108 protein-coding genes, 3 tRNA genes and 2 pseudogenes (2 of these 113 only partly in view) are annotated in these 115,343 nt (G+C 43.6%); 68 read left to right on the forward strand and 45 right to left on the reverse strand.

Annotation, left to right across the window (positions count from 1 at the left end; all coding sequences use genetic code 11):
• Positions 1 to 430: the 3' end of an ImmA/IrrE family metallo-endopeptidase gene (locus H3S82_RS07365; RefSeq protein ID WP_198232007.1), read on the forward strand. The gene continues 671 nt to the left of window position 1, outside the view; 430 of the gene's 1,101 nt are visible here — the last part of the coding sequence; the start codon falls outside the window, past its left edge; the stop codon is at positions 428 to 430.
• A gap of 3 nt (positions 431 to 433) precedes the next feature.
• Here H3S82_RS07365 and H3S82_RS07370 read toward each other — a convergent pair whose 3' ends face one another.
• Positions 434 to 1,351 (reverse strand): hypothetical protein, encoded by a 918-nt coding sequence (locus H3S82_RS07370; RefSeq protein WP_198232006.1) that lies wholly within the window; start codon positions 1,349 to 1,351, stop codon positions 434 to 436.
• Between the two features lie 37 nt (positions 1,352 to 1,388).
• Positions 1,389 to 2,375 (reverse strand): thymidylate synthase, encoded by a 987-nt coding sequence (locus H3S82_RS07375; RefSeq protein ID WP_198232005.1) that lies wholly within the window; start codon positions 2,373 to 2,375, stop codon positions 1,389 to 1,391.
• A 106-nt stretch (positions 2,376 to 2,481) separates the two neighbouring features.
• Here H3S82_RS07375 and H3S82_RS07380 point away from each other — a divergent pair.
• Positions 2,482 to 3,075: pseudogene (locus H3S82_RS07380) on the forward strand (dihydrodipicolinate synthase family protein); the annotation flags it as partial.
• A gap of 243 nt (positions 3,076 to 3,318) precedes the next feature.
• Positions 3,319 to 4,842 (forward strand): aldehyde dehydrogenase (NADP(+)), encoded by a 1,524-nt coding sequence (locus H3S82_RS07385; RefSeq protein WP_198232644.1) that lies wholly within the window; start codon positions 3,319 to 3,321, stop codon positions 4,840 to 4,842.
• A gap of 103 nt (positions 4,843 to 4,945) precedes the next feature.
• On the opposite strand, the gene H3S82_RS07390 is transcribed toward H3S82_RS07385, so the two are convergent.
• The 4 genes from H3S82_RS07390 to H3S82_RS07405 all read right to left on the reverse strand — a co-directional run bounded on the left by H3S82_RS07390 (position 4,946) and on the right by H3S82_RS07405 (position 6,529).
• Positions 4,946 to 5,254: an antibiotic biosynthesis monooxygenase gene (locus H3S82_RS07390; RefSeq protein ID WP_077971607.1), complete on the reverse strand. Its 309-nt coding sequence runs from the start codon at positions 5,252 to 5,254 to the stop codon at positions 4,946 to 4,948.
• A gap of 701 nt (positions 5,255 to 5,955) precedes the next feature.
• Positions 5,956 to 6,032, reverse strand: a tRNA-Arg gene (locus H3S82_RS07395).
• Positions 6,033 to 6,059: 27 nt separating this feature from the next.
• The gene (locus H3S82_RS07400) at positions 6,060 to 6,365 is read right to left on the reverse strand and encodes an ETC complex I subunit (RefSeq protein WP_077971608.1); all 306 of its coding nucleotides are present in this window, start codon (positions 6,363 to 6,365) and stop codon (positions 6,060 to 6,062) included.
• An 87-nt stretch (positions 6,366 to 6,452) separates the two neighbouring features.
• A tRNA-Pro gene (locus tag H3S82_RS07405) sits at positions 6,453 to 6,529 on the reverse strand.
• Positions 6,530 to 6,687: 158 nt separating this feature from the next.
• Here H3S82_RS07405 and H3S82_RS07410 point away from each other — a divergent pair.
• Complete coding sequence (locus tag H3S82_RS07410) at positions 6,688 to 7,341, forward strand: hypothetical protein (RefSeq protein WP_198237129.1); 654 nt, start codon at positions 6,688 to 6,690, stop codon at positions 7,339 to 7,341.
• Positions 7,342 to 7,358: 17 nt separating this feature from the next.
• Here H3S82_RS07410 and hdaA read toward each other — a convergent pair whose 3' ends face one another.
• Complete coding sequence (hdaA, locus tag H3S82_RS07415; RefSeq protein WP_198232646.1) at positions 7,359 to 8,054, reverse strand: DnaA regulatory inactivator HdaA; 696 nt, start codon at positions 8,052 to 8,054, stop codon at positions 7,359 to 7,361.
• Positions 8,051 to 9,277 (reverse strand): AI-2E family transporter, encoded by a 1,227-nt coding sequence (locus H3S82_RS07420; RefSeq protein WP_077971612.1) that lies wholly within the window; start codon positions 9,275 to 9,277, stop codon positions 8,051 to 8,053. The genes hdaA and H3S82_RS07420 overlap by 4 nt, the downstream gene beginning before the upstream one ends.
• A gap of 165 nt (positions 9,278 to 9,442) precedes the next feature.
• Between H3S82_RS07420 and purM the strand changes: the two genes are divergently transcribed.
• The 3 genes from purM to H3S82_RS07435 all read left to right on the forward strand — a co-directional run bounded on the left by purM (position 9,443) and on the right by H3S82_RS07435 (position 12,667).
• The gene (purM, locus tag H3S82_RS07425; protein ID WP_198232647.1) at positions 9,443 to 10,516 is read left to right on the forward strand and encodes a phosphoribosylformylglycinamidine cyclo-ligase; all 1,074 of its coding nucleotides are present in this window, start codon (positions 9,443 to 9,445) and stop codon (positions 10,514 to 10,516) included.
• Positions 10,513 to 11,124 (forward strand): phosphoribosylglycinamide formyltransferase, encoded by a 612-nt coding sequence (gene purN / locus H3S82_RS07430; RefSeq protein WP_198232648.1) that lies wholly within the window; start codon positions 10,513 to 10,515, stop codon positions 11,122 to 11,124. Before purM ends, purN begins: the two co-directional genes overlap by 4 nt.
• A 394-nt stretch (positions 11,125 to 11,518) precedes the next feature.
• On the forward strand, positions 11,519 to 12,667 hold the full coding sequence (locus tag H3S82_RS07435) for a hypothetical protein (protein ID WP_210326696.1): 1,149 nt from the start codon (positions 11,519 to 11,521) through the stop codon (positions 12,665 to 12,667).
• A gap of 78 nt (positions 12,668 to 12,745) precedes the next feature.
• On the opposite strand, the gene H3S82_RS07440 is transcribed toward H3S82_RS07435, so the two are convergent.
• A complete protein-coding gene (locus H3S82_RS07440; protein WP_370541280.1) occupies positions 12,746 to 13,849 on the reverse strand; it encodes a branched-chain amino acid ABC transporter substrate-binding protein in 1,104 nt (367 codons plus the stop codon).
• Between the two features lie 107 nt (positions 13,850 to 13,956).
• The gene (locus tag H3S82_RS07445; RefSeq protein ID WP_198232651.1) at positions 13,957 to 16,512 is read right to left on the reverse strand and encodes a PAS domain-containing sensor histidine kinase; all 2,556 of its coding nucleotides are present in this window, start codon (positions 16,510 to 16,512) and stop codon (positions 13,957 to 13,959) included.
• A 255-nt stretch (positions 16,513 to 16,767) separates the two neighbouring features.
• Here H3S82_RS07445 and H3S82_RS07450 point away from each other — a divergent pair, with 255 nt between their 5' ends.
• Complete coding sequence (locus H3S82_RS07450) at positions 16,768 to 17,796, forward strand: flagellar biosynthetic protein FliO (RefSeq protein WP_198232652.1); 1,029 nt, start codon at positions 16,768 to 16,770, stop codon at positions 17,794 to 17,796.
• Positions 17,797 to 18,474: 678 nt separating this feature from the next.
• On the opposite strand, the gene dksA is transcribed toward H3S82_RS07450, so the two are convergent.
• Entirely contained in the window at positions 18,475 to 18,891 is a 417-nt protein-coding gene (gene dksA / locus H3S82_RS07455; protein ID WP_077971618.1) for an RNA polymerase-binding protein DksA, read from the reverse strand.
• Between the two features lie 191 nt (positions 18,892 to 19,082).
• Here dksA and H3S82_RS07460 point away from each other — a divergent pair, with 191 nt between their 5' ends.
• The 4 genes from H3S82_RS07460 to H3S82_RS07475 all read left to right on the forward strand — a co-directional run bounded on the left by H3S82_RS07460 (position 19,083) and on the right by H3S82_RS07475 (position 22,797).
• Positions 19,083 to 19,586, forward strand: coding sequence for a histidine phosphatase family protein (locus tag H3S82_RS07460; RefSeq protein ID WP_198232653.1), 504 nt, complete (start codon positions 19,083 to 19,085; stop codon positions 19,584 to 19,586).
• Positions 19,587 to 19,694: 108 nt separating this feature from the next.
• Entirely contained in the window at positions 19,695 to 21,131 is a 1,437-nt protein-coding gene (locus H3S82_RS07465; RefSeq protein ID WP_198232654.1) for a YcjX family protein, read from the forward strand.
• Entirely contained in the window at positions 21,128 to 22,153 is a 1,026-nt protein-coding gene (locus H3S82_RS07470) for a YcjF family protein (protein WP_198232655.1), read from the forward strand. The genes H3S82_RS07465 and H3S82_RS07470 overlap by 4 nt, the downstream gene beginning before the upstream one ends.
• A gap of 110 nt (positions 22,154 to 22,263) precedes the next feature.
• Entirely contained in the window at positions 22,264 to 22,797 is a 534-nt protein-coding gene (locus H3S82_RS07475) for a hypothetical protein (RefSeq protein ID WP_077971622.1), read from the forward strand.
• A gap of 21 nt (positions 22,798 to 22,818) precedes the next feature.
• Here the strand turns inward: H3S82_RS07475 and H3S82_RS07480 are convergent, their stop codons facing one another.
• Positions 22,819 to 23,355: a flavin reductase gene (locus H3S82_RS07480; protein WP_077971623.1), complete on the reverse strand. Its 537-nt coding sequence runs from the start codon at positions 23,353 to 23,355 to the stop codon at positions 22,819 to 22,821.
• A gap of 204 nt (positions 23,356 to 23,559) precedes the next feature.
• Between H3S82_RS07480 and rpe the strand changes: the two genes are divergently transcribed.
• From rpe to H3S82_RS07495, 3 genes are all read left to right on the forward strand, one after another.
• Positions 23,560 to 24,228, forward strand: a complete 669-nt coding sequence (gene rpe, locus H3S82_RS07485; protein WP_198232656.1) for a ribulose-phosphate 3-epimerase — start codon at positions 23,560 to 23,562, stop codon at positions 24,226 to 24,228.
• A gap of 18 nt (positions 24,229 to 24,246) precedes the next feature.
• Positions 24,247 to 25,548 (forward strand): adenylosuccinate lyase, encoded by a 1,302-nt coding sequence (gene purB / locus H3S82_RS07490; protein ID WP_077971625.1) that lies wholly within the window; start codon positions 24,247 to 24,249, stop codon positions 25,546 to 25,548.
• A 142-nt stretch (positions 25,549 to 25,690) separates the two neighbouring features.
• Positions 25,691 to 26,239 carry an alpha/beta hydrolase gene (locus tag H3S82_RS07495; RefSeq protein WP_077971626.1) on the forward strand — a complete coding sequence of 183 codons (549 nt, stop codon included), beginning with the start codon at positions 25,691 to 25,693 and terminating at the stop codon, positions 26,237 to 26,239.
• Between the two features lie 66 nt (positions 26,240 to 26,305).
• Here the strand turns inward: H3S82_RS07495 and H3S82_RS07500 are convergent, their stop codons facing one another.
• Positions 26,306 to 26,626, reverse strand: coding sequence for a DUF1476 domain-containing protein (locus tag H3S82_RS07500; protein WP_077971628.1), 321 nt, complete (start codon positions 26,624 to 26,626; stop codon positions 26,306 to 26,308).
• 206 nt (positions 26,627 to 26,832) lie between these two features.
• Here H3S82_RS07500 and purC point away from each other — a divergent pair, with 206 nt between their 5' ends.
• From purC to H3S82_RS07540, 8 genes are all read left to right on the forward strand, one after another.
• On the forward strand, positions 26,833 to 27,597 hold the full coding sequence (gene purC / locus H3S82_RS07505) for a phosphoribosylaminoimidazolesuccinocarboxamide synthase (RefSeq protein WP_077971630.1): 765 nt from the start codon (positions 26,833 to 26,835) through the stop codon (positions 27,595 to 27,597).
• Between the two features lie 61 nt (positions 27,598 to 27,658).
• Positions 27,659 to 27,898, forward strand: a complete 240-nt coding sequence (purS, locus tag H3S82_RS07510; protein WP_077971633.1) for a phosphoribosylformylglycinamidine synthase subunit PurS — start codon at positions 27,659 to 27,661, stop codon at positions 27,896 to 27,898.
• Positions 27,899 to 27,916: 18 nt separating this feature from the next.
• The gene (gene purQ, locus H3S82_RS07515; protein WP_198224510.1) at positions 27,917 to 28,585 is read left to right on the forward strand and encodes a phosphoribosylformylglycinamidine synthase subunit PurQ; all 669 of its coding nucleotides are present in this window, start codon (positions 27,917 to 27,919) and stop codon (positions 28,583 to 28,585) included.
• Positions 28,582 to 28,983: a hypothetical protein gene (locus tag H3S82_RS07520; protein WP_198224508.1), complete on the forward strand. Its 402-nt coding sequence runs from the start codon at positions 28,582 to 28,584 to the stop codon at positions 28,981 to 28,983. Before purQ ends, H3S82_RS07520 begins: the two co-directional genes overlap by 4 nt.
• A 52-nt stretch (positions 28,984 to 29,035) precedes the next feature.
• On the forward strand, positions 29,036 to 31,243 hold the full coding sequence (gene purL / locus H3S82_RS07525; protein WP_198224506.1) for a phosphoribosylformylglycinamidine synthase subunit PurL: 2,208 nt from the start codon (positions 29,036 to 29,038) through the stop codon (positions 31,241 to 31,243).
• Positions 31,244 to 31,306: 63 nt separating this feature from the next.
• A complete protein-coding gene (locus tag H3S82_RS07530) occupies positions 31,307 to 31,540 on the forward strand; it encodes a BolA/IbaG family iron-sulfur metabolism protein (RefSeq protein ID WP_077971639.1) in 234 nt (77 codons plus the stop codon).
• 101 nt (positions 31,541 to 31,641) lie between these two features.
• The gene (gene grxD, locus H3S82_RS07535; protein WP_077971641.1) at positions 31,642 to 31,974 is read left to right on the forward strand and encodes a Grx4 family monothiol glutaredoxin; all 333 of its coding nucleotides are present in this window, start codon (positions 31,642 to 31,644) and stop codon (positions 31,972 to 31,974) included.
• A gap of 72 nt (positions 31,975 to 32,046) precedes the next feature.
• Complete coding sequence (locus H3S82_RS07540) at positions 32,047 to 33,327, forward strand: multidrug effflux MFS transporter (RefSeq protein ID WP_198232657.1); 1,281 nt, start codon at positions 32,047 to 32,049, stop codon at positions 33,325 to 33,327.
• A 229-nt stretch (positions 33,328 to 33,556) separates the two neighbouring features.
• On the opposite strand, the gene ttcA is transcribed toward H3S82_RS07540, so the two are convergent.
• The 4 genes from ttcA to H3S82_RS07560 all read right to left on the reverse strand — a co-directional run bounded on the left by ttcA (position 33,557) and on the right by H3S82_RS07560 (position 37,220).
• Positions 33,557 to 34,390 carry a tRNA 2-thiocytidine(32) synthetase TtcA gene (gene ttcA, locus H3S82_RS07545; protein ID WP_198232658.1) on the reverse strand — a complete coding sequence of 278 codons (834 nt, stop codon included), beginning with the start codon at positions 34,388 to 34,390 and terminating at the stop codon, positions 33,557 to 33,559.
• 81 nt (positions 34,391 to 34,471) lie between these two features.
• The gene (gene rpsD / locus H3S82_RS07550) at positions 34,472 to 35,089 is read right to left on the reverse strand and encodes a 30S ribosomal protein S4 (protein WP_075870585.1); all 618 of its coding nucleotides are present in this window, start codon (positions 35,087 to 35,089) and stop codon (positions 34,472 to 34,474) included.
• A gap of 501 nt (positions 35,090 to 35,590) precedes the next feature.
• On the reverse strand, positions 35,591 to 36,397 hold the full coding sequence (murI, locus tag H3S82_RS07555; RefSeq protein ID WP_078039584.1) for a glutamate racemase: 807 nt from the start codon (positions 36,395 to 36,397) through the stop codon (positions 35,591 to 35,593).
• Between the two features lies 1 nt (position 36,398).
• A complete protein-coding gene (locus H3S82_RS07560) occupies positions 36,399 to 37,220 on the reverse strand; it encodes an RNA methyltransferase (protein WP_198224502.1) in 822 nt (273 codons plus the stop codon).
• A 909-nt stretch (positions 37,221 to 38,129) separates the two neighbouring features.
• On the opposite strand from H3S82_RS07560, the gene map reads away from it, so the two are divergent.
• Both map and radC read left to right on the forward strand, forming a co-directional pair.
• Complete coding sequence (gene map / locus H3S82_RS07565) at positions 38,130 to 38,960, forward strand: type I methionyl aminopeptidase (RefSeq protein ID WP_198232659.1); 831 nt, start codon at positions 38,130 to 38,132, stop codon at positions 38,958 to 38,960.
• Between the two features lie 16 nt (positions 38,961 to 38,976).
• Positions 38,977 to 39,750, forward strand: coding sequence for a DNA repair protein RadC (gene radC / locus H3S82_RS07570; protein WP_198232660.1), 774 nt, complete (start codon positions 38,977 to 38,979; stop codon positions 39,748 to 39,750).
• Positions 39,751 to 39,838: 88 nt separating this feature from the next.
• Here radC and H3S82_RS07575 read toward each other — a convergent pair whose 3' ends face one another.
• The 5 genes from H3S82_RS07575 to H3S82_RS07595 form a co-directional block, all read right to left on the reverse strand.
• Positions 39,839 to 40,051 carry a DUF3126 family protein gene (locus H3S82_RS07575; RefSeq protein WP_077971651.1) on the reverse strand — a complete coding sequence of 71 codons (213 nt, stop codon included), beginning with the start codon at positions 40,049 to 40,051 and terminating at the stop codon, positions 39,839 to 39,841.
• A gap of 84 nt (positions 40,052 to 40,135) precedes the next feature.
• Complete coding sequence (cysE, locus tag H3S82_RS07580) at positions 40,136 to 40,945, reverse strand: serine O-acetyltransferase (RefSeq protein ID WP_246785250.1); 810 nt, start codon at positions 40,943 to 40,945, stop codon at positions 40,136 to 40,138.
• A 54-nt stretch (positions 40,946 to 40,999) separates the two neighbouring features.
• A complete protein-coding gene (locus H3S82_RS07585; RefSeq protein WP_198232661.1) occupies positions 41,000 to 41,773 on the reverse strand; it encodes an alpha/beta fold hydrolase in 774 nt (257 codons plus the stop codon).
• Between the two features lie 2 nt (positions 41,774 to 41,775).
• Positions 41,776 to 42,255 (reverse strand): DUF192 domain-containing protein, encoded by a 480-nt coding sequence (locus H3S82_RS07590; protein WP_198232662.1) that lies wholly within the window; start codon positions 42,253 to 42,255, stop codon positions 41,776 to 41,778.
• Positions 42,256 to 42,335: 80 nt separating this feature from the next.
• Positions 42,336 to 42,914 carry a cold-shock protein gene (locus H3S82_RS07595; protein ID WP_077971657.1) on the reverse strand — a complete coding sequence of 193 codons (579 nt, stop codon included), beginning with the start codon at positions 42,912 to 42,914 and terminating at the stop codon, positions 42,336 to 42,338.
• A gap of 223 nt (positions 42,915 to 43,137) precedes the next feature.
• Between H3S82_RS07595 and gloA the strand changes: the two genes are divergently transcribed.
• The 6 genes from gloA (at position 43,138) to H3S82_RS07625 (ending at position 48,560) form a co-directional block, all read left to right on the forward strand.
• Positions 43,138 to 43,578, forward strand: coding sequence for a lactoylglutathione lyase (gloA, locus tag H3S82_RS07600; RefSeq protein WP_198232663.1), 441 nt, complete (start codon positions 43,138 to 43,140; stop codon positions 43,576 to 43,578).
• 124 nt (positions 43,579 to 43,702) lie between these two features.
• Positions 43,703 to 44,836, forward strand: a complete 1,134-nt coding sequence (locus H3S82_RS07605) for an ABC transporter substrate-binding protein (protein WP_078039588.1) — start codon at positions 43,703 to 43,705, stop codon at positions 44,834 to 44,836.
• 113 nt (positions 44,837 to 44,949) lie between these two features.
• The gene (locus tag H3S82_RS07610; RefSeq protein ID WP_078039589.1) at positions 44,950 to 46,026 is read left to right on the forward strand and encodes a branched-chain amino acid ABC transporter permease; all 1,077 of its coding nucleotides are present in this window, start codon (positions 44,950 to 44,952) and stop codon (positions 46,024 to 46,026) included.
• A complete protein-coding gene (locus H3S82_RS07615; protein WP_198232664.1) occupies positions 46,026 to 47,084 on the forward strand; it encodes a branched-chain amino acid ABC transporter permease in 1,059 nt (352 codons plus the stop codon). The genes H3S82_RS07610 and H3S82_RS07615 overlap by 1 nt, the downstream gene beginning before the upstream one ends.
• Positions 47,081 to 47,863, forward strand: coding sequence for an ABC transporter ATP-binding protein (locus H3S82_RS07620; protein WP_078039591.1), 783 nt, complete (start codon positions 47,081 to 47,083; stop codon positions 47,861 to 47,863). Before H3S82_RS07615 ends, H3S82_RS07620 begins: the two co-directional genes overlap by 4 nt.
• Positions 47,850 to 48,560, forward strand: a complete 711-nt coding sequence (locus H3S82_RS07625) for an ABC transporter ATP-binding protein (protein WP_077971665.1) — start codon at positions 47,850 to 47,852, stop codon at positions 48,558 to 48,560. The genes H3S82_RS07620 and H3S82_RS07625 overlap by 14 nt, the downstream gene beginning before the upstream one ends.
• 745 nt (positions 48,561 to 49,305) lie before the next feature.
• Here H3S82_RS07625 and gatA read toward each other — a convergent pair.
• From gatA to H3S82_RS07645, 4 genes are all read right to left on the reverse strand, one after another.
• Positions 49,306 to 50,787 carry an Asp-tRNA(Asn)/Glu-tRNA(Gln) amidotransferase subunit GatA gene (gatA, locus tag H3S82_RS07630; protein WP_198232665.1) on the reverse strand — a complete coding sequence of 494 codons (1,482 nt, stop codon included), beginning with the start codon at positions 50,785 to 50,787 and terminating at the stop codon, positions 49,306 to 49,308.
• 30 nt (positions 50,788 to 50,817) lie between these two features.
• Complete coding sequence (gene gatC, locus H3S82_RS07635; RefSeq protein ID WP_077971667.1) at positions 50,818 to 51,105, reverse strand: Asp-tRNA(Asn)/Glu-tRNA(Gln) amidotransferase subunit GatC; 288 nt, start codon at positions 51,103 to 51,105, stop codon at positions 50,818 to 50,820.
• A gap of 594 nt (positions 51,106 to 51,699) precedes the next feature.
• On the reverse strand, positions 51,700 to 52,485 hold the full coding sequence (locus tag H3S82_RS07640; protein ID WP_198232666.1) for a hypothetical protein: 786 nt from the start codon (positions 52,483 to 52,485) through the stop codon (positions 51,700 to 51,702).
• Between the two features lie 222 nt (positions 52,486 to 52,707).
• Positions 52,708 to 53,412: a metal-dependent hydrolase gene (locus H3S82_RS07645; protein ID WP_198232667.1), complete on the reverse strand. Its 705-nt coding sequence runs from the start codon at positions 53,410 to 53,412 to the stop codon at positions 52,708 to 52,710.
• A gap of 116 nt (positions 53,413 to 53,528) precedes the next feature.
• Between H3S82_RS07645 and ruvX the strand changes: the two genes are divergently transcribed.
• Complete coding sequence (gene ruvX / locus H3S82_RS07650) at positions 53,529 to 54,008, forward strand: Holliday junction resolvase RuvX (protein ID WP_198232668.1); 480 nt, start codon at positions 53,529 to 53,531, stop codon at positions 54,006 to 54,008.
• Positions 54,009 to 54,017: 9 nt separating this feature from the next.
• Here the strand turns inward: ruvX and H3S82_RS07655 are convergent, their stop codons facing one another.
• On the reverse strand, positions 54,018 to 55,646 hold the full coding sequence (locus H3S82_RS07655; RefSeq protein WP_198232669.1) for an acyl-CoA dehydrogenase family protein: 1,629 nt from the start codon (positions 55,644 to 55,646) through the stop codon (positions 54,018 to 54,020).
• A gap of 143 nt (positions 55,647 to 55,789) precedes the next feature.
• Between H3S82_RS07655 and H3S82_RS07660 the strand changes: the two genes are divergently transcribed.
• Genes H3S82_RS07660 through dprA form a run of 4 tightly spaced genes read left to right on the forward strand, consistent with a single transcriptional unit; the run spans position 55,790 to position 59,944 of the window.
• Positions 55,790 to 56,752: an aspartate carbamoyltransferase catalytic subunit gene (locus tag H3S82_RS07660; RefSeq protein WP_077971677.1), complete on the forward strand. Its 963-nt coding sequence runs from the start codon at positions 55,790 to 55,792 to the stop codon at positions 56,750 to 56,752.
• Positions 56,749 to 58,047 (forward strand): dihydroorotase, encoded by a 1,299-nt coding sequence (locus tag H3S82_RS07665; protein ID WP_198232670.1) that lies wholly within the window; start codon positions 56,749 to 56,751, stop codon positions 58,045 to 58,047. Before H3S82_RS07660 ends, H3S82_RS07665 begins: the two co-directional genes overlap by 4 nt.
• A 32-nt stretch (positions 58,048 to 58,079) precedes the next feature.
• A complete protein-coding gene (gene plsY, locus H3S82_RS07670; protein WP_198232671.1) occupies positions 58,080 to 58,721 on the forward strand; it encodes a glycerol-3-phosphate 1-O-acyltransferase PlsY in 642 nt (213 codons plus the stop codon).
• A gap of 47 nt (positions 58,722 to 58,768) precedes the next feature.
• Positions 58,769 to 59,944 (forward strand): DNA-processing protein DprA, encoded by a 1,176-nt coding sequence (dprA, locus tag H3S82_RS07675; RefSeq protein WP_198232672.1) that lies wholly within the window; start codon positions 58,769 to 58,771, stop codon positions 59,942 to 59,944.
• Here dprA and H3S82_RS07680 read toward each other — a convergent pair.
• Positions 59,925 to 60,095 (reverse strand): hypothetical protein, encoded by a 171-nt coding sequence (locus H3S82_RS07680; RefSeq protein WP_188318327.1) that lies wholly within the window; start codon positions 60,093 to 60,095, stop codon positions 59,925 to 59,927. The genes dprA and H3S82_RS07680 overlap by 20 nt on opposite strands.
• Before the next feature lie 246 nt (positions 60,096 to 60,341).
• On the opposite strand from H3S82_RS07680, the gene topA reads away from it, so the two are divergent.
• The 4 genes from topA to rpmG all read left to right on the forward strand — a co-directional run bounded on the left by topA (position 60,342) and on the right by rpmG (position 67,026).
• Positions 60,342 to 63,002 (forward strand): type I DNA topoisomerase, encoded by a 2,661-nt coding sequence (gene topA, locus H3S82_RS07685; RefSeq protein WP_198232673.1) that lies wholly within the window; start codon positions 60,342 to 60,344, stop codon positions 63,000 to 63,002.
• Between the two features lie 30 nt (positions 63,003 to 63,032).
• On the forward strand, positions 63,033 to 65,291 hold the full coding sequence (rnr, locus tag H3S82_RS07690; RefSeq protein WP_198232674.1) for a ribonuclease R: 2,259 nt from the start codon (positions 63,033 to 63,035) through the stop codon (positions 65,289 to 65,291).
• Positions 65,292 to 65,581: 290 nt separating this feature from the next.
• Positions 65,582 to 66,754 carry an MFS transporter gene (locus H3S82_RS07695; RefSeq protein ID WP_077971688.1) on the forward strand — a complete coding sequence of 391 codons (1,173 nt, stop codon included), beginning with the start codon at positions 65,582 to 65,584 and terminating at the stop codon, positions 66,752 to 66,754.
• 104 nt (positions 66,755 to 66,858) lie between these two features.
• Positions 66,859 to 67,026, forward strand: coding sequence for a 50S ribosomal protein L33 (rpmG, locus tag H3S82_RS07700; protein WP_075870557.1), 168 nt, complete (start codon positions 66,859 to 66,861; stop codon positions 67,024 to 67,026).
• 732 nt (positions 67,027 to 67,758) lie between these two features.
• Here rpmG and H3S82_RS07705 read toward each other — a convergent pair.
• Positions 67,759 to 69,744, reverse strand: coding sequence for a murein L,D-transpeptidase (locus tag H3S82_RS07705; protein ID WP_198232675.1), 1,986 nt, complete (start codon positions 69,742 to 69,744; stop codon positions 67,759 to 67,761).
• A 547-nt stretch (positions 69,745 to 70,291) separates the two neighbouring features.
• Here H3S82_RS07705 and H3S82_RS07710 point away from each other — a divergent pair.
• The 7 genes from H3S82_RS07710 (at position 70,292) to thiM (ending at position 75,462) form a co-directional block, all read left to right on the forward strand.
• Complete coding sequence (locus H3S82_RS07710; protein WP_198232676.1) at positions 70,292 to 70,903, forward strand: molybdenum cofactor guanylyltransferase; 612 nt, start codon at positions 70,292 to 70,294, stop codon at positions 70,901 to 70,903.
• Entirely contained in the window at positions 70,887 to 71,414 is a 528-nt protein-coding gene (gene mobB / locus H3S82_RS07715) for a molybdopterin-guanine dinucleotide biosynthesis protein B (protein ID WP_077971692.1), read from the forward strand. Before H3S82_RS07710 ends, mobB begins: the two co-directional genes overlap by 17 nt.
• A 1-nt stretch (position 71,415) precedes the next feature.
• Positions 71,416 to 72,039 carry a glutathione S-transferase family protein gene (locus tag H3S82_RS07720; RefSeq protein WP_198232677.1) on the forward strand — a complete coding sequence of 208 codons (624 nt, stop codon included), beginning with the start codon at positions 71,416 to 71,418 and terminating at the stop codon, positions 72,037 to 72,039.
• Positions 72,040 to 72,092: 53 nt separating this feature from the next.
• Positions 72,093 to 72,629: a thermonuclease family protein gene (locus H3S82_RS07725; RefSeq protein WP_198232678.1), complete on the forward strand. Its 537-nt coding sequence runs from the start codon at positions 72,093 to 72,095 to the stop codon at positions 72,627 to 72,629.
• A gap of 775 nt (positions 72,630 to 73,404) precedes the next feature.
• The gene (locus tag H3S82_RS07730; RefSeq protein ID WP_246785251.1) at positions 73,405 to 74,052 is read left to right on the forward strand and encodes a uracil-DNA glycosylase family protein; all 648 of its coding nucleotides are present in this window, start codon (positions 73,405 to 73,407) and stop codon (positions 74,050 to 74,052) included.
• A gap of 97 nt (positions 74,053 to 74,149) precedes the next feature.
• Positions 74,150 to 74,635: an Lrp/AsnC family transcriptional regulator gene (locus tag H3S82_RS07735; protein ID WP_077971696.1), complete on the forward strand. Its 486-nt coding sequence runs from the start codon at positions 74,150 to 74,152 to the stop codon at positions 74,633 to 74,635.
• 2 nt (positions 74,636 to 74,637) lie between these two features.
• Positions 74,638 to 75,462 (forward strand): hydroxyethylthiazole kinase, encoded by an 825-nt coding sequence (gene thiM / locus H3S82_RS07740; protein ID WP_198232679.1) that lies wholly within the window; start codon positions 74,638 to 74,640, stop codon positions 75,460 to 75,462.
• A gap of 2 nt (positions 75,463 to 75,464) precedes the next feature.
• Here thiM and cobT read toward each other — a convergent pair whose 3' ends face one another.
• Positions 75,465 to 76,475 (reverse strand): nicotinate-nucleotide--dimethylbenzimidazole phosphoribosyltransferase, encoded by a 1,011-nt coding sequence (gene cobT / locus H3S82_RS07745; RefSeq protein WP_077973558.1) that lies wholly within the window; start codon positions 76,473 to 76,475, stop codon positions 75,465 to 75,467.
• A gap of 95 nt (positions 76,476 to 76,570) precedes the next feature.
• Between cobT and cobS the strand changes: the two genes are divergently transcribed.
• Complete coding sequence (gene cobS, locus H3S82_RS07750; protein ID WP_246790244.1) at positions 76,571 to 77,341, forward strand: adenosylcobinamide-GDP ribazoletransferase; 771 nt, start codon at positions 76,571 to 76,573, stop codon at positions 77,339 to 77,341.
• Between the two features lie 39 nt (positions 77,342 to 77,380).
• On the forward strand, positions 77,381 to 78,070 hold the full coding sequence (locus H3S82_RS07755; RefSeq protein ID WP_198232683.1) for a TIGR02281 family clan AA aspartic protease: 690 nt from the start codon (positions 77,381 to 77,383) through the stop codon (positions 78,068 to 78,070).
• Positions 78,071 to 78,140: 70 nt separating this feature from the next.
• Here the strand turns inward: H3S82_RS07755 and dusA are convergent, their stop codons facing one another.
• Both dusA and H3S82_RS07765 read right to left on the reverse strand, forming a co-directional pair.
• Positions 78,141 to 79,121, reverse strand: a complete 981-nt coding sequence (dusA, locus tag H3S82_RS07760) for a tRNA dihydrouridine(20/20a) synthase DusA (protein ID WP_198237130.1) — start codon at positions 79,119 to 79,121, stop codon at positions 78,141 to 78,143.
• 37 nt (positions 79,122 to 79,158) lie between these two features.
• The gene (locus H3S82_RS07765) at positions 79,159 to 80,304 is read right to left on the reverse strand and encodes a pyridoxal phosphate-dependent aminotransferase (RefSeq protein ID WP_198233446.1); all 1,146 of its coding nucleotides are present in this window, start codon (positions 80,302 to 80,304) and stop codon (positions 79,159 to 79,161) included.
• A 120-nt stretch (positions 80,305 to 80,424) separates the two neighbouring features.
• On the opposite strand from H3S82_RS07765, the gene H3S82_RS07770 reads away from it, so the two are divergent.
• The 6 genes from H3S82_RS07770 to H3S82_RS07795 all read left to right on the forward strand — a co-directional run bounded on the left by H3S82_RS07770 (position 80,425) and on the right by H3S82_RS07795 (position 85,689).
• Entirely contained in the window at positions 80,425 to 81,840 is a 1,416-nt protein-coding gene (locus tag H3S82_RS07770) for a M48 family metalloprotease (protein WP_198233445.1), read from the forward strand.
• A 110-nt stretch (positions 81,841 to 81,950) separates the two neighbouring features.
• Positions 81,951 to 82,754 (forward strand): DsbA family protein, encoded by an 804-nt coding sequence (locus H3S82_RS07775; RefSeq protein ID WP_198233444.1) that lies wholly within the window; start codon positions 81,951 to 81,953, stop codon positions 82,752 to 82,754.
• 258 nt (positions 82,755 to 83,012) lie between these two features.
• Positions 83,013 to 83,495 carry an acetyl-CoA carboxylase biotin carboxyl carrier protein gene (accB, locus tag H3S82_RS07780; RefSeq protein ID WP_077971708.1) on the forward strand — a complete coding sequence of 161 codons (483 nt, stop codon included), beginning with the start codon at positions 83,013 to 83,015 and terminating at the stop codon, positions 83,493 to 83,495.
• Between the two features lie 14 nt (positions 83,496 to 83,509).
• Complete coding sequence (accC, locus tag H3S82_RS07785) at positions 83,510 to 84,865, forward strand: acetyl-CoA carboxylase biotin carboxylase subunit (protein ID WP_198233443.1); 1,356 nt, start codon at positions 83,510 to 83,512, stop codon at positions 84,863 to 84,865.
• Positions 84,862 to 85,476 (forward strand): leucyl/phenylalanyl-tRNA--protein transferase, encoded by a 615-nt coding sequence (aat, locus tag H3S82_RS07790; RefSeq protein WP_370541281.1) that lies wholly within the window; start codon positions 84,862 to 84,864, stop codon positions 85,474 to 85,476. Before accC ends, aat begins: the two co-directional genes overlap by 4 nt.
• Positions 85,477 to 85,613: 137 nt before the next feature.
• Positions 85,614 to 85,689, forward strand: a tRNA-Thr gene (locus H3S82_RS07795).
• A 335-nt stretch (positions 85,690 to 86,024) separates the two neighbouring features.
• Here H3S82_RS07795 and H3S82_RS07800 read toward each other — a convergent pair.
• On the reverse strand, positions 86,025 to 86,288 hold the full coding sequence (locus H3S82_RS07800) for a hypothetical protein (protein WP_198233441.1): 264 nt from the start codon (positions 86,286 to 86,288) through the stop codon (positions 86,025 to 86,027).
• Between the two features lie 94 nt (positions 86,289 to 86,382).
• Between H3S82_RS07800 and H3S82_RS07805 the strand changes: the two genes are divergently transcribed.
• Entirely contained in the window at positions 86,383 to 87,012 is a 630-nt protein-coding gene (locus tag H3S82_RS07805) for a hypothetical protein (protein ID WP_198233440.1), read from the forward strand.
• 58 nt (positions 87,013 to 87,070) lie between these two features.
• On the opposite strand, the pseudogene H3S82_RS11400 reads toward H3S82_RS07805, so the two are convergent.
• From H3S82_RS11400 to H3S82_RS07850, 9 genes and pseudogenes are all read right to left on the reverse strand, one after another.
• Positions 87,071 to 87,421 (reverse strand): annotated as a pseudogene (locus tag H3S82_RS11400) (porin); the annotation flags it as partial.
• A gap of 293 nt (positions 87,422 to 87,714) precedes the next feature.
• Complete coding sequence (gene pip, locus H3S82_RS07815; RefSeq protein ID WP_198237131.1) at positions 87,715 to 88,671, reverse strand: prolyl aminopeptidase; 957 nt, start codon at positions 88,669 to 88,671, stop codon at positions 87,715 to 87,717.
• A 19-nt stretch (positions 88,672 to 88,690) separates the two neighbouring features.
• Positions 88,691 to 90,433: a peptidase M14 gene (locus tag H3S82_RS07820; RefSeq protein WP_198233438.1), complete on the reverse strand. Its 1,743-nt coding sequence runs from the start codon at positions 90,431 to 90,433 to the stop codon at positions 88,691 to 88,693.
• Complete coding sequence (locus H3S82_RS07825) at positions 90,433 to 91,284, reverse strand: ABC transporter permease (RefSeq protein WP_198233437.1); 852 nt, start codon at positions 91,282 to 91,284, stop codon at positions 90,433 to 90,435. Before H3S82_RS07825 ends, H3S82_RS07820 begins: the two co-directional genes overlap by 1 nt.
• 3 nt (positions 91,285 to 91,287) lie before the next feature.
• Positions 91,288 to 92,211: an ABC transporter permease gene (locus H3S82_RS07830; protein ID WP_198233436.1), complete on the reverse strand. Its 924-nt coding sequence runs from the start codon at positions 92,209 to 92,211 to the stop codon at positions 91,288 to 91,290.
• A gap of 65 nt (positions 92,212 to 92,276) precedes the next feature.
• Positions 92,277 to 93,764: an ABC transporter substrate-binding protein gene (locus tag H3S82_RS07835; RefSeq protein WP_198233448.1), complete on the reverse strand. Its 1,488-nt coding sequence runs from the start codon at positions 93,762 to 93,764 to the stop codon at positions 92,277 to 92,279.
• A 46-nt stretch (positions 93,765 to 93,810) separates the two neighbouring features.
• Positions 93,811 to 95,676 carry an ABC transporter ATP-binding protein gene (locus tag H3S82_RS07840; RefSeq protein WP_198233435.1) on the reverse strand — a complete coding sequence of 622 codons (1,866 nt, stop codon included), beginning with the start codon at positions 95,674 to 95,676 and terminating at the stop codon, positions 93,811 to 93,813.
• A 906-nt stretch (positions 95,677 to 96,582) separates the two neighbouring features.
• Positions 96,583 to 96,855: a hypothetical protein gene (locus H3S82_RS07845; RefSeq protein ID WP_198232751.1), complete on the reverse strand. Its 273-nt coding sequence runs from the start codon at positions 96,853 to 96,855 to the stop codon at positions 96,583 to 96,585.
• A 12-nt stretch (positions 96,856 to 96,867) separates the two neighbouring features.
• On the reverse strand, positions 96,868 to 97,287 hold the full coding sequence (locus tag H3S82_RS07850; RefSeq protein ID WP_198237132.1) for a hypothetical protein: 420 nt from the start codon (positions 97,285 to 97,287) through the stop codon (positions 96,868 to 96,870).
• 1,683 nt (positions 97,288 to 98,970) lie between these two features.
• On the opposite strand from H3S82_RS07850, the gene H3S82_RS07855 reads away from it, so the two are divergent.
• The 11 genes from H3S82_RS07855 to H3S82_RS07905 all read left to right on the forward strand — a co-directional run bounded on the left by H3S82_RS07855 (position 98,971) and on the right by H3S82_RS07905 (position 111,773).
• Entirely contained in the window at positions 98,971 to 99,711 is a 741-nt protein-coding gene (locus H3S82_RS07855; protein ID WP_198233037.1) for an SDR family NAD(P)-dependent oxidoreductase, read from the forward strand.
• Positions 99,712 to 99,850: 139 nt separating this feature from the next.
• Positions 99,851 to 101,224, forward strand: a complete 1,374-nt coding sequence (locus H3S82_RS07860) for an aspartate aminotransferase family protein (protein ID WP_198233038.1) — start codon at positions 99,851 to 99,853, stop codon at positions 101,222 to 101,224.
• 21 nt (positions 101,225 to 101,245) lie between these two features.
• A complete protein-coding gene (locus H3S82_RS07865; RefSeq protein WP_198233039.1) occupies positions 101,246 to 102,289 on the forward strand; it encodes an ABC transporter substrate-binding protein in 1,044 nt (347 codons plus the stop codon).
• Between the two features lie 81 nt (positions 102,290 to 102,370).
• Positions 102,371 to 103,441 (forward strand): ABC transporter ATP-binding protein, encoded by a 1,071-nt coding sequence (locus H3S82_RS07870; RefSeq protein WP_198233040.1) that lies wholly within the window; start codon positions 102,371 to 102,373, stop codon positions 103,439 to 103,441.
• A complete protein-coding gene (locus H3S82_RS07875; protein ID WP_198233041.1) occupies positions 103,438 to 104,616 on the forward strand; it encodes an ABC transporter permease in 1,179 nt (392 codons plus the stop codon). Before H3S82_RS07870 ends, H3S82_RS07875 begins: the two co-directional genes overlap by 4 nt.
• 17 nt (positions 104,617 to 104,633) lie before the next feature.
• A complete protein-coding gene (locus tag H3S82_RS07880) occupies positions 104,634 to 105,434 on the forward strand; it encodes an ABC transporter permease (RefSeq protein ID WP_198233042.1) in 801 nt (266 codons plus the stop codon).
• Positions 105,435 to 105,779: 345 nt separating this feature from the next.
• Positions 105,780 to 106,487, forward strand: coding sequence for a FadR/GntR family transcriptional regulator (locus H3S82_RS07885; protein ID WP_198233043.1), 708 nt, complete (start codon positions 105,780 to 105,782; stop codon positions 106,485 to 106,487).
• Positions 106,488 to 106,520: 33 nt separating this feature from the next.
• Complete coding sequence (locus H3S82_RS07890; protein WP_198233044.1) at positions 106,521 to 107,822, forward strand: MFS transporter; 1,302 nt, start codon at positions 106,521 to 106,523, stop codon at positions 107,820 to 107,822.
• A 1-nt stretch (position 107,823) separates the two neighbouring features.
• Positions 107,824 to 108,702 (forward strand): amidohydrolase, encoded by an 879-nt coding sequence (locus H3S82_RS07895; RefSeq protein WP_198233045.1) that lies wholly within the window; start codon positions 107,824 to 107,826, stop codon positions 108,700 to 108,702.
• Between the two features lie 29 nt (positions 108,703 to 108,731).
• Positions 108,732 to 109,964, forward strand: a complete 1,233-nt coding sequence (locus H3S82_RS07900; RefSeq protein WP_198233046.1) for an alpha-hydroxy acid oxidase — start codon at positions 108,732 to 108,734, stop codon at positions 109,962 to 109,964.
• Positions 109,965 to 110,333: 369 nt separating this feature from the next.
• Positions 110,334 to 111,773 (forward strand): NAD-dependent succinate-semialdehyde dehydrogenase, encoded by a 1,440-nt coding sequence (locus H3S82_RS07905; RefSeq protein WP_198233047.1) that lies wholly within the window; start codon positions 110,334 to 110,336, stop codon positions 111,771 to 111,773.
• 257 nt (positions 111,774 to 112,030) lie between these two features.
• Here H3S82_RS07905 and H3S82_RS07910 read toward each other — a convergent pair whose 3' ends face one another.
• From H3S82_RS07910 to H3S82_RS07920, 3 genes are all read right to left on the reverse strand, one after another.
• Positions 112,031 to 112,279: a hypothetical protein gene (locus H3S82_RS07910; protein WP_198233048.1), complete on the reverse strand. Its 249-nt coding sequence runs from the start codon at positions 112,277 to 112,279 to the stop codon at positions 112,031 to 112,033.
• Between the two features lie 468 nt (positions 112,280 to 112,747).
• Positions 112,748 to 113,227, reverse strand: coding sequence for a thermonuclease family protein (locus H3S82_RS07915; RefSeq protein WP_198224439.1), 480 nt, complete (start codon positions 113,225 to 113,227; stop codon positions 112,748 to 112,750).
• 418 nt (positions 113,228 to 113,645) lie between these two features.
• The gene (locus H3S82_RS07920; RefSeq protein WP_077971724.1) at positions 113,646 to 114,290 is read right to left on the reverse strand and encodes a hypothetical protein; all 645 of its coding nucleotides are present in this window, start codon (positions 114,288 to 114,290) and stop codon (positions 113,646 to 113,648) included.
• Positions 114,291 to 114,931: 641 nt separating this feature from the next.
• On the opposite strand from H3S82_RS07920, the gene grxB reads away from it, so the two are divergent.
• Positions 114,932 to 115,343, forward strand: partial view of a glutaredoxin 2 gene (gene grxB, locus H3S82_RS07925; protein ID WP_198233049.1) — the 5' portion only. The gene runs 239 nt beyond the window's last position; 412 of the gene's 651 nt are visible here — the first part of the coding sequence; its start codon is at positions 114,932 to 114,934; its stop codon lies off the right edge, out of view.

Raw genomic sequence — 115,343 nt, forward strand, 5'->3', positions numbered from 1 at the left:
ATTGACAATCATAAGTGCTCCTAAAGGTTGTAAGGCCAGCGGAGCAACACGATTTTTATCGGAAAAGAAAGCTCAAATTGTACTCAGTATGAGATATAAGTCTGACGATCATTTTTGGTTTACTTTTTTTCATGAAATTGGACACTTGATCCTACATAGAGAAACTCCACTTTTTTTAGAAGACAATAGCGATGTATCATCCAACGAAGAAATAGAGGCAAATTTATTTTCAGAACAGACTTTAATTCCAGAACGTTTTAAAGATCGGCTTAGAACGGTCAACGTAAAAACGAAGGATATATTACGTCTGGCTAGTCAAATAGGCATTTCAAGCGGTATTGTAGTTGGGCAACTTCAACATTCTGGCCGTATCAAAGCCAACCAACTGAATCACCTGAAACGGCGGTACAAATGGAGTGAATTCCTTTGAAGCTTATCCTCTAAACAAGGTATAGACCTCAGGACTTTTTTGCCAGTTGCATAATGAATCTTCTAACACTTGCATGCCTACATGCAAATGGTCGTCAATTTTTTTTAAAAGCTCCTCCAGTTTCGCTGGGGAAATTTGTGCGTTTACATCTCCTTCAAATAATAACCTTGCACCGCGAATTGGACCAGTTGCATTATCCTTCAAATAGGCTGATCCCGGTTCTATAGGAAAAATTCCTAACTTTCCTAACATTGTTAGATAGTCAAACTTAGCCAGTCTCCCAAACCTCGTGACTTTATTCATATTTTTATAAAGCTGATCAAAAACTTCCCGCGGATTTTGTCCAACCTGCCTATGAATATCACGGATCATATTATCATGTCCGCCACACGATTGCACCCAATTAACATAGCTCGCCAGCACTTTTACCGTATCTTTTAGGCTCTCATATTTACGATGATTACTAAACCTTTCATTATCAAAATGACGAATATTATCATTGAACCAATTACTAAAAGCCTTAAGATCGCCTTTAATAGAATTCCAACACCAATGGTCCGACGAACCTAACTTTCCATATATCTTTCGGACTAGACGCCACTTGTTTTTTGAATGTTTTCCAAAGTGCACAGCTAGGAAAACTAACCAGCAAGCTTCATCTATATTCCCCTGCCTCGTCATCAGAACTGCAGCTTTCAAGGGATCGAATAATTCCGATGACGGTTCCATTCTCTCGTGAACAATTTTTGCATTTGTCAAATACTTCACATACTTGACTCTTCTGATGCTATCATTAATTTGTTTTGACAATACCTCTATTTTTGTTTCAGAGTCTAAGCCAACAAGTTTGAATATTTTTTCAGAAAAATCATTTAAACTTTCTTTTATCTCTTGAACTTGTTCCAGTTTATTTTTCGACATATCAGCGCCTTATTTTATTGGAAAAATATATTTTTATTTATTTTATCTTTTCTCTTATATACTCATCGTAAAATTCTGTACTCAAGCTTTTCTTAGCTAAATTACTTGCTTCCGTGTCCTCTTTGTCTTGCAATTTTTTTATAAGTAATATCAAAGCAATATCTTGCCAATAAGGCGTTACATGTGAATTCTTCGGCAGAAATGTTTCACCCGACCTTATTTTTTTTTCAGTCTCTAAAAGCCATTTCATTGGTTTGCGTGGATCGCCATTCGGCATTGGCGGCATTGCGATTTTTCTCTGTACTCCAAGATCAATGTATTTTTTAGCTTCTTTAATTTTATTCTCGTAAATATGTAAACTTCCAACAAAATGATAGTATTCACCTAGTTTCATTGCTAAACACGTCGCTACGTATTCTTGAAGAAACGTAAAAGCAAATATATCATGAACAAGTCCTATATATGCATCATTTGACCGCATTGATACAACCATATTTAGTCTATTATTCCGGCATAAAAACTGTATTGTGCACGTACACGGTACATCGACAATTTTTTTCCCTATATCTTTTTTTTCGCTTCTTAACTCTTTTATTATTTTCCTTAAATCTGATTTATCAAAAATTTGAATGACTGCTTGCCGTGAACTTTTTTTCTCTTTTAATATTGTAATTACTTTTTTAACCTGTCCTCCTGAACCAAATAGTTTAGGACCATAAGCACCCCTTACTGTTATGGCATTTTCTGGTAAACCCGACGTTTCTCTATAGCGTGGGATATAATATTTAATAAAGGCCAAGTCATTTCGTCCTGAAAAATACCATAGTGTTTCACCCAGGCCGCTGTATAAAATCTGCCGTATCTCTGCTCGACACAAACGAGCTCTCGGATTTTTAAGTTTTAAGAGAACTCCTGTAAGCTCCCTGTTACGCCCTTTAGTTGATTCCACAACATTTTGGCTCTTAATTATTTTTGGATACAGTTTAAACAGTATATCATCAATTGTTTCACCTGAAATATACATGAATTAAACATCTCCGAATCATCTAAACTGAATAAGTAAACATAGTCGAAAATGCATAAAAAACATAGATGTACAGATTAATAATATGATGTAATACAAGCGAACCTACCATAGTTTAATATTGCTCGTTTCTCCAGAACAGATTTTCGAATTTTATAAAACTGTCTCGGATGCTATATCCATTCCGATTATGATACAGGATGCGCCGATGAGCGGAACTTTCCTTCCGGTTCCGCTTCTGGTGCGAATGGCAAAAGAACTTGAAAATATATCCTATTTCAAAATCGAAACGCCACAAGCAGCCAATAAATTGCGTCAGCTAATTGCAGAAGGAGGGAAGTACATTGAAGGCCCCTTTGATGGCGAAGAAGGAATTACTCTTCTTTCCGATCTTAGAGCCGGTGCAAAGGGGGCTATGACGGGTGGCGGCTATGTTGATGGCATAAGACAGGTATTCGATCCCTTTATGGAAGGAAATCTTGAAGAAGCAAAAAACGCTTATATGCGTTGGTTACCGCTTATAAATCTCGAGAACCGCCAAGGAAGTTTCGCAACTGCAAAAATATTGATGAGAGAAGGTGGAATAATCCATCATGATGGATTGCGGGCACCCCTACCTCCAGTCTCTGCAGAAATTCGCTCTGAAATATTGGAAATGGCAAAACAGCTTGATGTTTTAGCACTCCGTTGGGCGCGTTAATTCCATATCGTTTTCTCGCATCACATTAGTTTGTAAAAGCGAAAGGTAACTCATATATTTCGAATTTAAAATATCTATAATATATTACCGGAGGGAGAAGTGATTTTTGGCGACTGTGTCAATCCGGATTGCCGTTACAAAAATCCTGATGGTGAAAGGCACCATAACCCTTCAATCATTATTCCCGAGTACCTCGTTTGGCGTGGTCGGGACATGGCAAAACACAGATAAGGAGTCGCCACAATGAATATTACCGGTGAATTACTCATCAATGGATCGTCGCATATGGGCAAAGATGGCCATTTTCAGGCTATCGAAGCCGCAACCGGAAAACATTTGCCCGGAACATTCGGTGGTGCAACCGTTGAAGACCTCGCACAAGCCACAGAAGCCGCATGGAAAGCATTTCCCATCTATCGCGAAACAAATCTTGAGAAACGTGCTGCTTTTTTGGAAAAAATTGCCGAGCTTATTGCAGCAACCGGCGACGAATTGATTGCGCGCACAATGGCAGAAACCGGCCTGCCAAAAGCCCGTCTCGAAGGGGAACGTATGCGTACTGTCAATCAATTGAAAATGTTCGCACGGGAAGTACGCTCAGCTCATTTTATTGACCGTCGTGATGATCCGGCGGATTTAAACCGAAAACCCCAACCAAAACCAGGTTTGATATTCCGTAATATCGGAATTGGACCGGTTGCTGTTTTTGGAGCCTCAAATTTTCCTTACGCATTTTCTGTCGCTGGCGGCGATACTGCTGCTGCTCTAGCCGCCGGCTGTCCGGTTATTGTCAAAGCCCACCCTGCCCATCCGGGCACTTCAGAAGTTATCGGACGTTGCGTGCAACAAGCCGTTGCGGCCTGTCATATGCCAGCAGGTACTTTTGCATTACTACAAACAACAGAACCGGAAATTGCGCAAAAACTCGTTGCAGACCCTCATATCTGTGCTGTCGGTTTCACCGGTTCACGTAAAGGCGGCCTTGTTTTTATGGATATTGCTGCAAAACGCAAACAACCAATTCCTGTTTACGCGGAAATGAGCAGCATCAATCCGGTATTGTTGTTGCCAGGAGCGCTGGAAGAACGTGGAAGCGAAATCGGTAGTTCTTTTATCAATTCGCTGTGCATGGGAGCAGGCCAGTTTTGTACAAATCCTGGTTTGGTTTTGGCTATTAACGGCAAAGGATATGATGCATTTTTAAATAGTGCCAGAGAGGCTACAAAGGCAGCCGTTCCGCAAACAATGCCTACACCAAACATAGCAAAAGCTTATCGCGACGGCGTAGAACGACTGGAAAACAATTCTAAAGTAACGACAATTGCCCGCGGGAAACCGGGCAGTGAATTTGAGTGCCAAGCCGCACTTTTCGAAGTGTCTGCATCGGACTTCATCAAAGATCATCGTTTGGAAGAGGAAGTTTTCGGTTCGTCCAGTCTCATTGTCAAATGTAATGACAAACATGATCTTATTAAGGTTCTGGAAGCTCTTGAAGGTCAATTGACAATCGCCATTCATCTGACCAACTCCGATAATGCTCTCGCCAATGAGTTGATGCCGCTGCTCGAAATTATGGCCGGACGACTTTTGATCAATGGATTTGGAACCGGTGTCGAAGTATCGCCAGCTATGGTTCATGGCGGCCCGTTCCCGTCAACTTCGGATGGAAGGTCAACATCCGTCGGCACAGCCGCAATTTATCGTTTCTTGCGTCCTATTTGCTACCAGGATTTTTCCGAAAATATTCTGCCATCTCTTTTAAAGTGACGAGCATTTTTTCGAGCTGATCTTGTAATTTCGAGAAACACAAGAGAGCCTTTTGTAAAAATTTACAAAAGGCTCTTTTTCATGTGTTTTTGATAAATATATTTCAGATTACAGATTCAAAACCTTCAAACTTTGGCCCATGAGCATAAAATCCGCTAGACTCGCCCGCATTTTTATGTGCATCTCTGAACTGTTCGGATTTGGTCCAACGGACAAAATCTTCTTTCGATTTCCAAACCGTATGAGATGCGTATAATATAGAATCGTCAGATGTATCCGTATCGCAACGTAATAATTGGAATTCCACAAACCCGGGCAACTCGGCCAACCGGGACTGACGATCTTTCCACCTTCTTCTGAAGTCTTCCTCTTTTGTCTTAAAAACGGTGAAACGATTCATCGCAATGTACATCTTGACTGCTCCTTTTAACAAAATATGCCCGCTTCTTTATTCAGCATAAAAGATATTGGCAATATTCTTTACTCATTTTATCATATTTTTAAACCCTAAAAAGCAATCAGGTCTCATATATCCTTCTATAGGTAAAATTGTCCGGAACCTCGTGATGTAAAGCTATTGGTCTGCAAATGAATTTTCATTATTCTTGTCATCACAATAATGAAACGGAAAGAGACGTATTGAAAAAATAATCGCTGACAACCACCGGCTGATTTATCAGGTTGCCATTTTTTCCATTTACCAAATTAAAATTTTAATCGTTTTTAGATAAAATTTAATTTTATCATTTCTCATATAAAATTTTTTAAAAAATTCAGAATATTAGTCGTAACACTTCATCCAAAACTTGAACTGTTTTTTTGACGATCGGTTTTAGCCGGAATTTGGTTTGCAAGCTATCGAAACGATTTTATCATTAATTCGCAGCCAATATTCTATGAAGAATTTTTCTTCCCAAAATAGTAATTTTCTGCCGAATTCCGGAAAAATGTCTGGCAATTTTATACATAGCCGAAGATCATAATGCCCGAATTTATCTAAATATGCCGTCCTAAAATCGGATATTTTTACTAAAAAGGAGAGTAACAGTTCTAACTCATGGAATACAACTGTCCATACCAAACCGGTCATAATACCGATATTTCATAGACAAATGGCGATCCCGACAGGATTCGAACCTGTGACCCACGGCTTAGAAGGCCGTTGCTCTATCCAGCTGAGCTACGGGACCAAAAAATATTGGAGAAAACAACCAGCCTCAATGAGTCCAAGGAACCTGACGGTCATTCCTGAAATTATCTGAGTAAGAGACTTTTTTGCGCGTTATAGCATGTGGTTCTTCTACACGATAAGCAATGCCGTTCTTTGTAGCAAAGGCGATGGCTTCTTCCTGCGTTTCAAACGTCAATTTGACCTGACTCTTCATATCAGCCGAAGAAGTATAGCCCATTAACGAGTCAATCATCTTCGCTTCATTCGGTTCATATTGAAGAACCCAAAAACCGGTATTTGCCTTTCCGGATTGCATGGCTGTTTTAGCCGGACTGAAAATTCGCGCTACCATGATTTTTTCCCTTCGGATCATGCGATCAAAGAATTTATAACCTTTTATGACTATTATGTCGCATCATCTTTTTGTCAAATCAAGCCATGGTCGGAGCGATAGGATTCGAACCTACGACCCCCTGATCCCAAATCAGGTGCGCTACCAGACTGCGCTACGCTCCGACGTATTATTAACGTTTTACGCACTCTCCCTAAATTTTTCTATGTGGAAGTGCAAGCGCAAATCGCATTTTTTTCGTCGTTTATGACAATATTTTTATATTCAATAACTTTTTCAAAATAATTCCATGACAAAATTGATCCCACTGAAAGGATCAATCATGGCAGTGAAGCAAACTAAAGTGAGAAAGCCTCACAGGCGCGCGGCACAAAAAACCAGGTCGCCTTTTATAAGTTATCTGATTCTGGGTGGACTCGTTCTCATGGGTGGAGCCGGCTGGTATCATACAAACTATGAAGTCGAAACAGGTGAGCACATTGAGGCTCAAGCTCCGAAATCTCTTGTATCACCATCAAATCGTGTAACGCCATCCAATAAAGCTGGTACGACGGTTGCAGTCGCACCCAAACCAGTCGATCCGCATCCAGTGAATGTTCCTGTTCCATCAGCTTCCCAATTGGCAAACCCGACAACTGCCGTGGTCACGCCAAAAGAGGCAACGCCTCTGGTTCCTTATAAAGCTGATAAAAACCTGCCTCCCAAAGCGAGATTTGCTGCTAACAACGCCGCCAATGCTATCTTTGCAACAGCTCCCACGCCTATTTTTATGAACGCCGATTCGCATTCGAAAATAATTGCGACCGTCAAAATTGGTCAAGAAATGCGTTCTTATGATCGTCAAGGATCATGGCATCGCGTCGTTGTGCCATCAACCGACATTATCGGTTGGGCAAATGACAAAAGCTTGAGTGCAAAAAGTCCAACAATATCAGGCTTGATTGATAACGCTATCACAAGCTCGGTTAAACACTGATACTCGCCTTAGAAAAATCAAGACGCTTTGGATTCGCTGTTAATAATTTCAGCTACAATGGCCTTGGTAACTTTGCTCTTCCTTTGAAGTGCCAAACGATCAATTGCCTCGATTGCTTTTCCTAAAGCAAAGAGCGATCGTTCGCAACGGCTGATCAGATAGTCTATCACCGCCGGATCGACACTTATTTGCCGATCTGCAAAAAGTTTATACGCAACGGAATTCAATAATTGATCATCCGGCTGTTCCAGAACCGCTAACGTTACCGACTTAAGTCTGCTTTTTAAATCCTCGAGCTTAACATCCCAACCTGACGGAACAGTATCGGCTGTTATTAACAGCGTAACGCGCTCGTCAGCCAAGCGGGTTTGCTTGACCGAATTTATAAGATGGAAAAATGCGACTTCGTCAAATGCCGCATTATTGATATCTTCTATGAGAACCGGTTTTCTGCTTCTTATTGCAGTTATTGCTTCGTCCAACTTGCCGGCAGGAATCCGAATTCCATCAGCTATATTTAGCCATACGGTCGAAAAATGGGTTTTGCCCGAACCACCGGGGCCTACAAGCACAGCAATAGGCATTGGCCAGTTCGGCCAGTGCTCGATAAGCTCATAGGCGGCCTTGTTGCTTTCTGTTACGACAAGATCATCTTTGTAGAAATCTGTTGGATGTGAAAGTGAGAGCGGTAATTGCTCCAACCTTTTATTCATTCGTGTTCTCCGACATCCCCGCTTGTTGATGACCCGCTTGGCGAATAGAGCGGGGACTCAAGATAGGTATGAAGTGCAAACCGTACAAGAACCCCGACTGCCGCTGCTGCAGGAACTGCAATCAACATGCCGGTAAAGCCGAATAGCGAACCAAAAGCAAAAAGAGCAAACATGAGCCACACAGGATGGAGACCAACCGACTGCCCGACCAATTTTGGTTGCAAAATATACCCCTCAAGAAATTGGCCTACAAAAAATACCCCCATAACAACGATAATCCGTTCCCAATGTTCTGGATAGAATTGAACCCACGCAACACCCACAGAAAGAACAAATCCGGTCATCGAGCCCACATAGGGAATAAAGCTGATCAATCCTACAAATAAACCGATTAATAATCCGAAATTCAAACCCGAAATTGTGAGACCGGCGGCATAATAAACGCCAAGCGCAAGACAAACAGACGTTTGACCACGAATAAACCCTGCAACAGCGCGATCCATCTCATGAAAAATTCCACGCACCGTTTCCAGATGATTACGAGGTATCCACGAATCAATCGTCGTTACCATACGTTCCCAATCAAGCAACATGTAAAAAGCAACAACCGGAGCAACAACAAAAAGGCTTACAAGATTGACAAGAGATTTTCCTGAATCGAGGACCGAATTCAGCACAGATTTGATGAGATCGGAACTTTGGCCGAGTAATGCTTGTATATTCGACTGAATCTCGTTGGCATCACTGCCAATATAACGCTTGATCCATTCAAAACTATGATTGGCAAAAAAAGCCTGAATACGATTTACATAAACCGGCAGCCCGTCCCTGATGAATTGTTGTAACTGTGACGTAATAACCGGAATAAGGATTGTTAATGCGATAACAAGCACAAGCACAATAGCTATTGTTATCAGAACCGTTCCCCACATTCTTGAAATTCCGATTCTTTCAAGCATTTCAACAATCGGGTTGAGAAAATAGGCAAGCACAATTCCTGCAACAAACGGCAAGAGAATCGAACTGAAAACAAACATGAAAATGACAAAGAAAAGAAGCGTAAGAAGCCAAAAAATAGCTTGCTTCTTAACATTCCCGCGGAAAGCAATATTGGCGTAGGCCGGGATATAAACAGTTTTTTTATTCCGTTTGAATCGCAAGCCTTTTTTGCCTTTTTCTACCAACGGCCCCTCGGAAGAGGTATCAAAATCTCTATCACTCATAGACGTCCACTGAGTTTGTTGTTTTGAAAGGATATGCAGCTTCCTGTAACAACGTCAAGAAACAATCGTTTATATCTTTTTTTAAAAGCTTGATAAAACTTGCGAGTGGACTTTGAACGTGGCATTGGTCTCATGTGTTCATGATCATGATCGAGGATAAATCCGATGGGCGACACACACCCCCTAAAAAACAATCTGACTTATGCGGACGCCGGAGTTGATATCGACGCCGGTAACCTTATGGTGGAAAAAATCAAACCGATCGTGCGAACGACACAACGCGCCGGTTCCGATACAGAATTGGGTGGGTTCGGCGGATTGTTCGATCTGAAAGCCGCCGGTTTTAAAGACCCTGTTCTTGTAGCCGCAAATGACGGTGTAGGAACCAAATTAAAAATTGCTATCGACACCGGCATTCATGACACTGTCGGGATTGATCTTGTGGCCATGTGTGTCAATGATCTCGTCGTTCAGGGAGCCGAACCGCTTTTTTTCCTTGATTATTATGCAACCGGCAAACTTGACCCCAATCAGGGGGCCGCAGTGGTTTCCGGCATTGCCGAGGGCTGTAGGCAGGCTGGAGCTGCCCTTATAGGGGGCGAAACGGCCGAAATGCCTGGCATGTATATTAAAGGTGACTATGATTTGGCCGGTTTTGCTGTCGGCGCGGCAGAGCGTGGAAAGCTTCTTCCCTCGAAAGATATAAATGAAGGAGACGTGGTCTTAGGGCTATTGTCTTCGGGTCTCCATTCTAACGGTTTTTCTCTTGTTCGCCGCATTGTTGAGGAAAGTGGCCTTGATTTTAACGCCCCTGCTCCATTCGATAAGACCGTTTCACTTGCCGAAGCTTTATTGGTACCGACACGTATTTATGTCCGGTCTCTTCTTTCAGTGTTGCGCAAAGATCTTGGCATTAAAGCCTTGGCACACATTACCGGTGGTGGCTTTCCGGAAAATATCCCGCGCGTATTGCCAAAAACATTGGCTGTTGAAATCAATCTCGACGCAATAAAAGTTCCGCCGGTGTTCTCCTGGCTTGCAAAACAGGGAAACATTACAGAACGGGAAATGCTGCGGACTTATAATTGTGGTATCGGGATGATTGTTGTCGTCGACAGCAAAAAAGCTGACGATGTTTTTTCTGCATTTCAGGCCGAAGGTGAAAAACCGGTTCGTCTCGGACGTATTACGGTGAGAAAAGACAAAGGCGTTGTTTACAAAGGTCACCTCGCGCTATGAAAAAAAGAATAGTTATCCTCATTTCCGGAAGTGGTACCAATATGGTATCTCTTGTCGAAGCAACAAGAAAAGATAATTTTCCGGCCGAGATTGTCGGCGTTTTAAGTGACAACGACGACGCAAAGGGTATCGAGCGTGCAAGAGCTCTTCGAATTCCTGCCGATATCGTACGCCGCAAAAGTTTTACTGACAAAGATTCATTCGAAACTGCTCTTCTTGACCGGATTGATAGGTTCAAACCCGATATTATTTGTCTCGCCGGTTTTATGAGATTAATCTCGCGACGTATTATTACACCCTATGAAGGTCGGATTTTAAATATCCACCCTGCTCTTCTCCCGCTTTTCAGAGGTCTGAACACGCATCAGCGAGCATTGGATGCCGGCGTAAAAATAAGCGGTTGCACCGTACATCTTGTAACAGAAGGCATGGATGAAGGTTCTATATTAGGTCAGGCTGCCGTACCCGTTTTGGACGACGACACCGCGGAAACTTTGGCTGCACGAGTTCTTAAAGTTGAACACAAGCTTTATCCGGCAACTTTACGGGCATTTATAGAGAGTGATTATAAAAACACCAATGCCGAGCAACAAATTATTTCATTCTGATCAATCGGAATATTAAAATCCTCAAGCATTCGAAGGCTTCTTTTGAACGATATAGCTGCAACCGTTTGTCTCGAAATCTTTTCGGGTAAAAAACTATTTCGATTCACGAACATAAACTTATTTGCATACCCCAATTCAGCTCTATTCTGATTGAATAGATTGATGAACCGCATTGGCAATTTGATTAAAACAAAATTATTGTTCTATTCAAAAAACGTTGCGTCAAATGTGATTCCGTCTCCGAACAAACCTTGGTGCGACACCATTTTCCTCTTCACGACTTATCAACCAATTCACCACATAATAGCTTTGAAACCTCTTACAGGATCGAGCTGTCGTGTTGCGTACAAAAACCATTTTTTTGATAAGTTGTAGTGTCGTTATCAGCGGTTGTATGTCGGATTCACTGCAATATTTCCAATCGCCATCAAAAACTTCAAACGAGACAACATCGAGCATCCGACCTGCAAGCCCCCTCGGTACTATCAACAGCAAAGATTACGAGGCTTGGCGGAACGCCTATAATGCGTATAACAAACAAGCTACTGCCTATTGGGATCAAATCAGCGCGAAAAGAAAACTGCGCAATGAAAAGCGGGCACGTGGACAAACAATTGAACTCACCGATTATGTTTTGTCACAGCCACCTCTCTATTCTGGACCAGCCAAGCCTTCCACCGGCAAAACAACGGGACCTTCACGTTCAATTCCAGGTGTCGATGATTTTGTTGCAGCTTCAAAACGCGTTTATGGTTTTCGACCGGAAAGACCATCTAACGAAAGCGAATTTATGCGCAGTTACGTCAATGCCGCCCAAGAAATTGGTCTTACACGTGAACAACTTGTGTCTATCTACGCTTTTGAAACAGGCGGCGATGGCACACACGACCTGCAATCTGGCATGATAAAGGGCAAAGCAAATGCCCGACCGATCTCTACCGCTATAGGATATAATCAGCTTGTTGCGACAGCAAGTGTGAGCCTGATGTGGGAATATGGTAACGACATTGCCAAAGAACTACGACAAAAAGCGCAGCAGGCGTCAGGAACAGAAAGAACAAAACTTCTCGAAAAAGCAAATGTTGTTGAACGCATGACCGCAAAAGCAAAAACAGTTCCGCATAATTGGGGAGCTCAAAGCGAGCTCGCCAAAACCGATGCCGGACTTGGAATGCATGCGATGACCATGGATAAAGATGTGGGGCCGCTTTTACAAATCCACAAGCTGAGAACTTCCTTGACATTTTTGCGACGCAAAGGTGTCTCGCGCCCCCTATCGGGAGCTGAACTCGAGATGCTCAACCTCACCGGTGATGGCAACGGCTACGACATGGTGACAATGCCATCCCAATATCGTGCCAAAGTCCCCACTGCCAATTTCTTTTTGCGTCCAGGTTACGAAAGAAATCCCGTAGCCATTCGCAACAATACGGTTGCCGCCTTACTTGACGCGACAGAAAGTAAAATGGAAGCGAATATGCAAAAAGATGGCGCGCAAATGCTGAACCGTATTTATCAGTCGACAACACTTGCTCGCAATTAAAAAACAATTTTGCCCGAGTTGAAAGCAATTCATAAAAATCAAAAGGCGGTATAACACCGCCTTTTGTTTTGAAACCGGTTACTCTGCAGAAACAATCTCGCCATTATGCCATTTATACATCGAAAAGACTTTCGATGTTATATCGCCGCGATCGCCATATGTAATCTCGCCCAAAGTCGTTTTAATGGGCTCTCCCGATTTGATTGCCTTTGCCACCGCTTCGGGGTCTGAAGCGGAACCGGCTTTTTCGATGCCAAAAGTCAAGACCTGTATAGCCGCATAACCGTTGATTGCAAAAGTCTCTGGAGGAATATTCTGTGCTTTCAATGCCTTGATCGTCTCTTGTGCTTCCGGGTTTGTCTTGACATCCACAGAATTGGTGAACAGTGATCCCTCGGCTGCATTTCCCGCAATCGACCACAATTCCGATGTATTGTATCCATCGCCACCAATAAGCGGGGCTTCAAGACCTTGTTCACGCATTTGCTTCAAAAGTAACCCGGCCTCTGGATGATACCCGCCAAAGTAGACATAGTCGACTTTTTCCTGTTTCAGCCGACTGACCATAACAGAATAATCCTTCTCTCCCGGTGTAATATTACCGTAAAAGACTTCTGTTACGCCACCTTTATTGAGCGCCGTTTTGAATGCATCAGCTAGACCTTTGCCGTAAGTTGCACGGTCATGAATGATAGCAATGCGTTTATCTTTCAAATGTTTGATGTAATAGTCTGCTGCGTAATCGCCCTGCTGGTCATCCCGTCCTATAGTACGCAGGACGTTCCATAGTCCACGACTTGAAAGTTCAGGCGTTGTCGACGAAGGTGTTATCATCAAAACATCATTTTCTTCCAAAATATTGGAAACAGGCAACGCGATATTCGAGGTAACCGGTCCGATGACATATTGGATGCCTTCACCAATCAACTGATTAGCCGCCGAAACCCCCTGCTTGGGTTCTGCTCCGTCGTCAAAAACTTTCAAAACAACTTTTTCGCCATTGATACCGCCATTTTTATTCAATTCCTCAATGGCCACTTTCACACCGTTATTAGCCTGTATGCCGTAAGCTGCAACAGGTCCCGTAATCGGCCCAATGAAACCGATAACAATATCGGCATAAGCTGACGACGTGAAAAAACTACCAGTCAAAGCCAAGGCTGAAACTGTGGAAATCAGTATTTTGCGCATGGTTCACCCTCTTTAGCGTATTTTACGGTGCTTATCTTGCATTAGATAGCGGGGATTTCAATCATTTTAACGAATTGTTTTGATGAAAAACGCAAAAATTATGAATCGGTTGTACCCTCGTCGGAAAGCATTTCTTTCACTTTCATAGCTAACTGCTTCAACGTGAAAGGTTTTGACAAAAATCCGAAAACCGCGTCAGGCGGCAAATTTTTCGCAAAAGCATCTTTCGCATATCCTGAAACAAAGACAAATTTTATATCCGGATATTTTTTTCGCATTTCGCCAAGCAATGTTGGTCCATCCATCTCCGGCATAACAACATCGGATACCACCAGATCGACGGCACCATTATGTTCTGCTATGATATCAAGTGCCTCGATACCGTTTTCGGCCTCCAGCACTTTATAGCCGCGTGATTGGAGAGCGCGCACACCACCCATTCTCACTGCAGCTTCATCTTCAACAAGAAGGACGGTTGCATTCCCCGACAGATCGGCATTTTTTTCACTTAATGATTTTACCGGTTCAACTGCTTTTTGTTCATTTTTGACAGGATCGGCAATGAATCTTGGCAGGAAGATACGGAATTTCGTACCTTTCCCCTCTTCGCTCTCACAGTAAATAAAACCACCGGTCTGTTTGACAATCCCGTAGACCATCGACAGACCAAGCCCCGTCCCCTTGCCTACCTCTTTGGTGGTAAAAAACGGCTCGAACATTTTTTCCTGAACCGCTTTTGGTATACCTGTGCCATTGTCCTCCACATCAAGCTCCACATAATCATCAGCTATCAACCCTTCAAAGCCGAGATCTGCAGCCTTTTGTTTTGCCAAATTGGTAGTCGTAATCGTAATATTCCCGCCCTTGGGCATCGCATCGCGTGCATTGATGACGAGATTCATCAAAACGCGCTGAAAAGATGCCTGATCGACTTTGACACTCCACAAATCGCGGCCGTGATTGAACTTCAAATGGATGTTGCTTCCCAAAAGCGGCGTCAAAAGATTTCGCACGTCGGAAAGCAATTCAGTCAGATCCACCACCTCCGGTCGCAATGTTTGGCGACGAGAAAAAGCCAATAATTGTTGAACGAGCGAAGCGGCACGATTGGCATTATTTTTGATATTGATAAGATCGGCATGAGCCGGATCAGAACTGCGATGACTAGCGAGAAGAAGATCACATGACATGATAATTGCTGTCAAAACATTATTGAAGTCGTGAGCAATACCACCGGCGAGCTGCCCGATTGCCTGCAGCTTTTGTCCTTGCGCCATTTTGTCTTCCAGAGTTTTTTGAGCTGTCGTCTCTACAACGGACAATATTGCCACTTCTCCACTCTGCTCATGCGTTTCTCGCGAAATTCCCAGAAAAAATAAACGGAAATGTCTATTTTCATCGCCGGCAAGACCAACTTCGGTTGAAAATTTCGCCTGTGGGTTTTCCGATATTTTTTTGAAGAAGTCGTCTAAGCTACGCTTCCCTTCGAGCGTGAATAAATCACCAAGAACTATTTTTTCGTCTTTACCTGTTTTTATATCGAAAAGGAGTTGAAACGGCCGATTCATATTCGCTAATTCGCCTCGTTGGTCAACCATTGCGAGTGCTATCGGCGCGTTGTCAAAATAATAATGGAAATTATCTGACAGGCTGTCCAGAGTAGGTGCAATATCGGCTTGTCTCGACAAGGGTAACAGAACAAATCGATAGATAATATCTTCCTTTTGTTCGGCAGTCTCTTTGGTTGCGCAAACGATAAGCTTCAAATAATCTTGGGTCTCGCCATGCCAATCGACAAAAAACTCATAGCTTCCATCTGCACGATCTATATTGTTCCTGATTTCTTTCCAGTTTGACGTTTGCCCGAATGTCTCGAAGACTTTATCAAATGAAATCCCTGACATTTTGAAATTTTGGAGATCAATATGAAGCAAATTTGCCAATGGCGCATTGACATAAAGAAATCTGCCATTGACATCAGTTGAAAGAAAACCGGCCGGTGCCCGATCAAGATGATTAATAGCTTCCTGAAGATTCCGGAAAAGCGGCTCATACATATTGCGAGCGAAGTCTGTATCTTCAAGACGCCATACCAAAAAGGCGCGCCCGTTCAGCTTTACCGGTTTGACCGAAAGACTGTACCAGGTTTGTGTTTCGTTCGCATCTGCCAGATATAGCGAATTTCCGCGCAATTCTTCGCGCGCTGTTTGACCCGCAAGTGCTTTCGTGGTCAGTCGATAAAACGCCGGCTCGATATCCTCAAGCGACGAAAAAAGAGAAAACACTGTTTTTGCTTTATCAAAACCTGTAAGTTTTGCGCATGAAGCATTGGTAGAAATAATATTTCCGGAAGCATCCGAAAGTATGATTGCGTCGTCAAGCGTGTCGATGAGCAATGTTTTACTATCGTTTTCCAAAGCTTTTGCGTTGGAAAAAGCACCGGTCAAAAACAATATAAGAAAAGCAAATCCCGTTATTGCAAAAAATAAAAACAACAACAAGGAAAGAACATTCAACTGTTCTTCTCTTATAAAGCAATCGGCAATTGCTACCAGAACACTAAAGCTCACAATTATAGCAACGACATACCGCAATAATTGTATATGTTTATTCGAAAAAGCCCAAATATGCGTCAGTGTTTCCGGCTTTTTCATGATACTAGGTCTGCCTCTTACCATCACAGTTGATTCTCGATCACATTTTGCCTCAAATTGTGCTTGGCATGAAGTGTTAATGGTGGAAAACAGAAAATTGACAGCGTTAATTTTGTTAAAATAAAAAACCACTGTATATATAACTGCAAAGATCTGTCCATTCCCCTATATTGCTACTTTCCATCAAGAGGTGCTCTGGCATATAGATAGACAGACGGATATGATCACGCTTTTCCAGCAGGAGAGAAATAAGGCATGCATTTTGGGTTAGAAAATCAGATTGGACAATCTGCAGCGAATATTATTAGCAGCCTTGTTGTGCTTATTATCGTTATTGCTGCAATTGCGATTACGATCAAGTTACTGCGTAAATTCAATAATGGTACCTTCGTCGTAGGTGGAAAGTCACGTACACCCCGGCTATCTGTTCGTGACGCGGCTGCAGTCGATCGTACTCGCCGCCTTGTTCTTGTGCGCCGTGACAATGTGGAACATCTGCTGATGATTGGTGGTCCAACGGATCTTGTTATCGAAACCAACATAAAATTGGATGAAAATTCAACCAAACGTGAAATTCATGTTGAGCCGATGAATGAGGTTGCAAAAGACTCTTCATCGATTCCGAATTATCGTGAACCGGAGTTGCGTACATCTTTATCCGATACGCAACAAGCTGCTGCTTCGCCTGCCATACGGGCAAGTGACGAACGGCTGGAAGCTGATCTGTCTACCTTGCAGGAGGATTTCAAACCCACATTTTCATCAAGAGAGTCGGCTTTTTCACCCCGTCGGCATGTGCCTGAACCAAATGTAGATCCGTCTATCGAAAATACTAACATCAATCCTGTTGGCCAATCTCCAAGAGAACCTTCTGTAGCATTTGAGAACCGTCGTGATGTCAATTCGACTCCTTCACCCAACGACTTTAATAAAGCGATACCAGCGAAAACGTTAAACAACCCTGCCGAGCTGAACGTAGGTGTGCTTGCCGATAACAACGAATTTGCCAACAGACCATCGCGTAATGCTGTCCCAAGGGAACCAACCTTGACAGATTTTCCCGTTGCTCCATCACCTCGACAAACTACGCTGAAAGAGGAACCTGCACCTCGTTTCACCCCGTCAGTGAAGGATGAAACAATTAGCGCGGAAATCGAGGGACGTCGTGAACCATCTTTACGAGTACCGCCAAAAACAATCGATCCGGCTGTTAATCTTGATGACGATTTCGATCATATGTTCGAAAACGAGCTGAAAAACGCAATCAAAAACGAAAAGAGCTGAAAACAGTTAAGAACTGCAGTTATTTGGTTATCAATCGTTCAGTTTGATCATTTTTGGATATGTCTGGAAGGGGATCTGTAACAGAACACAGATTGTAATTATGCGCAAAGTTCTTAATTATGCGCAAAGTCCAAGAGTTTTCATATTCGATTGTTGTTCCGGTCTCGCAAAACGCTTGGATTGGTGACAAAATCTACTTGTCTCAATTAAAGCGGATCCACTTTGGACACATATTTCGACTGAAAGAAAAGTTCCAAGAAACAAAAGTCCACATTTTGCTAAAGATGCAATTGTCTTGCATAGCTTTTATAGGAGGGAGTTTCCCGATTTCCGATTTTAATAATTTACTCTTTTTTTGATTGAAAAATAACTAAAATTTTCACCACATATGCGCCCAATGACAGAAAACAGCTATCGTTCACAACAATAAATCGCGTATTTCTCATTCGCCTGATTATAACTTGTTCGTACTTGTCCAATCAGGCCCCAAAAAGCAGTTTTCAAACCATGACATGCGTTGCTCAAGGGCTAAATTTTCTGCCCCATCATAAAAGCAAAGCCTTCGTCAAGCGCCAAAAATAGAAGCGCCAGAAAATACAAAAGCCAGAAATAAAAAAGTCTGTGTCAAATATACACTCAACACAGACTATTTTCATTTTCAGTAAGCTAAAATCCGGTTTATTCGTCCTTATAAACCTTTTCACGCTTTTCGTGACGTTCCTGAGCTTCAATAGAAAGGGTTGCAATTGGACGGGCATCAAGGCGTTTTATGCTGATCGGTTCCCCGGTCTCCTCGCAATAACCGTAGGTACCATCGTTCAGCCGTTCCAATGCTGCATCGATTTTAGCGATCAACTTGCGTTGCCGATCTCGGGCGCGCAGCTCGATTGCTCGATCCGTTTCGGATGAAGCGCGATCTGCCAAATCAGGTTGATTAGCATTTTCTTCTTGCAAGTTTTCGAGCGTTTCGCGTGCTTCGCGTAAAATATCGTTTTTCCAAGCTATAAGTTTAGCACGAAAATAAACTTTTTGCCTTTCGCTCATGAAAGGCTCATCTTCGCTGGGATGATACTCGGCGTCCAATGTTTCGCTCATAGTCAAGCCTCCACATGTTGTATGTGCGGCTCTATATATTGTGCAAAAAATTCCAACACAAGACAAAAAATATATTTTTGATCCATTTTTCAACACATTACTAATATATCAACCTCACAAACAGTATAGAACGCAATAGAATAGACATTCTTCAATTTAGATTTCAGCTTAGTTCATTTTGTGATTGAGAGATGACTGATCACCAACGAATAACTTTAGGGCTTATGCGCCATGGAGAGGCGGAAATCGGCAAAAAATTAGAAAAAGATATTGATCGTCCATTATCTGAAAAAGGCCGCTTTGACGCAAAAATAATAGGAACAATACTTCCCGATTATGTCTCTGGTCCGTTAACAATAATATGTTCTCCGGCACAGAGAACACGACAAACTCTTGATGCGCTTTGCCTGAAATCAAGTATAAGCCTGAAATTTATCGACAAATTATATTATGGAAATTTTGATGATTATATTTCGCTCATCACAACAATTTCGCAAGACGGTGTGCCTTTGCTCGTAATCGGTCATAATCCGGCCATAAGTCAGGTCGTCACACAGTTGAACAATAATTGCCTTCCGGTTGCTTCTCTTCCCCGTTTTTTACAACCGGCAAATCTTGCCTTATTCGATTTTCCTATAGCCAAAAACCGGATATCGCTTGGCAAGGGCAACTTTATCGCGCTTCTCAAACCATGAACAGGTCTAGGCTTGCGCACATTGCTTGTCTTGCGCACGTTATTCGTGTGCACCATATGCTTGATTGACAAGCTGGTTTTGTAGAAATTAATTGAGGATTGAGTTTATTTGCCTTCTTTAACATCATTAAAAGACGAAGCGGTCATTGCATTCGATGCTTTGAGAGACCGGACGAAAAGTACCTTCAATCCCACGTTGCGACTGGGGGTGACGGGACTTTCCGGAGCCGGAAAGACGGTCTTCATCACATCGTTAATTCAAAATCTGCTTTATTCCGGTCGTTTGCCGATATTCGAAGTCGCACGCGAAGGAAGGCTGCTGAACGCACGGCTTGCCGAACAACCGGATAGTAAAATAGCTCGATTTGAATTTGAAAAACATATCGATCGTTTGGTTAATGAAAAACTTTGGCCGCAATCCACGCGTTCACTTTCCCAACTTCGCCTGAAACTCGAATTTCTAACGCGTTCGCAAAAGTTTTCAGGTTCCAAACAGAAAAAGCTTTCGATTGATATTATTGATTATCCTGGCGAATGGCTCCTTGATTTGCCATTACTTCAAAAAAATTACCGTGAATTCAGTGCCCAATCAATTGCAAGAGCCAATTCACCTGAACACAAAGCACATGCGAAAGCCTGGCTTGGTGCGATCCGGAGTGTTAACTTCCTCAATGAGGCAAACGAGCGCGATATTGAAGTTCTGGCTGAAAGTTTCAAAAGCTATTTACGCTCGGCAAAAAATTCCGGTACCATGATATCCGCGCTTCCTCCGGGACGGTTTCTCATACCTGGCAGTTTTGAAGGCGCGCCTGTTCTTAGCTTTTCACCCCTACCCGATTTGGGAATTGCCGAATTTCCCGATAACTCTATAGCAAAGATTATGGAACAGCGATATGAGGCCTATAAAAATCTGGTTATTAAACCATTTTTTCGAGAATATATTGCTCGTCTTGATCGTCAGGTCATTCTGGTTGATTCTCTCGACGCCATAAATGGGGGAACCGCTTCAATTCTCGAAATGCAAAATGCGTTATGCGAAATTCTCGACTGCTTTAAGGCTGGCAAAAACCATCTTCTCAGTGCACTCGTTCAGCACAAGATCGATCGTATTTTGGTAGCTTCCACGAAAGCCGACTATCTCCATCATATCAACCATGCTCGTCTCGAAAATATCACCTCGGAAATTGTCCGGACTGCCATGGATAAAGCTGAGTTGAAAGGCGTTTTAACCGATACATTGGCAGTGGCTTCACTACGTTCTACAAAAGAAGGAACGAGCGAAAAAAACGGCGAAAGCTTGGCCGTTGTCATAGGAACACCGATGAAAGGTGAAACAATTGGCGATATGGTATTTGATGGAAAAACCGAAACAGCTATTTTCCCCGGTGATTTGCCTCAATCATTATCTCAACTGTTAAAAGAAAATTTGCCTGAAAAGTTACAATTTGTCCGTTTTTTACCGCCGCAATTAAAAATGAATCAGCCCTTTCCGCAAATCCGTCTCGACCGTGCATTGGAATTTCTATTCGGAGATTATTTGATATGACCAGTCGCAAACCACAGGCAATAAACGACCTGAAGTCAATTGAAGAGGACCAGAGCGATCCTTTTCTGGACGAGGCATTAAGCGAACTGAACGAGCTTGAGAATAATAACACATCCGAAACCAAACGCACTTTTACAAGCGGTAGAATATTTTTATCATCCGTCTTGCTATTATTGATTTTGGCACTCGGTTTATCGGCAGATGGCCTCATACGCTCGCTCTTTGCCGAATACCAATTTTTAGGCTTTATTGCCCTGATTATTACTATTGTAGGTGGTATCGCTCTCCTTTGCTTCATCATCGGTGAAGTGCGCGCATTATTGCGTCTGGCGTCAGTTGATAAAATAAGGAAAAATGCGGAAGAAGCCGCGCTAACGGACAACATCAATCTTGCGAGGAAATCGGTTGAAGAATTGATACGCTACACGGCCCGAAGCCCTTATATATCCGAGGGGAGACAGGCTATGTTATCGCACAACGGAGATATTATAGATGGCAAAGCACTGATCCATCTCGCCGAATATGAAATTCTACGCCCACTCGATCTTGAAGCGCGAAAAATGATTCTCAATTCTGCAAAACGTGTTTCGGTTGTGACAGCCGTGAGCCCCCGCGCTATTATTGATCTTGGCTATGTTCTTTATGAAGTTGTCGGGCTCATTCGTCGTCTGGCAACGCTTTATGGAGCACGTCCTGAACGTTTCGGTCTGATTTCCCTCGTAAAGCGTGTCATTTCCCATCTTGCCGTCACCGGTACTCTTGCCGTCGGCGATGGTCTTGTCGAACAATTTATTGGACAGGGACTTGCAACCCGCTTGTCTGCACGTTTGGGTGAAGGCGTAGTCAATGGTTTGATGACAACGCGCATCGGCATAGCAACAATGGATGCACTCCGCCCTTTCCCGTTTGACGGAGAAAAAAGACCCGGCATAAGTGATTTTACCGGAGACCTGATTGGTTTCAACCGAAATAAAGACAAAGAAAAACTAAAAAAAACACTCGAACGGGAAAATAACGAATAAAGAATTAACCATTTTTTCCGATAATAGCTGGCGATGCGGATTTGTCTTAACAGGTCACATCGTTTCGTACGGTTTTGCGTAATTTGTGTAAAAGGCAGAGTAACGCCATTATGAAAAAAATCTTTTCGGCTTTTATTGGGTTGACTATAGCATCATCATCAATGGTGACAACAAGCTTCGCAGCTGACAGCGATGTTGACTTCTTTCGCTCGATAGAAGGGAGCTGGGCGGGTCCCGGAGAAGTCGTTGCCGGAAAATATAAAGGAACAAAATTCACTTGTACTTTTGCCGGCACAACTGAAGTGTCTCAAGTTGGCATGACACTTGATGGCAATTGTCGCGTCGGCGTTTTTTCACAGCCGATGAAAGCAACTGTTCAGAGAGGTCCCTCTGGCTTTTCCGGCGAATTCAATGACGGTGCAAAAGGTGATGGACTTGATGTCGTCTCCGGTAAAGTCGGCGCCGACCGGATGGTTTTCGGATTGAACCGCAAGCAACTCAATGGCGCTATGATGGCGCGTCTTGAAGATAAAAACTCGATGAATATCACCGTTTCAGTAAAAATTCAGGATGACCTTATTCCTGTTGTCGGAATGAAACTCAAGCGGACCGGTGATGTGCCGCGCGATTTTGCTAAAAAATAAACCTAGAGCAGCAGTGTAAACCTAGATGAGTGGCAATGTCCGGTAATTGCGGTCAAGATACATCAGGGCATCAATTCCGGGATGGGTTTTAACCGCCACCACTTCGCCAATCAAAACATAATGGGTGGCATGAATGTGCCAACCAACCAACTGGCAATCGAGTGCAACAAGCGCATCTGAGAGAACCGGTGCTCCTGTTCTCAATGTGCCCCATTCTGCTTGCAAAAATCGTTGTTCCTGGGAAAGTCCGCCGCGACCCGCAAAAATATCCGACAGGTTTTTGTGATGCCCTGCCAAAGTGTTCACACAGAACTTTTCATTTTCAATAAAAATTCTGTTTTCTTCATGTTGTCTCATCAGACAAACAAGAACAGTCGGAGGGTTATCGGAAAGAGAACAACAGGCCGAAATTGTAACACCCCGTTTATTTTTGGAGCCATCGGTTGTGACAATATGAACTGCTCCGGCAAAATGGCTCATCGCATTACGATAGTCGACCGAGGAAACCGTTACAATCGGCTTGTCTGACGAAATTAAATGTGTTGAATGTTCAGTCATAATTCAATTTTCAAATCTGCCGGTTGGTTCTTTTTCCATTTTTAGTAAAATTTACAGTGCATTAGTACGCAAAATTTTCCTAAAATGCTAGCAATCTCGGTTAAAATAACTTTGATAATGAATGCGTTCAGGTGTGGATCGGCCGAAAAACGGGTTTTATACTGGAAAACTACGTGATAGGAAGCAGCAGCCGAGGAGATTGGAATGTCTTTGCAACAAATAATTGCCCCTTCAATTCTGGCTTCAGACTTTTCTTGTCTTGGTCAGGAAATTACAGATGTCGTCGCCGCTGGTGCTGACTGGATTCATGTTGACGTGATGGATGGTCATTTTGTGCCCAATATCACCTTCGGTCCGGATGTTGTAAAAGCTATAAGACCGGTAACGAGCGCCGTCTTCGATGTCCATCTGATGATCTCTCCTGTTGATTCCTATCTGGAAAGTTTCGCCAAAGCCGGAGCAGACATTATAACAGTCCACGCCGAATCGACTCCTCATCCGCACCGTTCTTTGCAGGCCATAAGAGCATTGGGCAAGAAAGCCGGCATTTCGCTTAATCCGGGTACACCGGAACACATCATTGAATATCTTCTTGATCAAATTGATCTCATTCTTGTTATGACAGTCAATCCGGGGTTTGGCGGCCAGAGTTTTATTCCGGCGATGGTCGAGAAAATCAAAAAAATACATGCAATGATTGGAAATCGGCCAATTACCCTCGAAGTTGATGGCGGAATTACAGCCGAAACAATCGGGAGCGCGGCTTCGGCTGGTGCAAACGCTTTTGTTGCAGGATCTGCAATATTTAAAAATGGTAATAAAGAAATTTACAAAACACGCATTGACGCCTTGCGCAAAGCAGCAAGACGCTGAAACAGAAGGAACTCGATCATGATACCGCGTTATTCCCGTCCTGAAATGGTCTCCATCTGGTCGCCAGAAACAAAATACCGCATCTGGTTCGAGATTGAGGCACACGCTTGCACGGCATTAGCCAAACTCGGTGTTATTCCGGAAGAAGCTGCAAAAAATATCTGGGAAAAAGGTAGCAACGCAAAATTCGATGTCTCCCGTATTGAGGAGATTGAAGCTGTAACAAAACATGATGTTATCGCTTTTTTGACGCATCTTGCCGAATTTATTGGACCTGATTCGCGTTTTGTCCATCAGGGCATGACTTCTTCCGATGTGCTCGACACCACGCTCAATGTTCAACTGATGCGCGCCTCCGATATTTTGATCAAAGACATGGACGAGTTGCTTAAAGCTCTTAAAAAACGTGCCTTTGAATATAAAGACACGGTCATGATCGGTCGCAGCCACGGCATTCATGCAGAACCGACAACTTTCGGGCTTAAATTGGCATTTGCCTATGCTGAATTTTCACGCTGCCGCGCGCGGCTTGTCGCTGCAAAAGAAGAAATTTCTACCTGTGCCATTTCCGGTGCTGTAGGGACATTTGCTAATATCGACCCGCGTGTTGAAGCCTATGTCGCCGATCAATTGGGTATGCGTCCCGAACCGATCTCGACGCAAATTATCCCGCGTGACAGACATGCTATGTTTTTTGCAACACTCGGTGTTATTGCTTCATCTATAGAACGTCTGGCAATTGAAATTCGTCACTTGCAAAGAACAGAAGTTCTTGAAGCCGAGGAATATTTCTCCCCCGGCCAAAAAGGGTCATCTGCAATGCCCCATAAACGCAATCCGGTTCTTTCAGAAAATCTCACCGGGCTTTCCCGCATGATACGTTCTTTCGCTTTTCCTGCCATGGAAGATGTTGCTCTTTGGCATGAACGCGACATTTCCCATTCCTCCGTGGAGAGATTTATCGGTCCGGATGCCACTATAACTCTTGATTTCGCATTGGCACGGCTTACTTCGGTTATTGATAAGCTGCTCGTCTATCCTGAAAATATGATGAAAAACCTTAACAAATTTCATGGTTTGGTGAATTCGCAACGCGTACTTCTGGCTCTGACACAAAAAGGCGTTAGTCGCGAGGATGCGTACCGGATTGTTCAGCGTAATGCCATGCAGGTCTGGGAACACGGGAAAGATTTTCTTCAGGAACTTCTCGCTGATCCTGATGTCCGTCGCGTTTTGAGCGAGGAAGAAATTCGCGAAAAATTCGATCTCGGATACCATACAAAACATGTTGATACGATTTTCCACCGGGTTTTCGGATAGATTTTATGGTATTTATTCACATAATACGTGGCTGTCGCCAATCAGAAATCGGCAAAGTTGTATGATCTGATCTGTCTGATCGTCCAATTGCCTATTTAATGGTTACGGTTGATCAGTCGCGATTTTATCAAGAGGTCTTTGGATGAGGGTAAATGAGGTCGATATCCTAATTGTTCCCGGTTATCAGGGCTCCGGTCCTGATCATTGGCAAACACGGTGGGAGCAAAAGCTTTCAACCGCCCATCGTGTCGAGCAGGCCGAATGGTCGAAACCCGTTCGTGAAGACTGGACTCGGGAATTAATCAAGGAAGTTGAAGCAGCTCAAAAACCTGTTGTCATTGTCGCCCATTCACTCGGCGTCCCCACATCTATCCTTTCGGTTCCTTTTCTTGGTAAAAAAGTGCGGGGTGCTTTTCTCGTTGCTCCACCTGACGTGGCAAATCCCGATATTCGTCCAAAGCACCTTATGACATTTGGACCCTACCCGCGTGACCGCTTGCCGTTTCCATCAATCGTTATAGCCAGTCGCAATGACGAATATTGCGATTTCGCCGTTGCCGAAGATATTGCGAAAGACTGGGGCTCTTTATTTATTGATGCTGGTGAAGCCGGTCACATAAATTCTGCTTCGGGTTACGGTCCGTGGCCGGAAGGCCTTATGGTCTTTTCCCAGTTTCTGGGAAAGCTTTGAGATGAAAAAAATTTGCCGGGTCAAAAGCCCGGCAGCTGAATAGATGGATGAGATTGACAATTCCACTCAAGCGTTTCGAACACGCTCCAAAGATTCTTCTAGAAGTTGCGCCATTTTCTTGCGTAGGTCGGTTTCGCTAATTGCAACATTGGTAGCTTGAAAATCATGGACAATTTTCTCGATAACCGCTTCCTCGTTCCCACGCTGGAATGAGGTTCTGACGACTTCTTTGGCGTATTCATCGGCAGCTTCGCCGGTTTTACCAAGACGGTCAGCAGCCCAAAGGCCGATCATGCGGTTGCGCTGTGCATTCGCTTTGAAACGAAGCTCCTCATCGATCATATATTTATGCTCGAAAGCATCCGCACGTTCTTTCATCCCGTCCATGAGAATCTCTCCTAATTTTTGCCATGATCCGGCTTGTCGGGATGTTCTTGCAACATTTAAATCCCGTTAGCAATAGTATACTGTAAATTAACTTGTATCAAAGCGGGAAATTTTGGTGTCTATCGACAAGAGATGATTGTGAAATACGCGGAATTGAGTTAGGGAAACATCAAGCTAATTTATCCGGTTAATTTAAGGAAAAAGCCATGAACCGTCGTAATCGCGTCTATGAAGGCAAAGCAAAAATTTTATATGAAGGGCCCGAGCCGGGCACTTACATCCAGTTTTTTAAGGATGATGCTACCGCGTTCAATGCGAAAAAGCATGAAATTATTGACGGTAAAGGAGTTTTGAACAACCGCATATCGGAATATATTTTCACTCAGCTTGCACGTATCGGTATTCCGACACACTTTATCAAACGCCTCAACATGCGCGAACAGCTCATCAAAGCTGTTGATATGGTGCCACTCGAAGTTGTTGTTAGAAATGTTGCCGCCGGCTCTTTGTCGAAACGGCTCGACATCGAAGAAGGCACCCCCCTCCCCCAATCAATCATCGAATTTTACTATAAAAAAGACAAGCTTGACGATCCGATGGTGTCGGAAGAACATATTACTGCCTTCGGCTGGGCTACTCCTGCCGAACTTGAGGACATTATGCAACTTTCCATAAGGATAAACGACTTTTTGACCGGCTTATTCGTCGGTGTCGGTATTGAGCTTGTGGACTTCAAAATGGAGTTTGGCCGGTTGTGGGAAGGTGACGTTATGCATATTGTATTGGCAGACGAAATTTCACCTGATTCTTCACGCCTTTGGGACATCAATACCAAGGAAAAAATGGACAAAGACCGCTTCCGTCGCGATATGGGCGGGCTGATCGAAGCCTATCAGGAAGTTGCAAAACGGTTGGGAATCATGAATGAGAATGAACAACCCCGACCAAATGGTCCTGTTCTTGTAAAATAGTTCATCGGGCGGCTTTCTGGGCCGCCTTACCTTTTTGGCAAAAGAAATGCAGGAATAAATGATGAAAGCGCGCGTAACCGTCACCTTAAAGACAGGCGTTCTTGATCCACAAGGTAAAGCCATTGTCGGCGCTTTGGATAGCCTTGATTTCAAAGGCATCGAGTCCGTCAGGCAGGGCAAAATTTTTGATATTGTGCTTAACGATCTCACCGAAGACGAGGCAAAAAAACAGCTGACAGCAATGTGTGAACAACTGCTCGCCAATACAGTCATCGAGAATTATCGGATAGAACTTCTCTAATCGGAAACGGATATTGTAATGAAAACGGCTGTTATCCAGTTACCCGGACTAAATCGCGACCGCGATATGATTGACGCTCTCCGTTTGATTACCGGCGTAGAGCCTTTAAAGATCTGGCAGACAGAGACGACAATTCCCGATGTCGATCTTATCGTTATCCCCGGTGGCTTTTCTTACGGAGATTATCTTCGTTGTGGCGCAATTGCCGCGCGCATGCCGGTTATGAAAGCGGTGTTCGAACATGCGGAAAAAGGGACAAAGATTATCGGTGTCTGCAATGGTTTCCAAATTCTGGTTGAAGCCGGATTGCTTCCCGGTGCGTTGATGCGTAATGCCTCTTTGCGATTTGCTTGCCGCGAAGTCAAACTCCAAATTGTCAACGAGAACACAGCATTTTCAAACGCCTATCATAAAGGCGAAATCATACGTTGTCCTGTCGCCCACCATGACGGTAACTATTATGCCGATAAAGATACTATCGAGCAACTGGAGGGGAACGGACAGGTTGTATTTCGCTATGCCGAAGGGACAAATCCGAATGGATCAATCAATGATATTGCCGGTATCATCAATGAAAAGGGCAACGTCCTGGGTTTGATGCCACATCCGGAAGATTTGATCGAACCCGCCCATGGCGGAATGGACGGAAAAAGACTGTTTACTAGCGCATTAGGACTTGCAGCATGAAAATTAAATATCTAGCGAGTTGTTCGTTTTTATCCGTTATGTTAGCGCTCGTAGCCTGCACCGAAAAAGTTGGTCCGGGAAATATCGAACTTGCTAGCGGCGAACCTGCATTAAAGACCATGGAACGTGTAGCGCTAACGGCCAATCGCTGCTGGTTCAAATCGAATAAATCGGAATTCAGGCGCTATGGTTTTGAACCGGAATTGCAATCATATTCAGGTCGCCCGCGCATGCTGATCGTTCCCAAAAACACACCCGGTGGCAAGCCGATTTTAGTCGTTGAAGCTGAGGGTAATCCTGCAAGGGTTTCCGTTTATGGTCCGCTTATGGCAACCACTCATGGCAATGCTATAGCCGAGGACATCGACCGCTGGGTCAAAGGCGATAACCAGTGCTGATTGAAAATTTTTTAGCGATGCTGAAAATAAACTTGTTTGATGGAGCCAATCAATGAGCGTGAAGAACGACATTGCCATTACACCTGAACTCATTGCTGCACACGGGTTAAAGCCCGACGAATATGCGCGTATTCTCGAGCTTGTCGGTCGTGAACCATCGTTCACAGAACTCGGAATCTTTTCGGCAATGTGGAACGAACATTGCTCATATAAATCATCGAAGAAATGGCTCAGAACGCTTCCTACAAAAGGCGATTGCGTGATTCAGGGGCCTGGTGAAAATGCCGGCGTTGTAGACATCGGTGATGGCGAATGCGTTGTCTTCAAAATGGAAAGCCACAACCACCCTTCCTATATCGAGCCATATCAGGGCGCGGCCACCGGTGTTGGCGGAATTTTGCGTGATGTGTTCACAATGGGAGCAAGACCGGTTGCGGCCATGAATGCGCTTCGTTTTGGTTCACCGGATCATCCACGCACGAGACATCTCGTCTCCGGCGTGGTTTCCGGTGTCGGCGGATATGGAAATGCATTCGGTGTACCAACCGTTGGCGGCGAAGTGAATTTTGACAAGAGCTATAACGGAAATATCCTCGTCAATGCATTTGCTGCGGGAATCGCTAAAACCAATGCACTTTTTTATTCCAAAGCCGAAGGTGTCGGGCTTCCTGTTGTTTATCTCGGCGCCAAAACCGGTCGTGACGGTGTCGGCGGAGCGACCATGGCTTCCGCCGAATTTGATGAAACAATTGGTGAAAAACGGCCTACTGTTCAGGTAGGCGATCCCTTTACCGAAAAATGCCTGTTGGAAGCGTGCCTGGAACTCATGGCATCAGGTGCCGTCATTGCCATTCAGGATATGGGGGCAGCCGGCCTCACCTGCTCTGCCGTTGAAATGGGAGCAAAGGGCGATCTCGGTATCGAACTTGATCTGGATCGTGTACCGGTTCGTGAAATCAATATGTCAGCTTACGAGATGATGCTTTCCGAAAGTCAGGAACGCATGCTGATGATTTTGAAACCGGAACTCGAAAAAGAAGCCGCTGCAATCTTCAAAAAATGGGGTCTTGATTTTGCTATCGTCGGGAAAACGACTGATGATTTACGCTTCCGCGTTCTTCATCACGGTGAAGAAGTCGCCAATCTTCCCATTAAAAAATTGGGTGATGAAGCGCCGGAATATGATCGGCCATGGGTAAAACCTGTAGAGGCTAAAGAAATAGATATTGCTAATATCCGACAGGTAAATCTGCAGGATGCATTATTGAAACTTCTCTGTTCCGCTGACCAGAGTTCGAAGCGTTGGGTCTATGAGCAATATGATACCCTTATTCAGGGAAATAGTCTGGTGCGCCCGGGCGGCGATGCCGGTGTTATCCGTGTCGAGGGAAATACCCATAAGGCACTTGCTTTTTCTTCCGATGTTACACCGAGATACTGTCAGGCTGATCCATTCGAGGGCGGTAAACAAGCTGTTGCCGAATGTTGGCGTAATCTCTGTGCAACCGGTGCCAAACCGCTTGCCTGTAGCGACAATTTGAATTTCGGCAACCCTGAAAAGCCTGAAATTATGGGCCAGCTTGTCTATGCAATCAAAGGTATTGGTGAAGCATGTAAAAAGCTTGATTTTCCGATCGTATCCGGAAATGTTTCACTTTACAATGAAACCAATGGCGAGGGCATATTGCCTACCCCCACAATGGCAGGTGTCGGTCTGATCGAGGATTGGCATAAGATGGCAAAAATTGATGGAATGAAAGACGGAGATCTTATCATTCTCGTTGGTGATTGTGGCTCCCATTTAGGACAATCAGTTTATTTACGCGATATTTTGGGCAAGGCAGAAGGTACCCCTCCCCACGTTGATCTTGACAAAGAAAAGAAAAATGGTTGTTTCATCAGAAAATTGATAACAGCCGGAATGATCACCGCTTGTCATGACCTTTCTGATGGCGGCTTGGCAATTGCTCTGGCGGAAATGGTTATGAAATCGCATCATGGTGTAAGTGCGAAATTAACCGGAAAGACGCCTGCCCATGCAGAACTGTTTGGCGAAGATCAGGCTCGTTACCTGATATCTGTCAATGCTGATAAATATGCTGCTGTTCAAGAACAAGCCAAAAAAGCCGGCGTAAAACTTACCAATCTGGGTAAAGTGACCGGCCAAGATTTGGTCATTGAAGGACAGATCAAACTCTCTGCCAAACAACTTGAAAATGCCTATGAAAGCTGGTTTCCGGACTTTATGGAAAATAAATAACCAACCGTCGATTAGCTATTCAGATTATGCTATTCTGACCGAATAAAATATAGGAGATGCATTATGGCAATGGACGCACATGAGATTGAGAAACTCATTCGTGATGGCATTCCCGATGCCAAAGTGACAATCCGCGATTTGGCCGGTGACGGTGAACATTATGCAGCCGAAGTCGTTGCCGAAAGCTTTCGCGGCAAGAACCGTGTACAGCAGCATCAAATGGTTTATAACGCTTTGAAAGGCACTATGGGTGGTGTGCTTCATGCACTTGCCCTACAAACCAGTGTACCGGATTGACGCGGACTTTATTGCGAAAGGGCTTGTTTCATTCCCTTTTTAACCATACATATAACTCGATTTTTCGATAGCCTTAAGTGGCTTAAACGGAAGGAAAAGAAATGACCGCTGCCCGCGATTTTATTGATAACGAAGTCAAATCCAATGACATTGTACTGTTTATGAAAGGCACGCCCGGTTTTCCCCAGTGTGGCTTTTCTGGACAAGTGGTACAAATTCTGGATTATCTCGGACTTGACTATAAAGGTGTCAATGTATTGACTTCGGACGAATTACGTCAAGCAATTAAAGACTATTCAAATTGGCCAACCATCCCGCAACTTTATGTAAAGGGAGAATTCGTTGGCGGCTGTGATATCATCCGTGAAATGTTCCAGAACGGTGAATTGCAGAATTTGCTTGAAGAGAAAGGCATAGCTGTTAAAACTGCCTAAATCATATCAGGACTATTGCCATTTTAATCATTGTGCCGGTCTTATGATCGGCACTTTTGTTATAGGGACCCCATGTCACATCATTCGAGCGAACAACATCACATAGATGAGGTAAAGGCAAATCTTGGCTATAAAGAATTTATAGTCATGATCGCAACACTTATGGCGACCAATGCAATAGCCATTGACATTATGTTGCCGGCAATGACTGACATGTCCCATAGTCTTCGGATGTCGGGGGAAAATGACCAACATTATATTATTTTTTCTTATCTCGTCGGCTTCGGATTATCGCAATTGTTATTCGGGCCGATCAGCGACCGGTTCGGTAGGCGCAAACCTATTATAGCCGGTTTGATATTTTATTCACTTTCATCTGCAGCCTGTGCCTTTGCTCCAAGTTTTGCATGGTTATTGATATTGCGGGCTATTCAGGGAATCGGCGCGGCGGCAACCCGCGTTCTCACAGTTTCCGTTGTGCGTGACATATATGGCGGTCGCCAAATGGCTGAAGTTATGTCCATTGTCATGATGGTCTTCATGATCGTCCCAGTTGTTGCACCGGCAATCGGTCAAGCAATTATGATTTTTGGTCATTGGCAATTTATCTTTCTCTTTATGGCATTGGCCGGTACCCTTATCGCTTTCTGGGTTTATTTTCGCTTGCCCGAAACCTTATATGAAGAACGCCCTCTGACCTTTTCGTCTGTTGGAGAAAGCCTTGTGATGGTCCTCTCAAATCGGATTTCACTTTGCTATACTTTAGCATTTTCGATGGCGCTCGGGGGGTTATTTTGCACCCTTAACACCTCACAACAGATTTATGATGGAATTTATCATCTTGGTCCGTGGTTTCCTGCGGCTTTTGCTCTTGTCGCCGCCTTTCAGGCCCTTTCCGCTTTTCTGAATTCGCTATTTGTGGGCCGCTTCGGAATGCGAAAAATTTCCCATTCTCTGTTGTTGATTTTTTGTTTCGCATCATTGATCTGGTTTATCGGCTCGATCTCTGCAGGAGGTTCCACACCATTCCTATATTTCATGGTGCTGCTTATCACCATCATGTTTTCCTATGGTGGATTAGGTGCCAATTTCAACTCGCTTGCCATGGAACCACTCGGAAAGGTTGCAGGAACTGCTTCCTCGGTATTCGGCTTTCTGCAAACGATTATCGGTGCAGGGCTGGGATTTGTTATTGCGCAAAAATTTGACGGTACGACAATTCCGATTGCAGGAGGTTTTTTTCTGCTTTCATGTGGCGCAATCATATTGATACTGATAGCCGAAAAAGGAAGGCTATTTTCCGGAGCCCGTCATAGATCTCATGTTACGCTCATGAATTCAGACAAAGATTGAGCCCGCTATACCGGACAACATCACAAACTTACGATAGAACCGCTTGTCTTCTGCTGTTTCAGAATTGGCTTTCAGTTGTTTCTTAAAAGCAAATAAAACTATCCCTGTTCCAACATATTAAAGCCGGATCGTTTTATTGTCTTATGTCGGAAAAAGACCTATTCGATCTTTATTTTCCGCCGGCTCCATAACCGAAAGATAAGTGTTAAGGAGTGGAATAAAAACATACTTAAAGACCACTGAAATCGAAAAGCTTCTTGTCCAACAAGTGGCTTGGACGAACATTTGTCAATGCACGTATCATCGTGTCTTTTCGACCGGGCATTTTCTTTTCAATATCATTCAGCATATGTTTCATTGCATTGCGCTGAAGACCGTCCTGACTGCCACAAAGATTGCATGGGATAATAGGAAACTGCATAGCTTCGGCAAATTTTGCAAGATCTTCTTCAGCTGCATAGACAAGCGGCCGCAAAACCAGCATATCTCCCTCGTCATTTACCAGCTTGCCCGGCATGGCAGCCAAACGTCCGCCGTGAAAAAGATTCATGAAAAACGTTTCCAGCACATCGTCACGATGGTGCCCGAGAACCAAAGCAGAGCACCCCTCTTCACGCGCAATCCTGTAAAGATTGCCCCGCCTTAATCTTGAGCAGAGCGAGCAGTAGGTTTGCGTATTATCCAATTTTTCAGTGACTATGGAATAAGTGTCCTGATATTCAATCCTGAAGGGAATTCCATAGTGTTTCAAAAAGTCCGGTAAAACATTTTTTGGAAATCCGGGTTGCCCCTGATCGAGATTGCAAGCCAAAATATCAACCGGCAATAGGCCGCGCCATTTCAGATCAAGGAGAAGGGCAAGCAATCCATAAGAATCTTTGCCACCAGACAAAGCGACGAGCCATTTCTGCCCCGGTTTAATCATCGAAAAGTCATCCAACGCCTGACGCATATGCCGCAACAAACGTTTTCTGAGCTTATTGAATTCAACAGTTGAAGGAGCATCACGAAATAGCGGATGACAACCATCAACATTATCGTCGATATCATTCAGTGCAACCATTTCACCTTCCTTCAAAAATGTCCTAAAACAAAAACAGGGAGCCGATGGGCTCCCTGCATAAACCGAAAATTTGCTTCACGATTAACGTGAATAAAATTCGACAACCAGATTTGGTTCCATCTGGACAGCATATGGAACATCGGCAAAAGCCGGAATGCGTGTGTAGGTTGCCTTCATCTTGGTGTGATCGGCTTCAATGTAATCGGGAACATCGCGTTCCGGCAACTGGGTTGCTTCAAGAACAAGTGCCAATTGTTTCGACTTTTCGCGAACTTCAATTACATCACCGGGCTTGCAACGATAAGATTGAATGTTGGTGCGACGACCATTCACATTCACATGACCATGATTGATGAACTGACGGGCAGCAAAGATTGTCGGAACAAATTTTGCACGATAAACAATTGCATCAAGGCGTGATTCGAGAAGACCGATCAAGTTTTCGCCTGTGTCACCACGACGACGGCCAGCTTCTTCGTAAATGCGGTGGAATTGTTTTTCCGAAATATCACCATAGAAACCTTTCAGTTTCTGCTTGGCGCGCAATTGGGTGCCATAATCGGAAAGCTTGCCTTTACGGCGTTGACCATGTTGACCCGGACCATATTCACGACGGTTAACCGGAGACTTCGGACGCCCCCAAATGTTTTCGCCCATGCGGCGGTCAATTTTATATTTCGTAGTTTCGCGCTTGCTCATCGCATTTCCTTAAAATTCAATATCGAAACAATATTTTTTGTTTCCGGGAAACGCGCCCTCCTCTGCCCATGAAAAATCATGAACTGACAGGACAAATCGCGCAAGCTTTGCGCAAATGTCCACGGGACACGTCGGTTAAAGCTTTATCGTCTACCGAAAAAACTTGTGAGGTTCTTTAATGAAATTAACATCCGAAGTCAAGCGGACAGACCTATATAGGTTGAAAAACAGCGCCTATTTTCTGCGATTTTTGGCACGATACAAAACGAAGTTTGTAAATTTCGTTCCAAAAACAATTTTAGGGTCGAAAAATGCGCCTGAATGCAGGTTAAAAAGTTTAAACCGGTTCGGTTGCCCACGTAAATTAGCTGCAATCCGTTAGAGCCCTACGCTTGCCCTTTCTACAATTTATCGAAGCCAGTCCTAAAGGATACGATCTTGTATCTTGGTCCTTGATTAAACACTGAAATTATGTGGTATCCCGATTTTGAAATTAAATCTTCATTCTTGACCAAGTGGAGTCAAACGCAAACCGAATCCATGAAGCAATCTGTTTGTCGCATAGTCGGTCCTGCCGGAAGTAAAATGGGCAAGATCAAGATGTTCCGTCAGAGTCTGGACTTGGTCGGCATCCGGAAGCAAAGATAATGCACGTTTTGCTACTGCTTCTGCAGGATCAATCCAGTCAACCGGCCACTTTGCATTTTTGCGAAACAGATTGACCAGAAATGGATAATGTGTACAAGCAAGTACAACAATGTCGGTGTGATGGCCGTCTTTCTCGACAAAGCACGGCGCTATCTCTTGTTTCAGAGATGCGCGATCAACCGGCTTCCTTCTTAAATAATCTTCCGCAAAACCGGCTAATTTGGCGCTTCCCACGAGTCTCACGTGACACTTGGAAGCAAAAGAGGAAATGAGTTCATGTGTATAGGCACGTTTGACAGTTCCCGGTGTTGCAAGAACCGATATCAAACCTGAACGTGTTTGCTCGGCAGCAGGTTTTATCGCAGGGACTGTTCCGATAAAAGGAACATCAGGATGGGCTCGACGCAAATCCTTTAAAACCAGAGTGGATGCGGTGTTGCAGGCGACAATGCAAAGAATCGGATTATAAAGATTCAATAACTTTGCAAACAGGTCAATAATATGGGATTTGAGCTCATCTTCTTCCCAATTCCCATACGGAAAAGCAGCATCGTCTGCGATATAGATAAATTTTCGATCGGGAATAAAAATACGCGTCTCGCGCAATACTGTAAGCCCGCCGATGCCACTGTCGAAAAACAGTATAGGCCGTTCTGTCATTTTAATTACTATTTTCCTTTGTCCGTTTACGATGGTCCGGCGCCCCCGCCCCGCGCGGCTGTTTGGGTGAAAAATGATCGAGAGAAGAAACAACCCCCCTTAACAGGCGTATTTCCGGCTCGCTGAATGCTGCACGAGTGAGAACCGAACGTAAGTTCTCCACCATGATCTCTTTGCGCTCTTTCGGTCGGAAATACCCGCGAACATCCAACGCTTCTTCCAATTGTTCGAAAAGGCCGTAGAGCGTGGCTTTATGCGCCGGTTCCATTTCCTTGTTACGAAATGCGGTGTCAGTTTTCCGTTCCAAACCGGATTTCATCCATTCATATGACATGAGCAAAACGGCCTGAGCAATATTCAGAGAAGCAAATGCAGGATTGACAGGGAAAGTTACAATTTCATCAGCCAGACTGATTTCCTCATTATTCAACCCCCATCTTTCCCGACCGAATAAAATGGCAGTGCGTTGTCCCGATTTTTCCTTTATCCGCATAGCATCTGCCGCTTCTACTGCACTCCTTACCGGTTTGAAACCATCACGCTCGCGGGCGGTCGTAGCAAAGACAAAATTTATGTCAGAAATTGCCTCCCGCAAACTATCGAATACTTGAGCACCGTTGATGATGTGATCTGCTTTGCTGGCAGTGGCTATAGCTTTCTCGTTTGGAAACTCTTCCCGTGGGTTGACAAGCCGCAATTCGGAAAGACCAAAATTCGCCATAGCGCGTGCCACCATACCAATATTTTCCGGCAATTGTGGTTCGACAAGTACAATAACGGGACCACCCGTCATATTTTCTCTTTTCCTATCTGTTCCAGCCATTTCATTTCTTCTTTTATTTTTGAAGCGTTTTAATGCGTCTTTCACATAACCTCAACCAAACATTAACCTTGATCTCGAAAAGAACGACAAATTGCCTTTTTCATGCCTAAATCCGGTCATTTTTGCAGATGATATAAATTTTTATTGAACCTGTGGCTATGGGGGACGAGAAAATGAACATTGAAATTAAAACAACAATCACACTAACAGCAGTTGCTATTATCACAACGATCATGGTTCTTTGCGCCAATATGACCATTAGCGACGTTCTGGCAATTCTCTAACTTTTTTCAGGACAATTGCCTGTCTGGATATTCATATCCGGTTAAAATATTCCGTGTCTTATTATCAATATCGTTTCACACTACCGATAATAGAGTTTTGCCCGACGGATGATTTCTTCCCGCAAACGTTGTCTCGGTACCATTTTTGATTTTCTAATTCCGTTTTTGATGTCCTATAAATATTTTTCAATCCCGATGACCGTCCCTGTTTCCATTTGTTCAACCTGTCAAATAACTTGATGAACAGACCTTGAATGAATCAATAATATTTTTTTAGGGTTTGTGTCCATCATCCCGCCCCCACGTCGTCTTAATTGATTTTAACCGGTTTTGCAGGGAGCCGCCGGAATTGACGTAAATTTTTCATCGGTAAAAAAGACGTTATCTTAGCGGCCCTCGGCTTAATTATTCCGATAAATAACGTGCAATCATATCGATCACAGATTATGCTTGTCTCGATTTAGTGGTAACATGCTGCTTTGAATTCACCTTCGATAAGATTAGTATCTACCAATCTCACGAAGGCTCGTTTGAAATAGAAGATCGGAATATCGCTTGGGATATGGCATGCAATTGAAGTTGTTCAATATGCCGGTCGTATCAAAAGATAGAAATAGTTAGGCAAATGGTTAGTTACGTCAATTATAAAAATGCACCTGTAAAATACACCGGACAAATCCGCATTTACGATGAAGAAGCCTTCATTGGAATGCGTAAAATTGGCCGGATTGCAGCAGAATGTCTAGATGCACTTGTCGACATCGTCAAACCGGGAGTAACCACTCAGGAAATTGATGATTTTGTATTCGCATTTGGTGCCGATCGTGATGCTCTGCCTGCCGATCTGAATTATCGTGGTTACACAAAATCCTGCTGTACATCGATCAATCATGTTGTTTGCCATGGAATTCCGGAAAACAAACAACTTCATGCCGGTGATATTGTTAATGTCGACGTAACATTTATCAAAGACGGTTGGCATGGTGACACCAGCCGTATGTATCCTGTTGGTCCGATAAAAAGAGCTTCAGAACGTTTACTCGAAGTCACGCACGAATCGCTCATGCGCGGGATTGCGGCAGTTAAACCGGGCGCTACTGTCGGTGACATTGGCGCTGCAATCCAGCGTTACGCCGAGTCGGAGCGTTGTTCTGTCGTACGTGATTTTTGCGGCCATGGTGTAGGACTTATATTCCATGATGCACCGAATATCCTTCATTACGGAAATCCCGGTGAAGGACCAGAACTACGCGAGGGAATGATTTTCACGATTGAACCAATGATCAATCTTGGAAAGCCTGGTGTGAAAATCCTTAATGATGGCTGGACCGCTGTCACTCGTGACAGATCACTTTCCGCACAATACGAGCACACAATGGCAGTCACAAAAGACGGTGTTGAAATTTTCACTCTTTCACAAAATAATACTTACTACGTTCCCGTAACACATTCATGAGCGGGAACCTCATATCATGGCCAAGAATCCGGATGAAAATGCGTTTTCCGAAGAAGCGTCCTTTGCGTTAACGCCCGGACTCTCCGGTCGAAAGCCGGATCTATCGAAAGATAACCTCATTGCAGAGAATAAAGGACACCGTGAACGATTGCGCCATCGTTATTTCGAAACCCACGGTGTCGGTTTTCCTGATTATGAATATCTGGAACTCTTGTTATTTCGTTCGATTCCGCGCGCAGATACGAAGCCATTAGCCAAGGCCCTGTTGAACCGGTTTGGCAGTCTCGCCGATGTACTCGGTGCCGATATTTCACTTTTGCAGGAAGTTCCCGGATGTGGTCCTTCTGTAGCTCGCGATTTAAAAATCCTTTCGGGTATAGCCGAACGTGTAAACCGTGCGGAATTACGTAAACGGGATATTTTTTCATCGTGGGATAAGGTTCTTGGCTATTGCAAAGCAGCTATGGCCCATGAAACGAGAGAGCAATTCCGTGTCCTTTTTCTCGACAAGAAAAATGGATTGATTGCTGATGAAATCCAGCAAATTGGCACTATAGATCACACACCTGTCTACCCAAGGGAAGTGGTCAAACGTGCGTTACAACTTTCTGCATCGGCACTTATTCTTGTTCACAATCATCCCTCAGGCGACCCGTCGCCTTCTCGCGACGACATCTCGATGACGCATATGATCAAAGATGTTGCAAATGCCTTGGGCATAACAGTCCATGATCATATCATCATCGCACGCAATGGTTATGTGAGCTTTCGTGCAAAGAAACTTCTCTGAACAAAAATAAAACAAGCCGCTAACGAATGTCAGCGGCTTTATGCAAAAAATTATCGGCTTGCGAGGATTTTAATGATCAATATCTCGACTATTCGTCGAGATCGATATCAAGAATTGCCATCGAAAAATTGTAAGACAATTCGCCTTCATCCTCGTCGCGGTAAATCACCCCGAGAAACTCGTCGTCAAGATAAAGCTCACAAGAATCATCTTTACGGGGTCTGGGTTTTACTTGCAGTGACCGGTTTTGAAATTTGCGCTTAAAGTAGCCGTCAAGTTTCTTGATTTCATCAGGCTTCACAGCGATCTCCTAAAAATTGCCATCGTTAAACAAAATGCCAGATAAGGTACAACTTCGTTTCTGTAAAGGCGCGGGTCTTTCATTTCACTCATTAATTGACTGATCCATGCTTAGTGCCGGTTCGTTATCAGCTATTTTTCCAACCACTTTTGCCGGCACACCAGCCACGGTACTATAGGCCGCAACTGGTTTTAGAACAACAGAACAAGCTGCAATCTTTGCGCAATCTCCCACCGTAATATTGCCAAGAATTTTTGCACCTGCACCAATCAGAACACCGTGACCGATTTTAGGATGCCGATCGCCGGACTCTTTGCCTGTTCCGCCCAACGTCACATCCTGCAACATGGAAACATTGTCGCCAATGATTGCTGTTTCTCCAACAACAAGACCTGTTGCGTGGTCCAGAAAAATCCCCTTGCCTATACGGGCTGCCGGATGAATATCTGTCTGGAACACCGATGACGACCGCCCCTGCAAAAATAGTGCGAGATCTTTTCTGCCTTTGAGCCATAGACTATGAGCAAAACGATGAGCCTCTATAGCCAAAAACCCTTTTAGATAAAGTACCGGCTCCATAAAGCGGTTGCATGCCGGATCACGATGAAACACTGCGGATATATCACTGGTGATAATATCTTCCAGATGATCCATCGTATCAATCTGTTCGACAAATATTTGCGACAACAATTCTTCATTGAGTTCGCGAGTCCAAAGCCGTGCAGCAACCCTTCCGGCGATCATTTCCGATAAATTGGCGCGATCAAGGATGGCATGTTGGAAAAATTCACCTAAAGCAGGATCCTGTTCCGATGCTTCCATTGCTTCTTGTTTGATATTTTTTAAAAGTAAGGCGGGGTCGATAGCTTCACCCTTTTGTTCACAGCAAGGCAATTTTCTTACCCTTCTCTTTTGCGGGCAAAATGTTTGCCCTGTCTATGCTCATTGTCAAGCAACGGGATAGCGTGTCAAAAAATTAATGACACCCTTTTTATAGACAGGATCACCAACTGCCAACATGTGATCTCTGTTCGGAATTATTAAAGCTTCTCCATGGGGCAGCAAAGCCACAAGAGGTTCAGCTTCGCCCGATATTTCGTCCAGAGTTCCAACAGCTACCAATGCCGGTTGTTTTATCGAGTGGACTTCGGCTGCTGTCAATTCCTGTTTTGAAGTAATAACACAAGCTGCAAGTGCTTTCCTGTCGCTTTTCGTCCTGTCGGCGAACTTTCTGAACATCAGTCCCCGTTTATTGGTAATCGTCGAAATATCTTCTGCCAAAAGTGCTTCAGCCACCGGCTCCCAGTTTCCTGCACCGGTCACCATGCCAATACCGAGCCCACCGAAAATAGCGCTATTAACATAATCGGGATAGAGAATAGACATGTAAGCTGTGATTCTTGCCCCCATGGAATAGCCCATGATTTGAGCCTTTTTGATTTTTAGATGATCAAGAAGTGCTACAGCATCTCCTGCCATTGCTTGTGGCGTATAAACAGCAGGATCATGGCTCTTATCGGAAAAACCGTGTCCACGGTTATCAATCGCTATAACCCGATAGCCGGCCTCATTCAGTACACGAAACCACCCCGGTGCATACCAATTAACATATGAAGACGAGGCAAAACCGTGGATTAATAAAACCGGTTCACCGACCCCCTCTTCCCGATAAGCAAGTTTGAATCCGTCATGATGGAAATATTGTACGTCTTCTGCACTCATGTCTAATCCACTTTACATTCACCACATATAGCCGGATGAACGACTTTTTGACCAATCTTTATGTCGTTTTTTCGGACTTCACCAGCATTAAGTTCGATTGTAAAGGCAGCCGCCACATGTGATGAAACAATTTTTGTTGAGTATGGTACCGCATTTTCTGCAATCGATACAATGATTCCCTTGTCATCGAGGAACACCATATCGAGCGGTAACGGTGTATTTGCCATCCACATTGTCACAATGCGAATGCCCGGAAAAACAAATAACATAGCTCTATCGGAAGGAAAATCCGCCCTATACATTAGTCCGGCTTCATTCTCTTCCGGTGTCTTGGCAACTTCGACATTATAAGAGATTTTACCACTGTCTGTGATGATAACGAGGGGCGCTCTGTCAACAGGTAAACGCATTGGTTCCTGAGCATAGACACCTTGCCCCATCGTAAATAACAAAAAGATAAAACCCGCAATCAAACTCTTCATGAAAGGAAACTCCCCAAAAAACTTGCGAGTCTTTTAAAAGCTATAATTTTGAAGAAATATGTTACCAGAAAAATAAAATTCTAATGTGTAGGGAATGGTATAGCAATATCCGGATGGATTTCCGCAGCCATAAGGCCTTTTTCACCCCGTCCATAACGTACCAGAACAACCTGACCGGGACGTAATTCGGCAAGGCCAAAACGCCGCAAGGTTTCCATATGGATGAAAATATCTTCTGTCCCTTCACCCCGCGTCAGAAAGCCAAATCCCTTCTCCCGATTGAACCATTTCACAATTGCGCGTTCCAAGCCGCTTTCCGGTGACACCACGACATGGGTACGTGCAGGCAATTCCGAAGGGTGGACAGCAGTAGAAAGGTCTATCGATTTAACCTGAATGCACTGTAATCCACGTTCGCCTTTCTTGACCATGCAAACAACACGCGCACCTTCGAGCGCTGTATGGAAACCGTCACGTCTCATTACAGTCACATGAAGAAGGATATCCGGAACACCGGCAATATCCGGAACGATGAAACCATAACCTTTGCTTACATCGAACCATTTGATGCTGCCACTTATTTCGACAACATCCGTTGCTGCTGTTTCAGAACTATCTTGAGATGGAAGAAAGCCTTCCAATATTTCGTCACTCGCCATAATTCTTACAGTCCTATTAATAGTCATTAATCACGTATGATTCTCTTTACGACCAGTTAATATAGCTCGGTCCTAGTGGCGCAAGTCCCCTTAACAAGATTTCCCCAAATAGTAGAAGCGCAATCGCAAGAAATCTTTTTCAACCATTTTTACATCGATTGCGATATTCACATCGACTTCAAAAACCGTTAAAATTTTTTGACCAGAGAAAGTGAGAAACAAAATGCGTTACCTACACACTATGGTTCGGGTTAAAGACCTCGAACAATCACTCCATTTCTATTGCACCGTATTCGGACTAACGGAAACCCGCCGCATCGAAAATGAAAAAGGGCGTTTTACCCTTGTCTATCTGGCTGCGCCCGATGACATGGATTCGGCCAAAAATAAGCATTCTCCGGAACTCGAGCTTACCTATAACTGGGATAAGGAAGACTATCACGGCGGGCGCAATTTCGGCCATCTGGCTTATGAAGTGGACAATATCTACGAAACTTGCAAACATTTATCGGAACAGGGAATCGTTATCAATCGGCCACCTCGCGACGGACATATGGCTTTTATAAAATCCCCTGACGGCATATCCATCGAATTATTGCAAAAAGGCGAAAAACTCGCGCCCCAAGAACCGTGGGCTTCGATGAACAATACTGGAACCTGGTAAAGCTATTCTTGTGTTTTTTTAATATAGATGGATTTTGGCTTCGTAACTTGTGCAGGAAATCGGTTCATATTATGAAGTTTTATTATAATAAATTCATTCTGAAAAAAGAGAGGGATAAATCATTATGGCTTTCAAACAATTAATTGCGACCGCGATCGCTGTCACAGCACTGAATTTTAGTGCTGTTGCCGACGAACCAATTAAAATAGGAGTGTTTCTTCCGCTGACCGGACAAAACGCTTTTGGCGGCCAACTCGAGCTTGAAGGTGTTCAACTTGCCAACAAAATCAAGCCCGAAGTGCTCGGACGCAAAGTAGAACTTGTCGTTGTCGATAACAAATCCGACAAAGTCGAGGCAGCCAATGCGGTCATGAGACTTACAGCTTCCGATAAAGTCAACGGGATTATCGGAACTTATGGTTCGTCGCTCGCACTTGCCGGTGGCGAGGTTTCAGAGCCTGCGAAAACTCCGGCAATTGCAACATCGGCTACAAACCCGCTCGTCACCCAAGGGAAAAAATATTATTTCCGTGCCTGTTTCATTGACCCTTATCAGGGCGCCGGAGCGGCTACATATGCCTTTAATACGTTACATGCGAAAAAAGCAGCTATCCTGAAGGATGTTTCTAACGATTACGCAATCGGGCTAGCAAACTTTTTCGACAGCTCCTTCAAAAAACTTGGCGGCGAAGTCGTAGCAAACCTCAATTATAACTCGGGTGATCAGGATTTTTCAGCTGCCCTCACCCAGATTATTTCTGAACAACCGGATGTATTATTCATTCCAGCCTATTTCGCCGAAGGGGCCATTATCCTGAAACAGGCACGCGAACTTGGCGCGACATTCCGTATTATGGGTGGTGACGCCATGGACAACCCCGAAACAGTGACAATCGGCGGAAGCGCTGCCGAAGGTTTCCTCCATACGACCTTCCCTTATGACGCCAATATGCCGAATATGCCCGAGGCGGCTGCAAACTTCACCAAAGAATGGAGAGCGACCTATCCTAACAAAGAACCGAATGTTAACGCGGTTCTAGGCTATACCTCCTATATGATGTTTATGAATGCGATCGAAAAAGCCGGAAGCAGCGACCGCGAAGCAATTACAGCCGAACTTGCAAAACTGAAAGACTTCGAGACGCCGTTCGGTGCTATGACAATGGATGAAAACCATAATCCAGAAATTCCGATCGGCGTTATCGAAATCAAGGATGGAAAGCGTGTTTATCTCGGTGAGGTAAAACCTGCATTATAAGGGGATAAATCCATTTTAATGAACGATCCGGTCGAATTAAACTCGACCGGAGCAATTTGGTTGTGTATGTGCTTTCTCAATAATACGGGTCAGAGTATCAGGAAGGCTAAAACATGAGCACGGAAATGTTCATTCAACATTTCTTTAATGCTTTGGCGTTAGGGGCACTATACGGATTAATAGCCATTGGATACACAATGGTTTATGGCATTTTGCGACTCATCAATTTCGCTCATGGCGATATTTTTATGCTTGGTGCCTATTTTGTTTTTTTCTCGACAATCAGCTTTATGCCGGCATGGGCGGCGGTACTCCTCCTCCTTTTGGCAATTGTCGTTTATTATTCTGTCTTTATCGGTTTCAAAAAACCGATAAAATCCTATTGGGCTGCTTTGTTCATCATTCTGGTTTTGGCGCTCGCTTATTATGCGTTCATAAGTCCACAGAACTTTACGCCTGTCTGGCTACTCGCTGTCTGTTTTGCTGTCTTTGTAACCAGTGCGGGTGGTATCGCGGTCGATCGTATCGCTTACCGTCCTTTGCGTGATGCACCCCGTATTTCAGCGCTTATCAGTGCAATCGGCATGTCATTCCTTATCGAAAACCTTGCAACTGTGCTATTTACCGGTGTGCCAAAAAGCGTAAAACAACCGGAACTCCTTGTAACGCCCATTCAATGGCATCTTGGCGAGGGTGCCCAAGGGGTCATCCGCATTGTTCCAATGGCTCTCATCGTACCCATTGTTTCGCTAGTGCTTGTTGTTCTTCTTTTATGGATTATCAATAAAACCAAACCGGGTCTGGCTATGCGCGCTATTTCACGTGACATTGAAACAACGCGGTTAATGGGTGTATCCGTCGATAAAATTATCGCTTTTACATTCGGTCTGGGGTCGGCACTTGCAGCAATTGCCGGTATTATGTGGGCGCTACGTTACCCGCAAATAAACCCTTACATGGGGGTAATCCCCGGGCTTAAGGCTTTCATTGCAGCGGTTATTGGCGGTATCGGTTCGGTTGAAGGAGCAATGTTGGGCGGGCTGCTTTTGGGCTTCATAGAAATCATGATTATTGCATTTTTCCCGTCGCTTTCGGGCTACCGTGATGCATTTGCCTTTATCATGCTCATCATGATCCTACTTGTTATGCCGACAGGACTTATGGGTAAGAAAAGTGAGGAAAAAATCTGATGTCAAAATCCTCGCAAATCATACTTTCACTAATTTCGATTGCGTGCCTTATAGCGTTTTTGTTTTATGCGCAGAGTAATTTTGATGCTTACACTGTGCGTATTTTGAACCTTATCGCGATCAATGCAATTCTGGCGGTGTCACTCAACCTTATTTATGGTTTTACCGGAATGTTCTCATTGGGACATGCCGGTTTTATGGCCATCGGTGCTTATGTTTGCGCTATCTTGCTTTTGTCGCCTGAACAAAAGCAGATGATGTGGATTTTGCAGCCGATGTTTGGTCCACTTCAAAATTTACAAGTACCATTTTTCTTTGCTGTGATTTTAGGCGGCATTTGCGCTGCGATTCTTGGTCTCGTCATTGCGATACCTGTTTTGAGACTAGGCGGTGATTACCTTGGCATTGCAACACTTGGATTTGCCGAAATTATACGCGTTGTCATTACCAATGCCACACCGATTACAAACGGTTCGCTCGGTATTAAAGGAATACCGCAATATGCCAATTTATGGTGGAACTACGGTTGGCTCGCCTTCACCGTCGCCTTTATTGTGCTCCTTTTAAAAAGCAATACAGGAAATGCACTTTGCGCCATCCGTGATGACGAAATTGCGGCCAAAACTATGGGCGTTAACACATTTTTCTACCGTACATTATCTTTCACAATCGGCGCGTTTTTCGCCGGTGTCGGAGGTGCGCTGACTGCTGCACTTATTTCGACAATCGATCCCAAAATGTTCAACTTTCTTCTGACTTTCAATATTTTGATGATTGTCGTGGCCGGTGGTCTCGGGTCTATTACCGGTAGCATTATTGGTAGTGTTATCATTACTGTAATGCTGGAATGGTTACGTATTGTCGAGCAGCCAATCGATTTCGGTTTCATTCATATTCCCGGAATTCCGGGGCTTAGAATGGTTATTTTCTCGATATTGTTGATGGGAATTATTCTGTTTTGGAGAAGCGGCTTGCTTGGAACACGTGAATTTTCATGGAACGGTATTTACCGCTTTTTCAAGAAAAACTCTGAAGCACGAAGCGGAGACCGTTCATGACTGACGCGATATTAAAACTTGATCATGTCACTATGCGCTTCGGCGGACTAACGGCTGTTAACGATATCAACATTGCTATCGAACGGGGCAGCATTGCCGGCCTTATTGGCCCCAACGGTGCGGGGAAGACCACTGTTTTCAATATGATTTCTGGCTTTTATACCCCGACAACCGGCACAATTACCTTTGACGGGGAAAAAGTCTCCGGCCTTCACCCCAATGTGGTTTGTAAACGTCATATCGCCCGCACTTTTCAAAACATCCGCTTGTTTACAGGATTAACCGTTTTACAAAATGTCATGGTTGGCGCACATGTGCGCCAAAAAAGCCCGTGGTTTGCAAGTGCCTTATTCATCCCTTCGGCAGTAAGGGAAGAAAAGCACATTCGTGAACAAGCACTTGACCTTTTGGATCGCGTTCACCTTGCTGATCTTGCCAACCAGCCTGCAACAGCACTCCCCTACGGCGCTCAAAGGCGTCTGGAAATTGCCCGGGCTTTGGCTACCGAACCGGAATTGTTACTTCTTGATGAACCGGCTGCAGGTATGAATCCTCAAGAAAGTGAAGAATTGCGCGATTTCATTTCACGAATAAGAAAAGAGTTCAAGCTCACTATTTTGCTGATTGAGCATGATATGCGTGTTGTTATGGGTCTGTGCAACCACATTTGGGTATTGGAATATGGTGCCCTTATTGCGAATGGTACACCGGAAGAAATCCGCAATAATCCGAAAGTTATCGAGGCCTATCTAGGCGGAGAAGTTGATGAACATTCTTGAGATTAACGATCTTCGTGTAAATTATGGAGCAATCAAAGCTGTGCAAGGCTTGTCCATGTCTATCAAGGCAGGCTCGATTGTCACATTGATCGGAGCAAATGGCGCCGGAAAAAGCAGTACGGTTCGCTCGATAGCAGGACTGAACAAATCGGTATCAGGTGAAATCCTCTATAAAGGTGAAAATATCCTCGGAAAACAGCCGGAGGAAATTTTAAAAAAAGGAATTGCCTTAAGCCCTGAGGGGCGACGTATCATGCCGCATTTGACCGTTTTGGAAAATCTCGAACTCGGTGCCTATATTCGCAAGGATAAAGACGGTATCAAGCGGGATATCGAATGGATTTTTGATCTTTTCCCGAGGCTTAGAGAAAGGTCAAAACAATTGGGCGGAACCATGTCGGGTGGTGAGCAGCAAATGCTCGCAGTCGGAAGAGCGCTTATGAGCAATCCCGAACTTGTCATGCTCGACGAGCCGTCATTGGGTCTTGCCCCCATTCTCGTTCAGGAAATTTTCTCTATTATCCGGAAAATCAACGAGATGGGCAAAACAGTCCTGCTTATTGAACAGAATGCGTTTGCTGCACTATCGGTCGCTAATTATGCCTATATTCTGGAAGTTGGTAAAATCATTCTGGAAGGTGAAGGCAAAACCATGCTCAAAGACCCGCGCGTGAAAGCAGCCTATCTCGGGGGATAACAATCCCGTCGGTTTATCCCGCTTATTTTGCAATGACTCTCTGCTCGCAATTGGTCCGATATTTTGCGAGAGATAATTCGCCTATGGTATTAGTCATCCGGTTTGTTTTATCCGTATAAAAACGTCGATCAATGATCGTGTAGATGATTTTTTAAAGCATACGTTTTAATTCGCACTGTGAAATATCCGGAGACAATGTTGAGGGATAAATTACCTATCGCTTTTATTCATCCGGCTTACTATCCATATCAGAAAGCCATTCACCGGTTGTGTAAGTGATTTTTTTAAAGCATTAGCTTTGATCTCAAAGTGAAATATCCTAAGCCCCATATTGAGCGATAAAATATAAGAAGATTATATCGCTCGTAAAACGCCGACAAGCTCTAAAGTGCGCAATCCGGTTTATAAAATCCCGAACTACCCCCTTTTTACCGGCCTTATTCGACGATCTTGAAATCGTCTTCTGACCCTTTAATCGTGAGTCTCAATTCATTAATCTAATATTTTAATAATTCATATTAAGCTATTGTTTTTTGTATTTTTTAAAATTTATGTTATCCCAAAATTTATCACGTCCGTCAGATATAAACTTTGAAACGCCATGCAGCTACACGTTTATTCTCTCGGCTTAGAAATTCATTGTTCCATGAGTAATGCTTGAGTAAACAAAAAACACGGCAAAATTTTTTGCCGTGTTAAGAGGAATTCATAGTGAATGCCGATATCGGCAGATATCAACGATCGTTTACCACCATTTTTGCGGAGAAAACTTGCCAGCCGCCTGTTCGATAATATTGGCTGTCTGGAATAATTGTTCCTCGCCGAAAGGCTTGCCAATGAGCTGCAAACCTAACGGTAAACCATCCTTTGATAAACCGGCCGGTAATGAAATTCCGGGGAGCCCTGCCATATTCACAGTAACTGTAAAAATGTCATTGAGATACATGGCTACAGGATCGTTTTTCAATTTTTTATCGGCAATTCCGAACGCGGCAGTTGGTGTGGCCGGAGTCAAAATGGCATCAACGCCGGCGTCAAAACATTTATCAAAATCCTGTTTGATGAGTGTACGCACTTTTTGTGCCTTAAGATAATAGGCATCATAGTAACCGGCCGACAAAACATAGGTGCCGATGAGTATACGCCGTTTGACTTCGTGTCCGAAACCTTCGGAACGGGTATTTTCATACATTTCGATAATGTCTTTGCCCGGCACCCGAAGTCCGTAACGCACACCATCATAACGAGCAAGGTTCGATGATGCTTCTGCTGGCGCAACAATATAATAGGCCGGCAATGCATATTTGGTGTGAGGAAGTGAAATATTGACGATTTCAGCCCCCGCCTCTTTCAACCAGTCTATACCTTTTTGCCAGAGTGCCGTTATCTCTTCCGACATACCGTCAACCTGATATTCCTTCGGAATACCGATTTTCATGCCCTTGACCGATTTTCCGATAGACGCTTCATAGTCGGGGACAGGCACGTTGACGGAAGTTGAATCCTTCTCGTCGAAGGAAGCCATAGATTTCAACAAAATGGCGCAATCGCGCACGTCGCGGCCAATGGGTCCCGCTTGATCAAGCGAGGAGGCAAAAGCAATGATTCCCCAACGCGAGCAACGCCCATAGGTGGGCTTGATGCCGACAGTGCCGGTAAATGCCGCAGGTTGACGAATGGAACCGCCAGTATCGGTGGCTGTTGCACCCGCGCACAAATGAGCAGCAACGGCAGCAGCCGACCCACCGGAAGAACCACCGGGCACCAGCTTTTCCTCAGAACCTTTGGCGCGCCACGGATTGACAACAGGACCATAATAGGATGTTTCGTTGGACGACCCCATTGCGAACTCGTCCATATTGAGTTTGCCGAGCATAACCGCACCATCAGCCCACAGATTGCTGGTTACAGTCGACTCATATTTCGGTTTAAAGTTGTCAAGAATATGGGAACACGCTTGGGTGTGGATATCATAAGTTGCGTAAAGATCTTTCACGCCAAGAGGAATGCCTTCAAGCGCACCCGCCTTTTTTTGGGCTATTTTTTCATCAGAGGCTTTGGCCATCTTTCGCGCATGATCGGCAGTTACCGATACATAGGCATTAATAGCGGGATTGGATGCTTCAATGGCATGAATATACGCATCCGCCAGTTCTGTTGCCTTGAATTCGCCCTTCTTGAGCGCGTCACGAGCCTCGGCAATTGTCAGCTTCGTCAAATCGGTCATATCATGCCTCAAAAATAAATATTCAAATTGCTATTCGATAACTTTTGGAACGAGGAAGAAATTGTCTTCACTCAAAGGTGCATTGGCGACAATGTCAGATGCTTTGTTTCCGTCAGTGACAACATCTTCACGTGTACGCAAAGTCATAGGAATGACGGATGTTAGCGGCTCGACATTGTCTACATTGACTTCGTCGAGCTGCTCGACAAATCCTAAAATTGCGTTCAACTCATTTGCCATACGCTCTGCTTCGTCATCTTTCACAGCAATGCGCGAAAGACGGGCAACACGTTTGACCGTTTTAATATCTACAGACATTAGGTAAATCCCGTATGAAAGACATTTTTCTCTAATGAAGCTATACAGGTCGAAGCCTCCAAGAGCAAGAAAAGACGTTCAGAAATTGAGCGTTTCACCGACTTTTGGTGTTTCTGCAACTGTTTTTCTATCTTCAATGCCAGGAACGAAGTGTTCGGTTGTTTGATCACAAGCAGGAAAAACGCTCGAATAGCATGGAATCGCGGTCTTAAAATAGAAACATATTCCACCTAAAGTCGACGATGGCTTCCGCACAATATAAACGTTACGAATGGGAATTATTCCTATTTTTGGTGCGTAGAATCCATTATCAAATTCTTCTCTCTAGAGCTTCCAAACCAAGCGGTAATTGATGGTTTAGGGTTGGGTAACTTACGCCCCGTATGCGCAGGCCAATTGTGTGGCAAACGGGGCAATGGCCCAAAACCTTGCCAAGTTAAATGTTACTTAGTCCTCGTGTATCTCTAGCATTCAAAGCCCAAGCAAAAAACGCCAGCAATGAGAGTGTCGATTGAGTTATTAAGACGGGATCATTACCCTTATCGTATTAATCTTGCTGGTGACCATAAAATCTTAATTTTTAAGAATTTGATATCAATCGAAAACACGTATTTGGCCATCATTCCAGGTACCAACATAATAACGCCCCTTGAAATAGGCTAAAGCTACAGCCCCATCTAAATTGCTAGCGAGCAGTTTTGTTTCACCTGTATCAACATTCACCAGTCGAACCGCACCTGCACCATTATCAATAACAGCAACCAAACGGTCAGAAACCGTCACAATACCCACGCCAGGTCGATTAAAGTCGGAACCTAGCTGCTTATGGATGCCTTCTGCATTAATATGCGTCAAATTCCCGCTATACTGCGAAACGACCAAATCGCCATTAGGCAATTGTGTCACACCAACGGGTAAACCAAGTTTTGATGCTACTATCTTTTTTGCACCGGTTTCAACATTGACGGAGACTATTTCGCCTGATGAACGATTGGTGACTAATAACTCACCTGTATTTGACCAAGCAATCCCCGTAGGCGTATGAAAACCGCTTGCGATTTTTGATGCATTACCGATGTTATCTATCTTTAAAAGATAATTATCCTGATAAGAAGCAACATAGATATTATCGCGACGATCAACAACAATGCCGGCTGGAGCGCTTATGCCTGAATAAACAACTTGTTGCTTTCCTTCTGTCGTTATCTTAACGACGGAATTTCCGGACCAGTTGGTAACCAACATTTCACCTTGATTGTTAAATGCAATGCCTGTCGGCGCGTTTAATGATTTAGCAACGACCTTTGTTTGAGCCATTCCAGATGTTCCATAAGTTAGAAAAATAAGTAAAAAAGCTAGTTTTACGAAGCTTTTTTTCATCGTGGTTTTCTCCCAAAAAATATTACGTGGATAATCGGTTTTCTGAAATATTGCCAGAATAGGGTAATGCATTGTTTTTTAGAGAAAATAGAAAGTCATTTGTGCTGATCTCACCTAAAGAATATTCACTGTCATAAAGCGCCAGTAAAAATTCGACCGTCTGATCCGGGGTATGATAATGAAGCTAAAGAGGTCGAAGCACTCAAGAGCAAAAAAAGACGCTCAGAAATTGAGCGTCCCACCGACTTTTGGCAATGCAACGGTCGTTTCTGTTCCTTTCATGCCTCTAACAAAACGTTCCGGCGTCTGATCAAGAACCGGAAAAGTGCCCCAGTGACAAGGTATCGCTGTCTTGAAATGGAAATAGCGTTGACATGCGAGCGCTGCAACAGCTCCCCCCATTGTGAAGAAATCGCCAACCGGCACAATGCCGATTTCCGGTTGATGCAATTCGTTAATCAACTGCATATCGGAAAAAATATCTGTGTCGCCCATGTGATAGAGTGTCGGAGCATCATTAAAATGGAACACCAGCCCGTTCGGATTGCCAAGGCATTGCGAAACACCGTTTTCGGTGAGCATGGCAGAAGAATGAATGGCATTGACAAAAGTAATGCTATAGCCGTCATGAGCCTGTGTACCGCCGGCATTACCGGGAACAACGTTTTTCACACCTTGCGATTGAAGCCATGCAGCAAGATCGGCATTTGCTGTCACCGGTACATTTTTTTCCTTTGCAATGGCAATTGTATCTCCGACATGATCACTATGACCATGCGTGAGGGCTATATGGGTTACACCTTCGACAGCCTTTTTGATATTGAGGTCTTTTGCCGCCGGATTACCGGTCAAAAAAGGATCTATAAGAATAACCGCTTTACCAACTTCGACGCGAAAGGCTGCGTGCCCGAGCCATGTAATTTTCATGCCACTACCCTTGTTTTTTATTGGAAGTTCCATCTTTTAACGTATATTGAACGCAAAATCCTAAAATGCCAAGTACCTGCTTATGTGAGCGGGATATTTCATAAAGGCGAGCCTCAATGCCGGTTATAGATATTACTGAAATTCCTGATCTCGGTCTTAAGGACAAAAATATTATAGGCCTTGATTTGGGGACAAAAACGATAGGCATCGCTATATCCGATCTTGGTTGGCGTTTTGCCACCCCTCGCCCCGTCTTGAAACGCAAAAAATTCTCTATTGACGCTCAAGAGCTTCTGAAAATTTTTCTTGAAGAAAACATTGGCGTTGCAATTATCGGCCTTCCAAAAAACATGGATGGCACGAGTGGCCCACGCGTTCAGGCAACGCGTGCTTTTGTCCATAATATGAACAGCTTGACGCCGATTCCTTTTGTGTTCTGGGATGAGCGGCTATCAACAGTGGCGGCGGAACGCGGCCTTCTCGAAATGGATGTTTCGCGTGCAAAACGTGCCGTCAGAATTGATTCAGCGGCAGCCGCTTTTATTTTACAAGGAGCACTCGACAGGCTTCAAAGTTTGGCTCGAACTTTAAAATAAAGGTTTATCTCAAACTGCGGGATAAAGCGTATCCAATATATGTCCGGCGTGATGACGCGCACTCAACATCCCGTAAGACGAACGCCATTGCCCACCAAGGCGACTTTCAATATAGGCGGCTGTGATATGGGGCATATCTGCCTGTTGCAAGGCAGCAGCAGCACCCGCATAAGCCATTTGTTCGATAAATAGCCGTCCGGCACCAATGTCGCTGATGGCAACTTGAGCTGCTGCATGTAATATTTCAACAGTTTTGGGACCGGCGGCGCCAATATCACGGCCGATCTGGTCAAGTAGCCCTTGGAAAAGTCCCGGCGCCCTTTCACCTAAACGGATGGTATCAACCACAATGTCATTTCCGCCGTTTCCTTTTATCGTGCGCATTGGAGCGTCAACAAGCATTCTCGCCAAGCGGCTATCAAACATAAATGCCTGTGCACCCATTTGCGCTATAATTTCTCCGATAACCGGAACGACCAATTCGTTGATATGAATTGCTACAATCGGCGTCATGATACGGGCAAACGCAGCTTCCGCCCTATTTGAAGCAGCGTTATCAAAAGCACGAGCAAGCCTCATCACCAAACATTGCGAAGCGACGACATCGAGTGCCAAATCGGCAAAAACCCGTTCTGTCAAAGGCGGCAAAACCTGCCTTGGATTGAAGCGCCGGAAAAACAATATGCCACTTTGCAACGCCGCTCTTAGTACACCAGCCGAAATAACCGCCTGGTCAAAACGTGTCATGGTTTCGACATCTCTTATGACCTTATCTCCTTCACCGATTTTACCGATGAGCCAGCCAAGGCTGTCGTGGAAAGTAACTTGGCCTTCGGGGGCAGAACATTCACCGGCGCGATGGATAAGAAAATCTACTGAAAGATCTCCGTTCAAAGTGCCATTTTCGAGAAAACGGGAAATAAAAAAGCAACATTTCTGGCCGCCTACTTCCGCCGTTACGAAATAGCCGTCCGACATCGGATTTAAAACCGACTGTTTCACTGCGTCGATGCGATAAAGATCACGTCCATTTGCCGCGTCGAAGGAGATACGCGTTGCCGTTGAAACATGGGGGATATTTTGCAAGTTATTCTTTATATCGTCACATGCGAAAGTCAGTATTGCCGACCGTTTTGCGGAAACAGGACGAGAAGAATAATCGTGTTGACGTGATAATAAAGCATTTTGCCATTTGGCAAATAGATCGGATTCGCCAATTAAAGCGGAAATACCTGCGCTTGTTGATGTGATTTCATTTAAGTGTCCGGTTTCAAGACCGGCCATCAGAAAAAGTCTGATGGCTCGTGATTGGTAGCGAACACCATTTTCAGCCGGTCCATTCTCCCACAACGAAGAACAAAGCCCTGCCTGACGTGAGCGACGTAGCAGCGCATGATAGGCAGGATGCGTTTCCAATTGTTGTATGCCATCACCCCATTCGTTCTCCCGTCTCAATATCGGGCGATGGATATTGGCCAACCTTGCAAGATCTTGCGCCTCACGACTGGCAACAAATGCGCCGATTTCCTCGAATCCCGCGAGCAACGGCGTCGGCAAGAGCGACGAAAAACGGAACAAAACCGCATCGTCCAAAAACGCATTTTTTCGCATTATATTCTGGTTAGGCAAAGTGCTCACAATTTTTTCCCGAATTTCATTTCAAGTCAAATATATAGATCAAACCATATAAACACATTTAGTTCTCGTGCGGTTAAATCAGACATTGCATAAAAAGCAAGCCTTGTTGTAGTGTCAGTCAGTTTCTTCAGGAAATTTTCATCATGACACAAACAACATCTTTCCCCATTTTTCCCCACCGGCATCTTTTAGGCATTAAAGGCTTAACTGCGCACGACCTGACAACATTGATCGACCGTGCTGATGCCAATGTCGCAATATCGCGACAACTTGACAAGAAAAAAACGTCCATGCGCGGGCGAACACAAATTAATCTTTTTTTTGAAAATTCGACCCGGACACAATCCTCGTTCGAACTTGCAGGAAAAAGGCTCGGAGCCGACGTGATGAATATGGCGGTAAGCCATTCGTCGGTAAAAAAGGGCGAAACGCTTATTGATACAGCAATGACGTTAAATGCCATGCATCCCGATATTCTCGTCATTCGGCACAAATCCGGCGGTGCGGCCGCATTGCTTGCACAGAAAGTGAGTTGCTCGGTAGTCAATGCCGGTGACGGCGCCCATGAACACCCCACACAGGCGTTGCTTGACGCTTTGACAATCCGGCGTGCAAAAGGACGAATCGATGGTTTGACTGTGGCTATCTGTGGCGACATTTTGCATTCGCGTGTGGCCCGCTCCAATATCCTCAGTCTCAATGCACTAGGAGCTCGTGTGCGTGCTGTTGCCCCCACAACGCTTCTTCCCAATGAAATAGACAATATGAGTGTGGATGTTTTTACAAACATGCAGGAGGGGATAAAAGATGCAGATGTTGTTATGATGCTTCGTCTGCAGCGCGAACGCATGTCGGGGGCGTTTATTCCTTCCGTTAGAGAATATTTCCGCTTTTTCGGGCTTGATAAACAAAAACTCGGACTGGCAAAAAAAGATTGTATTGTTATGCATCCCGGACCGATTAATCGGGGAGTAGAAATTGCATCCGACATTGCTGATGGTCCGCAAAGTGTTATCCACACACAAGTTGAAATGGGAGTTGCTGTCAGAATGGCTGTTATCGAGGCTCTTTTGGATCCGCGTCGCAGCGAAGGAGAAAATCAATGACGCAGTCGATCGTTTACCAAAATGCCCGTATCGTTGATCCGTCATGTGACAAAGACGAAATAGGAACGCTCATCGTCGTTGATGGTATTATAAAAGCTTGTGGTGCTGCGGCTCAAAATCAGGGAACGCCTGAAGGGGCAGAGGTTTTTGATGCCCAAGGAAAGGCAATCCTGCCAGGACTGGTTGATGCCCGCGTTTACGTCGGTGAACCCGGTAACGAACATCGCGAGACGATCCGCTCGGCAAGCAATTCCGCGGCTGCGGGCGGCGTTACGTCTTTTGTTATGATGCCAGACACCCATCCGGTCATTGACGATGTCGCGCTTGTCGAATTTGTAAAACAGACCGCTCGCGATAATGCCTGTGTTCATGTTTATCCTTCGGCGGCAATTACAAAGCAACTGGCCGGTCAGGAAATGACCGAATTCGGGCTGCTAAAAGAATCCGGCGCCATCGCTTTTACCGACGGTCATCAAACAATCGAAAATTCTTTGGTTCTCAGGCGTGCCATGACTTACGCTCATGACTTTGATGCGCTCATTATCCACGAAACGCAGGACAAGTGGCTGACAGGTACAGGCGTTATGAATGAAGGGCTGCTTTCAAGCTGGCTTGGCCTTGCGGGTATTCCCAAAGAGGCGGAAGTGATTCCGCTGGAAAGAGATTTGCGTTTGGCCGCTTTGACGGGGTGTCGTTATCATGCAGCCGAATTGTCCACTGCAATGTCGGCAGATGCCATGCGTCAGGCAAAACAGAAATTGAATAATGTAACAGCCGGAGTATCAATCAATAATCTGACATTGAATGAAAATGACATTGGCGAATATCGGACATTTTTCCGCCTTTCGCCGCCGCTCAGATCAGAAGATGATCGCCATGCTATGATTGAAGCTGTCCGCGATGGAACGATCGATATGATTGTATCAAGCCATGATCCTCAAGGTGCTGATACAAAACGTTTACCTTTCGAAGATGCAGAAGCCGGTGCTGTGGGTATGGAGACGTTACTTGCTGCCGCTTTGCGACTCTATCACGATCAATCGTTATCACTTATAAAAATTGCCGCTTTGCTCTCTACCAATCCGGCAAAGATTCTGGAAATCGACGCGGGCAGTCTAAAACCCGGAAAAGCTGCCGATTTCATATTGGTTGATCTCGACGACCCTTGGGTTTTAACTCTTGATATGCTGCATTCTCGTTCAAAAAATACCCCGTTCGAGAATGCACGTTTTCAAGGACATGTGCTAAAAACCTACGTGTCGGGAAAAATGGTATACCAATATCAGAACTCTTGAATTGAACGGCAAAACTAAAAAAGGGTAACTCCATGGCCGACATCGGTTTATCTCCCAAAATGGTCTCATGGTTGACATTGATTATATGCTATCTCGTCGGCTCTATTCCCTTCGGACTGCTATTCACCCGATTGGCTGGCCTTGGAGATGTCCGTAAAATCGGTTCGGGTAATATTGGTGCTACGAATGTTTTACGCACCGGTAACAAGAAAATCGCACTGCTGACGCTTTTATGCGACATGTTTAAAGGCACTCTTGCGGTTTATATTGCCGCTTTCTTATCGTCATTGGATTATAACAATATTGTCGTTGTTGCGTTGGGTGGTTTTGCGGCCTTTATAGGTCATATCTATCCGATCTGGCTCAAATTCAAGGGTGGTAAAGGTGTTGCAACCTATCTCGGCGTTTGTCTGGGATTTTTTCCACCCGCTGCACTGGTGTTTATCTGTGTTTGGCTGCTTACCGCATTTATTACCCGTTATTCTTCACTTTCTGCGCTTTTTGCAGTCATTCTTGTTCCGGTTTTCATCATACTTTTCATGGATAACCCATCCCAGAAACTCTTTGCTATTGTTCTTTCGGTAATGAGTTTAATCGTTATTTTGAAACATCATACCAATATACGACGTTTAATGACTGGGACAGAAAGCAAAATCGGTTCTAAAAAATCATAGTAGGACAAAAACATAGCGGGAAAAAATAGCGGGAAGTTGCAATTCAGATGGAAAAACGTAAAGGGATACCCCTTACCGATATGCAGCGCCTCCATTGGCTGCAATTGATACGTAGTGAAAATGTGGGAGCTGTTACGTTCATTGATCTTATCGAACATTTCGGTTCGGCAGGTGAAGCCCTTATTGCACTTCCGGAACTGAGTTCCAAAGGGGGCAGAGGAAAGCCTATCAGGATCGCCAGTCGTGAAGATGCAGAGCGCGAACTCGAACTTGCGGAAAAAATCGGCGCACGTTTTATCGGCTTGGGTGAGCCCGATTATCCTCCCTATTTGCGGGCAATCGAAGCACCTCCCCCTCTCATTTTGTTAAAAGGAAATTGTGATTGTTTTTTTTCTCCCTCTGTGGGTATCGTAGGCTCGCGAAATGCATCGGCCGGCGGGAAAAAACTGACAACACTGTTTGCCAATCAGTTGGGGAAAACGGGTTTCACAACAATTTCCGGTTTAGCCCGTGGAATTGATACAGCCGCTCATTATGCGAGCATTGATACCGGAACAATTGCAGTGATGGCCGGTGGAATTGACCATATATATCCGCCGGAAAATAAAGAGTTGTATTTCACCATATTGGATAAAGGCGGGGCGATCGTCAGCGAAATGCCCATTGGAACTCAACCCAGAGCTCAGGATTTTCCCCGACGCAACAGAATTATTGCCGGAATGTCACTTGGACTTCTGGTATGTGAAGCAGCAACCCGTTCAGGCTCCCTGATTACTGCCCGATTGGCTGCTGAAATGGGGCGCATCGTTTTTGCAATACCGGGTTCTCCGTTAGATCCACGTGCACAGGGCACAAATAATCTAATTAAAGAAGGTGCACTGCTTGTCACCCGTCCGGAAGACATCACAGAAACACTCACACCTTTATCTCCATCACAAGATAATAGGCAATTAGCGATATTCGGTGATACCGACGAAAACTATACAGAGCTTCCACAAACACCGGTTTTAGATAAAAATGCAATTGACAGAATAGATAAAGACCGTGACGCTGTGTTAAATGCTCTTTCTACAGCACCGATTGACCTGGAGACGCTCAGCCTTGCATCCGAAGTCCCGATTGACCAAATCTATCTCATTCTGGTCGAATTGGATCTGGCGGGAAAACTTGTCCGCCACAGTGGCGGCATGGTTTCAATTGCTGTCACTGATTTTTCTGACTAGACTCGCTATTTTTTAGAATATTTTGTCCTTCTTTGGCGACCATGTCCAACAAAAATGCCAAAAACGGCGAATCGACATTTATTGCCATCTCGTTCATTTGTTTAGACATATCAGTTATATAGCCTATGATTTTCAAGCGTTCTATAGACATGTAACTTCTCCTCGTTACGTTAATTCTCCTTATGTTTTATTGATCTGGAGCCAACGTAAAAATTTTCATGGTCAACGCGTCATTTTTAATGATTGTTAGTGAGATTTATTATAATAACGTGTACTTTTTCATAGTGCAATCATTAGTTGCATATACGTTTTTTTTTCATTTAGCCTTGACCAAAGCTATCAAGCCGGTCAATTGAGAGGGGATAAAAATCATTGGTTCAGGGAAACGGATATCATTATGGATGTTGTCGTAGTCGAATCACCGGCAAAAGCTAAAACGATCAATAAATATCTAGGACCCAATTATAAAGTGCTGGCGTCTTTCGGGCATGTGCGTGATCTACCGGCAAAAGACGGGTCGGTATTGCCGGATCAGGATTTTGCGATGAAGTGGGACACCAGCTCTACCGGTGCAAAACGTCTCGCTGAAATATCGAAAGCTTTGAAAGACGCCGATGGCCTTATTCTGGCAACCGACCCTGACCGTGAAGGTGAGGCCATTTCCTGGCATGTTCTCGATGTTTTGCAGCATAAAAAGTTATTAAAGGGCAAACCCGTTAAACGGGTCGTCTTTAACGCCATTACAAAACATGCCATTCTGGAAGCAATGAAGCACCCGCGTGATATAGATATTCCGCTGGTTGATGCATATATGGCAAGACGTGCACTCGATTATCTCGTAGGTTTCACGTTATCGCCTGTGCTTTGGCGAAAACTGCCGGGAGCGCGTTCTGCCGGTCGTGTACAGTCTGTTGCATTGCGTCTTGTTTGCGACCGTGAGTCGGAAATTGAACATTTCAAGCGCGAAGATTATTGGTCAATAGAAGCTAAACTAGCCACTCAAGCTGATGAAAGTTTCATGGCAAGATTAACTGCATTCAACCAGAAAAAGCTCGCGAAACTTGATATAAAGAGCGAACAACAAGCTGAAACCATTCGCAGCATGCTGGATGGCGCCGATTATCGCACCACAAGTGTCGAATCAAAGCCGACCAAGCGTAATCCGGTTCCCCCTTTTACAACGTCAACATTGCAACAAGCTGCTTCCTCGAAGCTTGGTTTTTCAGCTTCACGCACAATGCAGATTGCCCAAAAGCTCTATGAAGGAATTGATATAGGCGGAGAGACAACTGGCCTTATCACCTATATGCGTACCGATGGTGTTCAAATCGCACCGGAAGCAATTGATGCGGCAAGAAATGCAATTCAAGACACATTCGGCGAAAAATATGTGCCCGAAAAGCCACGTTTTTATTCTACCAAGGCGAAAAACGCCCAAGAAGCTCACGAAGCCATTCGCCCGACAGATTTCAAAAGAAAACCTGACGATATCAGGAAATATCTCGATAACGATCAATTCAAGCTTTATGAACTCGTCTGGAAAAGAGCTATTGCAAGCCAGATGAAGCCCGCCGATATCGAAAGGACAACTGTCGAAATCGAAGCTATCAAAGGTTCTGATCGTGCAAATTTGAGAGCCGTCGGGTCTGTGATAAAATTCGACGGTTTCATCGCCGCTTATCTTGATCAAAAAGACGATGACGCGGCTGATGGGGACGATTCCGTACGACTTCCGGAAATGGCAGCAGACGAAAAGCTGAAAAAAGTTTCCATTGAATCTCTGAAACACACAACCGAGCCCCCTGCCCGCTACACCGAAGCAACGCTTATTAAAAAGTTGGAAGAACTGGGAATTGGTCGTCCGTCAACATACGCGTCTACGCTCGGAACATTGCGCGACCGTGATTATGTCACGATTGAAAAACGTAAACTTATTCCGCAAGCCAAAGGGCGTATTGTTACAGCTTTCCTTGAAAATTTCTTCAACCGCTATGTGGAATATGATTTTACTGCCGATCTTGAAGAAAAGCTGGATTTGATTTCCGATGGCAAACTTTCATGGAAAGACGTTTTGCGCGAATTTTGGGACGCTTTTAATGCCTCGGTCGCCGACATTAAAGAATTGCGGGTAAGCAATGTCCTTGATGTATTGAATGATGCACTTGCTCCACTTGCATTTCCGCCCCGGGAAGATGGCAGTGATCCACGCTCCTGTCCGCTTTGCCATGAAGGTCGCTTGTCACTCAAACTCGGTCGTTACGGCGCATTTGTCGGCTGCTCGAATTATCCCGAATGCAAATATACAAGGCAATTGGGGAGTGACGACACTTCCAACGGCGAAAACGCGCAAATCGATGGACCGACAATACTTGGAAAAGATCCCGATACGGGCGAAGATGTGACACTCAAAATCGGTCGCTTCGGCCCCTATGTTGAGTGTAAACATGGCGAGGAATTGAAACGCGCCGGTTTGCCAAAAAGCTGGACACCGAACGAAGTCAATCTGGAAAAAGCTCTGGCACTCTTATCCTTGCCAAGAGAAGTTGGTATCCACCCCGAAAATGGTAAGCCGATTATGGCCGCAATTGGTCGATATGGACCTTACGTCTCCTGTGACGGGCAATATGCCAACCTTGAAACACCCGAAGAAGTGTTTGACATCGGCATCAATCGGGCTGTTACTGTTCTGGCAGAAAAACAGGCACGTGGTGGCTCTCGCCGTGGTTCCATACCGAAAGCTCTGGCAACACTTGGAGAACATCCGGAAGGTGGAGAGGTAACTGTACGTGATGGGCGCTATGGACCATATGTCAATTGGGGAAAAATCAATGCGACGTTACCAAAGGGCAAAGATCCGGCATCTGTGACCTTGGCTGAAGCTTTGGAACTTATTGCACAAAAAGCAGCCTCTCCCAAAAATGGCCGTAAAGCTGCTGTAAAAAAATCACAAGCGAAAGCCGGAACGACAAAAAAAACTGCCACAAAAAAAAGTGCCACAAAAAAAACGACGGCAAAAACTGCCGCAAGCAAAAAGACAACCTCCAAAAAAGGTGAATAACCCGTCAAACGGCGGGATGGAAAACAAGCTATGAAACAACATCCCGACGTTAACCGGAAAAGTTCCCATCTCCCCACAAAGGATGATATTCTCTCTTTCATTCGGGAAAACCCGAATTTGTCGGGAAAGCGGGAACTTGCCAAAGCTTTCAACCTCAAGGGCAATGCGCGAATTTGGCTAAAAGACCTTCTACGTGAACTCAAAGCCGAAGGCGTTGTTGCCAAACAGCGTAACAAAATAGTTCCCAAACACACTCTGCCTCCTGTTACGCTTATCGATATTAAAGGTCGCGATCGCGACGGCGGTTTTATTGCCTTTCCGAGCGACTGGGATGGCGAAGATGCGCCCATTGTCTCGCTCCATCCGGCAAAACACACGAAAGGACCTGCAATTGGCGTAGGGGATAGAGTTCTAGCCAAAATTTTTCGTAACAAAAGAAAAGATGGCCCCGCTTATACCGCGCGCGCAATCAAAAAAATCGATAAACAGGAACTCACTACAATGGGAGTTCTTCGTGATATCGGCAAAGGTAAATGGCGTTTGGAGCCGATCGACCGGAAAGCTTCCGAAATTGCTGTCGATTTGCCACCGGATAGTGAAGCAAAATCCGGCGATCTCGTGGAAGTCGAAATCGGGCGCGACAAGCATTACGGTTTAAAGCGCGGAAAAGTAACTGCAATTCTCGGCAGTATCGATAGCGAAAAAGCATTGTCAATGATTGCGATTATCTCGCATGATATCCCTTATGTTTTCCCTGAACGTGTACTTGCAGAGGCAGAAGCTGCAAAACCCGCTACGATGGACAATCGTGAAGATTGGCGCGATCTTCCGCTCGTTACTATTGATCCGGAAGATGCAAAAGATCACGATGATGCGGTTTACGCCGAAATGGATACTAGCGAGGACAATAAAGGTGGCTTTATTGTCGTAGTCGCGATTGCCGATGTCGGTTATTACGTCCGGCCCGATAGTGCACTTGATAAAGAAGCACTGAAACGCGGCAATTCGGTTTATTTTCCCGATCGCGTTGTGCCGATGTTGCCGGAACGCATTTCCAACAATCTATGTTCTCTACGAGAAGGAGAAGACCGTCCGGCTATCGCGGTGCGAATGATTTTTGATGATCAGGGGAAAAAACGAAACCATAGTTTTCACCGCGTCATGATGCGTTCTGCCGCAAAACTCTCTTATGTGCAGACACAAAAAGCAATAGACGGAAAGCCGGATGAAAAGACGTCTCCGATAGTTGAAAATGTTTTAAAGCCTCTTTGGGCAGCCTATGATGCATTAAAAAAGGCGCGCGACAAACGACAGCCGCTGGAACTCGATCTTCCTGAACGGAAAATTATTCTTGACGAAAGCGGCCGCATCAAAGATGTGGTTGTCCCGCCGCGGCTTGATGCCCATAAGCTTATTGAAGAATTTATGATTCAAGCCAATGTCTCGGCCGCCGAAACTCTCAAATCTAAGCACCAGCCTCTGATTTATCGTATTCACGACCAGCCTTCGCTTGCAAAACAGGAAGGATTGCGCGAATTTTTGCATTCGCTTGGTTTATCGCTCTCACGAAGCGCCGAACTGACACCCGAACGCTTCAACAAAATCCTCGAGCGTGTAAAAGATACAGACCAGCAAGAGCTCGTCAATCAAGTGGTTTTGCGTACACAATCGCAAGCGGAATATGCTCCCGAAAACATAGGTCATTTCGGGCTCAATTTACGTAATTATGCACATTTTACGTCTCCCATTCGCCGTTATGCGGACTTGACTGTCCACCGTGCTCTCATTCGTTCATTGAAGTTCGGCAATGATGGTTTAACGGATGAAGAAGAAAAAAATCTTGATGAAATTGCTGTTGCAATTTCTCTCACCGAACGCCGTGCAATGGCCGCAGAACGGGAAACGATAGATCGCCTTGTTGCTCACTTTCTTGCCGATAAGATAGGAGCTGAATTTACAGGTCGTATCGCCGGTGTAACAAAATCCGGTTTATTCATATCGCTTGACCGCCTCGGGGCCGACGGCTTCACGCCCATTTCAACTCTGGCAACAGACTATTATATTTTTGATGAAGCCAGACACGCTTTGATCGGCCAAAAGAGCCATAAAGGCTACCAATTGGGTGACAGCGTCCATGTGCGTCTTGTCGAAGCCCAGCCAATTGCCGGCGCGTTACGCTTCGAGATGTTGAGCTCTCCAAGACCCATGGCATTTTCGCCCGTATCTCATCATAAAGCCAAAACAGGTGCACGCCGTTTTAACCGTTCAGCACGAAAAAGCAGAGCGTAAACCAATGAGGGGTTTGTTCAGTGATTTCCGGTTTTGTTAATGAACCGAAATTATCAAGTCAATTAACAAAGATTAGAGCGTGATCATTGCGGCAACAAATAATTATCAAACATCCCGAAAATTGACTTGAACAAACAGAATAGGTAAATTTGACCGTAACTATAATTATGCAAAGAAACGCATAAAAAACAAAGAAGGATTGATCAGCCTTATTCTAACCTCCCAAGCGATTTTGAAAGATAACGCTTTCCTTTTCCCGATTATTATAAGAGATAACCAGTTATTCTATCATGCAGCCTGATCATCCCTCACAGAATTTGAAGCCATGGCGCGCAATATTTGCCGCCACTGCTACGATTGGTGCAGTGGGTATGGCATTGGGGCTCGGGACCCAACTCATTTCTATTCTCATGGCTGCCCGTGGTTTTTCCAGTAGCGTAATAGGTTACAGCGGAACTGTGGGCGGCATCGCTACAATTATTGCTGCCGTTTTTACAGCACGAATTGCTAAAAAACTCGGTGTCGCACGTTCCATATTGACGATGATGTGCGTCGGATGCGCAAGCTTTTTAGGATTTTATTATTTCGAGTCGATTTTTATCTGGTTCGTTTTGCGCTTCACCTTACATTTTGCCATTACGGTGATGTTTATCCTTTCCGAATTTTGGGTAAACAGCTCGGCTCCTCCAGCTAAACGCGGCACGATTCTTGCGATATATGCGATTACACTCGGTCTAGGTTTTACTATTGGCCCTACCCTTCTTGCCCATGTAGGAAGTCAGGGTTTTACTCCATTCGGCACGGCCTGTATTCTGATTGCTCTGGCAGCAATCCCGATTGTTATTGCCTGGAACTTAAGCCCGACATTCAAGGATAGCGACCACGTTGCTTTTATCCGTTATATTTTTGCTGTGCCAAGTTCAACTATGGCCGTACTGGTTTACGGTGCAATACAAATGGGCGCATTGACGCTTATTACCCCCTTCAGTCTGAATCTCGGCTATAGCGAGGGTGAAGCTGCCAAATTCATGTCCATACTTGCGTTGGGAAATGTTCTGCTGCTTATTCCGATAGGCATTATCAGCGATTTTGTTACGGACAGACGCTATCCTTTGATGGGCTGTGCAATCATCGGCTTGATCGGGACAATATTGATTCCCTGGATTGCAGAGGTCAAATGGCTGCTTACCCTTGATCTTTTTATTTTGGGGGGAGTTTCGGCTGGCCTCTATACAATAGGTCTGGCGCAACTTGGAGCACGTCTCAAGGGATTCGAACTTGCTGCAGCCAATTCAGCCTTTATTTTTTGCTATGGCATCGGAATGCTTGTCGGACCAACGGCAATCGGAAAAGCGATGGATCTGTTTCCACCTTTCGGTTTTTCGAACACAATGGCCACATTTTTCGGACTTTATATCATTTTAGTGGTCTCAAGAGTTGTGTTAAAGCTAATCCGCTCTTGACTTTTTGTACAACATCCTTAGTGTCGCGGCAAAATCCACGTGAACCGGAACGATATATCCGGTTTGAAGGTGGTCGTTTTATTTTTAGGAACAGGATCCTTATTATGGCTAAAGCAGCATCCATTAAAATCAAGCTTTTGTCGACTGCAGATACCGGTTTTTTCTATGTTACAAAGAAAAATAGCCGCACAATGACAGAAAAAATGACAAAACGTAAATATGACCCGATTGCAAAAAAGCATGTCGAGTTTAAAGAAACAAAAATCAAGTAATTGATTTTTTTCAATTGAAAGAGCCGCTTTTCTCCGGAAGAACGGCTTTTTTATTAGCTGATTTTTAATCATCAGGACAAAATTAGCCGATTTCTAATCAACAAGCCAAATTGCCTTTATTATTTCGGTAATTTTCCTCACCTTTTATCGATTTGCCCACACCTTTTATCAATAATTGACGATTTGATTATCCAGCTGATCAATGACTGCGATTGTGCACATTCAAAACTCGTCTGTTTTTTCGCCTACAGAACGCTTCAACTGCTTTCATAAAATCCCGATTCTTTTTTGGATTTAGTTGACTACAATTGAATGGACATCATTCCATAACATCAATTTTTTACAGAGCCCTTTTCACACGACAAAAGGCACAATTGTTTTGAAACTGTCGGAGCACTATTGATATTATAATCAATATTTTATCCGGACATTATTGATCATCAATATTTTAAAGAGCTGAACTGTTTCTGCTTGTCCGCATGTATTTGCTTATCTTCAGGTGATGGCACAATTTGAACGGCCACTGTCGAGCCAAATTTACCGGAAGCCCCACTGATCTTGTCATCAAGACGGGAATTCACAAAACAATATCGGCAAGCCAACAGCCAATGCCGCTCGGTTAACAAATTTTTGGAAGATAGCTGCCATCTGCAACTCTACCCTCAGAAAACAAATTGAGATCACCTCTGTCATGAAATGACCGCCGAATGTTTTTGTCTCGCTATTCCGGTTTTACATATTTTGCTGTCTGACGGAATCGGTTTTTTCTGTTGCTCCGGCCATCAACGCGTCGCGACTATAAACATCATCATAATAGTTGATCTTACCGGTTTTAAGGTCCGGCCAGGCAGTAAAATAAGTAAGATAGACCGGAACCGGTTGACCGAGCGATACGCTTCTTTCACCTTTTGCAAAATAAGGTTTCAGATCATCAACATTTTTGCCCAGCACCGCTGCCGCCATTTCGCGAGGATATTCAAGCCGCACACAACCATGGCTGAGCGCGCGCATATCACGTGAAAATGCCGCTTTATTGGGGGTATCATGCAGATAGATATCATGTTTGTTGGGAAAAAGTATCTTGAGTTCACCCAAGGCATTTGTTTTCCCTGGCGTTTGGCGAATGCTGATTCCGCGGCCGTTTGAAGCAACTTTTTGCCAATTGACCGCAGACGCCGAAACCGGTTTACCAGAACTGTCGAAAAGCTGGTAATTATTGCGCTGGAGGTAACCCGAATCCTGCAGGATACGAGGCAACATTTCGTTTACAACAATCGAATTTGGAACACCCCAGGACGGATTGAAAGTAACAAGCCTTATCCGGTCATAGAAAAAATAAGTTTGTCTTTGTGGACTGCCCACAACAACCTTCATGTCGAGCCTGATTTCATTATTCTCGACATATTGCGCTCTATATGCTGCCTGATTGATCAATACATAGCGTGCACCAAAATCATGCGGAAGCCACCTGAAGCGCTCCATCGAATTGATGATTTTTTGTCGCTTCACATCAACATTATTATTTACCAATGTTCCGATAGTTGAAGGCCCGATAATACCATCGGCCGTTTTATTGACGAATTTTTGATAATCTTTGACAGCATCCACCAGTTGACTGTTATAATTTTTCTCACCAGCGAGATTTTGCAATATCGTTTTGTGCTCACTGAGATAGCCCGATGGCGCCCGACTTAAAAGGAGTGCTGTAAATTTGGGCAAATTGTCATTCGTCTCGCCCGGTTTGATTACGGTTTGGGCTGCAATTTTAATATTATCATTATGACGGGCTTCGGGAAGTTCTGCCAAAGCTTTCTTCAATGTTAGGTAATAGTCAGATTGTGGAAGATAGGATTTTAAAATGGCAATCGTGTTTTCGCTCTTAGCAATCCGGTTTAGCTCACCGCCAAAGTCTATCTCTTTTCGTGGTAAATCATGAAAAGGAGACAAGCGGTCGGCAATAATCCTTCCGTTTGAAGCGTCTTGAATGTAGCGCAAAATCCGGCTTGTCAAAGTGACATCGAAATTGGCGAGCGCACGTTGTCTTTCTTCACCAAATAAATTTTCATCCGGCATTTTCACCAGATAATCTTGTGGTTCCAACCCGTCATCATCAAGATGGCTAAAGAAAAGCAAAATATCTTTTGCTTTTGTAACAACTTCCCCGTCCTGCGACCATAAAAGTTTCGGGTTTTGTTCGTAATAGTGAATGACTATCCCGGCTATTGACTGTTCAGCCTTAGCATCAATAGCGGACAAATCGTCTAAGCGAAAATCTGTCGTTGCTTGTTCTTCTTTTGAAGCGCTGCCTTCCAGTATAACATTATAGCGGGCAGATAATGGCAGGTTGAAGGGAGAAGATGATTTTACGGTCGAATTCGTCTCGATAAGATCGATCGCCGGAAATTTGATTGGCACGAGACGTTCAGGCTTATAATCAAATGGCTGGGGACTAGCGATAGTCGCACGCTTGTTTTGTTCGATATTCGGCTTCTTGATCGCTTTATTTTGCGACTTGTCAGACAATGAAGGGTCTTGCACCTTGAGCTGGTTGTTTCCGTCCACCGGTGCTTCATACACCGGTGCAGGCTTCGATCTTTTGCTGAACAATTCCATCAGATTGTTGATGGCGAAAGCTTGTTCCACGCAAAGTGGCGAAGCATAAAGTACAGAACCGGCGAAAAATGTAAAAACAAGGCGAGAGATTGGTTTTTTCAACATTGTCCAGCTTTTCCGAGAAATTACAACAACCTTTTACAAGATTTTCGTAACCAAGCTGTTAAACCTGAAATGCTCGCTGCCAATTGTTATTGCCTTCCGACAACTTTTTGATCCTCCTTAAAAGGCTGCAGGATTTCTATCGAGCTTCGCCTTTGTCACGACACGTCAAAAAAAATGTCGCGAATTGAAGCAGCATATTGGATAAGAAATCACTTCTCCTCTCACGAAACCTTCCGGAATATTTCATTCCCTTGTCTCCGAATGCGTTAATCGTCGATTTTTTCTAACCTTTCCAGTATGTTAGAGTAATTTTTATGCTTTTGCAGCGAGGTGGTCTTCAAACAGGAATAAAAGAAAACAAAAACTTGTTATGGCATTTATGTCGACTTTGAAGAATGCATCCATTAAAATCTGTCGACAATTTAATGCTTCCTATCCTGCAGTCGAAATGTCCGAATGAAGCAATGCATTGGATCAAAAAGGCCATAGAATGTTTTGTCAGGTGTTTATCACAATGTGATAGGAACGAGGACGCAGAGTTAAATCAATGAGAATTTTGGGTTTGATATTGGCTGGTGGTCATTCCTCCCGAATGGGACAGGATAAAGCAGGTTTAAAATTTGGCGGGAAGACCCTTGCGGACAATCAGCGTGAGATATTGGTAAAGCACCATTTTCCCGTCGCAATAAGCTCCAATACAAGTGTAAAAACCGATATTGCCATACCTGTTCTTCCCGATCCACCCGAGGTTAAATATGCAGGTCCGCTAGCGGGTATATATGCCGGACTTCAATATGCTTCTACAAATAACTACCAATTTGTACTTACAATGCCGGTTGATTGCCCGATTATACCGGATGAATTTTTTGTTAAAATGACTTCGGCAATCGACACTACGACTTGTCTGAGGATTGCCTCCACACCATCGGGGTTGCAACCGACTTTTGCCCTGTGGGCAACAAAGCTTAAATCCGACCTTTTCAATTTTTTGATAGGTTCCGAAAACAAAAGCATCCGCTCATTCGCTTTTGCTCACAATGTGTCTATAGTGCGGTTTGACAATGTTTATAGCGAAGGTGCATTCTTTAACGTTAACACGCCTGAGGATTATCAATATCTACAGGAAAATTTCGGGATAAAAGATGAAAAACAATCTTAAAGTTTTCGGTGTAACCGGCTGGAAAAACAATGGAAAAACCACCATGGTGGTGCGCCTTGTTGAAGAATTGACTTCACGCGGCTACAAAATTTCCACGGTTAAACACGCTCATCATGATTTTGATATTGATCATGAAAATACAGATTCATGGCGTCATCGCAAATCCGGCGCTCAAGAGGTTGCGGTCGTATCATCGCGTCGTTTTGCACTTATCCACGAAAACAAAACAGAAGAAGAAACGCCACTTTCTACCATTCTGGATCTTCTATCCCCCTGCGATCTTGTTATAGTCGAAGGATATAAACGTGATAAGCATGATAAGCTCGAAGTTCGCCGCAAAGGTGGCAAAATTGGCGAACCTCTCAATAAATCGGACCCGCATATTGTCGCTATTGCATCGGATGAGCCTGTCGCGGAAAAGCATTTGCCTTATTTCAATATTGATGATGTAGCAGCAATTGCCGATTTTATTGTTAAACATATGAAACTGGAACAAAAGCAAGAGGCATAGAATGCTCGTACTTTGGGGGCGCCCTACGTCTAGCAATGTAAAAAAAGTTCTTTGGACTCTCGAAGAAGTCGGGCTCGATTATCAATATATCAAAGCTGGCGGCGCATATGGTGGATTGGATACACCGGAGTTTTTAGCACTTAATCCGAATGGATTGGTTCCCACAATCAAGGATGACGACCTGATTCTTTGGGAATCCAACACAATTGTGCGCTACCTTGCCGCTCGTTATGGCAAAGGGGTATTGTGGATTGAAGACTGCGGGAAACGTGCAGCTGCCGAAAAATGGATGGATTGGACAATGGGGACATTGTTTACGCCATTTGTAGATCTCTTGATGAATGTTGTTCGCTTTGCTCCCGAAAAGCGTGACTCCCGAAAAGTTGTCGAGGCTGTAGACAAGTTCGAAAAAGGACTTGCGATTATGGATGGCGAGCTGAAAAAGCAGCCTTTCCTTTCAGGAGAGAATTTGGGGATCGGTGACATCATCCCCGGCGTTTTTGTTTATTATTATTATGAGATGGATTTGCCGCGTAAAAACAAGTTTGCCCATGTCGAATCCTGGTATCAAAAATTACAAACACGCCCCGGATATAAAAAACATGTCATGATTCCAATCAGCTAAAGATTGAATCGCCTTGGTCGGTTCATCTTGCTGAGGACTTGAATAATAGACCTATGATCCGCAGAAATATCAACCTATTGGATATTGTTGTGGCAGTGGTTGTTGTGGCCACGGCACTCTATCTCTATTTTTCGGGCGTCAAAAAGACTTCTGTCGATGAAGACCAGTCTTTCGCCCCCGAAGAAGTCAAAATCGTTCATGGCATTCCGCGGCTCTCGGACGGCGATTCGTTGCATCTCCAAGGCATTAAAGTCCGGCTTTTAGGGATTGATGCGCCCGAACTCCACCAATTTTGTAATAAAGATGGTGCCTCTTACTCCTGTGGTGAATTGGCCAAACAGCATCTCGAAAGCTTGATAAACGGAAATGAAATAAGTTGTACATCGACAAAAACAGATAAATACGACCGCTTATTGGCGAAATGCTATTCGGGAGACCGTGAGCTCAATCGTGAAATGGTAAAAGATGGCTGGGCGGTTAGCTATTACGACTATAAACAAGAAGAAGCGGAGGCGCGAAAACAAAAGCTTGGTATCTGGTCAGGCACTTTCGAATGGCCACACACATGGCGCCGTGCTCATCCACGCTGATTTTAATTAACCGACACGTGTTTTTCTCAATCTTTACCGAATTTGGCTTTGCCGGTATTTGTCGATTGTCGTGTAAATATTGATCAGACAAATCCGCCCGTTTTATGGAAACTTTCCCTTCAAACAGAAAGTCTATTGGTCACACTAATCTCGCAAAGTTCGTTCTTGATTTTTAAAATATTTGGCGGCTCCTCCCGATTTTAATCATCCCGATTTTAGGCGTAGGCTCCCTATCTTCTTCGTTACTTTCGAAAACTGCACAAAGTGTTGATATGGCTTGAATTGACGTAAATTTTTCACTTCGTGCGAACGAAGTTTTGTTTTAAAGAAAACCGCATACTGACTGTTACAATTCCGATTTATGATTTTCCGTTTCTAACAGATAGACGCTTTATTAAAGGTTCGTTTATTTGGACAAATAGTAGAGTTGGGAAAAGCTTCTGTCATATAAAAATATCAACTGGAACCTCCCGTAATCGATGAACGAATTATATCTATCTCAAATCCAATTGCATATTTTCGCCTCCCGACTTTTTTTCGCAGAGGCTTAAGCCTTTCGACTTTTTTAACAAAATTTTCTTAAAATTTCAGATCTTTCTTGGACCCGAGCTGTTTCATCGGCTCTACCCAAAAATCCCTTCTGTCTTTTATCTCTAGAACGGAACGTAGAGCGCTCATGCTTTCCGATTGCATTTAAGAAACTTCAATGAAGTTCTTTCAAACCACATATCTAATAGACCGTTGCAGGACTATTTGGACCGGATATATTGGTTTCATGATGAACAGATCACGCAAAGCAAATTTAAACGAAATAGAAAAACTCGACAGAGAAATCGCTGATTGCCGGATATGTTATGACAAGCCGTTATTCATGCCGCCTCTGCCGCACGAACCTCGTCCTGTGGCCTATCTCTCGTCAACTGCCCGCATTGTGATAGCCGGTCAGGCGCCCGGAATGCGTGTCCATAACACGGGCATACCATTTAATGATCCCTCCGGCGAGCGTTTGCGTGAATGGCTTGGGGTTAATCGGGAATGCTTTTATGATAAAAGCAAATTCGCCATTATCCCCATGGGATTCTGTTTTCCGGGTTACAGCAAAACGAAAAGCGATCTGCCTCCCCGCAAAGAATGTCGTTTGACTTGGCATGACCGGATTTTTGCGGCAATGCCACAAATCGAACTTGTTATCGCAATTGGCGGTTATGCCCAAAAATATCACATTCACAATCTCGATAAAAAATCTGTAACGGAAACCGTAAAAGATTGGAAAAATATTCTAACAATTCAACAAGCTAAAGGGTATCACGTTCTTCCTCTTCCCCACCCTTCGTGGCGAAATACTCATTGGATAAAAAACAATCCTTGGTTCGAAAGTGAATTACTACCAACACTCAAAAAACTGGTCGTAAGTTACATATGATAAATTGTATAATAATTTTATTTACTACTATTAAAAAGGTTTTGTTTTTTATATAAAGTGCTTGATGCTCAATGTATTAATTTTTTTGGATATCACAATGGATCGTCTTGATAGGAAAATTCTTCGTCTTTTACAGGAGGACGCAACACTTGCGGTCGCTGATATCGCAAAAAAAGTGGGCCTTTCGACAACACCTTGTTGGCGGCGCATTCAGAAATTGGAAGAAGATGGCGTTATTCAGCGCCGTGTTGCTATTCTTTCGCCAGAGAAGGTCAATACGCGGGTCACGGTGTTTGTATCGGTAAGAACCGGTGCTCATAACCATGAATGGTTAAAAAGATTTTCGGAAGTTGTTCACGCATTTCCCGAAGTTGTTGAGTTTTATCGTATGAGTGGCGATGTCGATTACCTTTTGCGTGTTGTGGTACCGGACATTGCAGCCTATGATGTTTTTTACAAAAAACTAATCGCAAAAATCGACATCAGAGATGTATCCTCTGCCTTTGCCATGGAACAGATAAAATATACAACAGAACTACCGCTTGATTACATGGTATTAGAGAAAGAAGTAAACCATCTTTAGAAATGTCCATTGAAATAGATAAGCGGCTTAGCCTTGATAATTTGAGGGCAAAACGCCCTCTTGTTCAATGTCTGACCAATGAAGTGGCAATGAATTTCTGCGCTAATGTACTTAACGCATTGGGTGCCTCTCCGGTCATGTCATTTTCACCTGACGAAGCGGCCGAATTTGTGGATAACGCTGATGCGATAACCACAAATATCGGCACATTGACACGTGAAAAATATGCCGGCATACGACTGGTTATGGAACGCGCAAAAGTACTGGGTAAGCCTGTTGTGTTCGACCCCGTAGCTCATTTTGCAACGTCCTTCAGGAGAAATGCCACAAAACATCTTCTTGAATTGTCCCCGAAAGTGATAAGAGGCAATGCTTCGGAAATTATCGCCTTCACTGCAAAAACCAGCGCACACGGTGTCGATAGCCATGCAGAAGGGGAAAGTCGCTTCAATGCAGCAATAGAAGCTGCAAAACAAACAAAAGCAGTCATTGCCATGTCTGGCAAAACCGACTTTATAACCGATGGTAAAAAGCACATATTAGTCGAAGGTGGACACAGTTTGATGTCCAAGGTTTCGGCTTGTGGATGTGCCCTTACCTGCGTAACAGGTGCATTTATCGCGCTCGCGCCTGACCAGGCACTAAAAGCCACAGTGAAAGCATTTGCAGCCTTCTCGGCAGCCGGAGCAATTGCCGGTCATCAGGCGAAAGGCCCGGGTAGTTTTGTGCCCCTTTTCATTGATGCACTTGCCGAAATGGATGACCAAATGGTTGATAGATCTGTTTCAATCCGTCCTTGGCAAAATGACGGGATAGCAGAAGATTAGTATCAGATTTTAATTCCGGCCTCATCAAAGGTTGCCATTTGCGAATGTGTGAGAACGGCCGCCTTGACAACACCCGCTGCAATTGCAGCACCTGTTCCCTCTCCCAATCTCATTCCGAGATCAAGGAGCGGTTTTTTACCTATTTTATCTAACAGGCGGCGATGCGCCGGTTCTGCTGAAACATGCCCTGCAATGCAGTGATCAAGAGCATGCGGGTTGATCTTATGCAAAATTGCCGCCGCCGATGTGACAACAAAGCCATCAAGTATGACGGGAATTTTTTCCATGCGCGCGGCAAGAATAGCACCCATCATGGCGGCTATTTCACGACCGCCAAGACGACGCATAACCTCAAACGGATCGTCGAGATGATCTTTATGAAGTTCGACTGCCTTCTTCACCGCCGCAATCTTGCGCCGATAATAATCGCCCTTGGAACCCGTACCCGGCCCTGTCCACTCTTCCGCCTTTCCGCCAAAGAGAGCCAGAGAAATTGCCGAAGCAATTGTTGTATTGCCAATTCCCATTTCGCCCAAACACAACAAATCGGTACCACCGGCAATTGATTCCATGCCGAAAGCCATTGTTGCAGCAGCGCCGCGCATATCCATCGCAGCATCTTTGGTAATATCCATCGTCGGATAGTCCAGAGCAAGGTCGAAGATCTTCAGCCCAAGATCGTAGGCGATACATATCTGGTTAATAGCCGCGCCACCAGCAGCAAAATTTTCAACCATCTGCTGGGTAACAGCACGTGGCACAGGCGTAACATTTTCATCTGTCACACCATGGTTTCCGGCAAATACCGCAACCAGAGGCCGGGTAACAAGCGGCTTTTCCTTGCCTCTCCAACCCGCGTACCAAAGCGCAATATCCTCGAGCCTTCCCAAAGAACCTTCCGGCTTTGTAAGCTCCGACTGACGCTTTCTGGCCAACCTAATGGCGTTTTCATCGGGGTCAGGCAAACTGTTCAATAAAGCGCGAAAATCATCAAAAGGACTGGAAGCTGTCACAAAAACACCTGTCAAACAAAAAAGAACAAATAGAATCTCATTAACGACTGTTCTATAAGCAATTTGAAATCACTTTAACAGGAGTAACAGAAAACTTGTGCGATTTTCTTGGCCCATTAATGCGTTCATTAGGCTTTCTTACCCGCTTGCCTATAAATAGCCATTGGTTTTCGCCCGATCACAAGATTTCTGAAGATGCCCATTTTTTCCCCATTGCGGGCCTGATTATCGGCTTCATTTCTTCATTGTGTCTCGCTTTGGTCCACTTGGCGGGGTTTAATGAATGGATTTCTGCGACATTATCCGTGCTACTCACAATTATCATAACCGGCGCACTCCATGAAGACGGGCTTGCAGATGTGGCTGATGCCTTTTTCGTAGCAAAAGGGAGAGAAGAACGTCTGAAAATAATGAAGGATTCACGTATCGGAACTTACGGAACTGTGGCTTTATTGTTTTCAATCCTGTTGAGAATAGAGCTTATTTCGTCAATTTTGGTCAATCTTGGCCTTTATGCGGCATTCATTGCACTTATGGTCAGCGAAGCGGTAAGCCGTGGAGGAATGGTGTGGTTCTGGACAAGACTTCCTCTTGCCCGCAAGAATGGTACTGCAGCCGCTGCCGGAGAACCTTCGCCTGTTACTTTGCGTAAAACATTGACGATTACAGCAATCATTTTTCTTGTCGCTGGTCTATTTTCGTTCGGGCTTATTTGGATGATCGTCTCTATTGTCGTTCTATGCTTGTTTGTTTACGTTTTTTCCTTACAGTGTCTCAAGCGTATTGGTGGTTATACCGGTGACACGCTCGGAGCAATCGAACAATGTCTTGCCATTATTTTATTGGCCACAGTAAATCTTTTCTAACGACTGTCACTATTCATTATTGACGAGAGAGAACAGGTCATGAAACCATTCTGGTTTATTATCTCTGCTGCTGCCTTGATTGTCATTTTAATATTGGCATTCGCCGATTTACAAACTGCCGCAACCGACAAGATTGCCTATTTGGGTTATTACGGAATTTGGGGGCTTGCAGCAACGTCGGCATTACTCGGTTCAAAGATCAAATTGAGCGATGCATTGCGAAATATCGCAATTTGGTGTGTTATCATTTTTGCACTTATGAGCGTTTACAGTGTACGGTACGAATTGCAGGATATAGCACATCGGCTAACAGCCGGAATCATTCCGGGAAGCCCTCTTACACGTTACAATGAAAATGGCAAAACGGTAACTCTTGAACGCTCGGCAAACGGTCACTTCCAGACACGTGCTTCGATTAACGGAACAAATTTGAACTTTACGATCGATACCGGCGCTTCCGCGGTGGTTCTTACCTATGACGATGCCCTTGCAGCCAATATCGATGTCAACAAACTGGGATTTAATTATTCTGTCGCAACAGCAAACGGGAGTACAAATGCCGCCGCTGTCATTATTGATCATATGAAAATCGGTGATATCGAGCGTGATAACGTTCGCGCTCTTGTCAGCCAACCTGGCGCCCTGTCCGAAAGTTTGCTGGGAATGAGCTTTCTTAACCGCCTATCGGGCTATTCAGTGCGTGGCGACCGGCTCATTCTTGCTGATTGATAATTACGAAGAACCGACCATGATGAGCCAACAACATCCATAACTCTTAATGGGGTGTTCCTCTAGCAATCTACTCGATATAGGAAAAAGCCTTACGCAAAATCGAGGAATTCGCGTCCTGACCAGTAGCTTCAGTCGATAAGATTTGACGCCATTTTTTTGCACCTTTACGACCGGAAAAGAGGCCTATCATATGACGCGTAACATGTGAAAGCCTGCCACCGCCTTTAACGTGGCGGTCAGCATATTCGCACATTGCCTCAATGATTGAACTTTCCACCAATGGTGCCCGATCGTCATGATAGATTTTGTTGTCAACCTCGCAAAGAATAGAAGGATTGTGATAGATAGAACGCCCGAGCATTGCTCCGTCGACATGGTTCAAATGACCTACAGCTTCATCTATTGATTGAATACCGCCATTTATCCCTATGAAATGACTCTGGTTTTCCCTCTTCAGATCATAGACACGCTGATAATCGAGCGGGGGAACATCACGATTTTCTTTCGGACTTAAACCTTTAAGCCACGCCTTTCGCGCGTGCACCCACAAGGCATCGGCTCCACTCTGCCACACAGCTTTACTCAAATCATCAAGTGCCGAAAGGACATCCTGTTCGTCGACACCGATACGACATTTGACTGTCACCGGAATAGAAACAGCAGATTTCATCTTTTCAACAATGTTTCCGACGAGATCGGGTTGTACCATAAGACAAGCACCGAACGCACCCGATTGCACCCTATCCGACGGGCAACCAACATTGAGATTTATTTCATCATAACCGAAATCTTCACCAATTTTCGAAGCTTCAGCGAGTTTGTCCGGCGAGGAGCCACCCAATTGCAAGGCCACCGGATGTTCACATGCATCAAACTTCAAAAGCCGCTCTCTATCACCGAAAATTGCAGCGTCTGCGACCACCATTTCCGTATAAAGCAATGAGTGCTTCGTCAACAAGCGGTGGAAATAGCGGCAATGCCGGTCGGTCCAATCAAGCATCGGCGCAATCGCGAATTTCGGTTTTTCTGCTCCGTCATAAATCGACATATTACCCAACGTTCCGCTTTGATTTTTTCGATATTTATTAAAGCAGCCAGTTTTTGAGGCGCTTCAATGCTTCGTCAATTTCGGCAGGCGAACCGGCATAGGAAAAGCGCATTGTGCGTTTTCCTTCCACAGTATCGAAGTCCACTCCGGGAGTTGCCGCTACATTAGTTTCATCAAGCATTTTCCGGGCAAATTCTGTACTATCATTGCTATATTTTGATACATCACAATAAGCATAAAATGCTCCGTCCATGGGCGCCAGTAATTTGAGCCCTAATAAAGGTAGTCCATTTTTCAAATGTTCCCGATTAATACGATAGCTATCTTTTATCTTTTCGAGATCGGCTGTTGCATCGAAGGCTGAAATGGCAGCTATTTGAGAAAGTTCGGGAGCCGATATATAGAGATTTTGGGAAATCCGCTCGACTGTTCTTACTGCATTTTCGGGTAATACCATCCAGCCAATACGCCAACCTGTCATACAATAATATTTGGAAAACGAGTTAATAACGGTTACCTCGTCACTGAAAGACAATGCTGTAACATCGGGACCGGTAAAGTTCAGCCGATGATAAATTTCATCGGCAATCACTGTAATATTGTGCGTTTTACAAAATTGTATGATGTTTTTGAGGTCATCCGGTTTCATAGATGCCCCCGTTGGATTGCTCGGAGAGGCGAACAAAATACCTTTAAGAGGCGTATGTGCATGCACCTCTTCAAGTTTTTCTACGTCGATCAAACCGTTTCCATTTGTGTCGATCTCGACGACCTGAAGCCCGAGTGCCTTCATAATATGACGATAGGCCGGATAACCCGGCCGCGTGATTGCGACTCGCTCTCCAACATCGAAAAATGTTAAAAAGGCCAGATTGAATGCGGCAGATGACCCGGTTGTAACAGCTATCCGCTCAGGCGATATGGAAAGGTGATGATGTTCATCGTAATAGGCGGCAATTTTTTCACGTAAACGTGCAAGCCCTAACGAATCAGTATATCCGATATGACCATCTTCGAGCGCGCGTTTGGCAGCTTCTCTGACGATCATCGGACAAGATGCAGCGGGCTGACCTATTGCCATGGAAATAACCGGATCACCGTCTTTCAGCTTTTTATTGGCGGCGGCAAGCACGTCCATTGCAAAAAAGGGATCGACATCACTTCTTTTCGATAGACAAATCATACTGGTCTCCACATAAAAAAACGTATAAATTCAAATCATGTGCCGCACAAAAGCCTGAAAGCCATGGCTAAAACGATGAAAAACCATGTATCTCTGCTCGAAGCACTCCGGGGAGTATCTATGAAGATAGAGTTGCAGACTTCAAGACAAAAATTGTTGTCTTTTATAAAACGATCAATAACTCTCTTGGTCCATTTCGGTCTGGCTGCCATATTGGTTCTTGCACCATCTATGAATGTTGCGCAAGCTCAATCCCAGTCTGTTCCAATTATCCGTGATGCCGAAATTGAACAATTATTATACGATTATACAACGCCGATTTTTAAAGCCGCGGGCATAAAGAACAAGATACAAATTATTATCGTCAATGACCAAAGTTTCAACGCCTTTGTTGATGGTCAGCGTATGTTCGTCAACATAGGTGCGTTAATGCAAGCCGAAACTCCTAACGAAATTATCGGCGTTATAGCACACGAAACAGGACACTTGGCAAATGGGCACCAGCAACGTTTGCGCGAACAAATAAAACGCGCTCAAACCATGGCTGTTATTGGTATGCTGTTAGGAATTGGAGCTGGCGTTGCCGGCGCCACCACCGGTAATTCGGCCGCTGCCGGAGCTGGCGGGGGAATAGCTGCCGGAAGTAACGAAATAGCAATGCGTACTCTTCTCAATTATCAACGCAGTGAAGAGGCCGCTGCCGATAGAGCGGCAGTCAATTACCTTAACGCAACGGGCCAGTCGACGAAAGGAATGTTGATAACATTCGAGCGTTTTTCCAGTGCACTCGCTCTTTCCGGTGCGAAAGTTGACCCCTATAGAGTGAGCCACCCGTTACCCCGCGAACGTATTGCCGCTTTGGAAACATTAGCCAAACAGAGCCCTTACTATGACAAGAAAGACCCGCCCGAGTTACAACTGCGTCATGATATGGCTCGGGCAAAAATAGCGGCATATACCGATCATTTCACGGAACTCCGCCGCATGTTCAAAGATAATCCGCGCGGGCTTCCTGCCCGTTACGGCGAAGCAATATTGGCTGTCGAGAGCGGTTCCCCGAAAAATGCGGTTGAAAAAGTAAAAGACCTTATAAAAGACGAACCGAAAAACCCCTATTTTCTCGAATTGTTGGGAGACGCTCTCATTAAAGCGAATGACCCTGCCGGTGCTGCCAATGCTTATAAACGTTCGGCAGAGCTTGACCCGCGCGGCTCCAGTCTTTTGCGTGTAAGCTATGGCCATGCATTACTATTAACAAATGACCCCAAAAACGTTCCGCTCGCTATAACTGAAATACGTGCCGGAATCGCCAAAGAGCCGGAATTTGCTGCCGGCTATGGCTATCTTGCACTCGCTTACGGAAGAAGCGGACAAGTCGCACTTGCCGATCTTGCAACAGCCGACATGCATTATTATAGTGGCAATCGTATGCAGGCACGCATTTTTGCAACGCGAGCCCAACAGAAGCTTGCACGCGGGTCGGCCGAGTGGTTGCGCGCCCAAGATATTCTCAATACAACGCAACTAAAAAAATAACACGGCAACTAAAAAAATAACACGCAATTACCTGAGTTTTGAATAAAGCGAGCCAATCAATGCAATATTTTATGCCCTCATTCATAAACAAACATTTTTTGTTCGCAGGCATGATGGGGATTTTCTTATCAACGGCCTCTCTGGATAAAGGGGCTTTGGCTGTTGAAGCAAATAGCAATACAACCGATCAAATAAAAAATGCACTTCTTACCGATCCGAATTTTATCACTGCATTGGCGGACGCGGTTAAAAAACAGACTTCAGACGATCATATTCGCGAGGTTGTTAAGGACTATCTCGTAAAGAATCCGGAAGTCATGCTTGAAGTACAGGAAGCTCTCAATAACAAAATCGAGCAAAAGACCACTCAAAATCGTTCTTCGACAATAACCGAGATGAAAGACGAGATATTCAATTCTTCGGATGATGGTATCTTGGGAAACCCGAACGGGAAAATATCATTAGTAGAATTCTTCGATTATAATTGCGGTTACTGTAAAAAGTCCTATCCCGATATTCAGGCTCTTATAAAGGGTGACACCGATTTACGTGTCGTGCTCAAGGATTTTCCTGTTTTAGGTGATGATTCGGTTAAAGCGCATATTGTTGCACGTGCCTTTATGAAACTGATGCCTATGAAATTTGCGGCTTTTCATAGTCAAATGATGACAAGCGAGGGACGTGCCAATGAGGAAAAGGCCATAAAAATTGCTGTAAAACTTGGCGTTGATGAGAAACAATTACGTCAAACCATGAAGGATCCGGATATACAGCAAGTCTTTATGAAAAACGGCAAACTTGCTTACTTGCTCGATATCAATGGCACACCAAGCTATATTTTGGGAAATGAAGTTCTTGTCGGTGCCGTAGGAGAAAACATTCTGAAAAAGAAAATTACATTGCTAGAACAATAATTTTTTCTGTAATGTCACGCAAGATTAAACTTTTGTTGACGCTGTGTTTGAGTTGAGGAATTTGCACTTTCGCTTTTTTCTCAACATGCTTATAAGCGTTTTATGTGTCAAGCTGTTGCTAAAAATGCTACAGCTTCATGATAGAAAGTTTTATCTGCCTGACATGGCTATTGCACCAGCGGAAGGCAACCGGATTGAAATTTGGTCCGGCCATAGAAGTTTGAAAGCGGTCACGACGATCGAGGAGTAAAGAAAGAGATGGCTACAAAAACAACAAGTACCGTCAAAAGCACAGGTGTTAACAAAGATCTCATCCGCGATCTCGCCGAAATACTCAATGATACCAACCTTTCGGATATCGAGGTTGAACAAGGAGACTTGCGCATCCGTGTTTCGCGTCAGTTAAATGCAGGTGCGCCTGTACAAACTGTCTACGCTCCATCTCCGGCAGCACCGGCTGCACCAGCTGCTCCTGCTCCCGCAGAATCGGCAAAAGAAGATTTGACCAAAAATGCCGTAACTTCCCCTATGGTTGGCACCGCTTATTTGGCACCTGCACCTGGGGCTCGTCCATTTGTTGAAGTCGGGCAAAAAGTTTCGGAAGGTCAAACCTTGATTATTATCGAAGCAATGAAAACGATGAACCAGATATCTTCACCCCGTGCAGGCACGGTTAAAGCTATTTTGGTGGAAGATGCGCAACCTGTTGAATTCGGTGAGCCTCTGGTCGTTGTTGAATAAGACAGGATCGCTAAATGTTTCAGAAAATCCTGATCGCCAATCGTGGTGAAATCGCACTCAGGGTTCTGCGTGCTTGTAAAGAGCTTGGTATTAAAACCGTAGCTGTCCACTCGACAGCCGACGCTGATGCCATGCATGTAAGACTGGCCGACGAGAGTGTTTGTATCGGACCTCCCCCTTCTCGCGATTCATATCTCAATATTCAACAAATTGTTGCGGCTTGCGAGATTACCGGTGCCGATGCCATCCATCCCGGTTACGGTTTTCTTTCGGAAAATGCCAAATTTGCTGAAATTCTGGAAGCTCATTCTATTACCTTTATTGGCCCGACTGCTGCCCATATTCGTATTATGGGCGATAAAATCGAAGCCAAGAAAACCGCAAAACGGTTGGGTATTCCCGTTGTTCCGGGTTCCGATGGCGGTGTGACCGAGGACGAAGAAGCTTATAAGGTAGCAGATAAAATCGGTTATCCGGTTATCATTAAAGCGTCGGCCGGTGGCGGTGGACGTGGTATGAAAGTTGCCCGTTCACGTGACGAATTGTCGGTTGCATTGAATACCGCTCGTAGCGAAGCTGCTGCCGCCTTCGGGGATGACGCTGTCTATATTGAAAAATATCTTGAGAAACCGCGTCACATCGAAGTTCAGGTTATGGGTGATGGCGCCGGAAATGCCATTCATCTCGGTGAACGGGATTGCTCTTTGCAGAGACGTAACCAGAAAGTCTGGGAAGAAGCCAATTCCACCGTTCTTGATGATGAGGCAAGACAGAAAATCGGCATGATCGTGGCGAATGCTTGTGCCGAATTAGGCTATCGCGGTGCCGGTACTATCGAATTTCTCTATGAAAATGGTGAATTTTATTTCATTGAAATGAATACCCGCCTTCAGGTTGAACATCCGGTAACGGAAGCTGTAACCGGCATCGACCTTGTTCACGAACAGATTCAAGTTGCAGCAGGCGAAGGGCTTTCGGCAAAACAAAGTGATATCCACTTTTCAGGCCATGCGATTGAATGTCGTATCAATGCCGAGGATCCGGTCAACTTCACCCCTTCCCCCGGATTGATTACCCACTTCCATACACCGGGTGGTCTGGGCGTGCGTGTTGATTCCGGCGTTTATTCCGGTTACCGGATACCGCCTTATTATGACAGCCTGATCGGCAAATTGATTGTTCATGGAAGAACACGGCTTGAATGCATGATGCGGTTAAGACGCGCTCTTGACGAGTTCGTTGTCGACGGTATCAAAACGACACTGCCGCTTTTCCGCGATCTTATCGGCAATGAAGATATAGCCAAGGGAAATTATGACATCCACTGGCTGGAAAAATATCTTGCCAATAAGTCGGCTTCGAATAGCTGATAGCTTTGTCTGAAAAAGAAAAAGATAAATTAACCCCTGCGCTACTTCTAAGCGCCTATGCGCAGGGTATTTTTCCTATGTCGGATGATGCAGAAGATCCCGACATTTATTGGATACGTCCGGAACGGCGTGGAATTATTCCTTTGGACAATTTTCACATTCCGAAAAGTCTGAAGAAAACTATGAAGAAAGAGCCGTTCAAAATCGTCATTGATTCCGATTTCGAAGGCGTTATTTCCGGCTGTGCCGAATCAAAGCCCGGACGTGAAACAACGTGGATCAATCACCCCATTCGCAAAGCTTATGGTGAGCTATTCGAACTCGGTTTTTGCCATACAGTTGAAGCTTGGCAAAACGAAAAGCTTGTCGGTGGTTTATACGGTTTGGCTTTGGGACAAGCCTTTTTCGGTGAAAGCATGTTCTCGCGCGTCACTGATGCTTCCAAGATATGTCTTGTTGCGCTTGTAGACCATTTGAAAAGCCACCACTTCGCTCTTCTTGACACACAATTTACAACACCGCATCTCGAGCATTTTGGCGCAATAGAAATTACGAGACAAGATTATGAAATGCGCCTGAAAAAAGCCCTATCCGGCCACGCCGAGTTTTAAAATCTTTATATTTTCTCACCAAATTGCCGGCTAAATTCCCACTTGTTTTTCAAAAATTTTTGGCATGCAAAAAAGATTGTTGTTTTGGCAATTTTTCTGTTTGCCTTTGGCGAAGTTTATGCTAGTTGCAGTGCGGCGCCCTTATAGCTCAGTTGGTAGAGCACCTGATTTGTAATCAGGGGGTCGGGAGTTCGAGTCTCTCTGGGGGCACCACTTAAGTCTTTGATTTACAAGCCTAATTTCCGAAACACAAAAATTCACATGTTAAAGTTTGACCCTTTTTTTGAAGAGTTTGACAATTTATGTGCTCTTTTTGTTCATTCTTGCAACCGAGTCGCACAACGGCCACTTCGTTTTTTTGCCTTGTTCCGGTAATCGTAAATAGTGCCTTTCAATACATTAGACATATCATTATCGATATCACCAATCGGCATGTCAGAACTGAGGTGTGAATCAACGAGCTTGTTGTTCAACGTCGGCTCTTCATGTCATTGTTACAGCCTCTGATAATAAAGAATATCCGAGCTTTTTTTGCTTTCAACACCTAATTAGTCTTCTGTTGTCAGCATCTGGTGTTTTATCTTTTCCTTCTTTTGTGGAGCAAAATCATTGCCATTTTTCCTATAAAGGTCACTGCCATATCCGCCAAAGTCGGTACCGACTGATACCCGTGTTCTGTCAGAATTGTTTTGGTCAATTCCTTTGTCAGAGATTTGGAAATCACGCTCTTTAATACCGAGATTATTGGCAAATCCGCCGAAAATCCCATCAACCTTTCCATAAGCGACCGCTACAATTACCGTAAATTCCATACAAAAATTTATTGTTGAAATTTATAAATAGCATTGTGGTGCTTTTCGTTCGATTGCATAGTAAATATCACGCAGTAAATGGAGACCGGTTCAAGTGGATAAAGATAAATTAATTGATGTTAAGCAAAGGTTTTCTGTTTGGTGTGCATCAACCGCAGCCCGGGCTTCAAGGAATTGTCGATTTACGGGTGAACAAGGTGCAGAGATTGCTCTTAATAGCTCACTTTTGGACTATCAGACTTTAGACGATTTACCTGACCCGCTTGAATTCGATAATTTACATAAAAAGTTGCGGCAAAAAATTTGTCTAGCGGCCGAAAATACTATCAAAAACAAAACAATGCAGTTCACACACGGTGTAGCTGCAAAATTTATAAATATTTATTTTAAAGCTATGTTCCTAAATGATGTTCCAGCAGAACACTCTGACTACGAGAACAAAATAAACGCTTTGCATCCGCCGATAGACCGCCTCTTATTGCAAAAATTAGCAGAAAAAAATGTTGGCGGCCTCAGAAATTTTTGGCAGTGGAATGTATTTATAGGGTGGTCCAATTTTTCATCTGACGATTATGAAGATGTTATACGACATATCAAAGATGTAACCAAAGGTCATTTATGGGAAATTGAAGAGTTTTGGCCCGGTTTTAATAAAACTAAAAAAGTTACCAATAATCCAACATTACCATTTTATGAAACAAAAACACAAAACAATGTTCCGTAAGCCTACAGCTCAATTGTGTTTAACTTTCGTACTCTGATGGCTTTGTTTTTTAACCTTGCTACAATACCGATAGAATAGCAGCCGCATCGAAATTATCACAATTAAAAAGCTCTTCGGTCATGAGGTTGTCGTGTGTTTTTGAACGAGAACTAGACCTACTAGAGGCCGCATTGACATTGCCGTTATAAACATAACCGAAATAGCTTGAATAGCTTGTGACAATTGGCTCATCAACACCTAACCGACGTCCGCCTAACGGGATATAGGCATAACGCACACTCGTCGAAGAGAACTTTGAGCCATCATACTTTTCCGAACAAAGTTCTACATATGTTTTTAAACATCTCGGTTCGGTTTGCGAAGCGGGATGGAAGTGTAAAGTCGTACAAGAAAACCATTTCCATCTATCATTCCGAAAACCGGTTTTTCGGCGAGATAAACATTGTCGCCAGCAGTTACAACACTGCGGAGATAGCCAGAAATCCGAATGTAGTTATTCGTGCCAGATATGTTGGAATTATCATTGCCAAAAATATTACATAAATGTCAACTGTTTGATTTTATGTTATTTTTTCTTTCAATATCAGCGACATGTGATGCTTTTGGCAGCGATATCAAAACGAATATACGAGATATTATTCATTCATTAATTTAGCCATTCGAATAGATCAGGACTGATTAAACGACGCTCCTTTCTAAACATCATAAAAAATTTCGGCCTTCAACAAATTGATCAGTAGCTTTTATGAGACAATCAAGGATACCCGGCTCGGAGTAACTGTGCCCGGCTCCCTCGACAATATGAAGCTTCGACCCGGGCCAGGATTTATGTAACTTCCACGCATAGGATAAACGACAGATAAGGTCATGCCGGCCATGTATAATCACACAAGGCAGATGCCGGATTTTATCAAGGTTATGAAAAAGCTGTTCCTCTTCAAGCCAGCAGTCATTAACAAAATAATGATTTTCAAGCCGCGCTATGTCCAACGCCGCCTGATCGGATTGCGGCGTTCTGGGAGAGGGCTTCGGCGGTATGATCGATACATTTTTCGCTTCCCAATCACTCCAGGCGCGGGCAGCATTGATAGCAATATCCTTTTGCTCATGATTGAGAAGGCGGTGATAGGCGCCGATCAGGTCATTCCTTTCCGCAACCGGTACGGGCTTAATGTAATTCTCCCAATAATCGGGTGATATTTCCGAAGCTCCATATTGGTTCAACCAATTCATTTCATCCCTACTTCCGGTAAAAATTCCGCGAAGGACCAAACCACTAACATGATCCGGATGAGTCTCGGCATAGGCGAGAGCCAGCGTCGACCCCCATGAGCCTCCAAAAACCAACCATTGATCCATTCCCACCATCTGACGAAGCTTTTCCATATCCTCAACCAGATGCCATGTAGTGTTCGCAGTTATCGAAGCATGAGGCGTGGAACGACCGCAACCACGCTGATCAAACAGCAGAACATCATACTTATTCGGATCAAACAACCGACGATGATTTTCTGAAATGCCACTGCCCGGCCCGCCATGCAAGAAAACTGCCGGCTCGGCTCCTTTGGTACCTACCCGTTCCCAATAAAGCTCATGGCCATCACCAACATCAAGCATATCATGCTCGAATGGTTCAATAGCCGGATAAAGTTCTCTCATCAGCAAACCTGTCTTTCGTTTAACTCTGTTCTTGCATCAATCCTTGCCAAGCTTCGTAGGCCGCCAACACGGTCTCCATCTGCATTTGGTGCCCAAGCTTAAAATCATCCCCATAAACAGTCTCGTCGGGATATTCTGTTACGAGTTCTACCTCGAAAGTGGCATTGGGATAAAGCGCAAAAGAACAGGGAATGCCATTGATTGTTTCAAACCCCGGTTCACCGGCATGCTGTCGATATAATTTGACTTGTAAGTCATTCATTGCCAAGCCGGCATTATTCAAGGCAAGACATGCTGTAACTTTTTCAGCCAATTGACGTGTTGTTTTTTCCCAGCCTTCCCGATAGCGGAAGACCAGAAAGAACCCTTTGGGCAATGTCCACATTGCAAAATTATGCGGAATATAGCCTGAAAGCGGCCTGATCCATTCATGGCTTGGGTAACCATGGAGATTGACATGCAATTTTGCACCCGAACATTTCCGTCCTTCAATTCGTATCCCGCGCTCCATCGGTGCGGAATCCGGTGTATTCTGCAAGTCATTACCAAAGGCAGTATAGCGGGCTGCGTGATGCATATGATGAGGATTTTCGAGAATTGACCTGAGAAATAATGCGTTGCCATCGGGATTTTCCAACGGCGATATAACAAAATGGGCATTTTTTCTGAATGACAACATATGCGCGGCACGCAACGCTCCTACTGTGCCGGTCGTTTCGTTGCCATGCTGGCAACCACTGATCATAACAGCATTATCGCTTCCTTTATTATAACGCGCACATACCCCACGGCCGCTGCGGCTCTTCGCTTGTAGCAATGCTCCGCCAATATTATCAAGGGCTGCGGCTATAGCGCTATGGCACATTGGCCGATCGGCTAGCTCTGGTTCTTGAGCAGCAAAAGCCGTATTTTTTGTCGACAAGGGGACAAGTTCAATGGCCATATGACAATTGTCGTCCTTGGAGCGGGTAATCAAGGGCGCAATCTGGCCCGGTCTAACAGTACGGTCTTCCGGAGGAAGCCCGTTGATTGACTGGTAATATTCAAGTGTCGAGAAATATAATTCCTCGTGCAGAATTTCCTGATAACTTATAATCTCTTGGCCATAGCCGACCGGTTTTTCGTTCTGCGGCAGGCTAACACGGATCGATAATTCTTCAAAATAGGGCATCGTTGGCGGCAGCGGCATTGTGCGGATGGCTTGCATAGCGCCATCAAAAACCTCGTCGAGATCCGTCACAACCTGCTCGTTACGAATGCATTCTCCATTGCGATAGATGCGCAGCCATCCGCAAGGGCGCAACATATCTCGCCCGAAGCAGTCTTTCGCCAGCTGATTTGGGGCAAATACCTTCTCTTGTCGCATTGTGCCATCAGCAAAAAAAAGATTGACGTAATAATTATCACAGTCAGATCCGGCTTCAAAAGCCACATCTGCATGTGGAAACATGCCTGCTAGCGGATAGGCTTCAAGTCTGAAGCGATTTTCTTTCGCATCAGGCGAAACCGGATAGGTCACCTTTATCTGACGCAGATTTTCAGTATTTTCGAGAGACATAAAAAAGTGCACCAATGGTTTTAGTGCGCAATGAAAAGATAGTTGATAGCCTTTATTCTGCAAGTTTTTTTGAGCAATTTGAAGACTATCAAGATCATCAAACAACCATAACGATATCCGGTCGGTTGATTTGTATTCTTGCTCAATACGCGCGCACCACTGTGTGAGCGAGCGCGAAACGGAATTTTGATAGATTATACTCATCAACGTGTTCTCCCTCGAGGATCAAGAATATCGCGCAGCCAATCTCCAAGCAGGTTTAAACCCAGAACAGTTGACAGGATTGCCAGACCAGGAAAGAAACTGACCCACCATGCACTTTGCAAATAGGTGCGACCATCGGCCAACATGCCACCCCAACTTGGCGTTTTCAGATCAACCCCCATACCGAGGAAGGTCAGACTACTCTCTAGCAGTATATTATTAGCCACATTCAGCGTCATCAACACTATTACCGGACCTAACAAATTGGGCAACATATGTTGGAAAATGATGCGAGGATTAGAGACTCCTATAGCGCGTGCCGACAGGATGAATTCTTGATCATTCAGCCCTAAAACAGAGCCGCGAACCAGACGTGCATATTGCACCCATTGTGACACGACGAGCAAAATTATCGTTTGCCAAAAACCGCCACCTATAATCGCCATAAAAGTAATTGCCAGCAGAATGAAAGGCAGAGCCAATTGGACATCGGCAAAACGCATGACCAGCATATCCGTAATCCCGCGGTAATAACCGGCAATTAATCCAAAAAATACGCCGATTACGAGAGACACAATTACAGAATAAAATCCGATTTGCAGGGAAATAGCCCCGCCTGTCATCACTCGCGATAACACATCACGGCCGATTGGATCTGTTCCAAAAATATGGGCATAATCCCGAAATGGGGGCAACAACCTGTGAGCCAGATCTAACCGGCTGGCACTGGCCTGCATAAAGATTAGGGCATAGATGACACCCAAAATAATTCCGCCTACCAGAAACACCCCCAGAATAAATTCCAGTGATTTCCACGCCCGTTTGGGATTTGCGGTTTCAACAAGTTCCATGGTCTATCTCACACGAATTCTGGGGTCGATTAATCCATAGGCAATATCGACAACAAGATTAATCACGATAATGGCCACCGCCATTATGGCGATGACAGCTTGAAGAGAAGGATAATCCCGCGAAAACACAGCTTCGAAAGCAATTGTGCCAAGCCCCGGCCAGTTGAAAACTTTCTCTATAACAACAATACCGCCAATCAGGCCGCCAAATTGAAGTCCGATATAAGTGACAAGCGGAATTGCACAATTTCGTAAAGCGTGCTTGTAGAGAACGCGCGTTTCACTCAGCCCTTTTGCACGGGCTACCATAATATATTGCGAGTTCAACACTTCCAGCATGGAGGTACGTACGAGGCGAACATTAATCGCAGTCAGGATAATTCCCATAGTGACAGTAGGCAGAATATAACTTTCTGGTCCGCCCATTCCACTTGGCGGCAAAAGTTGTAGCACGATGGCAAAAAATAGCACTAGCATAGTGCCAAGCCAGAAGTTCGGAAAAGACAAGCCTACCAATGACAAAATGCGGATCAACTGGTCAATCCATTTTCCCTTATGGACTGCAGCCATTATTCCGAGCGGAATGGAAAGCAAAATGGAAAATAACATTGAAGTAAAAGCAAGGGCAAGTGTACACGGCAGCGACTGCTTTATGAGTAAGGAAATCGGGGTGCCGCCGATAAAGCTTTTACCGAAATCGAACCGGAAAAAGCCCAGAAGGAAATCAAAGTACTGTGATAGAAAGGGCTGATTTAGTCCCAAAGCCTCGCGGATACGTTCAAGATCTTCTTCGGTCACACTACCAGCGCCCTGTGCCAACATAATTGCTGGATCACCTGTCAAACGAATGGCCCATGACACCAGAAGAGTTACGATAAAAAATACAAAAATTGCCTGAATAACCCGCTTGGCGATGAAGCTTGCCATGACTTGTCCCCTGTTTGCTATCCCGAAAGATAGGTCGCTTTAATATCAGATGATCAAATGCATCGTTATTGGACTTCAACTGTGTTGAGTAGCATCCGGCTGTCAGGTGCGGGAACAAAATTTTTAACCCGCTTGTTTATACCGTAGATCGCTCTGGTGCTATAAAGGTTCATTTCATAGGCATGATCAACCGTATAGTGGGCAATATCCTGTAGAGCCTTTTCGCGCTCGGAGCGATTGAGTAACGAACGCTGGGCTAAAAGCATTTTATCCAGTTCCTCGTTTCTTTCGTAAGGGTTCCATTTTTCGCCCGTGTGATACAAAGCAATGGCCGTATTATCAAAATCAAATGTCCAGCCACCCCAAGATTGCTGGAACATAGCGCCGGTTTTGCCATTTGGAATGATATCGTTCAACAGCACGTTGGTTTCATAAGTCTTGACAGTGGCATTGATACCAACCACCTGCAGGTAGGATGCAATAGCTTGTGCGACTTCACCGAATGTTGCATCATTGCCCCGGATATCAATCTGGATTTCCGCTCCATCTTTCACCCCCGCCTCTTTCAATAGCGCACGCGCTTGTTCAGGATCGTAGGCAACCGGCTTCATGGCCGGATCATTGCCGAAAGACAGACTGCTTTGAAAACTGGAAATGGCTTCCGCCTGCCCCATAAGGATAGACTGGATAATAGCTTCGCGGTCGATTGCCAGATTAAGCGCCTTACGAACGCGCAAATCCTTGGTAATGCCGTCACGTGTGTTGAAGCGTAAAGATACGACCGTCGGGCTCTGGGCGGTGACCACATCAAGATTGTTTGATTTCCTGATTGTATCAATCATGCCGACGGGAATAGTTGGCGGTATAACCAGATCAACACGCCCCGCCTGTAATTCTGCGACGGCCGTCGCCGGCTCGCTGATAAAGCGATATTCAAGTTCGGACAGTTTCGGAGCACCGCGCCAGTAATGTTCATTTGCCTGAAGCGCTACCTTGATGCGGGGCTGATAATCCACAACTTGAAAGGCACCGGTACCAATTGGATGCATGTTGAAGTATTCTTCCCCCTTTTCGGCAATATATTTCGGCGGAACAATCATTGCGCCATAACCGGCCAGTTTGGTCAGCAAAACAGGATCATGTTCCTTGAGGATAAAATCCACCGTATAGTCGTCAACGATCGCAACCGACTTGATTGAAATATAGTTGGATTGTTGCGGACCTTTGCCGCCTTCTTGGCCCAAAAGTCTATCAAAGGTGAATTTGACAGCGGCGGCGTTGAAAGGCTCGCCATTATGGAAGGTAACCCCCTGACGCAACCGGAAACGAATGCGCATACCATTGTCCAGCTCTTCCCATGATGTGGAAAGGCCCGGCTCGATCTTCATGTCAGGCCCTCGCCATGCTAGTCCATCGAACACATTGGTGCCGATAGAGGCCCAATTTACAAGAAATGTATCGACCGGATCAAGACTGCCCGGATCTTGGGGGGAAGACACTGTCAATTTTCCGGCCGCCATAACGTCATTTCCGGACAAAAAGACCACCCCCATTAAAAGAACTGCTGTTAGTTTGAACAATGTTATACTCCTCAATCAATTATTCCTTAATAAACTGACGCACTTCATTTATGTTCAGGCCGATGATATGACCGGGAGCAACCTCATGGTATATCAATTTCTCGGGTTCGGCACCTTTCGGCAAAATTCGGCTTGCGGGCAGATCATTATCATCTATAGCAACCTTGTGTCGTAACGGATCTGCAATCGGCACAGCATCTAATAGTCGTTTTGTATATGGGTGCTGCGGATTTTCGAAAATCTGCTGCCGCTTACCAAATTCTACGATTTGCCCCTTGTACAGTACCGCAACGCGATGGCTCATTCGTTCAACAACCGCCATATCATGACTTATAAACAAAAAGGCCAAGTTCTCGCTTTCCTGTAGATCCATCATCAAATTGATTATCTGTGCCTGTACAGAGACGTCCAAAGCCGACAACGCTTCATCGGCGATGATTAATTCAGGCATGACAGAAAGCGCGCGAGCGATGCAGATGCGTTGGCGTTGTCCACCTGAAAACTGGTGCGGATAGCGCGTAGCACTCTCTGCAGTTAAACCAACCCGCTCAAGCAGCGATACGACCCTATCACGTATTAGATTCTGATCCGTATATATACTATGGGTGCGCAGAGGCTCTGCAATAGAAAATCCAATCGTTTTGCGGGGATCTAGAGAAGCAAAAGGATCTTGAAATATATATTGGACACGAGAACGCAATTGCTGTTTTTGTTGTCGGGTCATCCTGTTATAGGAATCCCCGTCAAACGAGATATCTCCGCCAGTTATGGCTTGCAATTGCTGGATAGCCCGCCCGATGGTTGACTTACCGGAACCGGATTCGCCAACTAGGGCCAATGTCTCGCCGGGATAAATATCAAAACTGACACGATTGACAGCATGGACACCACCGACGACACGCGAAAAAAGACCGCCATGCATATCAAAACGAACACTCAAATCTTTGACTGAAAGCAATGGAGGAGAATCGTAACGCGCTGTATCCACAGTATGTTCTTCTTCAGGGTGGGCTATGCCATCTTCGCCAATAGTCAGGATCGGCATGCGACACGGCCTTGACCGTCCTTTCATGCTTCCAAGATGTGGTACAGCCGAAAGCAGGGCTTTAGTATAATCCTCACGTGGGGAGGCAAAAATCTGTTCGACTGGCCCCTCCTCAACTTTGTCGCCACGGAGCATGACAACAACATCATCCGCCATTTCCGCAACGACACCCATATCATGAGTGATAAAGAGAAGCCCCATACCGGTTTCTTTTTGTAACTCGCGGATCAACTTAAGGATTTGTGCCTGAATAGTCACATCCAATGCCGTTGTCGGCTCGTCTGCTATCAAAAGCGATGGACGACAGGCCAATGCCATGGTGATCATTACGCGCTGGCGCATGCCGCCTGATAATTGATGCGGATAACGTCCAAGCATAGCGGCCGCATCAGGCAAACGGACACGCTCCAGAAGACGCTTGGCTTCAACCATACTTTGCTGATGCCCCATACCTTCATGCAACATAAGGACTTCGCAAATCTGGTTGCCAATCGTATAGACCGGATTGAGCGACGTCATCGGCTCTTGAAAAATCATTGCGATTTCCTTGCCGCGGATCCGCCGCATCGCCTTTTGGGAAAGTGCGACAATGTTCTTGTCGCCGTCAGACGATTGGAAGTGGATCGCGCCACTGTCAATGACACCGCCTGCTGCTTCAATCAATCCGAGTATAGACAAGGCGCTGACCGACTTACCGGAACCGGATTCGCCCACGACAGCAAGAGTTCTGCCTTTTTCAACATTGAAACTCAAATGTTTGACAGCCTCTGTGGCTCCAAACCGGACGCTTAGGTCCTCGACCTTGAGCAAAGGTTGCGTCAATATACCATTCTCAGTCAAACATTTCCTCCCAAAGGTAGTGAACCGACAGAGAAACCTTTGCTACACCTGATATACTTTGTGATAGCGTGTACTGCTACGAAGAGCATACATGCCGCATCATTGTATGGTCACAAGTTTAGCCTGATCCCAATCTTAGGCCTGACTTAGTCTATACAGAAACAGCACATACAAAGTCTGACACAATTATTATAGTTATTCACCCCATTTTTGGCCGGATAATAGACATGTAGAAAAGCAAGTCAATAGGTCAGATCATTTTATTAACGATCACAGATTCGATCGACATAACACCTATTTTTATTATGAGATACAGAATACCTAAGTTATTCAAATAGACCATCCAATGAAGCACATGCGATCGGTCTTTCTTGGTCGTATTTTTCTTTTATCTTGAGACAAGATAGTAGCTATCGGAGAGCCTGCAAACCTATTTATTATGGTTGTCATTTGATGTCTTTCATAACAATGTCTTCACGACTTTTGTTGTTTTATAAATATGATTTTTATACGAATAGCTGTTTCCTCATCCAATCAGGCAAGCAAACTTATGCGTTAGATTTTATTCTTTCTGCCACTTGTTACACTTTTGGGCGGTTGTTGGCTTTCAACCAATATCCCTGCTAAAATACGGGAAACATGGCGAGGTCGGCCAATCAGTGATTTACAAAAAGCCATCGGGCCAGGTGGTGGTTTTAGCGTGGATGAAAAGGGCGAAAAATATTATTACCGACAAAAAGAAGGCAACTTCTTGGTAACTGGTTCAGGCAGTCCGCTCGGGGGCTATGTTACTAAATCATGTGAATTGCGTGTATATGTTGATAACGAGGACAAGATCACAAGATTTGTCACTTATAATAAAGGACTGAATTGCGCCCATTATAGTTCGGATTTGAAATAGTGGGGTTATCTACATTTATAAGGACTTTCACTCTTTAATTCTTTTCCGCTATGAATATCCGTAATGTGGACGGTGGCTCCAGGGTTGTTGGCGCAAATTGCATTTCTCATCGTATAAATCATGCGTCCTTCAGCATAAATTTCAGACTTTTCCATAATCGGCTTACCTGCTTGATCGACTGCGGTGACTTTGTAGTCACCGCTCATTGTCAAACAACCACTTATGAAGATAGTCGCCATAGAGATTGATGCGATACCGATTGTCTTCATTTTCATCATGTTTTCTCCTGATTAGGGCTCACATACTGGCAGATGCTCGTCTTTCCATTCTTTGCAATAAGCACTATTCACTCTTCTCGAAACACTGCGGGAGGGAATAACCGCATTTGGTTTACAAGCAGGTAGGTTTTGGTTCCTGTATGTATAACAGGCGGCATCTCTGCCTACACGTTCTATGACTCTAAAACCAGACTTTTCCATACATGATGTGTACTCTACCGCCTGGTTATCTGTTAAGTCATAACCTTGCCATGTGACATAATAAGGTGCAGGATACCCACATTCCATGAGGGCTTTTTTGACCTCTAATTCATCAGCACCTTTTTTAACATAAACTTCGTGGATTGGCCCCGGTGGCTGATCCAGGTGGCCAAGACTACAACCTGGCAAAATAGTTATCAGAAGAATAGTGGTCATTTTTCTAGAAATCATAACTATCTCCCAGCTCGCTCCTATAGACCTTGTGATGGACCAAATGACTTACGACATTCGTGACCGGAGTTACCATAACAACAACAGGCGTTAATCCTACCAAGTAAGACATTCCGGATTTCCATGTTGTTATACCGAGGCCCGGAATCCGCGTCATGATTATTGGATTTCCACCGACAAATGATCCGACAAAATCAACTTTATGATTTTCTATCATCACGCACTATTACTTTTGTCTCCACTCAATTTATTCGAGAGTTCGGCAGTTTGTTTTGCGTTTGAAGCTCAACCGAAAAAACACATTCCGCTCTCGGAGACAAATCACCTATCCAATTCGAAGTGAAAAAACAAAAAATGACAAAATTGACGCTCCACTAAACGGAGGAAAGTCCACTCCTTCTTTACGTTCGTCCCTCAAGTTGAAAACAAACCAGAACAGGCAGAAACTTCTCTTGTTTTATACGTAAATTATCTCGAACCATTTGAAGACGGACACCAAGCACCATCTACAGCGCTATGTAAGTCTACCCTTCGTTACAAAAGGTCTATACCGGTTAACAAACACGGACTATTTGTTTGCCGATAAAGGCTGAAATGACATAATCTCCGGCGCGTCTTCTATCAGAAGAATAATGCCCGTCATTTGGCCAAGAGCAAACTAGAAAATTTTCCTGTCTGCGATTTCCAATCTTAGAAATACGCAATCCGCATCAAGTTATATTCTACAGGTTAAACAATTTCACCGCACCGCCACCCAATACCCGGAAAATCCTTCGAAGCATTTTTGGTTGTCTCAACCTTCAAACTACGGCTACCTAACTTATAAACAAACCTATCTCTTCTATTTTCCCTTTCTGGTACCGATAAATATTTATCCGTTAGCGTAATTAATGTTTTTCAAAATGTATAAATTGCTCAATTGCACTTTCCTGTGTTTCTGACAATTGAACGTTTTTGCCAGGTTAATTGGTTTTAACAACTGATGATTGTGAACATATTTTGTTTTAACGTCAGCCTTCAAAAAATTCGAGATTTGATAGAACGACATATCATCGTTAAAATTGAGTACCTGCAGGTTCAATGCCGGAATAACACTGAGACAACAATGTTATTTCCAGATTTTCTTATTTTTCCTTACGTGAGCCTCCCCTACTAAAGATACCAACGGAGATTTTGTCCTACCCCTCTGATAACACTTTACTTAAAAGTAGCAGGCCATACATTTTGCATCGAGGTATGCAGGGACACACTGCCGAATTGTTAGCAATTTTTAGCATCTCTTCCCGGTTTAATAATTTTATCAAAAAATAAAATAATATTAAAAACTTATATACGAAAAATAGTAGTATATTTTATTCATATTATCCTATTCAATATGACGCCATATCATAACAAATATTCACATAAAACATATATTATATATGAATATATAATATTCTATATTTGCAAATTTATATTGCCTATAAACTGTCAATCATTTTTTATTCCATTTATTGTTCGTTAAAAAATGACGTGCAATCCCAGAAAATTAAAACATGAAATCCTATCTGAAGATGTACTTATAAATACCATTTAGTCAAGTTTAGTCTGACAACACCTCTAGAATTACGTGAAAAAATACTATTGACATAAGATTTGTTAACTCATACTATGACCTGATGAGTTGGAGGGGGATACCAGAACATGGGAAAAGAGGAACGTTTTGTTCTCGTTACTGGAGCTAGCCGTGGGATAGGTTATGCTACAAGTAAGCTCTTTGCCGAGCGGGGATGGCATGTTTTAAGTGTTTCGCGAAGTAATTTTTCAAACAACCATTTGTGCGCACTGCATGAAGATAATCATATACAGATTGACCTTTCAGACCTTTCAAAAATTGACTTATTAGTGTCAGAAGTGCGCAAGCGTTTAACTGATGGTAAATTGCACGCATTGATAAATAATGCAGGGATTTCGCTTAAAAGTCCCGATAAGAAACGCTTAGGTATTTTAGAAACAGACAAAGACGTTTGGTGTAAGACTTTAAATACTAATCTTGTGTCTGCTGCGTTACTTACGCGCGCTGTTTTGCCAGAGTTGATTTCAGCAGGCGGTTCTATTGTAAATGTTACCTCAATAGCTGGCGTAAGAGTACATCCTTATGCCGGTGTTGCTTATGCAGTTTCTAAAGCCGGCCTAACAGCGCTTACGCGTGAGATGGCTTATGAGTTTGGGGCACTTGGCTTGCGAGCAAATTCGGTTTCTCCCGGTGAAATTGACACGTCGATATTGTCTCCCGGTACAGATGAGCTTGTTGATAAAGTTGTACCTATGCGTCGCCTCGGAAAACCTCATGAGGTGGCAAGCAGTATATATTTTTTATGCTCGTCGAATTCTTCCTATATCAATGGAGCAGAATTATCAATTGACGGTGGACAGAGAGTATAGTTTTACCGCCTAATTTCGTTAGTGACAGTTTTTACTTTAGATATGACATTTATTTTTTTGGGGGGGAGTGTCAACAATTTAAATTTCGAACAATTTAATAGCATGCAAATTTACAAAATAAATCAGAAAGGAATTCATTATGCATTTTAAGCCTAATTCACCTGAGGCACGTGACATCAGTTATCATATGCACGGCAATACCAATGCAAGACGTCATGAAGAAATTGGTCCGATGATCATTGAAAAAGGTGAAGGTATTTATGTCGAAGATAGTAATGGAAAAAAATATATTGAAGCTTTAGCCGGCCTGTGGAGTGTTGGCGTAGGCTTTTCTGAGCAACGCTTGGTAGACGCGGCTGTAAAGCAGATGAAAAAATTGCCTTATTATCATAACTTTACGCATAAATCTCATAGTCCTGCTATTGAATTAGCCGAGAAACTCGTCAATCTCGCTCCTGTTCCTATGTCCAAGGCTTTTTTTACGAATTCAGGTTCCGAGGCGAATGATACAGTCATAAAAATGGTTTGGTATCGGGCAAATGCCATGGGGCAGCCGAGGAAGAAAAAAATTATTGCACGACGCAAAGGGTATCATGGTGTAACAGTTGCCTCAGGTAGTTTAACCGGATTACCTGCAAATCAAATTTCATTTGATTTACCTATTGCCAACATAATGCACACTTCATCTCCTCATTATTGGAGAGATGCAGCAGAAGGCGAAAGTGAAGAACAATTTGCAACAAGACTTGCAAAAGAATTAGAGACTTTAATTCTTTCTCAAGGTCCTGATACAATTGCAGCTTTTATTGGTGAACCAGTTATGGGAGCCGGTGGTGTTATCACTCCCCCAAAGACATATTGGGAGAAAATTCAAGCAGTCTTAAAAAAATACGATATTTTATTAATTGCTGATGAAGTTATATGCGGATTTGGTCGTACCGGTAAAATGTTTGGTAGTGAGACCTACTCGATTAAACCAGATATTATGGTTATGTCAAAGCAGATATCATCTTCTTATATGCCAATTTCAGCATTTCTTATAAATGATAAAGTTTATAATCCAATTGCCGATGAATCCAATAGATTAGGTACCTTCGGACATGGATTTACGGCTGGCGGTCATCCGGTCGCGGCAGCTGTTGCGGTAGAAAATATCAAAATAATTGAAGAGCGGAAACTCGTTGATAATGCAAGTAATGTTGGTGCTTATATGCAGAAAAAACTGCGTGAGCTTTCTGATCATCCATTAGTAGGTGAAGTGCGTGGAGTTGGCTTGATTGCAGCTATCGAATTGGTGGCAGATAAAGCAAAGAAGCTACCGCTTAATGGGAAAGTTGGTGCGCTTGGTGCGATGATGAACCAAGAGCTGGTCGAAAATGGAGTTATATCCAGAAATATGGGTGACGCCTTAGCATTTTGCCCACCTATGATTATTACTAAACAGCAAATTGATGATCTCGTTAATATTGTTAGTCGTTCATTAGATGTTGTGTCGAAGCAATTGAAACCATAAAAAATAACATGAGGGAACCTAATGAAAAAAATTATAAAATCTACAGCAATCGTTTTGCTTTCAATAGCGTCTTTGGGAGTTGCTCAAGCACGTGATTTAACTGTTGTTGGCTGGGGAGGCACAACACAAGATGCCCATAGAAAGGCTTTCTTCGAGCCTTTTATCAAGAAAACGAATATTCCTATCGTTGAAGATACATGGGGTGGTGGTTATGGAATATTGCAATCCAAAGTTCAAGCAGGTGTCCCTAATTGGGATGTTGTTATGGTTGAAGCTGAAGAGCTATCGCTTGGTTGCCAAGATGGTTTGTTTGAAAAACTAGACTGGAGTAAAATTGGAAATAAAGATGACTTTATAGATGGCTCAGTATCGGATTGTGGTGCAGGCTCCTATGTTTGGTCAACGACATTAGCCTATGATAAAGACCGCTTTCCTGAAAACGGTCCAAAAAATTGGGTTGATTTTTGGGATAAGAAAAAATATCCGGGAAAAAGAACGCTTCGTAAAGGTCCTAAATTTACTCTAGAATATGCGTTAATGGCAGATGGCGTGCCAGCGACTGAAGTTTACGATGTGTTATCTACACCGGAAGGCGTAGATCGTGCATTTAAAAAACTTGATGAGATTAAATCAGATATCATATGGTGGGAGTCCGGGACACAGCCTGTACAACTATTGATTTCAGGTGATGTTGTTATGGCTGCTGCATATAGTGCACGCATTGATGCTGTTGATAAGCTCGAAAACCGTCATCTTCAAATTGTTTGGAATCAAAGTATTTATTCAATCGATTCCTGGGTTATTATGAAAAATAGCCCTAACATTGATAACGCTACAAAATTAATCTCTTTCATAGAAGCTTACGAACAACAATCTCGTGTTCCACAATACTTGGCAAATGGTGTCATTAATAAAAAAGCAGCAATGGATATAGATCCTGAACGTAATAAAGATTTGCCGACAAATCCTGATAATATGAAAGTTTCTATACCTATAAATGTAGAATTCTGGACAGACAATTTAGAAGCTTTAACAGAACGCTATAATGCTTGGTTAGCACAATAGTTTTTTTAATAATTACTATGAGCAAGAGTCAAAATTCGTACCTTTGCCTCTTGCTCCAATCAAGACACTATAGGGAACATCATGGTACAAGATGAAACACGTATTGCTGTGTCATCACTAAAGAAAAAGTATGGCGCATTAACTGTTATAGAAGATCTTAATCTTGATATAAAAAAGGGAGAATTTATTAGTCTGTTGGGGCCATCCGGTTCGGGAAAGACCACTTTATTAATGATTTTAGCAGGTTTTGAAAAAGCTACGAGCGGCTCGGTCTCTCTCGATGGCACACACATAGAAAACCTACCGCCTCATAAACGTGGCTTAGGAGTGGTTTTTCAAAATTATGCTTTATTTCCTCATATGACGGTGGCTGAAAATATCGCCTTCCCCTTGAAAATGCGGCGATATTCGAGATCAATTATTAAACAGAAAGTTCAAAAAGCATTGGATATGGTGCAATTGTCCGATTATGGCAAACGGCGCCCCACTGAAATGTCGGGTGGGCAACAGCAGCGTATCGCACTCGCGCGGGCACTTGTTTTTGAACCACGTGTCATATTGATGGATGAACCCTTCGGGGCGCTTGATAAGCAGCTGCGAGAGCAGATGCAATTAGATATACGCGATATGCATAAGAGACTTGGCCTTACCGTTGTTTTTGTTACACATGATCAATCAGAAGCACTAACAATGTCAGACCGGATAGCTGTTTTTAATAAAGGAAACATAGAGCAAATCGGGACGCCTTTAGAAATATATGAAAAACCAAAAACTGACTTTGTTGCCCAGTTTATTGGTGAAACAAATCTTATAAAAGGCATTATCGCATCAATCGATGATAATTTTATAAGAATGAAAATCAATGACACTGAACTTAAAGTTACTAAAATAAACAGTGTTAAATTAGGAGAGGAAATTGAAATTTCTCTTCGCCCCGAATGCATAACCTTGAGTAAATCCCCCTTAGCGAATGATAATATGTTGCCGGGGAAAGTCAGAGATACAGTATATCGTGGTGAACATACACGTATAGATGTTGATACAGAGATCGGTAAAGTAATAGTGCGAAGCGATCGCATGAATTCTACTTTTGTAAGTAATAACCGTTTAATAATTAATTTCAACGCTAATAATTGTTGGATTGTTAAATGATTAATCAACTATTATTTCGATTTAGAGCTTATTTTTTGGTTGCTCCATTGGCAATATTTGTTGCAATATTTTTTATATGGCCTTTGGCAACTGTTTTCAAGCAAGCTATTTCTGATCCAGTAATGACAATCAATTTCCCTTTGACTAATGAAGAAATTGTTAAGTGGGATAAAGTTTCCAAACCGCCACGCTCGCTTGAAATTGCCTTTATGAAAGACCTACAAAGAATAACCGATAATCAGGTCAGAGGTGAAGTAATCCGCAAACTTAACAGTCAACAAGCCGGGTTTCGGACTTTGATGTCTAATACAGTCAATGCCGTTGATAAAATAGATCCCGCATCAACTGACTATCCGGAAATGACAGCAATTGATAAAAGATGGGCGCAACCGTTATACTGGAATGCAGTCGCTAGAGCATTGCCGGTTTATACTGATCAGTATCTATTGTCAGCAATTGATATGGAACGCGACAAAAATGGTTCCATTCATATGGTAGACGCGTCTCAATCCGCTAATATGTCGATTATGGCTCGTACGCTCATAATTTCGTTACTTGTAACCTTGTTATGTATCATTATTGGCTTGCCTTATGCGATGATCATGGCGTCGGTTTCGACATGGAAACGGCAAATACTTTTAGCGGCAGTTTTATTGCCTCTCTGGACATCTTTGTTAGTTAGAACATCCGCCTGGTACGTTATATTACAAGATAGCGGATTGATAAATACTATTTTGATGAATCTAAATTTAATTGATAGCCCTTTACACTTGTTATTCAATAGAACCGGTGTTGTTATTGCTATGGTTCACGTTTTACTACCATTGATGGTTTTACCTATCTATGGTGTTTTGTTGTCAATACCCAAGAACTTGATGCCGGCTGCTGCTAGCCTCGGCGCTCATCCTATTAGAGCTTTTTTACGTGTCTTATTACCTTTGTCTTTACGCGGTGTGGCAGCAGGTGGACTGCTGGTTTTTATTTCAGCAATTGGCTACTATATCACTCCGGCACTAATCGGGGGGCCAAGTGATCAGATGCTTAGTTCTATTATAGCTTTTTACGCTTTAAACAGTGCAAATTGGGGCATGGCAAGCGCATTAGGAGCAGTTTTATTAGTTACAACGTTAATGCTTTATACTTTCTATAATATGGCTTCCAAAGAAAAATATTAGATATAAGAGGTATATACATGTTGAATTTTTTAAAAGCATTATTTTCCGGTTGTTTGATAGTTTTTCTTTTGGCTCCACTAATAGCTATATTGCCCTTGGCATTTACGAATAGCATAGTACTGTCCTACCCTATTCCCGGATTTTCCTTGCGATGGTTTTATGATATTTTTTATACCTCTGTTTGGTATAATGCCATCATCAACAGTTTAATAGTTGGCACTGGTACAACTATTTTAGCAGTCATTCTCGGGACACTTGCTGCAATCGGGTTGCGCGAAAGAGTGTTCTTCCCAAATCTGTTTAATACGCTGTTTCTGTTACCGATGATTGTTCCTGCCGTTGTTACAGGCGTAGGAATGCAGATTTTATTTTCTAATTTTCATATCATCAATACATATGGAGGTTTGATTATTGCCCATACCGTCATTGCAATTCCGTTCGTTGTAATATGTGTAAGTTCGTCTGTTAAAGGAATAGATAGAAGGCTCGAGTTTGCTGCTGCAAGTCTTCATGCATCGCCTGTATCGGTGTTTTTTCGTATTACATTACCATTAGCTTTTCCCGGCATTGCAACAGGTGCTGTTTTTGCTTTTGCAACTTCACTTGACGAGGTCATTTTAACAATGTTTGTCGCAGGTCCTGCGCAAAGAACCATATCAAGACAAATGTTTTCTACAGTGAAAGAAAACGTTAGTCCATCGATAGCTGCCGCAGCTTTTATATTTATAATGTTTACAATACTTATTATGATCGTCGCAAGTTATCTTCACTACAGGCAGAATAAAGTGAATAAAAACGCTTCAATAACGAGCTTATGACAAATGTAGTATGTCTAGAGTGCTATTTATATAGCCGATTAAAAGAATTTAATGTAAATAAAAACATCATAAAAAAACATATTAACTTTTTTCTTGGTGGTTAAATTATAGATATATTTTGTGTAAGTAAGAAACTAGTTTCTTAATACGGGGGACCTTTTAATTCAAAATGAAAAATGTGCCAATTTGCTGACTTTGAACGAGGTTATAAAACATTTGATGATGACATCTATATTGATCAAAATTGACGTAGAAAAGGTGCAAAGGTAGATCCGGTTGAAGCGCACCAGCTGGACTTAACGTATTAAGTCTGGCTACGCATAACAACATTTTAATGGTTACATAATGATTAAAGAACAATTTAGACGACCTTCCACTTTAGTTGACGTTGTGACAGATAAAATACGAACAATGATAAGTAGATTAAAAATAGGTGAGAAGTTACCCACTGAAAACGATCTGATACAGGATTTGGGGGTAAGTCGTACGACTGTCCGCGAGGCTGTCACCACATTAAAAAGTGAAGGTTTAATAGAAAGCCGACAAGGCGTTGGAGTATTTGTTATATCGCCTAAGCCGCAGCCGGTGTTTAGGCTAACAGATATTGATAACAAAAATAGTTTTGCTGCTTTGTATGAGTTGCGTATTGCTATGGAGGCATCAACAGCTGAACTCGCGGCGTATAGGCGTAATGATGAGCATCTTGTTTCAATTGAAAAAACGCTCATGCGCATGAAAAATCTTGAAACAAGAGCGCAAGCAGATGCGGAATTTCACCTTCTTATCGCTAAAGCAACGGGAAATGAATATTTTGAAAAATTTGTCTTTTTCCTCAACGATCAAATAAGAAGTCTGGTTCACAAAGCCGTTTACAATACGAATAACAAGCATCCTGATCAAATACCGGTCGTCTTAAAAGAACATTATCAAATTTACGATGCAATAAAATCCGGTAATGGAACGGCTGCTTATAGTGCCATGCGCTCGCATCTTATTAATGCTGCAAACAGGAGCGGTTACAGAATGGAGAATTATAACAAAATCGCATCGTGAATATTAATTCAATAATTTTATAAGCGGGAATAAATGAAAAATATAAAAACAATTGAAGTTGAAGATTCTAGTCTTGCTGCTTTCTATCTTGATATGAATCAAACCGAACGTAAAACATTCTGGGCTTGTGCATCAGGTTGGGCGCTTGATGGGCTGGATGTCATGATTTACCCGTTAGTCATTGGGACTATAATTGCCATGTGGCAAATCAATGAGGGTATGGCAGGCATGGCTGTTACAATTACACTGCTGGCCTCAGCCGTTGGGGGGTGGTTAGCTGGATATTTAGCTGATCATATCGGGCGTGTAACCACATTGCAAATAACGATTGTCTGGTTTTCTTTTTTTTCTTTATTATGTGCTTTAGCACAAAATTTTGAACAATTAATGATTTTTTGTGCACTGCTTGGACTAGGGGTTGGTGGAGAATGGGCTACCGGTGCTGTCCTATTAGGAGAAACTGTTAGAACTCAATACCGCGGACGAGCAGTTGGTTGTGTGCACGCCGGTTATGCCGTTGGTTGTGTGCAAGCCGGTTATGCCGTTGGTTGGGGCGGAGCTGTATTGGCACAAGCTATATTGTTTTCTTTTATACCTCATGAGATTGCATGGCGTTATATGTTTGTTGTTGGTGCTTTGCCTGCTTTATTGATTTTTTATATAAGACGGCATGTTAAAGAGCCTGCTATTTCGGAAAAAGCACGATTAGCCGCTAAACAACTCGGCAATAAACCGAAAATATGGGAAATTTTTAAACGACCAATTGCGAAAACAACTCTTTTTGCTTCTCTCGCGTCGGCTGGTTGTCAAGGGGGGTATTATGCGATTACGACATGGGTGCCAAGATATTTAACCGGTGAACGTGGTTTATCAATTGTATCTTCAACCGGTTATCTTGCTACACTCATTATTGGTTCTTTTATAGGCTATTTAGTTGGTGCATGGTTGGCTGACCGTATTGGTAGGCGTATGCTGTTTTTAGTATTTTCTCTTGGATCTATAGCGATTGTATTAATTTATACACTTGTACCATTTTCTAATGCTTGGTTGTGGTTTCTAGGTTTTCCTTTAGTTTTTTTTGCATCTGGATACTTTTCAGGAATGGGAGCATTTCTTACAGAACTTTATCCAACACGATTACGTGGTTCAGGTCAGGGGTTTTGCTATAATTTTGGGCGGGGTTCGGGTGCATTATTCCCGCCGTTGGTGGGGTATTTGGCAGGACAAATAGGCTTAGCAGCGGCTGTCGCTATTTTTGCAACTTGCGCATATAGTCTTTTCTTTATTGCTGCATTTATTTTACCGGAAACCCGTGGTCGTGTTTTGGAGGATTAAAATGTCGCAATTCATTAGACCATGCCCGGGCCCTGCTGATGTCCAATTGCCTCCAACCCGAATTGTTGTACCCGAAGGGGCTGTGGATTGTCATGCTCATGTGATTGGACTTCCCCCGCAATATCCTTTCGTTGAAACACGTAGTTATGATCCACCGGAAGCGACAATTGAAAAATATATTGCAATGCTCGACGCAACAGGCATGCAATACGGTGTTCTGGTTCAGGTGTCTGTACATGGTAGCGATAATCGCTTACTTCTTGAAGCTTTACATTCCTATCCAAAAAGGCTTGCCGGTATAGCAGTAGTCCCACTCGGGTTACCGGAAAAACAATATGTTGCTTTAAAAGATGCAGGAATTGTTGGCTTACGCCTGAATGTACTTTATGGCGGCGGAATTGGTTTTGAACACGTGGAATTCTATATTGATTTAGCTAAAGATACGGGGTGGCACCTGGAGTTTTTAATTGGTGTAGATGATTTACCATCTTTAGTACCCCGAATTAAGAATATTTCTATCCCTTATGTTATTGATCATTGGGAGCACTTCCCGGTTAATCGTAGTCTACTCGATCCAAGTTTTCAAACTATGTTATCTATGCTCAGAGACGGCGGCTGGGTTAAATTGTCTGGTGCGTATCGTAATAGCGTAGAAGGATTTCCTTATCTCGATACAATACCATTCGTTAGGCAAATTCATCAAGCAGCTCCAGACCGATGTGTTTATGGTTCTGATTGGCCACATGTATCACACTGGAAACATATGATGAATGTCGGTGATCTCTTAAATTTAATGGCTGACTGGGCACCTGATGTAAAAGATCGCCATAAGGTTTTTGTTGAAAATCCTCACAAACTTTATCAGTTTCCAAAATATTAATAATTATTTAAACAAAGGTATTATTAATTATGAAAAAAGATATATTGCAAGACAACGTTGTTCAACAAAAACGAATAACTAGAAAAATACCAAAGAAATTATGTAATATATATAGTCTTGATGACTTCGAGATATTTGCTCGCAAAAAATTGCCTCGTCAAATTTATGGATATTATTCCGGTGCAGCTGAAACTAATCAATCGTTGAAATATAATCGTGATATTTTTCAAAATTATTTCTTTGTTCCACGTATATTGCGCGATGTATCGAAGCGGTCTACTCAACACAGTTTATTTGGAAAAAAATATAAGTATCCATTTGGTATTGCTCCAATGGGGCTTTCAGCTTTAGCCACTTGGCAAGGGGATATCCAACTTTGTCGTGCTGCCAACAAACAAAATATCCCCATGGTTTTGAGTGCAACCTCGCTTATAAAGTTAGAAAAACTTGGAAAAAAAGAAGACTGTAAATGGTTTCAACTTTACCTGCCTGGTGAAGACAATAGAATTTTGCAAATGCTTGAAAGAGTTAAAGCTTCCGGTTTTGAAAATATCGTTCTAACGGTTGATTTGCCAGTTACAGCCAATCGCGAAAACAATGAAAAAACCGGGTTTTCAACTCCTTTAAAACCGAATTTCCGGCTTGCTTGGGATGGGATAACGCATCCTGTGTGGTCGATACAAACATTTTTAAGATCTTTTTGTAACGGAGTTCCGCATTTCGAAAATATGGATTATTTTCGAGGGCCTCCTATTATCTCGCGTAATTTCGAACGTGCCCGGGGGGCAAGAGACCAGCTGAATTGGAAGCACGTCGAGCTTATTCGCAAAAATTGGAAAGGTAATTTTATCGTTAAAGGAATTCTTTCTGCTGAAGATGCGATCAAAGCAAAAGAAAGTGGTGTAGACGCTGTTTGGATTTCTAATCATGGCGGGCGCCAATTGGACGGTAGTGTTTCTCCGGTTAGCGTATTACCAAAAATTCGTAAGGTTGTTGGCGACTATCCAATTATTATTGATAGTGGTTTCCGTCGAGGTAGTGATATTTTAAAGGCATTAGCACTTGGTGCTGACTTTGTATTCGTCGGCCGCCCTTTCCTCTATGCAGCTGCCGTAGATGGCGAACAAGGAATTGAACATGCCATAAAATTACTTGGTGATGAGGTTGAGCGAAATATCGCCATGCTTGGAGTAAATAATCTTGATGAAATGAATGCAGATTTTCTGGAAGTGAGAGATGGAGTGTCGTCAAATCAGGTTTGAGTTGTCACGAAGACCAGTATTTTCCTAATTCAACAGATACAAATATTTTAGAAATATTTTTTGTTAGATGCGGGTTTTAATAACTCTTACTTTTATAAATAAATTGTGAAAAATATTGTACGATTTTGATTGTTATTTATATGATTATATATATTTATTTATAGTAATTATATATTAACTATATAACTTATATCATTTTATAAATTTTATAAAAATATTTTTTATTTAATATATTTTTTTACTTGATTATTGTAATATTTTATTTAAATTAAAATTTGCAACAGAGAATAAAAAATAAAACGTTGTTCTCTTAGAGTGGTTAATTCCAATTTATCTAAGCTACAGAGATGTGATTATAAGGGAAAACTAATGTCAAAAAAAAACTATCCAGACACAAAGTTGTTGATCAATGGTGAGTGGGTTGACGGAGGAGATCAATCTATCGCGGTTGTTAATCCAGCCACTGAAGAAGTAGTCGGGCATGTTGCTCATGCGACGACTGCACAATTGGAACAAGCTGCACAATCCATTGCCAAAGGATTTCACATTTGGAAAAACGTTTCGGTTTTTGATCGTTCAAAAATTATGCATAAAGCCGCAACATTATTACGTGAGCGTGCAGATGAAATTGCATGGTTATTGACATGTGAACAGGGTAAGATCCTAAAAGAGGCAAAGATTGAAACATTAGGCGCCGCTGATACGATTGACTGGTTTGCAGAGGAAGCACGTCGTACTTATGGACAGATAATTCCTGCACGTGCTGACAACGTAACACAAATGGTGATTAAGCGGCCAGTTGGACCGGTGGCGGCTTTTACGCCTTGGAATTTTCCAATTAATCAGGTTGTTCGTAAATTATCCGCCGCTCTAGCTGCCGGTTGTTCTATCGTTATCAAAGCGCCAGAAGAGACGCCGGCCTCTCCTGCAGCTCTTGTACAATGTTTCATTGATGCCGGTGTACCTTCCGGAGTCATGGCGCTTGTTTTTGGCGTTCCTGCAGAAATTTCCGAGTTTCTTATTCCACATCCTGTAATCGAAAAAATCTCTTTTACGGGATCTACTGTCATTGGTAAACATTTGGCAGCAATCGCCGGAAAACATATGAAAAAAGCCACAATGGAATTAGGTGGACATGCGCCGGTACTTGTTTTCGATGATGCCGATGTTGATAAAGCGATTTCAATTATGGCGGCATCCAAATTCCGAAATGCCGGACAAGTTTGTGCGTCACCGACCCGTTTTATAGTACAAGATAAAGTTTATGAAAACTTTCTTGATGGTTTTACCAAAGTTGCTCGATCTCTCAAGGTTGGAGACGGTTTAAACGAAGAAAATTCAATGGGGCCATTAGCAAATGAAAGGCGTATTCCAGCAATGGAAAAGATGATCGCTGATGCAATTTCTAAAGGCGCAAAATTGGTTTGTGGTGGTAAGCGTATTGGCAATAAAGGCTATTTTTTCGAACCAACTATTCTTGCCAATGTATCCGTTGATGCCAAAATAATGAATGAAGAACCATTCGGACCAGTCGCTATTATCAATCGATATAATAGCGATGATGATATGATCAACGAGGCTAATCGTTTACGTTATGGCTTGGCATCTTTTGCCTTCACTAAATCAACTGCACGTGTTCAAGCCCTTAGTTCACTTATCGATGCCGGTATGACGTCCATTAACCACAACGGTCTTGCTTTGCCTGAAGTACCTTTCGGCGGTATTCGCGATTCAGGATATGGCACAGAAGGTGGTTCTGAAGCTATTAATGCTTATTTGGATCTAAAATTTGTTACCTTGGCATCATAATGCTTTTTTAGGTCAACTTCGAGTTTTTATCATGGCGTGATATTTTCACGCCATGAGCATGAACGCTCCATTTAAATATTTTGAAGCTTTTTCATAAATCATCCGTCTGGCGATCATATTTTATGTGTGATAGCCGGTTAACTTTCTCCAAATTGAAGATAGGTTACATGATGGATTTATAGATATTTTTCTTGAAACGATTCAGTATTGGTTTCAACTTTCCGAATTTTAATAAATAACCTCTTTTTCGATAATGCTTAAAAAAGTTCATTCAATAAGACTTGGATTGGATGACGGAGTTTTATTTTCTTGAAGCGATCCACCTGCGGGCGACAAGAATAGCCGGTTGCAAGTGTTTTCACCCGTTCAATATCGGCTTTTTCCAAGACGTTCCCCCCAATTGTAAGAAAATAATTTTTTTGTGTGTGCTGGTTTTGTTTTTCATGTCCACCAACAGCAATGGCTGATTTAATTGCCCGCTCAACTCCATTGACACCACCAAGCAAACCACCGGCAATCGCTTGAAGCGCTGCTCTAACTACAAAGCTATCTGCCCATAAAGTCCTTTATTCTGGTGTCGTAGCCCCCTTCTCCATCTTGTCGGAGGCATATTTGACGCCCTTAGCCATATTATCGGCAGCCTTAGCCACCTATGTTGGAAACTTTGCTGCCTCCCATGTTAACATCGTTGACAAGATGAATATTTGAACCGGCAAAGGCAATTATGCTCACCAGCATCAAGGTTGATACTGGTTATTTCAATGCGAGCTTAATAGTTCAATACCCCTGCCTCCTATATGAGCGAATGACTTTCCGCCCGAAGGGGCTACCTGAAATAGCTATAAGGTGACGGCTCGATATGCGTCTCGCTATTGCGGGGACTAAAATTGCGCAAATAATCTATTATAACATATGGCAGTTTTCGCCCCCTCCTTGATGAAGGAAGACACAAAGGCTTAGCTCTTTTAAATTTTTTATTTTTCAGTCAATTTCCACGGCGCAGCTTCGTTATGTTGCCAAACACCGCTCTTGTTTGATTGTGCCTGTTTTTCTGAAACGCCGTAAAAACCATTGGAATATTTCGGCCAATCGATCGCATAGCCGTTGCGAACCATCCAGCCTGCTATGTCATCCCCAGTTGAGGTATAGCAAATTGCAATCGTATTGCCTGAATTATCATTGCCACGCGGTTCGCAGCGCACAGGTTGCAATTCTGTCAGCCATTGCGAAAGTGCAGATGCGGCTTCTTTTCCGCAATCATAGCCGGCATCCTGACCATCTTTACATGTCTGGTTAAGTTCCGGAGCATCTACTCCCCACAATTTTATGCGTTGATTTTGAATTTCGAGTGTTTCCCCATCAATAACTTGGATAGCTCCGATTATTGCAGTACGGCTTTCAGCAAAGGCCGGCAATGTCATCACACAAAGCAAAATTGAAATGAGAAAGCGCATTATACACTCCATACCATCTTTCTAGACTTGAAACAGTCTAAGCGCATCCATTGTTAATTTAAATAATAAAATAAGGCCGAAAAAAGTTCCAATACCGTCTTTTATTCGACAATTACGGTTTGCCGAGCTGTCACGTTAAGGTGCATCAATCAGAATAACGAACGCACCACCCGCTTACAGACTTATTTCCGCTTTTGTTGATTATTTTCAAGACTCTGTCGGCAGATAAAAACAACTTTTATACAGTTTTAAAAAAAAGATTTTTGAATGATATACGGAAATACAATATTATAAAAATGCCTGATAGTTAGTCCATATTGCGAAAAATAAAAGTAAATCTACAAAAATAAACATATAAAAAACGGTTCAATATACATTTTATATTGAACCGTTATACAAATATAATAGTATATTTCTGTTAATAGACAACAGCAAAATGAATTGATCCGATAGCGCCTGCAAAAATTTGCTTGCCATCCTGTGCAACTTGTTGCACTGCCTTTTGGTCAATTGCATTGCGATCCCACATTGTTCCGCCAATGCTCCCCTGCTTCCAGTCAACCGGTTTACCAAGAAGATTTTCGGCATCCTTCTGGTTATAGATCTTTGCAGTGTCATTTTGCAGGGCTTTGAACAAAGCATCATCACCTTTTGTAAGGCCACCAAGCTGGGCGGTCGATTTAACAAGGTCTTTCAGCTTATCGTCACTGATTTGAGGAGGTGTAAACACCTGAAAATTGCCCGTTGGAACACCTTCGAACCCGGCATATTTAGCCGCATCGGCATCCTTCAAAGTGCCGGTAAAATATTGCGGATTTGTCATGTTCAAATTGACTTGCTGATTGATAATGCCGGATGCATTAATACCTTTTTCAACAAGTTCCTGAATACGCGATAACGCGTCGGAAATACGTGGCGACATCACATTACGATCATCGACACGCACGGTCTGTGTCGCATTCTTTTCCTGAACAATTTCCTGAATATTCTGGGCAGCCCGCAACCCCGGAACATCAAAACCATGATTGACCAAGTTCAAGTCGGTTGATGTGATTGATACCATTTTCGCCTCCGGTGTAATGCCAATTCAGTCCAGCATTATTCTTTGTTAATAATATAGTTCAATTAACCGAAATATGCAAATAAACCGACAAAAGCTGTGAAACCGGATTAATTGTAAAGATAACTGTCCTACCAGAAAAATGTTTTATTGGTCGAGGCAATTCCAATTGAACAAAGACAAACAAAAAACAGTAATGCAGGGAAACGATCTCGTAACGCACAGTTTTAAACAGATCGGTTAAAACTAAGGAATTTCTACCCAATACATTCTTTGTATGAAATCCACGTCTTATAGTTTTCTATAAACGGATCATAGTAAGCTCACCATGTTTGCCATTTTTGAAAACAAGGATTTCCTGCTATCCTAAACCATTGACGCGATTGGCGAACGACCAGCCGTGATCATAATCGGCTCTGATTGTTGCATTGACGGGAGTGTTGCATTGACGGAAGTGATACATTGACCGGAGTATTACATTAATGCGAAATCAGGCGCGTTATCCCGAAATCAAATCGCTCCTCTTCAATTTTACTTTTCTTTCCTAATCAGTCGTTTTGAGCTAAGGTTGGAGAAGATAACTTCAGTCCTGCAATGCTGCCCATATCACTGAGCGAACTCCTATAGATGTAAGGAATTATTCGATGAAACTTTATTATTACGACCATTGCCCATTCTGTGTCCGTGCCAAGATGGTGGCCGGATATAAACAGGTTCCTGTTGAATATATTGTTTTACTGAATGATGATTCTGAAACATGTATGCGGCTCGTTCACAAAAAACAGGTGCCAATTCTGGAATTCGACGATGGTTCCGCTATGGTGGAAAGCTTGGACATTGCGCATAAATTTGATGAAATTGGCGAAAAAAGTCGGGTTGTTTCTCCGGCAACAGACATACAAAAAAAAGTCACTGACGAGCTTTCCGAGGTCTCTTCGGATATTAATGCATTGCTTTTCCCGCGAAATGTAAAAGCGTCTCTTCCGGAATTTGCTACAAAATCAGCCATTGAATATTTTCAAGGCAAAAAAGAAAAAAACCTTGGCAAATCATTTG

The organism is Bartonella sp. M0192, from assembly GCF_016102305.1.
Taxonomy (GTDB): Bacteria; Pseudomonadota; Alphaproteobacteria; order Rhizobiales; family Rhizobiaceae; genus Bartonella; species Bartonella apihabitans.

What these genes read in the sequence shown, in the direction of transcription:
- H3S82_RS07445 (WP_198232651.1), bottom strand. Translation starts at nt 16,512, where the DNA reads ATGAAAAAGCCGGAAACACTGACGCATATTTGGGCTTTTTCGAATAAA.
- H3S82_RS07890 (WP_198233044.1), top strand. Translation starts at nt 106,521, where the DNA reads ATGAAAAATATAAAAACAATTGAAGTTGAAGATTCTAGTCTTGCTGCT.
- gatC (WP_077971667.1), bottom strand. Translation starts at nt 51,105, where the DNA reads ATGTCTGTAGATATTAAAACGGTCAAACGTGTTGCCCGTCTTTCGCGC.
- accB (WP_077971708.1), top strand. Translation starts at nt 83,013, where the DNA reads ATGGCTACAAAAACAACAAGTACCGTCAAAAGCACAGGTGTTAACAAA.
- H3S82_RS07730 (WP_246785251.1), top strand. Translation starts at nt 73,405, where the DNA reads ATGATGAACAGATCACGCAAAGCAAATTTAAACGAAATAGAAAAACTC.
- rpsD (WP_075870585.1), bottom strand. Translation starts at nt 35,089, where the DNA reads ATGAGCAAGCGCGAAACTACGAAATATAAAATTGACCGCCGCATGGGC.
- H3S82_RS07665 (WP_198232670.1), top strand. Translation starts at nt 56,749, where the DNA reads ATGACGCAGTCGATCGTTTACCAAAATGCCCGTATCGTTGATCCGTCA.
- H3S82_RS07370 (WP_198232006.1), bottom strand. Translation starts at nt 1,351, where the DNA reads ATGTCGAAAAATAAACTGGAACAAGTTCAAGAGATAAAAGAAAGTTTA.
- H3S82_RS07860 (WP_198233038.1), top strand. Translation starts at nt 99,851, where the DNA reads ATGCATTTTAAGCCTAATTCACCTGAGGCACGTGACATCAGTTATCAT.
- dprA (WP_198232672.1), top strand. Translation starts at nt 58,769, where the DNA reads ATGGAAAAACGTAAAGGGATACCCCTTACCGATATGCAGCGCCTCCAT.
- H3S82_RS07560 (WP_198224502.1), bottom strand. Translation starts at nt 37,220, where the DNA reads ATGGCTGGAACAGATAGGAAAAGAGAAAATATGACGGGTGGTCCCGTT.
- H3S82_RS07460 (WP_198232653.1), top strand. Translation starts at nt 19,083, where the DNA reads ATGACTGATCACCAACGAATAACTTTAGGGCTTATGCGCCATGGAGAG.
- rnr (WP_198232674.1), top strand. Translation starts at nt 63,033, where the DNA reads ATGAAACAACATCCCGACGTTAACCGGAAAAGTTCCCATCTCCCCACA.
- topA (WP_198232673.1), top strand. Translation starts at nt 60,342, where the DNA reads ATGGATGTTGTCGTAGTCGAATCACCGGCAAAAGCTAAAACGATCAAT.
- H3S82_RS07615 (WP_198232664.1), top strand. Translation starts at nt 46,026, where the DNA reads ATGTCAAAATCCTCGCAAATCATACTTTCACTAATTTCGATTGCGTGC.
- gatA (WP_198232665.1), bottom strand. Translation starts at nt 50,787, where the DNA reads ATGACCGATTTGACGAAGCTGACAATTGCCGAGGCTCGTGACGCGCTC.
- H3S82_RS07770 (WP_198233445.1), top strand. Translation starts at nt 80,425, where the DNA reads ATGAAGATAGAGTTGCAGACTTCAAGACAAAAATTGTTGTCTTTTATA.
- H3S82_RS07590 (WP_198232662.1), bottom strand. Translation starts at nt 42,255, where the DNA reads ATGAAGAGTTTGATTGCGGGTTTTATCTTTTTGTTATTTACGATGGGG.
- H3S82_RS07905 (WP_198233047.1), top strand. Translation starts at nt 110,334, where the DNA reads ATGTCAAAAAAAAACTATCCAGACACAAAGTTGTTGATCAATGGTGAG.
- H3S82_RS07875 (WP_198233041.1), top strand. Translation starts at nt 103,438, where the DNA reads ATGATTAATCAACTATTATTTCGATTTAGAGCTTATTTTTTGGTTGCT.
- H3S82_RS07625 (WP_077971665.1), top strand. Translation starts at nt 47,850, where the DNA reads ATGAACATTCTTGAGATTAACGATCTTCGTGTAAATTATGGAGCAATC.
- radC (WP_198232660.1), top strand. Translation starts at nt 38,977, where the DNA reads ATGGCCAAGAATCCGGATGAAAATGCGTTTTCCGAAGAAGCGTCCTTT.
- dksA (WP_077971618.1), bottom strand. Translation starts at nt 18,891, where the DNA reads ATGAGCGAAACATTGGACGCCGAGTATCATCCCAGCGAAGATGAGCCT.
- purL (WP_198224506.1), top strand. Translation starts at nt 29,036, where the DNA reads ATGAGCGTGAAGAACGACATTGCCATTACACCTGAACTCATTGCTGCA.
- H3S82_RS07765 (WP_198233446.1), bottom strand. Translation starts at nt 80,304, where the DNA reads ATGATTTGTCTATCGAAAAGAAGTGATGTCGATCCCTTTTTTGCAATG.
- H3S82_RS07680 (WP_188318327.1), bottom strand. Translation starts at nt 60,095, where the DNA reads ATGTCTATAGAACGCTTGAAAATCATAGGCTATATAACTGATATGTCT.
- H3S82_RS07870 (WP_198233040.1), top strand. Translation starts at nt 102,371, where the DNA reads ATGGTACAAGATGAAACACGTATTGCTGTGTCATCACTAAAGAAAAAG.
- H3S82_RS07640 (WP_198232666.1), bottom strand. Translation starts at nt 52,485, where the DNA reads ATGAAAAAAAGCTTCGTAAAACTAGCTTTTTTACTTATTTTTCTAACT.
- H3S82_RS07735 (WP_077971696.1), top strand. Translation starts at nt 74,150, where the DNA reads ATGGATCGTCTTGATAGGAAAATTCTTCGTCTTTTACAGGAGGACGCA.
- H3S82_RS07390 (WP_077971607.1), bottom strand. Translation starts at nt 5,254, where the DNA reads ATGTACATTGCGATGAATCGTTTCACCGTTTTTAAGACAAAAGAGGAA.
- H3S82_RS07725 (WP_198232678.1), top strand. Translation starts at nt 72,093, where the DNA reads ATGATCCGCAGAAATATCAACCTATTGGATATTGTTGTGGCAGTGGTT.
- H3S82_RS07645 (WP_198232667.1), bottom strand. Translation starts at nt 53,412, where the DNA reads ATGAAAATTACATGGCTCGGGCACGCAGCCTTTCGCGTCGAAGTTGGT.
- H3S82_RS07915 (WP_198224439.1), bottom strand. Translation starts at nt 113,227, where the DNA reads ATGCGCTTTCTCATTTCAATTTTGCTTTGTGTGATGACATTGCCGGCC.
- H3S82_RS07830 (WP_198233436.1), bottom strand. Translation starts at nt 92,211, where the DNA reads ATGGCAAGCTTCATCGCCAAGCGGGTTATTCAGGCAATTTTTGTATTT.
- pip (WP_198237131.1), bottom strand. Translation starts at nt 88,671, where the DNA reads ATGAGAGAACTTTATCCGGCTATTGAACCATTCGAGCATGATATGCTT.
- H3S82_RS07495 (WP_077971626.1), top strand. Translation starts at nt 25,691, where the DNA reads ATGAGGGTAAATGAGGTCGATATCCTAATTGTTCCCGGTTATCAGGGC.
- H3S82_RS07900 (WP_198233046.1), top strand. Translation starts at nt 108,732, where the DNA reads ATGAAAAAAGATATATTGCAAGACAACGTTGTTCAACAAAAACGAATA.
- thiM (WP_198232679.1), top strand. Translation starts at nt 74,638, where the DNA reads ATGTCCATTGAAATAGATAAGCGGCTTAGCCTTGATAATTTGAGGGCA.
- H3S82_RS07845 (WP_198232751.1), bottom strand. Translation starts at nt 96,855, where the DNA reads ATGATGAAAATGAAGACAATCGGTATCGCATCAATCTCTATGGCGACT.
- purS (WP_077971633.1), top strand. Translation starts at nt 27,659, where the DNA reads ATGAAAGCGCGCGTAACCGTCACCTTAAAGACAGGCGTTCTTGATCCA.
- murI (WP_078039584.1), bottom strand. Translation starts at nt 36,397, where the DNA reads ATGACAGAACGGCCTATACTGTTTTTCGACAGTGGCATCGGCGGGCTT.
- purQ (WP_198224510.1), top strand. Translation starts at nt 27,917, where the DNA reads ATGAAAACGGCTGTTATCCAGTTACCCGGACTAAATCGCGACCGCGAT.
- H3S82_RS07480 (WP_077971623.1), bottom strand. Translation starts at nt 23,355, where the DNA reads ATGACTGAACATTCAACACATTTAATTTCGTCAGACAAGCCGATTGTA.
- H3S82_RS07775 (WP_198233444.1), top strand. Translation starts at nt 81,951, where the DNA reads ATGATGGGGATTTTCTTATCAACGGCCTCTCTGGATAAAGGGGCTTTG.
- H3S82_RS07420 (WP_077971612.1), bottom strand. Translation starts at nt 9,277, where the DNA reads ATGAGTGATAGAGATTTTGATACCTCTTCCGAGGGGCCGTTGGTAGAA.
- H3S82_RS07865 (WP_198233039.1), top strand. Translation starts at nt 101,246, where the DNA reads ATGAAAAAAATTATAAAATCTACAGCAATCGTTTTGCTTTCAATAGCG.
- H3S82_RS07825 (WP_198233437.1), bottom strand. Translation starts at nt 91,284, where the DNA reads ATGGAACTTGTTGAAACCGCAAATCCCAAACGGGCGTGGAAATCACTG.
- H3S82_RS07720 (WP_198232677.1), top strand. Translation starts at nt 71,416, where the DNA reads ATGCTCGTACTTTGGGGGCGCCCTACGTCTAGCAATGTAAAAAAAGTT.
- dusA (WP_198237130.1), bottom strand. Translation starts at nt 79,121, where the DNA reads ATGTCGATTTATGACGGAGCAGAAAAACCGAAATTCGCGATTGCGCCG.
- H3S82_RS07885 (WP_198233043.1), top strand. Translation starts at nt 105,780, where the DNA reads ATGATTAAAGAACAATTTAGACGACCTTCCACTTTAGTTGACGTTGTG.
- rpmG (WP_075870557.1), top strand. Translation starts at nt 66,859, where the DNA reads ATGGCTAAAGCAGCATCCATTAAAATCAAGCTTTTGTCGACTGCAGAT.
- accC (WP_198233443.1), top strand. Translation starts at nt 83,510, where the DNA reads ATGTTTCAGAAAATCCTGATCGCCAATCGTGGTGAAATCGCACTCAGG.
- H3S82_RS07920 (WP_077971724.1), bottom strand. Translation starts at nt 114,290, where the DNA reads ATGGTATCAATCACATCAACCGACTTGAACTTGGTCAATCATGGTTTT.
- purB (WP_077971625.1), top strand. Translation starts at nt 24,247, where the DNA reads ATGATACCGCGTTATTCCCGTCCTGAAATGGTCTCCATCTGGTCGCCA.
- H3S82_RS07620 (WP_078039591.1), top strand. Translation starts at nt 47,081, where the DNA reads ATGACTGACGCGATATTAAAACTTGATCATGTCACTATGCGCTTCGGC.
- purC (WP_077971630.1), top strand. Translation starts at nt 26,833, where the DNA reads ATGAACCGTCGTAATCGCGTCTATGAAGGCAAAGCAAAAATTTTATAT.
- H3S82_RS07470 (WP_198232655.1), top strand. Translation starts at nt 21,128, where the DNA reads ATGACCAGTCGCAAACCACAGGCAATAAACGACCTGAAGTCAATTGAA.
- H3S82_RS07895 (WP_198233045.1), top strand. Translation starts at nt 107,824, where the DNA reads ATGTCGCAATTCATTAGACCATGCCCGGGCCCTGCTGATGTCCAATTG.
- H3S82_RS07710 (WP_198232676.1), top strand. Translation starts at nt 70,292, where the DNA reads ATGAGAATTTTGGGTTTGATATTGGCTGGTGGTCATTCCTCCCGAATG.
- hdaA (WP_198232646.1), bottom strand. Translation starts at nt 8,054, where the DNA reads ATGAATAAAAGGTTGGAGCAATTACCGCTCTCACTTTCACATCCAACA.
- H3S82_RS07385 (WP_198232644.1), top strand. Translation starts at nt 3,319, where the DNA reads ATGAATATTACCGGTGAATTACTCATCAATGGATCGTCGCATATGGGC.
- H3S82_RS07520 (WP_198224508.1), top strand. Translation starts at nt 28,582, where the DNA reads ATGAAAATTAAATATCTAGCGAGTTGTTCGTTTTTATCCGTTATGTTA.
- H3S82_RS07880 (WP_198233042.1), top strand. Translation starts at nt 104,634, where the DNA reads ATGTTGAATTTTTTAAAAGCATTATTTTCCGGTTGTTTGATAGTTTTT.
- H3S82_RS07850 (WP_198237132.1), bottom strand. Translation starts at nt 97,287, where the DNA reads ATGATTTCTAGAAAAATGACCACTATTCTTCTGATAACTATTTTGCCA.
- H3S82_RS07695 (WP_077971688.1), top strand. Translation starts at nt 65,582, where the DNA reads ATGCAGCCTGATCATCCCTCACAGAATTTGAAGCCATGGCGCGCAATA.
- H3S82_RS07450 (WP_198232652.1), top strand. Translation starts at nt 16,768, where the DNA reads ATGCATTTTGGGTTAGAAAATCAGATTGGACAATCTGCAGCGAATATT.
- H3S82_RS07800 (WP_198233441.1), bottom strand. Translation starts at nt 86,288, where the DNA reads ATGGAATTTACGGTAATTGTAGCGGTCGCTTATGGAAAGGTTGATGGG.
- H3S82_RS07475 (WP_077971622.1), top strand. Translation starts at nt 22,264, where the DNA reads ATGAAAAAAATCTTTTCGGCTTTTATTGGGTTGACTATAGCATCATCA.
- plsY (WP_198232671.1), top strand. Translation starts at nt 58,080, where the DNA reads ATGGCCGACATCGGTTTATCTCCCAAAATGGTCTCATGGTTGACATTG.
- H3S82_RS07435 (WP_210326696.1), top strand. Translation starts at nt 11,519, where the DNA reads ATGTCGGATTCACTGCAATATTTCCAATCGCCATCAAAAACTTCAAAC.
- H3S82_RS07705 (WP_198232675.1), bottom strand. Translation starts at nt 69,744, where the DNA reads ATGTTGAAAAAACCAATCTCTCGCCTTGTTTTTACATTTTTCGCCGGT.
- purM (WP_198232647.1), top strand. Translation starts at nt 9,443, where the DNA reads ATGGGCGACACACACCCCCTAAAAAACAATCTGACTTATGCGGACGCC.
- H3S82_RS07610 (WP_078039589.1), top strand. Translation starts at nt 44,950, where the DNA reads ATGAGCACGGAAATGTTCATTCAACATTTCTTTAATGCTTTGGCGTTA.
- H3S82_RS07410 (WP_198237129.1), top strand. Translation starts at nt 6,688, where the DNA reads ATGGCAGTGAAGCAAACTAAAGTGAGAAAGCCTCACAGGCGCGCGGCA.
- H3S82_RS07375 (WP_198232005.1), bottom strand. Translation starts at nt 2,375, where the DNA reads ATGTATATTTCAGGTGAAACAATTGATGATATACTGTTTAAACTGTAT.
- H3S82_RS07530 (WP_077971639.1), top strand. Translation starts at nt 31,307, where the DNA reads ATGGCAATGGACGCACATGAGATTGAGAAACTCATTCGTGATGGCATT.
- H3S82_RS07835 (WP_198233448.1), bottom strand. Translation starts at nt 93,764, where the DNA reads ATGGGGGTGGTCTTTTTGTCCGGAAATGACGTTATGGCGGCCGGAAAA.
- H3S82_RS07755 (WP_198232683.1), top strand. Translation starts at nt 77,381, where the DNA reads ATGAAACCATTCTGGTTTATTATCTCTGCTGCTGCCTTGATTGTCATT.
- H3S82_RS07585 (WP_198232661.1), bottom strand. Translation starts at nt 41,773, where the DNA reads ATGAGTGCAGAAGACGTACAATATTTCCATCATGACGGATTCAAACTT.
- map (WP_198232659.1), top strand. Translation starts at nt 38,130, where the DNA reads ATGGTTAGTTACGTCAATTATAAAAATGCACCTGTAAAATACACCGGA.
- purN (WP_198232648.1), top strand. Translation starts at nt 10,513, where the DNA reads ATGAAAAAAAGAATAGTTATCCTCATTTCCGGAAGTGGTACCAATATG.
- H3S82_RS07400 (WP_077971608.1), bottom strand. Translation starts at nt 6,365, where the DNA reads ATGGTAGCGCGAATTTTCAGTCCGGCTAAAACAGCCATGCAATCCGGA.
- H3S82_RS07595 (WP_077971657.1), bottom strand. Translation starts at nt 42,914, where the DNA reads ATGGCGAGTGACGAAATATTGGAAGGCTTTCTTCCATCTCAAGATAGT.
- ruvX (WP_198232668.1), top strand. Translation starts at nt 53,529, where the DNA reads ATGCCGGTTATAGATATTACTGAAATTCCTGATCTCGGTCTTAAGGAC.
- grxD (WP_077971641.1), top strand. Translation starts at nt 31,642, where the DNA reads ATGACCGCTGCCCGCGATTTTATTGATAACGAAGTCAAATCCAATGAC.
- H3S82_RS07855 (WP_198233037.1), top strand. Translation starts at nt 98,971, where the DNA reads ATGGGAAAAGAGGAACGTTTTGTTCTCGTTACTGGAGCTAGCCGTGGG.
- mobB (WP_077971692.1), top strand. Translation starts at nt 70,887, where the DNA reads ATGAAAAACAATCTTAAAGTTTTCGGTGTAACCGGCTGGAAAAACAAT.
- ttcA (WP_198232658.1), bottom strand. Translation starts at nt 34,390, where the DNA reads ATGGTTGCACTGAATGATATCGACGATAATGTTGATGGTTGTCATCCG.
- H3S82_RS07540 (WP_198232657.1), top strand. Translation starts at nt 32,047, where the DNA reads ATGTCACATCATTCGAGCGAACAACATCACATAGATGAGGTAAAGGCA.
- H3S82_RS07660 (WP_077971677.1), top strand. Translation starts at nt 55,790, where the DNA reads ATGACACAAACAACATCTTTCCCCATTTTTCCCCACCGGCATCTTTTA.
- H3S82_RS07605 (WP_078039588.1), top strand. Translation starts at nt 43,703, where the DNA reads ATGGCTTTCAAACAATTAATTGCGACCGCGATCGCTGTCACAGCACTG.
- H3S82_RS07500 (WP_077971628.1), bottom strand. Translation starts at nt 26,626, where the DNA reads ATGGACGGGATGAAAGAACGTGCGGATGCTTTCGAGCATAAATATATG.
- H3S82_RS07820 (WP_198233438.1), bottom strand. Translation starts at nt 90,433, where the DNA reads ATGAGTATAATCTATCAAAATTCCGTTTCGCGCTCGCTCACACAGTGG.
- gloA (WP_198232663.1), top strand. Translation starts at nt 43,138, where the DNA reads ATGCGTTACCTACACACTATGGTTCGGGTTAAAGACCTCGAACAATCA.
- rpe (WP_198232656.1), top strand. Translation starts at nt 23,560, where the DNA reads ATGTCTTTGCAACAAATAATTGCCCCTTCAATTCTGGCTTCAGACTTT.